This window comes from Pseudobutyrivibrio sp. AR14 (genome assembly GCF_900101325.1).
Taxonomy (GTDB): Bacteria; Bacillota; Clostridia; order Lachnospirales; family Lachnospiraceae; genus Pseudobutyrivibrio.
The window spans coordinates 1-97182 of record NZ_FMUY01000012.1; the positions used below are offsets into that span (position 1 = coordinate 1).

At 38.3% G+C, this 97182-nt stretch carries 86 protein-coding genes; 5 read left to right on the forward strand and 81 right to left on the reverse strand.

The genetic code is table 11. From position 1 onward, the window contains the following. Positions 1 to 205: 205 nt before the first annotated feature. From BLP50_RS10660 to BLP50_RS10755, 20 genes are all read right to left on the reverse strand, one after another. Positions 206 to 1564 (reverse strand): ATP-binding protein, encoded by a 1359-nt coding sequence (locus tag BLP50_RS10660; protein WP_090154549.1) that lies wholly within the window; start codon positions 1562 to 1564, stop codon positions 206 to 208. A 15-nt stretch (positions 1565 to 1579) separates the two neighbouring features. Then, positions 1580 to 2302, reverse strand: coding sequence for a LytR/AlgR family response regulator transcription factor (locus BLP50_RS10665; protein WP_242869258.1), 723 nt, complete (start codon positions 2300 to 2302; stop codon positions 1580 to 1582). 69 nt (positions 2303 to 2371) lie between these two features. After that, positions 2372 to 3388 (reverse strand): hypothetical protein, encoded by a 1017-nt coding sequence (locus BLP50_RS10670; RefSeq protein ID WP_090154553.1) that lies wholly within the window; start codon positions 3386 to 3388, stop codon positions 2372 to 2374. A gap of 214 nt (positions 3389 to 3602) precedes the next feature. Beyond that, positions 3603 to 4676, reverse strand: coding sequence for a peptide chain release factor 1 (gene prfA / locus BLP50_RS10675; protein WP_090154555.1), 1074 nt, complete (start codon positions 4674 to 4676; stop codon positions 3603 to 3605). Positions 4677 to 4733: 57 nt separating this feature from the next. Then, positions 4734 to 5564 carry a peptide chain release factor N(5)-glutamine methyltransferase gene (gene prmC / locus BLP50_RS10680; RefSeq protein WP_090154557.1) on the reverse strand — a complete coding sequence of 277 codons (831 nt, stop codon included), beginning with the start codon at positions 5562 to 5564 and terminating at the stop codon, positions 4734 to 4736. Further along, on the reverse strand, positions 5565 to 6494 hold the full coding sequence (locus tag BLP50_RS10685) for a DUF1385 domain-containing protein (protein ID WP_090154560.1): 930 nt from the start codon (positions 6492 to 6494) through the stop codon (positions 5565 to 5567). A gap of 67 nt (positions 6495 to 6561) precedes the next feature. Beyond that, positions 6562 to 6768 (reverse strand): 50S ribosomal protein L31, encoded by a 207-nt coding sequence (rpmE, locus tag BLP50_RS10690; protein ID WP_015550865.1) that lies wholly within the window; start codon positions 6766 to 6768, stop codon positions 6562 to 6564. A 254-nt stretch (positions 6769 to 7022) separates the two neighbouring features. Further along, the gene (locus BLP50_RS10695) at positions 7023 to 7538 is read right to left on the reverse strand and encodes a DUF4364 family protein (protein ID WP_090154562.1); all 516 of its coding nucleotides are present in this window, start codon (positions 7536 to 7538) and stop codon (positions 7023 to 7025) included. 82 nt (positions 7539 to 7620) lie between these two features. Next, positions 7621 to 8772, reverse strand: a complete 1152-nt coding sequence (locus tag BLP50_RS10700) for an NAD(P)-dependent malic enzyme (protein ID WP_090154564.1) — start codon at positions 8770 to 8772, stop codon at positions 7621 to 7623. Positions 8773 to 8885: 113 nt separating this feature from the next. Next, on the reverse strand, positions 8886 to 10328 hold the full coding sequence (rho, locus tag BLP50_RS10705; protein WP_090154566.1) for a transcription termination factor Rho: 1443 nt from the start codon (positions 10326 to 10328) through the stop codon (positions 8886 to 8888). Positions 10329 to 10457: 129 nt separating this feature from the next. Further along, complete coding sequence (locus BLP50_RS10710) at positions 10458 to 12395, reverse strand: EAL domain-containing protein (RefSeq protein WP_090154568.1); 1938 nt, start codon at positions 12393 to 12395, stop codon at positions 10458 to 10460. 33 nt (positions 12396 to 12428) lie between these two features. Continuing rightward, complete coding sequence (locus BLP50_RS10715; protein ID WP_090154570.1) at positions 12429 to 14072, reverse strand: putative manganese-dependent inorganic diphosphatase; 1644 nt, start codon at positions 14070 to 14072, stop codon at positions 12429 to 12431. A 36-nt stretch (positions 14073 to 14108) separates the two neighbouring features. Next, on the reverse strand, positions 14109 to 14801 hold the full coding sequence (locus BLP50_RS10720) for a hypothetical protein (protein ID WP_090154572.1): 693 nt from the start codon (positions 14799 to 14801) through the stop codon (positions 14109 to 14111). Between the two features lie 18 nt (positions 14802 to 14819). Next, complete coding sequence (locus BLP50_RS10725) at positions 14820 to 16217, reverse strand: glycine--tRNA ligase (RefSeq protein ID WP_090154574.1); 1398 nt, start codon at positions 16215 to 16217, stop codon at positions 14820 to 14822. Between the two features lie 27 nt (positions 16218 to 16244). Beyond that, entirely contained in the window at positions 16245 to 17057 is an 813-nt protein-coding gene (locus BLP50_RS10730) for a hypothetical protein (RefSeq protein WP_090154578.1), read from the reverse strand. Continuing rightward, entirely contained in the window at positions 17054 to 17779 is a 726-nt protein-coding gene (gene recO, locus BLP50_RS10735) for a DNA repair protein RecO (RefSeq protein ID WP_090154580.1), read from the reverse strand. Before recO ends, BLP50_RS10730 begins: the two co-directional genes overlap by 4 nt. 3 nt (positions 17780 to 17782) lie before the next feature. Then, entirely contained in the window at positions 17783 to 18694 is a 912-nt protein-coding gene (gene era, locus BLP50_RS10740) for a GTPase Era (protein ID WP_090154582.1), read from the reverse strand. 53 nt (positions 18695 to 18747) lie between these two features. After that, the gene (locus tag BLP50_RS10745) at positions 18748 to 21657 is read right to left on the reverse strand and encodes an insulinase family protein (RefSeq protein WP_090154584.1); all 2910 of its coding nucleotides are present in this window, start codon (positions 21655 to 21657) and stop codon (positions 18748 to 18750) included. Positions 21658 to 21692: 35 nt separating this feature from the next. Continuing rightward, on the reverse strand, positions 21693 to 22595 hold the full coding sequence (locus tag BLP50_RS10750; protein ID WP_090154586.1) for a mechanosensitive ion channel family protein: 903 nt from the start codon (positions 22593 to 22595) through the stop codon (positions 21693 to 21695). A 127-nt stretch (positions 22596 to 22722) separates the two neighbouring features. Further along, the gene (locus tag BLP50_RS10755; RefSeq protein WP_090154588.1) at positions 22723 to 22986 is read right to left on the reverse strand and encodes a sulfite exporter TauE/SafE family protein; all 264 of its coding nucleotides are present in this window, start codon (positions 22984 to 22986) and stop codon (positions 22723 to 22725) included. A gap of 270 nt (positions 22987 to 23256) precedes the next feature. Here BLP50_RS10755 and BLP50_RS14600 point away from each other — a divergent pair, with 270 nt between their 5' ends. Continuing rightward, positions 23257 to 25095 carry a glycoside hydrolase family 11 protein gene (locus tag BLP50_RS14600; protein ID WP_176753758.1) on the forward strand — a complete coding sequence of 613 codons (1839 nt, stop codon included), beginning with the start codon at positions 23257 to 23259 and terminating at the stop codon, positions 25093 to 25095. 57 nt (positions 25096 to 25152) lie between these two features. On the opposite strand, the gene rhaB is transcribed toward BLP50_RS14600, so the two are convergent. From rhaB to BLP50_RS14335, 13 genes are all read right to left on the reverse strand, one after another. Then, positions 25153 to 26550, reverse strand: a complete 1398-nt coding sequence (gene rhaB / locus BLP50_RS10765; RefSeq protein WP_090154590.1) for a rhamnulokinase — start codon at positions 26548 to 26550, stop codon at positions 25153 to 25155. Between the two features lie 165 nt (positions 26551 to 26715). After that, positions 26716 to 28521, reverse strand: coding sequence for a carbohydrate-binding protein (locus tag BLP50_RS10770; protein ID WP_090154592.1), 1806 nt, complete (start codon positions 28519 to 28521; stop codon positions 26716 to 26718). 284 nt (positions 28522 to 28805) lie between these two features. Then, complete coding sequence (sstT, locus tag BLP50_RS10775) at positions 28806 to 30059, reverse strand: serine/threonine transporter SstT (protein WP_090154594.1); 1254 nt, start codon at positions 30057 to 30059, stop codon at positions 28806 to 28808. A 117-nt stretch (positions 30060 to 30176) separates the two neighbouring features. Next, positions 30177 to 31628 carry an adenylosuccinate lyase gene (gene purB / locus BLP50_RS10780; protein ID WP_090154596.1) on the reverse strand — a complete coding sequence of 484 codons (1452 nt, stop codon included), beginning with the start codon at positions 31626 to 31628 and terminating at the stop codon, positions 30177 to 30179. Positions 31629 to 31894: 266 nt separating this feature from the next. Then, positions 31895 to 33337 (reverse strand): amidophosphoribosyltransferase, encoded by a 1443-nt coding sequence (purF, locus tag BLP50_RS10785; protein ID WP_090154598.1) that lies wholly within the window; start codon positions 33335 to 33337, stop codon positions 31895 to 31897. 33 nt (positions 33338 to 33370) lie between these two features. Further along, positions 33371 to 34237 carry a phosphoribosylaminoimidazolesuccinocarboxamide synthase gene (locus tag BLP50_RS10790; protein ID WP_090154600.1) on the reverse strand — a complete coding sequence of 289 codons (867 nt, stop codon included), beginning with the start codon at positions 34235 to 34237 and terminating at the stop codon, positions 33371 to 33373. A gap of 56 nt (positions 34238 to 34293) precedes the next feature. Next, positions 34294 to 35838: a 2,3-bisphosphoglycerate-independent phosphoglycerate mutase gene (gpmI, locus tag BLP50_RS10795; RefSeq protein ID WP_090154602.1), complete on the reverse strand. Its 1545-nt coding sequence runs from the start codon at positions 35836 to 35838 to the stop codon at positions 34294 to 34296. Then, positions 35838 to 37217: a CapA family protein gene (locus tag BLP50_RS10800; RefSeq protein ID WP_090154604.1), complete on the reverse strand. Its 1380-nt coding sequence runs from the start codon at positions 37215 to 37217 to the stop codon at positions 35838 to 35840. Before BLP50_RS10800 ends, gpmI begins: the two co-directional genes overlap by 1 nt. Next, positions 37204 to 38394, reverse strand: a complete 1191-nt coding sequence (locus BLP50_RS10805; RefSeq protein WP_176753759.1) for an SEL1-like repeat protein — start codon at positions 38392 to 38394, stop codon at positions 37204 to 37206. Before BLP50_RS10805 ends, BLP50_RS10800 begins: the two co-directional genes overlap by 14 nt. A gap of 220 nt (positions 38395 to 38614) precedes the next feature. Further along, positions 38615 to 39361: a triose-phosphate isomerase gene (gene tpiA / locus BLP50_RS10810; RefSeq protein WP_090154609.1), complete on the reverse strand. Its 747-nt coding sequence runs from the start codon at positions 39359 to 39361 to the stop codon at positions 38615 to 38617. 360 nt (positions 39362 to 39721) lie between these two features. Beyond that, positions 39722 to 40945, reverse strand: coding sequence for a phosphoglycerate kinase (locus tag BLP50_RS10815; RefSeq protein WP_090154611.1), 1224 nt, complete (start codon positions 40943 to 40945; stop codon positions 39722 to 39724). Between the two features lie 307 nt (positions 40946 to 41252). Further along, positions 41253 to 42269 (reverse strand): type I glyceraldehyde-3-phosphate dehydrogenase, encoded by a 1017-nt coding sequence (gap, locus tag BLP50_RS10820; protein WP_090154613.1) that lies wholly within the window; start codon positions 42267 to 42269, stop codon positions 41253 to 41255. 134 nt (positions 42270 to 42403) lie between these two features. Then, the gene (locus BLP50_RS14335; RefSeq protein ID WP_176753760.1) at positions 42404 to 42547 is read right to left on the reverse strand and encodes a hypothetical protein; all 144 of its coding nucleotides are present in this window, start codon (positions 42545 to 42547) and stop codon (positions 42404 to 42406) included. A 21-nt stretch (positions 42548 to 42568) separates the two neighbouring features. Here BLP50_RS14335 and BLP50_RS10825 point away from each other — a divergent pair, with 21 nt between their 5' ends. Then, positions 42569 to 43375 carry a histidinol-phosphatase HisJ family protein gene (locus tag BLP50_RS10825; RefSeq protein WP_090154615.1) on the forward strand — a complete coding sequence of 269 codons (807 nt, stop codon included), beginning with the start codon at positions 42569 to 42571 and terminating at the stop codon, positions 43373 to 43375. 23 nt (positions 43376 to 43398) lie between these two features. Here BLP50_RS10825 and BLP50_RS10830 read toward each other — a convergent pair whose 3' ends face one another. From BLP50_RS10830 to leuB, 17 genes are all read right to left on the reverse strand, one after another. Then, on the reverse strand, positions 43399 to 43986 hold the full coding sequence (locus BLP50_RS10830; protein ID WP_090154617.1) for a sigma-70 family RNA polymerase sigma factor: 588 nt from the start codon (positions 43984 to 43986) through the stop codon (positions 43399 to 43401). 16 nt (positions 43987 to 44002) lie between these two features. After that, on the reverse strand, positions 44003 to 44752 hold the full coding sequence (rlmB, locus tag BLP50_RS10835) for a 23S rRNA (guanosine(2251)-2'-O)-methyltransferase RlmB (protein WP_090154619.1): 750 nt from the start codon (positions 44750 to 44752) through the stop codon (positions 44003 to 44005). 9 nt (positions 44753 to 44761) lie between these two features. Then, a complete protein-coding gene (locus BLP50_RS10840; protein WP_090154621.1) occupies positions 44762 to 45202 on the reverse strand; it encodes a Mini-ribonuclease 3 in 441 nt (146 codons plus the stop codon). Further along, positions 45187 to 46602, reverse strand: coding sequence for a cysteine--tRNA ligase (gene cysS, locus BLP50_RS10845; RefSeq protein WP_242869259.1), 1416 nt, complete (start codon positions 46600 to 46602; stop codon positions 45187 to 45189). Before cysS ends, BLP50_RS10840 begins: the two co-directional genes overlap by 16 nt. A gap of 206 nt (positions 46603 to 46808) precedes the next feature. Continuing rightward, a complete protein-coding gene (ispF, locus tag BLP50_RS10850) occupies positions 46809 to 47357 on the reverse strand; it encodes a 2-C-methyl-D-erythritol 2,4-cyclodiphosphate synthase (RefSeq protein WP_090154624.1) in 549 nt (182 codons plus the stop codon). Positions 47358 to 47517: 160 nt separating this feature from the next. Further along, positions 47518 to 49080: a DUF3298 and DUF4163 domain-containing protein gene (locus BLP50_RS10855; protein ID WP_176753761.1), complete on the reverse strand. Its 1563-nt coding sequence runs from the start codon at positions 49078 to 49080 to the stop codon at positions 47518 to 47520. A 155-nt stretch (positions 49081 to 49235) separates the two neighbouring features. Continuing rightward, positions 49236 to 50318 (reverse strand): HD-GYP domain-containing protein, encoded by a 1083-nt coding sequence (locus BLP50_RS10860; RefSeq protein WP_090154628.1) that lies wholly within the window; start codon positions 50316 to 50318, stop codon positions 49236 to 49238. A 103-nt stretch (positions 50319 to 50421) separates the two neighbouring features. Next, a complete protein-coding gene (locus BLP50_RS10865) occupies positions 50422 to 51705 on the reverse strand; it encodes a PhoH family protein (protein WP_090154630.1) in 1284 nt (427 codons plus the stop codon). A gap of 203 nt (positions 51706 to 51908) precedes the next feature. Beyond that, positions 51909 to 52796 (reverse strand): ribokinase, encoded by an 888-nt coding sequence (locus tag BLP50_RS10870; RefSeq protein ID WP_090154632.1) that lies wholly within the window; start codon positions 52794 to 52796, stop codon positions 51909 to 51911. A gap of 20 nt (positions 52797 to 52816) precedes the next feature. Then, the gene (mgtE, locus tag BLP50_RS10875; RefSeq protein ID WP_090154634.1) at positions 52817 to 54205 is read right to left on the reverse strand and encodes a magnesium transporter; all 1389 of its coding nucleotides are present in this window, start codon (positions 54203 to 54205) and stop codon (positions 52817 to 52819) included. A gap of 267 nt (positions 54206 to 54472) precedes the next feature. Continuing rightward, positions 54473 to 55948, reverse strand: a complete 1476-nt coding sequence (locus BLP50_RS10880) for an AAA family ATPase (protein ID WP_090154636.1) — start codon at positions 55946 to 55948, stop codon at positions 54473 to 54475. 12 nt (positions 55949 to 55960) lie between these two features. Beyond that, entirely contained in the window at positions 55961 to 57196 is a 1236-nt protein-coding gene (locus tag BLP50_RS10885) for a DUF1015 domain-containing protein (protein ID WP_090154638.1), read from the reverse strand. A gap of 2 nt (positions 57197 to 57198) precedes the next feature. Then, on the reverse strand, positions 57199 to 58362 hold the full coding sequence (locus tag BLP50_RS10890; protein ID WP_090154640.1) for a phosphoglycerate dehydrogenase: 1164 nt from the start codon (positions 58360 to 58362) through the stop codon (positions 57199 to 57201). 123 nt (positions 58363 to 58485) lie between these two features. Continuing rightward, positions 58486 to 59568 (reverse strand): 3-phosphoserine/phosphohydroxythreonine transaminase, encoded by a 1083-nt coding sequence (gene serC, locus BLP50_RS10895; protein WP_090154709.1) that lies wholly within the window; start codon positions 59566 to 59568, stop codon positions 58486 to 58488. 13 nt (positions 59569 to 59581) lie between these two features. After that, on the reverse strand, positions 59582 to 61252 hold the full coding sequence (ilvB, locus tag BLP50_RS10900) for a biosynthetic-type acetolactate synthase large subunit (protein ID WP_090154642.1): 1671 nt from the start codon (positions 61250 to 61252) through the stop codon (positions 59582 to 59584). 206 nt (positions 61253 to 61458) lie between these two features. Then, positions 61459 to 63129 (reverse strand): dihydroxy-acid dehydratase, encoded by a 1671-nt coding sequence (ilvD, locus tag BLP50_RS10905; RefSeq protein WP_090154644.1) that lies wholly within the window; start codon positions 63127 to 63129, stop codon positions 61459 to 61461. A 191-nt stretch (positions 63130 to 63320) separates the two neighbouring features. Continuing rightward, positions 63321 to 64412 (reverse strand): 3-isopropylmalate dehydrogenase, encoded by a 1092-nt coding sequence (gene leuB / locus BLP50_RS10910; protein WP_090154645.1) that lies wholly within the window; start codon positions 64410 to 64412, stop codon positions 63321 to 63323. A 170-nt stretch (positions 64413 to 64582) separates the two neighbouring features. Here leuB and BLP50_RS10915 point away from each other — a divergent pair, with 170 nt between their 5' ends. Next, positions 64583 to 65371: a biotin--[acetyl-CoA-carboxylase] ligase gene (locus BLP50_RS10915; protein WP_242869260.1), complete on the forward strand. Its 789-nt coding sequence runs from the start codon at positions 64583 to 64585 to the stop codon at positions 65369 to 65371. Positions 65372 to 65394: 23 nt separating this feature from the next. On the opposite strand, the gene BLP50_RS10920 is transcribed toward BLP50_RS10915, so the two are convergent. The 11 genes from BLP50_RS10920 to BLP50_RS10970 all read right to left on the reverse strand — a co-directional run bounded on the left by BLP50_RS10920 (position 65395) and on the right by BLP50_RS10970 (position 75047). Beyond that, positions 65395 to 65847 (reverse strand): low molecular weight protein-tyrosine-phosphatase, encoded by a 453-nt coding sequence (locus tag BLP50_RS10920; RefSeq protein WP_090154649.1) that lies wholly within the window; start codon positions 65845 to 65847, stop codon positions 65395 to 65397. Between the two features lie 151 nt (positions 65848 to 65998). Next, positions 65999 to 67195: a site-specific integrase gene (locus BLP50_RS10925; RefSeq protein WP_090154651.1), complete on the reverse strand. Its 1197-nt coding sequence runs from the start codon at positions 67193 to 67195 to the stop codon at positions 65999 to 66001. Between the two features lie 92 nt (positions 67196 to 67287). Further along, positions 67288 to 67491 carry an excisionase gene (locus tag BLP50_RS10930; RefSeq protein ID WP_033153017.1) on the reverse strand — a complete coding sequence of 68 codons (204 nt, stop codon included), beginning with the start codon at positions 67489 to 67491 and terminating at the stop codon, positions 67288 to 67290. A 117-nt stretch (positions 67492 to 67608) separates the two neighbouring features. Beyond that, entirely contained in the window at positions 67609 to 68343 is a 735-nt protein-coding gene (locus BLP50_RS10935) for a DUF6040 family protein (RefSeq protein ID WP_176753762.1), read from the reverse strand. Beyond that, the gene (locus BLP50_RS10940) at positions 68309 to 69373 is read right to left on the reverse strand and encodes a relaxase/mobilization nuclease domain-containing protein (RefSeq protein ID WP_242869261.1); all 1065 of its coding nucleotides are present in this window, start codon (positions 69371 to 69373) and stop codon (positions 68309 to 68311) included. The genes BLP50_RS10935 and BLP50_RS10940 overlap by 35 nt, the downstream gene beginning before the upstream one ends. Further along, positions 69322 to 69702 (reverse strand): plasmid mobilization protein, encoded by a 381-nt coding sequence (locus tag BLP50_RS10945; protein ID WP_176753763.1) that lies wholly within the window; start codon positions 69700 to 69702, stop codon positions 69322 to 69324. Before BLP50_RS10945 ends, BLP50_RS10940 begins: the two co-directional genes overlap by 52 nt. A gap of 623 nt (positions 69703 to 70325) precedes the next feature. Beyond that, entirely contained in the window at positions 70326 to 73052 is a 2727-nt protein-coding gene (locus tag BLP50_RS10950) for a metallophosphoesterase (protein ID WP_090154659.1), read from the reverse strand. Positions 73053 to 73168: 116 nt separating this feature from the next. Then, the gene (locus BLP50_RS10955) at positions 73169 to 73435 is read right to left on the reverse strand and encodes a helix-turn-helix domain-containing protein (RefSeq protein ID WP_033153013.1); all 267 of its coding nucleotides are present in this window, start codon (positions 73433 to 73435) and stop codon (positions 73169 to 73171) included. Next, a complete protein-coding gene (locus tag BLP50_RS10960) occupies positions 73432 to 73791 on the reverse strand; it encodes a type II toxin-antitoxin system RelE/ParE family toxin (protein WP_033153011.1) in 360 nt (119 codons plus the stop codon). Before BLP50_RS10960 ends, BLP50_RS10955 begins: the two co-directional genes overlap by 4 nt. Before the next feature lie 326 nt (positions 73792 to 74117). Beyond that, positions 74118 to 74333 carry an aspartate dehydrogenase gene (locus tag BLP50_RS10965; RefSeq protein WP_090154661.1) on the reverse strand — a complete coding sequence of 72 codons (216 nt, stop codon included), beginning with the start codon at positions 74331 to 74333 and terminating at the stop codon, positions 74118 to 74120. Positions 74334 to 74378: 45 nt separating this feature from the next. Next, positions 74379 to 75047, reverse strand: a complete 669-nt coding sequence (locus BLP50_RS10970) for a Pr6Pr family membrane protein (RefSeq protein WP_090154663.1) — start codon at positions 75045 to 75047, stop codon at positions 74379 to 74381. Positions 75048 to 75193: 146 nt separating this feature from the next. Here BLP50_RS10970 and BLP50_RS10975 point away from each other — a divergent pair, with 146 nt between their 5' ends. Continuing rightward, on the forward strand, positions 75194 to 75973 hold the full coding sequence (locus tag BLP50_RS10975; RefSeq protein ID WP_090154665.1) for a transposase: 780 nt from the start codon (positions 75194 to 75196) through the stop codon (positions 75971 to 75973). Positions 75974 to 75982: 9 nt separating this feature from the next. Here the strand turns inward: BLP50_RS10975 and BLP50_RS10980 are convergent, their stop codons facing one another. From BLP50_RS10980 to BLP50_RS11025, 10 genes are all read right to left on the reverse strand, one after another. Continuing rightward, positions 75983 to 76672 (reverse strand): DUF4230 domain-containing protein, encoded by a 690-nt coding sequence (locus tag BLP50_RS10980; protein ID WP_090154667.1) that lies wholly within the window; start codon positions 76670 to 76672, stop codon positions 75983 to 75985. Next, on the reverse strand, positions 76672 to 77526 hold the full coding sequence (locus BLP50_RS10985; RefSeq protein WP_090154670.1) for a hypothetical protein: 855 nt from the start codon (positions 77524 to 77526) through the stop codon (positions 76672 to 76674). The genes BLP50_RS10980 and BLP50_RS10985 overlap by 1 nt, the downstream gene beginning before the upstream one ends. Before the next feature lie 154 nt (positions 77527 to 77680). Beyond that, complete coding sequence (locus tag BLP50_RS10990) at positions 77681 to 78646, reverse strand: ABC transporter ATP-binding protein (RefSeq protein WP_090154672.1); 966 nt, start codon at positions 78644 to 78646, stop codon at positions 77681 to 77683. Positions 78647 to 78648: 2 nt separating this feature from the next. After that, a complete protein-coding gene (locus tag BLP50_RS10995; RefSeq protein WP_176753764.1) occupies positions 78649 to 79473 on the reverse strand; it encodes an ABC transporter permease in 825 nt (274 codons plus the stop codon). 2 nt (positions 79474 to 79475) lie between these two features. Then, on the reverse strand, positions 79476 to 80267 hold the full coding sequence (locus tag BLP50_RS11000) for an ABC transporter permease (protein WP_176753765.1): 792 nt from the start codon (positions 80265 to 80267) through the stop codon (positions 79476 to 79478). 77 nt (positions 80268 to 80344) lie between these two features. After that, positions 80345 to 80887, reverse strand: coding sequence for a hypothetical protein (locus BLP50_RS11005; protein ID WP_090154678.1), 543 nt, complete (start codon positions 80885 to 80887; stop codon positions 80345 to 80347). Positions 80888 to 80909: 22 nt separating this feature from the next. Continuing rightward, positions 80910 to 81512, reverse strand: coding sequence for a hypothetical protein (locus BLP50_RS11010; RefSeq protein WP_090154680.1), 603 nt, complete (start codon positions 81510 to 81512; stop codon positions 80910 to 80912). Between the two features lie 13 nt (positions 81513 to 81525). Further along, on the reverse strand, positions 81526 to 81921 hold the full coding sequence (locus tag BLP50_RS11015; protein WP_090154682.1) for a hypothetical protein: 396 nt from the start codon (positions 81919 to 81921) through the stop codon (positions 81526 to 81528). Positions 81922 to 82190: 269 nt separating this feature from the next. Continuing rightward, positions 82191 to 85433, reverse strand: a complete 3243-nt coding sequence (locus tag BLP50_RS11020) for an NlpC/P60 family protein (RefSeq protein ID WP_090154684.1) — start codon at positions 85431 to 85433, stop codon at positions 82191 to 82193. Between the two features lie 35 nt (positions 85434 to 85468). Beyond that, a complete protein-coding gene (locus tag BLP50_RS11025) occupies positions 85469 to 86215 on the reverse strand; it encodes a hypothetical protein (RefSeq protein WP_090154685.1) in 747 nt (248 codons plus the stop codon). Positions 86216 to 86378: 163 nt separating this feature from the next. Between BLP50_RS11025 and BLP50_RS11030 the strand changes: the two genes are divergently transcribed. Further along, positions 86379 to 86795 (forward strand): hypothetical protein, encoded by a 417-nt coding sequence (locus tag BLP50_RS11030; protein ID WP_090154687.1) that lies wholly within the window; start codon positions 86379 to 86381, stop codon positions 86793 to 86795. A gap of 83 nt (positions 86796 to 86878) precedes the next feature. Here the strand turns inward: BLP50_RS11030 and BLP50_RS11035 are convergent, their stop codons facing one another. From BLP50_RS11035 to BLP50_RS14340, 10 genes are all read right to left on the reverse strand, one after another. Next, on the reverse strand, positions 86879 to 89383 hold the full coding sequence (locus tag BLP50_RS11035; protein WP_090154689.1) for a VirB4-like conjugal transfer ATPase, CD1110 family: 2505 nt from the start codon (positions 89381 to 89383) through the stop codon (positions 86879 to 86881). 32 nt (positions 89384 to 89415) lie between these two features. Next, positions 89416 to 89808 carry a PrgI family protein gene (locus BLP50_RS11040; protein ID WP_090154691.1) on the reverse strand — a complete coding sequence of 131 codons (393 nt, stop codon included), beginning with the start codon at positions 89806 to 89808 and terminating at the stop codon, positions 89416 to 89418. Further along, the gene (locus BLP50_RS11045; RefSeq protein ID WP_090154693.1) at positions 89805 to 90014 is read right to left on the reverse strand and encodes a Rep family protein; all 210 of its coding nucleotides are present in this window, start codon (positions 90012 to 90014) and stop codon (positions 89805 to 89807) included. The genes BLP50_RS11040 and BLP50_RS11045 overlap by 4 nt, the downstream gene beginning before the upstream one ends. A 44-nt stretch (positions 90015 to 90058) precedes the next feature. After that, complete coding sequence (locus BLP50_RS11050; RefSeq protein WP_090154695.1) at positions 90059 to 91324, reverse strand: hypothetical protein; 1266 nt, start codon at positions 91322 to 91324, stop codon at positions 90059 to 90061. 72 nt (positions 91325 to 91396) lie between these two features. Further along, on the reverse strand, positions 91397 to 91756 hold the full coding sequence (locus tag BLP50_RS11055; protein ID WP_090154697.1) for a hypothetical protein: 360 nt from the start codon (positions 91754 to 91756) through the stop codon (positions 91397 to 91399). A 162-nt stretch (positions 91757 to 91918) separates the two neighbouring features. Then, entirely contained in the window at positions 91919 to 92374 is a 456-nt protein-coding gene (locus tag BLP50_RS11060; protein ID WP_090154699.1) for a hypothetical protein, read from the reverse strand. A 12-nt stretch (positions 92375 to 92386) separates the two neighbouring features. After that, positions 92387 to 93508, reverse strand: coding sequence for a transglutaminase domain-containing protein (locus tag BLP50_RS11065; protein ID WP_090154701.1), 1122 nt, complete (start codon positions 93506 to 93508; stop codon positions 92387 to 92389). A gap of 12 nt (positions 93509 to 93520) precedes the next feature. Then, complete coding sequence (locus tag BLP50_RS11070) at positions 93521 to 95161, reverse strand: hypothetical protein (RefSeq protein WP_090154704.1); 1641 nt, start codon at positions 95159 to 95161, stop codon at positions 93521 to 93523. 169 nt (positions 95162 to 95330) lie between these two features. Continuing rightward, a complete protein-coding gene (locus tag BLP50_RS11075) occupies positions 95331 to 96731 on the reverse strand; it encodes an Mbeg1-like protein (RefSeq protein WP_090154707.1) in 1401 nt (466 codons plus the stop codon). Beyond that, positions 96724 to 97182 (reverse strand): hypothetical protein (locus tag BLP50_RS14340; protein WP_176753766.1); only part of this gene is annotated, 459 nt, incomplete at its 5' end. The genes BLP50_RS11075 and BLP50_RS14340, both read right to left, overlap by 8 nt.

Sequence of the window (97182 nt, forward strand, 5' to 3'; positions counted from 1 at the left end):
GTTACTATTCACAGTTATAAATATTTAAAGATTAATTCTCGTCATGCTTGCATGTAAGAGAATGATCTTTAAATATTTATAAACTGGAATCAGTGACTCCACCCACATGAATAATGTTAAGTGCGTTAGCACTGAGAAAGAAGTCTGTAAGACTTCCATTATGAATGAGAGTGGAGTCACTGTGAATAGTAACATACAATAGTACTTAAATTTTAGTGCTCAGCAGCACTTTTACTTTAAACCAACCATCTTCGTATGAGCAATTCATTGCTCCGCCGTACTTTTCAGCCACCTGAGCAATGGACTTAAGACCAAATCCATGCTTAACATTATCTTTCTTTGTAGTGCGAGGAAGATTATCCTTTCTAAATCTGCGTTTATTATGACTGGAACGAAGCCTTACATTTTCACTATCTGAACAGTTCTCACATTCCACAATAATAAACTGATTACGTCTTCTAACTGAAAGGGTGATGATTCTCTTTTCCTCATCCTCAAGCTGCTGAGTTGCTTCAATAGCATTATCTAAAACATTTCCAAATAAAGAACAAATATCCTTTACATGTATTTCCCCCAGCAAATCTCCATCCACCATGGCATTTAAAGTGATTTTCTTCTTTTGGCACTGAAGACTCTTGGTGGTAAGAATAACATCTAGGACCTTGTTGCCGGTATTCATAAATGATTCTTGAATAGCTATTGCCTGCTCCATATCCTCAAGAACCTCTGCTCTCTTTGCAGGGTCCCCCTCGTTCTTTAGAGCCATGACATAGTGCTTCATATCATGCATTTCCTTGCGCAAAGCCTCAGAATTATCTACCGCAAGCTTGTACTGCTCATACTGTTTTTGGAAAAGCTGGTTAATCTCATTACTTTCGTTCTTGAGAGTCAACTCATTTCTTCGACCCATCTGAGTCATAAGCATAAGCATTCCTCCGAAGTCAACTAAGGTTCTAACATAGAGCATGTTTTCCGTAGCTGAAAATGGAGTACGCGTATTTACAAAGCTTATATTGGACATAATAAAGGCACCAATGCCTGTAGCCAAAACGCTTATAAGCTCTCTGTTGTTAATATTGATATTTCTATCTGGAGCAATATTCCCTTTTTCAATTCTATAGTAAAGCAGGTATGTCAGTGTAAAAACTAGCATCATGATTAGACAGGAAGAGACAAAACCATCTCGCCCTGCAATAGCCACAAACCATACATAAAGCTGCTTGTATAGGCTGGCGGCAAACTCTGCCAATACAAAGGCGTGGGTGGTAATAACTCCACAATCCTTTGGCTTAATATCTAGCACAAAATAGAGAGAGCCATACATTATTCCAACAGCTCCTATCATAGCTGGAATCCAAAAGCCAAGGGGCAAAAGACCTGCCACAAACTGAAAAAGTGTTATCAAAATCAATGTAAAGGCACATTGAAAAACGAAAACCTTGTCGTGATGATGTCTTTTATAAATATTAAAATAAACAAAAACCGCCAGCCATTCAGCTATAGCGGTAAATAGTCTTGGTGTGTCCTGATAATTGGCAGGATTTAAAAATGTAGAAAAATCCATAGTATTTTACCTCAATTATAAAATGTCCTCGGTAAGAGCGGCCATAAATTCCTTTTTTCTAGCTCTACTAATAGGGAGCACAACCCCAGAGGTAAGTATTACTTCCTCCTTTTGAACTGCCTCCACATAAGACAAATTAATTAGGTATGCATTATGGCACTTGCTAAAACCATGATTGAGAAGCATCTCATCAAATCTCTTCAAAGGACCTGATGTTACATAATCCTGCTCCTTGCAATGAATAATCACATTATTGCGCTGGCTCTCAATGTAATAGATGTTGTCACAATCCAGTTTTATCTGCTTATCATCAACGGATACTTTTACATATACATGCTTTTGTCTTGCCTGAACTCTAACAATAGCCTTGTCAAAAAGCTGCTCAAACTGGGCGTAAGGCACTGGCTTAAGCACATAACCTAAAGCATCCACAGAATATCCCTGAACCGCATACTGGACCGTGGATGTAATAAAAATAATCACTACATCCGGATCCACCTTGCGAATCTTCTCCGCAGCTGCCATTCCATCAAGATGCTTCATCTGAATATCAAGCAAAATAATATCGAATTGACCGCTGTAATCATCTACAAGGTCAATTCCATCTGGCAAATAATGAACGGAAAACTGCTGATTCTTTATGTCACTATACTTATCAATATAGCTCTTAAGCAAATTAGCTTGTTCTAATTCATCTTCTACAATACATACATTAATCATGGTTATAAAATAACTCAAAATTAAATCACGTGCAAGCGAACTTATTGTGTACAAGCTTCACGTTGTAAAGCCTAATAAAGTAAAAAATTATCTGTCAGCTTCTTCTACAGAAATTCCCTTTATTGTCTCAAAAGGAACTTTTACAGAGCTATCAAATTTAAAACCTACTTTTATCTGCCAAACTCCCGATTCCTGAAGAGCCTTTGCCTCATCGATAAGTCCAGGATTGTCTGAGCAATCAATAGTAAGGAAATGGTCAAAATATGCATTGCCATTAGTGTAATCATCTCCAAATGGATACTCTAGCTGAATATAATTCTTGTCCAAATCATAATCTAAAATATCACCATAAACATAATGAGTCTTGCCATCTGCCTCAAGAGACTTAGTTGTCTCAGTCTTCTCAAGAGAAATTACATTGTAACCATCAAAACAGCTATATGGGTCCTTCTTTAAAACAACCTTTACATCAAAAGCGTGATCTGGATCACCTGGCTCAGAAGCTGCTATTTCTTCATACTTAGAATATTTAACAGTAATTTCTACTGTATCATCTTCCTTGTCATATTTATCAACTGTATATGAGTCAATCTCTCCTATGCCAAATCCACTAGAAGCCTGACTCAAATCTACACCATCGTCAAATTCAATGTAGGTTCCTGTAAGCGAATACTGGGCATATTCTACCTGCTCCTTAGACATGATTCCATCAGAGTTCTCTCCAACTTGATTCATATAGTCAAAAGAAAACCAGCTATTCTGAAGATATGAGCTAATAAATGAATCCTTCCAGCTATCATCATCTGCTAGCTTGCTATTATCCCATTTTCCATCATCATAATTTGGATATATAAGATTAGTAAGACCAGCCTTAAGATTCTCACCCATCTCAAACTCATCACCATACTCTACTGGTGATACGCCAAGGGCATCATAATCAAAGAGGGCCTCTTCTTCCTTTTCCTCTTCCTGCTTAGCTTCTTCCTTTGTATCTTCTGTTGTCTCTACAACAGGCTCTACCTCAGCAGGAGCCTCCTCCTCTTTTGCACAACCTGCAAATACCATAGATGAAAGCAATAAAACTGCTACCATTTTCTTTTTCATAAACTGTTCCTCCTATAATAAAAAGTATATTATCCCTATTAATTTTCATTACTCTGTATACCATTTTACACTTTGTTGATGGATTAAGCAAAAATGGGACGGCTGCGTTTCGGGAAGCACGGGAAGACGCAGCCATTAAAGATTTGCCTTCGGCAAATGGGCTGCGTCGTGGTAAATCAAAAATAGCCCCTGCAAAGCAAGGGCTATTTTTAATTTACTTCTCATTCATCTTTGCAAGCTTAGCAGCCTGATCTGCTGCAATTAGTGCATCTAATATTTCCTGGATATCTCCATCCATAATCTTATCAAGCTTGTAAAGTGTAAGGTTGATTCTGTGGTCTGTTACACGTCCCTGTGGGAAGTTGTAAGTACGAATCTTCTCAGCACGATCACCTGTACCAATCTGTGAGCGGCGCTCTGCTGCCTCAGCATCCTGCTGCTTCTGCATCTCTAAATCATAGAGCTTTGCACGAAGGAGTGCGAAAGCCTTCTCTTTATTCTGAAGCTGTGACTTCTCTGTCTGGCTGTAAATAACAATACCTGTAGGATAGTGAGTAAGACGTACAGCTGAATCAGTTGTATTGACACACTGACCACCGTTACCAGAAGCACGCATTACGTCAATACGGATATCCTTCTCTTCAATCTGAACATCAACTTCCTCTGCCTCAGGCATAACTGCTACTGAACATGTAGAAGTCTGAATACGTCCCTGTGACTCTGTCTCAGGAACACGCTGCACACGGTGTACACCTGACTCATACTTAAGGATTGAGTATGCACCAGTTCCCTTAACCATGAACTCGATATTCTTCATACCACCGATGCCTGTCTCATCTGCCTCAAGAAGCTCTACCTTCCATCCACGAGACTCTACATAGTGTACATACATACGGTAAATCTCTGCAGCAAAAAGTGCAGCCTCTTCTCCACCGGCACCTGCTCTGATTTCCACGATAACGTTCTTGTCATCATTAGGGTCCTTAGGAAGAAGTAAAATCTTAAGCTCCTGCTCAAGGCGCTCTACCTCAGCCTGAGATTCCTTTAACTCTTCCTTAGCAAGCTCCTTCATCTCCTCATCAGATTCCATCTCAAGAAGCTCTAAAGAATCCTCAATATTCTGCTTGTGCTGTGCATATTGCTTGTATGCCTCAACGATTGGTGCAAGATCTGACTGCTCCTTCATAAGTGCTCTAAATCTCGCATTATCATTGGCTACATCTGGCTCAGAAAGAAGGTTCATAACCTCCTCGTATCTTAAAACCAAATCTTCTAATCTATCAAACATCTTCTATACCTCCATAAATCGCTAAAGAACTAATATCTAACCAACAAACTAGAAAAGCTACAAATGTCCCTTAACGACACGATTATTTCCAGCCAAATCTCTAATAACCTCTACTTCCTTAAATCCATTATCATTAAACAACTGAGAAACTGACTCTCCTTGATCATATCCAATCTCCACTAGAAGCCAGCCACCTTGATTTAAATAATCATGGGCTTCTTTTGTAATGTTTCTATAGAAAAGTAATCCATCTTCTGTACCATCTAAGGCAAGTCTAGGCTCATGATCCTTAACCTCAGGCTCAAGCTCCTCAATATCCTTGGATGGAATATATGGTGGGTTAGAAACTATACAGTCAAATTTACCTGTAACCGAATCAAACAAATCACTATGGATAAAATCAACTCTATCACCAGCTAGTCTGGCGCCATTGTCTCTTGCAACGGCAAGTGCTTCATCAGAAATATCCACACCTGCTCCAGTAAGCTCTTTTCCTAAAACAACAAGTGAAATAATAACACATCCACTGCCAGTGCACAAATCTAAAATGCGACTACCTTCAGGGATTTCCTTAAGAGTCTGCTCTACAAGAGTCTCAGTGTCCTGACGTGGAATCAAAACATGCTCATTGACTCTAAATGTAAGGCCCATAAAATCCTGCTCTCCAGTAATATGCTGAAGAGGAATATGGCTAGCACGGCGCTTAAGAGCCTCTTGGTATTTGGCATAAGACTCTTCATCCATTGCATCATTTTGCCTCAAAAAATAGTCAGCTCTACTAATGCCTGTTATAAAAGAAAGCAAATACCAGGCATCAATCTTAGCATCACTAATTTTTGCTGATTCAAGCAATAAAACGCCCTCATCTAAAGCCTGCTTAAGTGTCATCTAAAAACACTCCTTGTTCTTCTCAATAAAATCCTGCCAATCAAAGACTGCCTCAACTGAAGCTATACCAACCTCAATCATATCGTCATCCGGCTCCATAACCGTAAGACGCTGCAGCCAAAGTCCTGGCTTTGAAAAAATATCAACAAACTTATTCTCATAACGACCGGCAAGTCTAATGAACTCATAAGAAATACCTGCAATAACAGGAATCAAAAGCAAACGAGCCAAAAGCTTGAGCCACATGTTGTCAAAAGAAATAAACATAAATACAAATACAGAAATAATAAATACAATAAATATAAAGCTAGTACCGCATCTCTTATGGAATCTGGTTGCGCCTCTAACATTATCAACTGTAAGTGGTAGCCCTGCCTCAACACAATTAATGCACTTGTGCTCTGCTCCATGATACATAAATGTACGCTTTATATCTTCCATTCTGGAAATAACAACTATATATCCGATAAAAATAGCAATTCGGATAATGCCCTCCACAAAAGCAATCACTGCATTTGATAGAGAAAAATGATTAAGTCCCATGGCTATGAAATAAGGTAGTGCGAAAAAAATACCAAGTGCAAGGGCAAAGGAAACCACAAGTGTACCACCTATTTCTGCCTTTTCTTTGCGCTCTAACTTTTTAAGCTCCTCTTCAGAAAGCTTTGACTTGTCTACTGGCTCCTCATCATCTTCAAAAAAGCTAGCTGAGTACATAAGAGTGCCTATACCAATAACAAGCGACTCTATAAACGAAACTACACCTCTGATGATTGGAATCTTGTGCCAAATATCATTTATATTTTTTGTATTTTTAACATCTACGACTATTTCCTTGTCTGGCTTTCTGACAGCGACAGCATATTGCTTGCCATTGCGCATCATAACGCCTTCCATAACAGCCTGACCACCTATACCCGAATATTTCATTGCCTCTCCTTAACGTAATAAAGGGCTGAGACAATTCATCTCAACCCTTAAATGTCCATACAAAAGACTACTTTGCGTCAATACCATACTTCTTATTGAACTTATCAATACGTCCACGAGCCTGTGTAGCTTTCTGCTGGCCTGTGTAGAATGGATGGCACTTAGAACAAATTTCTACGTGGATGCTCTCCTTTGTAGAACCTGTTACGAATGTGTTACCGCAGTTGCAAGTAACTGTAGCCTGATAATAATCTGGATGGATACCCTGTCTCATTTAGTTCACCTCTCATTTAATAATGTTTACAATTTCCAACTGTAAGTGTGAGATAAAATCTCGAAAGTACTGTTAAATGCGAGGTCCTCGCATTTCATCCCGATTAACAGCTCTATAACTATAACATGCTCAATGACAAAAATCAAGGGTTTTCTAATCGACAGTTAAATAGAGAATCCTGAATATCTCCTACTGTGGCTAAATGTCACCTATAGAGATATCAGAGATTGTCTATTACTGTCCCATTAAAAACCCTAGGTCATTAGAATGTCCATGATTGACATATACACATCATCTGACTTGACTTTCCAATTGTTACAAAGTGTCTCTGCCTGTTCCTTGGATGCCACATGGAAAGATAAATCCATTGTAGGCACGTCATTTTCAGTAATGCGAAGCTGAACTACATACCCCCCACGGTCAGCCTTGAAATAGGTGGCCTTGTAGGAATTCTCTTCCTTCATAGTTATGGAGTTAGCTTTTAAATATTTATTGATATCCTTGGAGAGGGCTGGAGTTATTTTCTCCTTGAAAAGCTCAAGTGTCTTTTTGCCCTCTTCTGTAATGGAATAAGTTGTGTTGTTGTGATTAGTAGTCGAAACAATAAGTCCGGCATCTTCGTCATCACTAATAGCCTGCTGGGCGGTGAAATAGTCGGTCAAATCTCCCTCTAAAAAGAAATCTGTAATCTGACTATTGCTAAGCGGGAAACCACTTCGTTGAAGTAATTCTAGTATTGTAATCTTGTATATCATGGTTGGTTCAGCCATGGTATCCCCCTCCTTTATAACTAAAAATATATCTAAAAATCAAAGGAGCCAGCCCCTATATAAATTAGCTAAGCTATATCCTTTATTTGCAAGCCTTAATAGCATTGGCAACTGCAACAGCTACTCTTGGATCAAAGGCTTCTGGAAGGATAAAGTCATCTGATAACTGACTGTCTTCTACAAGACCTGCAATAGCATTAGCTGCTGCAAGCTTCATCTCCTCTGTGATAGCTGTAGCTCTGCACTCAAGGGCACCTCTGAAAATACCAGGGAAAGCAACTACGTTGTTAACCTGATTTGGGAAATCAGAACGTCCTGTACCAATGATTCTAGCTCCAGCTTCCTTAGCAAGATCTGGCATAATCTCAGGTGTCGGATTAGCCATAGCAAAAAGAATAGAATCCTTTGCCATAGAAGCTACCATTTCCTTTGAAACAATGCCTGGTGCTGAAACACCAACAAAAATATCAGCTCCAACTAAAGCATCTGCCAAAGTACCTGTCTTGTGAGAAAGATTAGTAACCTTTGTCATCTCCTTCTGCATCCAATTCAAATCTGGATAATCTGGGCCAATAATACCCTGACGGTCGCACATTGTAACATCCTTAAATCCATATCTAAGGAGAAGCTTTGTAATGGCAACACCTGCTGAACCTGCTCCGTTAACAACAACCTTGCAAGTCTCTTTGTCCTTGCCTACAACCTTCAGCGCATTGATGATACCTGCAAGTACAACAATTGCTGTACCGTGCTGATCATCGTGAAATACTGGAATATCTAATTCCTTCTTAAGTCTCTCCTCGATTTCGAAACATCTAGGAGCTGAAATATCCTCAAGATTGATTCCTCCAAATGTAGGTGCAATAGCCTTAACAGCTGCAACAATCTCATCTGGATCCTGAGTATCTAAAACGATAGGGAATGCATTGACACCACCAAACTCTTTAAAAAGTACACACTTGCCTTCCATAACAGGCATTGCTGCAAGTGGACCAATGTTACCAAGACCCAGTACAGCTGAGCCATCAGATACAACCGCTACTGTATTAGCCTTAAGGGTGTAATTGTATGCCTGCTCACTGTCCTCTGCAATTATGCGGCAAGGAGCTGCTACACCTGGTGTATAAGCGATTGATAAATCCTCTCTGTTCTTAACTGGTGCCTTTGAAGTGGTCTCGATTTTTCCGTTCCACTGCTTGTGTAAAAATACTGCTGTTTCGTCAATTGATGCCATGACATTCTCCCTTCTATAAATAACTCAGTTGCATACCTGCCATTATAATTGCCTCTGGCAATGGGCAGTTTAATGTATTAAGAAATCTTCCTAAAGAGCCTTCTTAATAGATTTTATATAACTCTTTTTCTAATAACCATATCAATATACTCATCATTGTTCTTTGTATGAGCGAACATGTTGAGTATGGTCTCTATAGCATCCTCTTTTCGAGCACTGTTGATAGCTCTACGCATGATTTCCATAGCGTCAAGCTCCTTTGGCGAAAGAAGTAAGTTTTCGTTACGTGTGCCCGAACCTGTAATATCAATAGCTGGGAAAATACGCTTTTCTGAAAGCTTTCTGTCAAGGACAAGCTCCATGTTACCAGTTCCCTTAAACTCCTCGAATACTACATCGTCCATCTTTGAACCTGTATCCACAAGAGCTGTAGCAAGAATAGTAAGCGAGCCGCCCTCTCTCATATTTCTGGCAGCACCAAAGAATTTCTTTGGCATGTGAAGTGCTGCAGGGTCAAGACCACCAGAAAGTGTACGGCCAGATGGCTGTACTGTCAGGTTGTAAGCACGGGCAAGTCTTGTAATAGAGTCAAGCAGAATCATAACATCCTGACCATGCTCAACAAGACGTCTTGCTCTTTCAATAACCATCTCAGCAACTCTCTTGTGATGCTCTGGGCTTTCATCAAATGTAGAATAGATAACCTCTACATTTTTGCTATTTCTCATTGTGTCCTTCATATCTGTAACTTCCTCAGGACGCTCATCAATGAGAAGAATGATAAGGTGCATATCTGGATGTGTGTAATTGACAGATGTAGCAACCTCTTTTAAAAGTGTAGTCTTACCAGCCTTAGGCTGAGAAACAATCATTCCACGCTGTCCCTTACCAATTGGGCTCACCAAATCAACGATTCTCATAGCAACAGAACTATGTGGACGCTCGAGACGAATTCTCTCATTTGGGAAAACCGGTGTAAGGTCCTCGAAATTAGGGCGCTTAGTAGCAGCCTCTGGGGAATAATTATTGATAGTATCAATAATCATCAAGGCAGCAAACTTGTCAGTAGGATTGTTAAAGCGCTTCTTTCCTACGATAATATCTCCTGTCTTGAGGTTAAACTTCTTAATCTGTGACTGACTAACATACACATCTTCCGTTCCTGGCATGTAGTTGTCACAACGAATAAATCCAAATCCGTCGCCCATTACTTCAAGAATACCGCGAGCAGGAATAAGTCCATCAGTAGGAAGGTCTGCTGGAATCTCTCCCTTTTCGCTGTTTGAAGCAGGCTTCTCGGCTTTCTCTGCACGCTCAGGTCTCTCCGCAGAACCCTCTGGGCGTCTAGGTCTTCTAGGAGCCGCCCCTCTAGGTGCCTTTTCTTCTTTTTCTGTGTCCGCAGTAGTTGCCTCAGCCTTTGCTGCGTCGATTTCGTCCTGCGCAAGCATAGCTTCGACTAATTCAGCTTTCTTCATAGAGGATGCGCCTTTTATTCCTCTAGCTTTAGCTAAATCACGTAATACGGCAACCGCTAAACTCTCATATTTTTCTCTCATTCATCTCTCCTTAAAAAAATTTAACAACATTTAACATTTTGTGGAATTAAAAGTCGAATCGACTAATGAATTAAACTTTGATGATAAATGCATTATATACTCAAATCTCACTTCTGTAAACAATTAAAATTAGGCTAATCTCTTTGGCTTCTTCTCAAAAAATTCCTGAACAGTCTCTACAGGAACCGGTTTAGCGAAGCGATACCCCTGGATATATTCAAATCCAAGTTTTATAGAAAGCATCTCCTGTTTCTCGCTCTCAACGCCCTCTACAAGCACTACCAATCCATGGTTTTTAAACATATCTACCATGTTCTGAATAAGCTGCATAAGCATCGGATCATCCTCTGATTTGTACAGAAGTGTCTTGTCAAATTTAATAGTTTTAAATGGCAAACTAACAATACGCTCAAGGTTAGAATAACCTGTTCCAAAATCATCCAAATAGAAATGAACTCCCGCATTGTTAAACTCTTCCATGTTGTGTGCAATGGCATCAAACTCATCACTTGTCATAGACTCTGTCATCTCAAGACGAATCTTCTCACATGGAACACCATTGCGCTTAATTATCTCTATAAGCTCATCATGGAGATTGTAATCCATAAACTCAGATAAAGATACATTTACAGATACAGCATCAAAAACATAATAGTCCTGAATCTCATATATCTTTTTACAAACCTTGTTAAGGATGATTCTTGTAAGTGTATGAACACAGCCCACTCTCTCTGCAAGGGGGATGAAAATATCAGGTAAGATTATCTCTCCCTCAACATCAAGCCTCATCAAAGACTCTGCATTTTTATAGCCGCCATTTAATACATCAAAAATCGGCTGAACATAGACTATTACTCTTGGGTCATCAAGATTATCCTTGTTTCTAATGTCGACGATTACTCTTTCAATACGTCTAATTTCCATGCAATCTAAATAATCCTGATGTACAGCCTCGTAGCAATTGCTCTTTTTTAATTTTTCATGCTCGAACAAGAAACCGCTGTAAGAAGACAACACATTCATGTTTTCAATGTTCTCGGCATGGTCAATGACAACCATCTTATACTCTGGTCTATTGGAATATTCCCAGGTCATCATTGTCTCATCAAGACGCTTCTTAACATACTTAATAGTATCCTTGGTCTCGAAATCAGTTATGCGTTCAAAAATAATGGCGTAAGTATAGTCATTAATCTGATACATGTATGCTCTTTTATTTTTAGTCTCAAGAGAATGAATCTCTGTAGACATTTTTGACTTAACCACATCCATAAGCTCTATGTTTTGTACTATCTCAAGCTTTGGAAGTTTAATGTAGATAATTGTACACTGCTTATTCTTAGCCTTCAGGGTACAAAAATGGGATTCAAAGGCAAGCTTGTTCTGGCATCCTGTAACTTCATCAAACAAAATGCTGTGGAAGATTATGTAGCACAGGATAAATGGCAAAACGTATGTAACATTTAAAAATACATACTTGGGATATAGCAATTGAATGCCTAAAAGTCCCAACTCTACCGGAATAAATAGATAGAGATACTTCATTACTATCTTTGGAATAGCCTCTCTATTTGCAACAACTGACACTGTCACAATCAAAAGATTAACTATCGCAAAGATAATGTTGCAATTAAATAGATTGGTAAATACATACCTATCATTAACTATTTTAATGTATGAATCTGTAATATAGACTCCACCTACAAAAACCATATAGGCACCAGCCAAAAATATTATCAATATATTCAGGAAATCACGATTCTCTCTTTGCTTGACACTAAGCAAATGAACGTAAGAAAACAAATGGATAAGTATGCCTAGATATGAAACATAGTAAAGCATTACCACTAGCCTAAAAACTATGCCCTGTAATGAAGTAGAAAAGTCCAGCAGTAAAATGCTGGCCATGTGAAAAACGATATTAACTATAGATAAAAGCTGGCCATAAAATACGACAGAAAACACAGCGGTCTGTCTAGGACGACTAACCACTGTGAGATAAAACACTGCAAGCGCAAATATTAACCCTACTTCTTCTGCCGCAACATTATAGCCATTAAAATTCATAATGTATTTTGCCTCATACTAATAAAATTTTAGCTATTCCTGCAGAGACTCCATAATAGCTGGAATAAGCTGCTTCTTACGCGAAACAACACCCTTTAATACATAACTCTCCGCAGCAACAGGCATTCTAAAAGCATCGGCAATTATTTTGTCAGCCTCCCCGCCAACGAATAGAAGCTCTGTTGTCTCATCAAGAATATCTGTAAGCATAACAAACACAGCATTTAAGTCTGATGAGTTAAGTACAGTATTCATGTAAGCTTGAAGATCGGACTTTATTGAATTTAACTGACTCTTTGATATAGAACTAACCTGAGCCACGCCAAATTTAACATCCTCACTCGAAAATACCTTGTAATCCTGATTGAAAATCTGTTCAGCTGTACGCCCCTTGAAATCACTACCTGCCTCAAACATTGATGTAGCAAGCTCTTCGATTTCTACCCCAGCAATCTCAGCCAACTTAGCACACTGCTTTTCATCAACAGTTGTGCATGTAGGCGATCTGAACATCAAGGTATCTGATAAAATTGCAGAACACAATAATCCTGCAATATGCTTTGGAATCTCAACTCCCCTCTCATCATACATGAGAGAAACAATTGTAGCTGTAGATCCAAGCGGTTGGTTTCTGAAAAGAATTGGAGAAACAGTCTCCAATGAACCAAGTCTATGGTGATCAATAATTTCAAGAACCTCTGCCTGATCAATACCATCAACAGCCTGAGTCTTTTCATTATGATCTACTAAAATCACTCGTTTCTTCTGCATATTTAAGAGAAGACGACGTGATACCATACCAACATAGTGTCTATTCTCATCGAGAATTGGGAAATCTCGGTGACGAACAGTCTTCATAATATCCCTAACGTCATCTACATAGTCATCAAGCTCAAAGCTAATGATGTCCTCTGTCTTCATAAACTGACGTACAGGCATAGACTGGTGAATAAGTCTGGCAACTGTGAAAGTGTCATACTCAGTTGTGATAACAACACACTGATGCTCCTCAGCAAGCTGAGCTACTCTCTCCTCTACGCCACTGCAACCACATACAATAAGGCAGCTGCATCCAGCCTCAATACAAATAATCTGGCGCTCAGGAATGCTACCAACAATAACTAAATCGTCACGATTGATGTCTTCCTTAAGACCTTCTCTGTTGTTTGATGCAATTACTACTGCACCCTTTACAAAATAAGCATGTGGATTACCTGTAACAAGTCTTCCATTCAATGTACCAATGATATTGCTGTACTGTGTACGGGCTCTTGAAAGAATATTGTTGTCATAAACATCCATATAAGAGTAGGCAATATCACCATTGACAATAACGCCCTCAAGCTTTCCAGTCTTTCCAACAACTGGAAGTGTGGCAACGTCTTTATCAAGCATCTTCTCCCAGGCCTTTTTAAGGGAGATATGGCCATCGACACCCTCAAGGCGTCTGTATTCAATATCCATGAGCTGAGCGCCTACATCTGATATAGTCTCTGGCTCATCTACATTAAATCTCTGTAATACATAGCGGGTCTCCTCATTAAGGGAACCTGCCTTTTTAGGAACGTATTCTTCCTCTGAGCTTAAAGTATTCTTTAGGTTAGCATAAGCTATAGCTGCACAAATACTATCGGTATCTGGATTCTTGTGACCGATAACAAAAACCTTATTTGGCATAAAACCTCCATGACTCACTTTTACTCAGGGGGGCTACTAAAAAATACCAAGCGAAAAAATAAATGCTGCTACCGAAACACCCATTGTGAGTAAAAGTAAAATAATAATAACTATTGATAACTTCTTAAGTGAGCCGTAGTGTTCTAAAGCCTGTACTGCCTGTTCTTCGCTATTGTCATGCTCTTTCAGTAAATCCTGAATCAAGCGATAAAGATGAACAGACTCAGAGTGAGTCTTCTCTGAAAGCTCATTCTGAATAGTATCTAAGCCATCTGAGACACTACGTAAAGTGTCCTGAAGATTTCTATTGTGTTCTTCATAGGACTCTTGATTATCGTTCACCTGTCCCTTAATGTCAAGCTCTAATTGATCCATGTTGTTTTTAACAACCTGCATCATTCTATCTACCTGAGTCTCAACATCAGCAACTAAGGTGTCCGCTTCTTCTTGTTTTCTGCTAAGCTCATCCTGAAGCTTAACATTGATTGCTTCCTTTTCTCTTACGAGGGCTTCAAGCTCTGCTGCCTTTTGCTCTTTAGCTGCAATAAGCTGCTGAAGCTGTGTAGCCTTCTCTCTGAAAGCGTCTATCTGTGCGATTAATAAATCCTCGCCATTGTCAACAGCTGGAGCCACAGTAGGAACTGGTTGAACTGGTGGCTCAGCTGGCTTTTCTGTGTTAGAAATCTCGACTTCGTTGTAGTCTACTCCCGCAACATTAACGTTTTCCATAGCATCTCTCCTCCTATACTAAAATTCGAACTTATCTGCAAAGTATGAATCTAAGTCAGCGATTGCGATTCTTTCCTGCTCCATAGAATCACGGTGACGAATTGTAACCATGTGATCCTCTTCAGAATCGAAGTCATATGTAATACAGAATGGTGTACCAATCTCATCCATACGACGATAACGCTTTCCGATTGTTCCTCTGTCATCAAATTCACAATTGTATTTCTTAGAAAGCTCTGTAAATACCTTCTCTGCTCCCTCATTAAGCTTCTTTGAAAGTGGAAGCACACCAATCTTAACTGGTGCAAGTGCTGGATGGAATCTAAGTACTGTACGAATATCGCTCTTTCCATCCTTACCAACTTCTTCCTCATCGTATGCTGCACAAAGGAATGCAAGAACTACACGGTCTGCACCAAGTGATGGCTCAATAACATAAGGAAGATACTTTTCATTGGTCTCATCATCGAAGTATGTAAGATCCTGACCTGAAACATTCTGATGCTGAGTAAGGTCATAATCTGTACGGCTGGCGATTCCCCAAAGCTCACCCCAACCGAATGGGAACAAGAACTCGATATCAGTAGTTCCTGTTGAGTAGAATGAAAGCTCCTCAGGATCATGGTCACGAAGACGCATCTCATCCTCTTTCATGCCAAGGCTGATAAGCCAGTCACGACAGAAGCTTCTCCAGTACTGGAACCACTCATCCTGTGTACCAGGCTTGCAGAAGAACTCAAGCTCCATCTGCTCAAACTCACGAGTACGGAATGTGAAGTTACCAGGTGTAATTTCATTTCTAAATGACTTACCAATCTGTCCAATACCAAATGGTACTTTCTTTCTAGATGTACGCTGTACATTCTTGAAGTTTACGAAAATACCCTGTGCTGTCTCTGGACGAAGGTAAACTGTATTCTTAGCATCCTCAGTAACACCCTGGAAAGTCTTAAACATAAGGTTGAACTCACGGATGTCTGTGAAGTTATGCTTGCCACATGTAGGACATGGAACATTATTGCTATCGATGAATTCCTTCATCTCTTCCTTGCTCCAACCATCAACTGATGACTTAAGCTCGATATTGTTCTCTGCAGCAAAGTCCTCAATAATCTTGTCAGCTCTGAAACGCTCGTGGCACTCTTTACAATCCATAAGTGGATCTGAGAAAGAACCAAGGTGACCAGATGCAATCCATGTTTGTGGATTCATAAGGATGGCACAGTCAACACCAACATTGTATGGGTTCTGCTGAACGAACTTCTGCCACCATGCTTTCTTAACATTGTTCTTAAGCTCAACGCCAAGATTGCCGTAATCCCATGTATTAGCAAGACCACCGTAAATTTCGGAACCTGCGTATACAAAGCCTCTCGCTTTAGCAAGAGCAATAATTTTGTCCATTGTCTTTTCCATAAATTATATTTCCTCTCGTATCTTTATTTATTCTGCTCTGTAAACAATGTATACAAGACTAGTAGAATCATTGTTTCCATCAGCAGGAGAAATCTTAATTGTATTGTTTGAAATCGCCTCAACATTAGCATCAGATACATATTCAATTATACCTGGCACAACAACAGTGACATTTTCATTAACTGCCACTACCCTCTTACCTGCAAAGACTGTATCAGTATCAACTGACTGGCTCTCTGTAAGAGTTGGAGCTGAATCCTTTGTACCCTCATTAAGCATTGAATATTTAGTATTGAAATCATATCCAGCCTCTATTGCACTCTCATATGTGTCATTAAAAGTCTGGTATGAGGTGAATCCACTGTATGTTGCTACATCCTTGTATGTAGTCTTAACGTATGCCTTGTTGTCTGAAACCGATACCTTGTTAAGCTTGATAGAATCGTCTTCATTAGCATCGTTATAGCTAGATATCATATCATTGGTATAGTCTTTTAGGTCTGACTTAGAGTAGACTTCTGTATCAAAATCCACTACCTCCTCAAAAACCACCTTACCATCTTTGTCAAATGTAATAGTAGAGGTCTCCGCCTTTTTACCTACGCCTGAAATAAATCCAAATAATTTTACAATTAATAAAATAATGATTAGTAGGACTGCCACACATCCGCCGCCGAATATAAGTCGGTTGCGCATAACCTGCTTTTGTCTCTTTTTTCTTCGTGCTTCCTTTAACTGCTGTGAAAGTGCCCCTTGCCTGTCAGGTCTTGCGGCAGGTCTTGCGGCTGTACTTCTGCTACGCATACCGGAAGTTTTACCTCCTGGTGTCTTACGTGTCATAAAAATTCCTCACTCTTATATTTATGCGAGATATAGTTTAATCGATAACTCGCTAAAATTCTAGTCAATTCTTCTTCAGTTTCATTATTCAAAACAAAAGTATACAACTTTTCTATCTTAGATGAAACAATGAATTGCATAGCATATAGTGTTGATTGTCCTATTTCTATCCCTGCTTCCATAGAACCGCAATCACTACAGAGCATGCCATGATGTTTTATGGAAAAATATTTAAGGGAATCAGTGCGCCCACAGAGCATACACTGAAATACATTTGGATATTCTCCATTTAATACCCAGGATTTTAAATCGTAAATATTCTTTAGAAGTCTGTTGGAGAATTTGCCAGACTCTAAAGCCTTAAGACTCTGATACAAAAGAGCCAGACGAGCCTTCTCATCTACTCCCTCCACAGAATTATAATCTGCAACTTCTAAAAAATATGAACCAAGACATACCTTTTCGTAGTCTGTAACTAAATCCCTAAAGTAATTGGTAATATTAGCCTTGCTTATATGGTAGGAATTCCTTCCCTCGAAGGCGTCAAATGTTCCAAAGCAAAAAGGTGAACATGCTGCAACAAGCGGGTTGTTCGGTCGCCTTGCCCCCTTAGCAAAGGCTGTCACTCGCCCAGATTCTTTTGTTAGAATCACAAGCCGTTTATCGAATTCACCTACATCGGAGCTTGATAATACAATTCCCGTAATGGTCACAAGTCCCATTTATTAAATGTCCTCTTTTTTATATCCAAAATTCTTCAGCTCGTAGTCGCTATCACGCCAATCCTTTTTGACCTTAACAAAAAGCTTAAGATTGACCTTGGCATCAAGGAGCTTCTCGATTTCGTAACGTGAGTTGGTGCCGATTTTCTTAATCATGGCACCGCCCTTACCTATTATAATTCCCTTGTGAGAATTCTTCTCGCAAATAATAGTCGCCTCAATATCCCACATTGGCTTTTTGCCTGGGCGCTCCTTCATGGTATCAATCGCTATAGCAATTCCATGAGGTACCTCATCATTTAATGCATGAAGAGATTTCTCTCTGATAATCTCTGCTGTGATTTCTCTAAGAGTCTGATTGGTAACAGTCTCCTCGTCGTAAAAAGCTGGTCCCTCTGGAAGGTGCTTAAATATAGTAGAAAGTAAATCGTCGCAACCCTCTCCGTGAAGTGCAGATACAGGTACAACCTCTATAAAATCACATAAATCCTTGAATGCCTGAATAGTTTCTCCTACCTTGGCACCATCAGCCATGTCGATTTTATTGATAACAAGAATAACTGGTGCCTCTGCTGTAGCAAGAAGCTCTGCAATTTTCTTATCACCTGCTCCAACTTTTGTATCAGGCTCGATGAGCCACAAAATCAAATCCACATCATTGATTGTGCTCTTAGCTGCAGTCATCATATACTCGCCAAGCTTATTTTTAGCCTGATGCATGCCAGGTGTATCAAGAAAAACAATCTGACCAACCTCAGAATCTGTATATACAGTCTGTATTCTGTTTCTTGTTGTCTGAGGCTTGTTGCTTGTGATGGCTATCTTCTGCCCAATGATATGATTCATCAATGTGCTCTTGCCCACATTTGGGCGACCTACTATTGTAACGAAACCTGATTTAAAATTATCACTCATTTAAAATCCTCTAATCCGCTGGTTACTCCTACCAGCTCATCAAATAATTATCATTAATATAAACTCTCAATAGAAGTGAATATGTCTCTATTCTCCTCTATTGCATTTTCGTTGCCTACAACACAGATATACTGCTGTGAGATAGCTGCCTCTACAGGCTCAGCCAAGGCTCTAACATCCTCTACAGTAGCATCTAGCACTTCGTTTCTAGTCTTCTGTAAATCCTCATAGGTAATTCCAGAAAGATAACAATTAAGACCACGTAAGCCTCTCTGAGAAGGAGTAAGCGGTGTATCCATACCACTTATGGTACCAATAATATATTTGGTCATGTCTCTATCATCAGCATCAAAATTCTTAAGATAATCGCCTGTCTCCTTAAATACATTTATTGTCTCAAGAAGATTTGGATCTCTGTATGATACAAATACGATATCACCCTGTCGGCTGCAATTCATGCTGCATCCATAGGCGCCGCCCTGGACACGAACCTTTATCCAGAAATAATCATATCCAAGAATAGTATTTAATAATCTGTATGCGCCATTATATTTAAATCCAGCTTTAACAAAATCCCCGGCCATAGCCACATACTGAATCTGTGATGCATCCTTCAAGCCTTCCTTCACCTGATGTGGCTCATACTCATCTTGACCCTCAAATGAAGTCTTGGTCTGTGACAACAGAGGTCTTATATCATTTACAAGAGATCTAGCCTGCTCTAATGACTCAGCCTTTCCAGTAGTAGAAATGATTAACCTTTCCGTGGAGAATATTGTATCGCTAAGTTTATTAAGTTTAGATATAACTTTATCTTTTTTGCTGTCAAAGTTTTCTTCTAAGTCAACCAAGAATCTATAGAACTCCAATCCGCTTGACATATCAGAAATCATAGCTCTCTTGGAAAATCCGCTTCTAGCTCTAGTTGCAGCCACCTGATTGCCCTTTGCGTTAAGGTTGGCTTCTATGTGAGATTTCTCTGCTGTAATAAGCTCACTTAATCTCTTTTCATCCGAGAAAATAGTATGACGAATCATCTCGATAACTAAATCTCTAGCAGCATCCGCTTCATCATATATAAACTTAGAGCGAACCTCAAATGATATCTTGTATTTATCGTGCTCACCGAACACCTCATGTACTGTTGTAGAAGTGGTAATTCCACCAGTGTGGAGATACATCTCATTAGTATAATCAGTGTAAGTATAGTGTTCTGTGTCCATAAGGCCTATAAAGCGCTCTAACAGGGAAACATATGGAATATCTGATAAAGTCACATCACTGATATCAAACACCATATTGAAGTAGTGAATACCATTAGTGCTAACCTTGTGATGTAAAATGGTAGTTCCATTTTCCTCATAAACAGCTAAATCTATCGGACGAGCCTCTCTAGTCAAATCGAATCTGGTAAGCATAGGTATCTTAGCCAAATCCTCTTTTGAGCTAGGTGTCTGCTGATACTCCTTCAAATATGCTGTATGCTCTACAATCTCAGCAATCTCTTCTGCTGTCATAGTAGCCTTTTTAGCTGCAAGCTTTGACTTTAATTCCTCGTCATCCTTTGCTGTAAGCCCCTGCTTTGGACGAAGTGTAACAATTGACTTGTGATTATTTGAAAGCAAATATACATCAGCAATATAATCGAAAAGACCATTCTCAACTCTAGATTTAATTTTATCAAATACCTCTACTGCATGGAGATGTATAAATGGTCTATCCTTGTCATAGAGCCAGCTATCAAGAAGCTGAAGACCTATTATAAGTCCCTTTGGCGCGCTACCAAAATCAAGCTCTCTAGCTCTAAACTGCTCACCATTTATAGATGCATATAGGGTCTTTTTATCGATTCCCTTTTGAATCTCTCGCTTCAATGTAGACTCTATTGTCTCAACGAACTTGTCTTTGTCTTCTTCGTTGGCGCCGCGTGCCACAATAGAAAAATACATCTGTCTCTGAGAAGCTTCAAATGAACACTCAACATCCTCTGCTATATCAGCATCAATAAGTGCCTGATAAAGAGGAGCTCCTGGTGCAGAAACCAGCGCATAATTAAGTACATCAAAAGCTCTGTACATATTAGGATCTAAAACATCACCAATACACACATTGTATGAAAGGAAGGTATTGTTTTCCACATCCTGATCAGCAGCTATTGAATAATCCAGTGTAATATCAACTGGCTTATCAAAAGGCTTCTGCATCTGAATCTCAGAATCAACCTCAAGATAATCATACTTGCAAAGATATTTTTTATCTAAATACTCTAGCATCTCATCTATATCCACATCTCCATAGACGTAAATATAGGAATTGCTAGGATGATAATACTTGCTGTGGAATGCAAGGAAATCCTCATATGTAAGAGATGGGATTACCTTTGGGTCACCACCTGACTCTATAGCATATGTGGTATCAGGGAATAATGAATTGAGAATCTGACGAGAAAGCACATCATCAGGAGAAGAATATGCTCCCTTCATCTCATTATAAACAACACCATTGATGGTCAGCTCGCTGTCAGCATCCTCCATCTCATAGTGCCATCCTTCCTGCTCAAAAATCTCACGATACTTGTAAATGTTTGGATGAAAAACTGCATCCATATACACATCGATAAGATTCATATAGTCAGTGTTATTAGTGCTTGCAATAGGATAAACTGTCTTGTCTGGGTAAGTCATAGCATTTAAAAATGTGTTAAGACTTCCCTTTACAAGCTCAACAAAAGGATCCTTCACTGGATACTTATCAGAACCACACAAAACTGTATGCTCTACAATATGAGCCACACCTGTAGAATCCTTTGGTGGTGTCCTGAATCCAATGTAAAACACCTTGTTAGTATCGTCGTTAGAAATAAAACAAATTCTTGCCTTAGTCTTCTTGTGTTCAAAGATAAAGCCTAGTGAATCAAGCCCCTCTAGCTTCTCTTCTTTTAATAAATCGTATGCCTTGTTCAAAACTCCTGCCCAACCCTATATGGGTCCTTCCTAAATTAATCTTCTTTTTTTATGTGAACATCTAACTGATTAAAGCAGATTTCAATCCCCGCCTTATCAAAACGTTCTTTTATTTGCTCTAGGACTCTCCATTTTGTCTCCCAGTAATACTCTGTCTCGATCCAAAAACGAAGGCCTATCTGAACCGCACTATCTCCTAGCTCTGCTACAAATACCGAGATAGGCTCAGAGGAAATACGGTGGTCCTGCTGTGTAGCAATGTACTCCATTATCTCCTTTGCTCTCTTAATGTCAGAACTATAGCTAATCCCAACAGTCTCATTGAACATTCTTCTAGTCATAGAAGTACAGTTAGTAAGAGATGCTGAAGATAATGTACCATTAGGAATCTGCACCATTCTACCATCAATCATCTTAAGGCTAGTGTAAATGATATTGATTTTTTCTACTCTACCCTCTTGATTAGTAGCATGCTCAATGATGTAATCACCGACTCTAAATGGATGCATTACAAGAATCAAAATGCCACCGGCGAAATTTGAAAGAGCTCCCTGCAGCGCAAGACCGATGGTGACACCAAGTCCTGCCACAGCAGCAGAAATAGATGTGGTAGTAACTCCAAATAATCCAAGAATTATGGTAAGTAAAATAATATATAAAATCCATCTAAGGACTGACTCTAAGAATGTGGCTACACCTGTATCAACATTTCTAATAGTCAAAGCCTTAGCTGTTAGCTTGATAATTCCCTTTATAATCTGAGAACCTATAAAAAATACAACTATAGATAACACAACACACCACAAGAAACTCCAAAACTGTGGAATGAGCTTTTCAATCTGTTGTTGTATAACACCCTTTTGAATATCCTCTACTAATTCATCAGCCGAAATAGTCCCGTTTGTAATATCAGTTGCCAAAAAAATTAAGCTTCTCATATTATTCTCCCGCCTTTTACACTTTGATGCAAATTATACCATATTTCATATATTTTTTTAACACAGTACAGTTGCTTTTAAAGGCCTATTTTTCTCAACAATAGCTAGTCCCATTTAGTTTTATGAGCTAGGCTGACAATAAAAACAGAACTACAAATTTATAAATCAAAAAGCCAGAAGGAACCAGCGCTAATACTGCAGCTATTAAAAGAACAATAACAAGGGTTTTCTTTCTCTTAGACTCACTAAGCTTTTTGCCAGTATTTGCAAGAACAACACTACTAATAATCGCCGTAACTCCAACAGCTATAAGAAAAAGTACCAATCCTACTACAGCTAAAAAAGCTGCAAGCATCAATAAACATACTAACAATACTCCAATAAATGCCATTATTCTTCCCTCTTTTCTCTATATTTACTAGTTGTATTGTACAAGAACATCACTTGTAATCCAAATATATTTTACAGATTCTTTTCATAAATTCGCGTCATGCAACATTTTAATACACGTATGTGGATTAAGCCACTGTTATACCCACAGAATAATTAAAGCACATTTTTTCACTTTTATGGCAAGTTTTATAATGCATAACTATTTCCTTGTTGTTACGATTTTATTATGTGGTTATAAACATTTGTAACATATAGAAGGAGGTTTTTAGTGAAGAAAAAATTAGCAGCGGCGTTGTTGTCTCTTGCCGTTTCTGCCACCACACTTTTTGCACCTATTACTGTTAAGGCAGCTAACACAATTTACAACAACGAGACCGGCAACCAGGATGGTTACGATTATGAATTATGGAAAGATACGGGAAACACAAGCATGACATTGAATGCCGGGGGAACATTCGAATGTTCATGGAGCAATATTAACAATGCTCTTTTCCGTAAAGGTAAGAAATTTGATAGTACAAAAACCTACAAAGAAATAGGAAATATTTCTTTTGATTACGGTTGCGACTATAATCCAAATGGAAATTCTTATCTTTGCGTCTACGGATGGACAGTAGACCCACTAGTTGAATACTACATTGTAGACAGCTGGGGAACATGGCGTCCACCAGGAGGAACTCCAAGAGGACAAATCCAGGTAGACGGTGGTACTTATGATGTATATGTTACTACCCGTGAAAATGCCCCTTCCATCCAGGGCGACACTACATTTACACAGTACTTTAGCGTTCGCACAACAAAGCGAACCAGTGGTACTATAAGCGTTTCAGAGCACTTCAAAGCATGGGAAAATATGGGGTTACCATGCGGAAAGCTTTACGAAGCTGCTCTGAATATCGAAGGCTACCAAAGTAGCGGTACAGCAAATGTTTATAAAAACAATATGACTATCGGAGGCAGTTCTTCTGGCTCAAACAACTCCGGCAACCAGGGTTCAAACCAAGGAAACAACGGAGGCAATAGTAATGCTGGAAACAACCTAGTAACTGTTAACGATTCCGATAAAATTCAATGTGAAAACATGACAAAGAGTGGCCAATATGCAGGAAACATCTCTTCTCCTTTCAGCGGTGTAGCCCTGTACGCCAACAATGACACTGTAAAATTCAACCAGAATTTCACAAGTGGCACTCATGACTTCACACTAAGAGGATGCTCTAACAATGATAATATGGCTAGAGTAGATTTGAAAATCGGCGGTCAATACAAGGGAACATTCTATTATGGCGGCTCATACCCAGCTGAATACACTATTAAAAATGTCAGCCACGGAACAGGCAACCAAACTGTAGAGCTTGTAGTGACAGCAGATGACGGTCAATGGGATGCCTATATTGACTGGCTTGGAATCGGTGGAATCGGCTCACAAGGTGGCACCTCTCCTTCTCCAAATCCAAATCAGGGAAATGGCAATCCTGGCGGCAACAATGGCAACCAGAAGGTAGTGGCCCTCACATTTGATGACGGGCCTAGCAGCACTACCGATCAGGTATTAGATGTACTTCAGCAGTATAATGTTAAGGCTACATTCTTCCTTATTGGCCAGAATGTAAATTCTAATACTATGGCTACTATGCAGCGCCAGGTAAACATGGGATGTGAGCTTGCCAGCCATTCATATACACATGAAGACATGGCTTATATGAGTGCAAATGATGTGAGAAATCAAATCTATTGGACATCATCAGCCATCAACAACACGGTTGGAGTTGAGCCTAAGTTTTTCCGCCCACCATATATTTCAGTGAGCAACACTATGTATCAAAACATAGATGTTCCATTTATCCAGGGAACAATGCACAATGATTGGGAATCAGGAACTTCTTCTTCACAAATCGTGAACTCTGTACTTTCAGGTACAAAGGATGGCGACATTATCCTACTTCACGATTTCCAGGGAAATAGCAAAACAGTTCAGGCTCTCCCACAGATAATAGAAGGTCTTCAGAATCAGGGTTATCAGTTTGTTACAGTTAGCGAATTATTCCAGATAAAAGGTGTTAATCCAAATGTAGAATATAAAATCTGGTCAAACGCTAACCAGTAAAAATTAACCCATTGTTTATAACCACAAAGGCGCCAGGGTCACCCGGCGCCTTTTATATTATCCATATATTTTTACATCAAAAGACTCTGCCACTGCCCTTCTTGCTTCCTCAAGAGATGAAAACTCATTTTTTGCAAGCATTTGTACAATTATATTTCCTATAGCAGTAGCTTCTGTCGGTCCAGCAGATACAGTAAGCCTAGTTTCTTTGGCTGTCAGCTCATTGAGATACTTAGCATTAGAACCACCGCCAACTATAAATAATTTTTGATATTTCACATTTTGAACGAACTCTATCTCTGCCAAGGTCTTTTTGTAGCATACAGCAAGACTATGATAAATAACCCTAGCAAAATCGGAAGGTTCTTTAGGTTCCGGTTGATTTGATTCTTTGCAAAAAGTAACCACCGCATCCATCATAGATTTCGGTGCAAGAAACCTCTCATCATTACAATCAACTATAGAATCACAGCTACTCTCCTCAGCCATCTCACAAAGCTCTGCAAATGAATATTTATCATCCAACTCCTTCTTTAAACTCTGAATCATCCAAAGTCCCATTATATTTTTCAAATATCTGAAGCGATAATTATAGCCTCCTTCATTTGTAAAATTCAGGACATGGGATTCCTTTGAGCAATCAGGTTTCATGGCCTCAACTCCCATAAGAGACCAGGTACCTGAGCTTATGTAGAGGGTATTTTTCTCATTTGAAGGAACTGCAAGCACAGCTGATGCCGTATCGTGGGAACCTGGAAGAATAACTTCACAATCAAAACCTATTTCTTCTGAAACCTCTTTTCTTAAATTCCCAAGACTTGTTCCGGGAACTTTTATTTCTTGAAAAATCTCTTTTGGGTACCCAAGCATATCAATAAGCTCATAATCCCATGACTTAGTATTTGGATTAATAAGCTGACTTGTGGTTGCAATAGTATATTCTGAAGCCTTTTTCCCCGTTAAAAGAAAATGCATGTAATCTGGCATCATAAGCAGAGCCTTAGCATTTCCTAACTGATTAGGATTTTGCGTTTTGACCGCCATAAGCTGATAAATAGTATTGTAGATAGCCTTTTGAATTCCTGTTCTTGCGTATAAATCTACCTCAGAAATGATTTTATAGACTTCTTTATCCATCCCCTCATTTCTACTATCTCTATAGCCTACTGCCTGACCAATTAAATTATCATTCTCATCAAGCAGGACAAAGTCTACGCCCCAGGTATCCACACCAATTGTAGAGGGTATTTTTCCTATAGCCTTGCATTTCTTAAGTCCTGTAAGAATCTCACCAAATAAATACTTGGTATCCCAGCATAAATGTCCCTTAATATCTTTCAAACCATTTTCAAATCTATGGATTTCTTCAAGTTTAATTATTCCATTTTCAGTTTCACCTAATATAAGTCGCCCACTGGACGCCCCCATATCAACCGCCGCAAAATATTTTCCCATAATGCCCCCTTTTAATTATCTATCTATAAATAGAATTATAGCTTCTAGAAATATGGGAAAGTATTACTTTGCTGGCAATTTATATAATCTTTTTCACAACAAAAAATGGCACCTGCAATTACTTGCAGATGCCATCGTACTTTTATTTAGGCAATAATTTTACAATTACTGAACTGACACATCAAGTGTATTTCCGATGCTACCTGTTCCGATAATACCGAACTGAATTGACTTTCCGTTCTCAATATGTGAGTTCCAATCAAGTGGAGTGATTACATAGTAGTCACCCTCCTCTTTAATATTTACACACCAGCTATCGTCGATGCTTACCTGGTCTTTTCTAACCTTAACTGTCCAGCCATTAGTTGTAGAACCTGACTTATTATCTACAAAGAAGTCAACAGTATAGCCTGTGCCCCAGCTATTAATCTGATATCTAACATTTAATCCCTCAGTAACTACTGGATCTGGGTTAACTGGGTCTGGATTAACTGGCTCTGGAGTTACTGGATCTGGGTTAACTGGGTCTGGAGTTACTGGATCTGGATCTACAGGATTTGGAGTTGTCTTTCCTGGTAATACTTTAAGTGTATCAATATCTGCCACACCGTTTGTCACAACAAAGTAAAGATCATGCTTTCCTGAAACTGTTGAATCAATCTTTACAGCTGTACTCTTGAATGCACCCATTGACATAATCTTGACTGTTCCAAGCGACTGACCATCAATGCCATCGACACGTACGTCTACTTTTGTATTTGGCGCTGCTGACTTAGCATTAATCATTACTCCAGCGATACCCTGTGTTAAATCTACATCCTTAAATGCAATATATCCGTTTGCCTTAATTGATGTATATGTTACATCGTCTAAAGTCGCAACATCTGCTAAATCCTTTGCGCTTGCTGCTTCAGCCTGGAAGTCTGAATAAGGATCTGCAACTACTGATGTTTCTGGCTGTGGATCTACAGGATCTGGAGTTACTGGAGCTGGATTTTCTGGCTCTGGATTTACATTTGCTCCAGGCATTAATTTCCACGAATCAAGATTTACTGTACCTGTCTTTGCAACTAAATATACATCATGTTTGTCTGTAATATCTGATGTAAACTTCACAGCATTTGTTTTAAATTCATCTGGAGATGCAACCTTTACAGAAGCAACCGCTTCACTGTCAAGGCTATCAACATGAAGCTCTAATGATGTATTTGGTCTATCTGATTTAGCTGTAATCATCAAGCCTGAGATACCCTTTGATAAATCAACATCCTTAAATACGATATATCCATTTGCTTTAATACCAAGATAGTTAACACCATCCTTGCTTAAAGGTGCTGCAAAATATTTATCCTGTGCGGATTCAGCTTCTACTGTATCATATGGATTTAATGTTGTAGTTGGATTCTCTGGTGTTTCTGGCTGTGGATTTTCCGGCTGTGGATTTTCTGGCTGTGGATTTTCTGGCTGTGGCTCTTCTGGCTGTGGCTCTTCTGGCTGTGGCTCAGTTGTCTGAGCTGCCACTGCTGACCAATAGTCAATTGACACAGATCCACCTGCGCCTACAAATGCGATAGTATCTTTACCCTCTACATTCTTCATTGCTGCAGAGAAATCCTTATACTCGCCATTTGTATTTGAAAGCTTGATATTACCTAGAACTTCGCCATCTGCTCCGTCCTTTCTTACTTCGATAACAGCTGGGCCTTCTGCTTTAGCAGAAATAGCGATTTTTGAAAGACCTTCTGAGAAATTAACATCCTTTACAAAGAAATAATCACCCTTATCAATACTTGATACTACCTTAGCGCCGCTTGCTTCTGTGATGACTTCAACACCTGAATCACCAAACTTTGCTTCAGCCTGAATTGTCTTATAAGGATTAAAAGCAGGTGCTGCCTCAACTGTAAGCGCTGGAGCAGTGATTCCAGCAGCTAACAGCATACTTAATATAACTGGTACTTTTCTTTTCATAAAACTTTATACCCCCTTGGTATTTTTTGTGTATACGGAAATTTCCGAAAACGTTTACGTCGCTCGAGCATTTTCAATTGTAATAATTATGTAATAGATTTACTTTCTAATTCTTGCCTTGCAGTTATTAATTGTTGCCTTTTTATACACATTAGTGGCATAAACGCGCATAATCGTTATAATAAACGTAAAATAACCAATCAATTATGTAATATATACTTAATTGATTGGTTATTTTCTTGTTATTATCAGTTATTTTGTATAACTATTGGTTAATATTTGTATTATATATCTAATTTGGTATCACCACCCAAGAATGTTGGAAGTGATTTTCCATTCTTTTTCCACTGAGCATATTCAGCTGTAGCAGCAAACATAACGTCACCAGATGAATTAAGAGCAGTCTCAACAGAATCCTGCACTACTCCAATGATAAAGCCTACTGCAACTACCTGCATTGCAACATCTCCATCTACACCAAATAAAGAACATGCCATAGGAATAAGAAGAAGTGAACCGCCAGCTACACCTGAAGCACCACATGCTGCAAGTGTTGAAATAAATGCAAGAATAAGCGCAGTTACAAAGGATACATGGATACCTACTGTATTTGCAGCTGCAAGGGACATAACTGCTATAGTAATTGCTGCACCATCCATGTTTATTGTTGCACCAAGAGGAATTGATACAGCATACATTTCTGGATCCATACCAAGCTTCTCACAAAGCTCCATATTTACTGGAATATTTGCAGCCGAGCTTCTTGTAAAGAAAGCTGTTACGCCAGATTCTCTGAGACATCTAAATACAAGAGGATAAGGATTTCTTCCGAGAACAATTGCTGCCAAAAGTGGATCTACAACAAGTGCAACAGCTACCATACAGCCAACTAAAAGCAATAAAAGCTTGCCATAATCTGTAAAAATAGACATTCCATTTGTAGAAATATTCTCGTATACAAGACCCATAATACCAAATGGAGCAAGCTGAATAATCCATCTTACAGCTTGGGAAACTATTTCAGAAATGTCTCCCATCATCTTTTTAGTAGCATCACTGGCAATTCTCTTAGCTGCCACACCGAGCACAACTGCCCAGAAAAGAATACCAATATATCTTCCCTCAGCAAGTGAATTAACAGGATTAGATACCATGTTGACTAAAAGATTAGAAAGGACCTCGCCTACGCTTGAAGGAATTGTATCTGCCTGAGCAGCCTCAGTAAGAGTAAGTGTCTGTGGGAATATAAAGCTTCCAACTACAGCGATTACAGATGCAAGAAGTGTACTTGTCATATAAAGGATAAGTACAAGGCCAAATCTTCTGTCTAGCTTGTCATTGCCCTGGGCAAGAGCTGCAATCACAAGAACAAATACAAGCACAGGAGCCACTGCCTTTAAAGCTCCAACAAATATTGTGCCAAGAAGTGAAAGAAAGCCAAGATTGTCAAAGGCCAATCCAAAAGCCACTCCCAACAACAATCCGATGATGATTCTTAGAATCAAACTTACACTAGTGTACTTTTTAATTAGATTCATACGTATATTCTCCCTTTTGTAAAATTATGGTTTAATTCTACCGCTTTAAACTGATGAAGTAAAGGAATAAACAAAAAAGTCACTCCCTAAGGAGTGACTTTAAAATGCTATAAATAATTAAACATTAATCTCAGCCTTAACACCAAGAATTTCTTTGTTAGCATCAAGAATTGGGTTGATAACATCACGAAGATAAACTTCAACCTGACGTGGGCTACGTCCAACATATCTGCTAGGCTCCATTGTAGCCTCAAGCTCCTCAAGTCCCATTGGGAACTGATCATCATCAGCGATAAGCGAAAGCAAGTTATTCTCCTTACCCTCTACCTTGACATTCTTGCCTGCCTCCATAGAAAGTGTACGAATCTTCTCATGAAGCTCCTGTCTATTGCCACCAAGCTTAACAGCATCCATCATGATATTCTCTGTAGCCATAAATGGAAGCTCAGACATAAGACGCTTTGTAATAACCTTGTCGTATACAACAAGACCATCTACTACGTTAAGGCAAAGGTCCAAGACACCGTCAGTTGCAAGGAAACCTTCTGCTATAGAAAGTCTCTTATTAGCTGAATCATCAAGTGTTCTCTCAAACCACTGTGTAGCTGATGTAATAGCTGGATTAAGTGCATCAATCATAACGTAGCGAGAAAGTGATGCGATACGCTCAGAACGCATTGGATTTCTCTTATAAGCCATAGCTGATGAACCAATCTGGCTCTTCTCAAATGGCTCCTCTACTTCCTTCAAATGCTGAAGAAGTCTAATATCGTTTGACATCTTGTGTGCTGAAGCGGCGATGCCTGCTAAAATATTGCAAACTCTAGTATCTACCTTTCTAGAATATGTCTGACCTGACACTGGATAACAAGCATCAAATCCCATCTTCTTAGCGATAGTAGGGTCAATCTTGTCAATTGTCTCATTGTCACCATTAAAGAGCTCTAAAAAGCTTGCCTGTGTACCAGTTGTACCCTTTGAACCAAGAAGCTTAAGAGTAGAAAGTACATAGTCAAGATCCTCAAGATCCATAACGAACTCATTGAGCCAAAGTGTTGCACGCTTACCAACTGTAGTTGGCTGCGCTGGCTGGAAATGTGTAAATGCAAGTGTTGGCTGAGCCTTGTATTTCTCTGCAAAATTAGCAAGCTCTGCAATAACATTTACAAGCTTCTTTCTGATGAGAAGAAGTGCATCACGCATGATGATTATATCTGTATTGTCGCCTACGTAACAGCTTGTAGCTCCAAGGTGGATAATACCTGCAGCCTTAGGACACTGCTGTCCGTATGCATACACATGGCTCATTACATCATGTCTTACTTCCTTCTCACGAGCCTTAGCAACATCATAATTGATATCCTCAATATGCTGCTTCATCTCATCAATCATATCCTGAGTAATAACTGGCTTGCCATCCTGAGAAAGACCAAGTTCCATCTCTGTCTCAGCAAGTGCAATCCAAAGTCTACGCCATGTAGAAAACTTTTTATCCTGGGAGAAAATATACTGCATTTCCTTGCTTGCATATCTCTCAGAAAGTGGGCTAGTGTATCTATCTGTGCTCATAATTCTCTCCTTCTAAAACCGTCATACGATAGATTATGATTGCTACGTATGACTATTATCAGGTTACGCATTCATAGCCTTGGCAAGCGCGAGCAGGGGTGCTGAAGGTCCGGTGGACCTTCGCTAAGCACCGACCGTAGTGGAACGGAGACACGTCATGCCGGGCATGGGAGGGACCTACACCGGGCGGGTGGGGCCCATGGCCGAGTATGAAGGGTGCCCTGCGGGAGCCTGAAAACCTAGGTATGCGTAACAAATTGACGTCATCATTTATCGTAATCTCCACGAATATCATTTTCTGGTGGATCCATAGGATAGTTGCCATCAAAGCAACCATGACAAATCTCAAGTCCGTCTACCATCTGTGAAAGTCTGTCGAACTGAAGATATGCCAATGAATCGGCACCTATGATTTCACGGATTTCCTCTACTGTATGGTTGTAAGCTATAAGCTGCTCACGGCATGGTACATCAGTACCAAAATAGCAAGGCCACAAGAATGGAGGTGATGAAATACGTACATGGACCTCTGTAGCGCCTGCATCTCTAAGCATCTTAACAATACGATCAGATGTAGTACCACGAACAATTGAATCGTCAATCATGATGATTCTCTTGCCAGCAACAACCTCACGAAGCGCATTAAGTTTTACCTGAACAGAAGACTCTCTACTAGCCTGCTTAGGTTTGATGAATGTACGACCTACATATCCATTTTTAACAAAGGCTGTTCCATAAGGAATGCCTGACTCAAGTGAAAATCCAAGAGCCGCTGCATTACCAGACTCAGGAACACCAACAACCAAATCAGCATCTACTGGTGAATCCTGCGCAAGATAACGTCCTGCCTGAATTCTAGACTCATATACTGACTTGCCATCAAATGAACTGTCAGGTCTAGCAAAATAAATATACTCAAATATACAACGAGCATGCTTGTCCTTAGAAACACATCTGCTCTTGTCGGATTTGATTCCAAAATCTGGAGAAATAGTAACAATCTCTCCTGGCTCAATATCTCTGATAAACTCAGCACCAATTGTATCTAAGGCACATGACTCAGATGCTATTACGTATGCATTGTCACGCTTACCGATGCAAAGAGGTCTGAATCCCTGTGGGTCACGGGCAGCAATAAGCTTACGTGGTGACATTACTACAAGTGAATAAGCACCCTTGATTCTGTCACAAGCTCTAGCTACAGCCTCTTCTACAGTTGCACTGTTAAGACGCTCTCTTGCTATTAGATAAGCGATAGTCTCAGAATCGATAGTAGTCTGGAAAATAGCACCAGTCATTGAAAGCTCATCTCTAAGCTCCTCTGCATTGATAAGATTACCATTGTGGGCCATGCCGAGAATTCCCTTGATGTAAGAAAGCACAAGTGGCTGAGCATTCTCTCTACAAGATGAACCTGCGGTAGAATATCTTGTATGTCCTACACCGATATCGCCGTGCATTCCCTCTAAGATATCCTGATTAAATACTTCATTTACAAGTCCCATGCCCTTATTCAAAGAATAATTGCGCTTAGGACCATTGGTGTCTGAAACGGCGATACCGCAGCTCTCCTGGCCTCTGTGCTGTAAAGCAAAAAGGCCATAATAAATAGAGGAGGCAACGTCCCCACCGTCGAAATCATACATCGCAAAGACGCCGCACTCCTCGTGCAAATCGTCCCATGGAGTATCCTTAATAATTTCCTTCATAAAATCTCCTAATACAATAAAATCACTGGATTCTTAAATCGCAAGCTCCTTGCCAGTAAGAAGCTTGTAAGCCTCTAAATACTTAGCGATAGTCTTATCAATTACATCCTGTGGAAGGAGGTAATCAGAATCTGGATTTGCCTTTAACCAATCACGTACAAACTGCTTATCAAAGGATGGCTGACCATGTCCAGCCTCATATCCCTCAAGTGGCCAGAAACGTGAGCTATCTGGAGTAAGCATCTCATCTGCGAGAACAACATTGCCCTCCTCATCGAGACCAAACTCAAACTTTGTATCAGCAATGATAATTCCCTTTGTAAGAGCATAATCTGCGCACTTCTTGTAAAGAGCAATTGTCTTGTCGCGAAGTGCCTCAGCATACTCTAAACCGTGACCTGGGAATTCCTTTTCAAGAACCTCAATGGAACGTTCGAAAGAGATATTTTCATCATGATCACCAATTTCTGCCTTAGTTGATGGAGTGTAGATAGGTTCTGGGAGCTTATCAGACTCCTTAAGTCCAGCTGGAAGTGAGATGCCACAAACTGTACCGTTCTCTTTGTAGCTTGCCCAACCTGAACCTGTGATGTAACCACGAACGATGCACTCGATTGGAAGCATTGTAAGCTTCTTGCACATCATTGACTTACCCTTGTATTCATCATTTCTGAAGAACTCAGGCATGTCGTTAACATCAGTTGAAAGCATGTGATTTGGAACAATGTCTTTTGTAAGGTCAAACCAAAACTTTGACATCTGTGTAAGAACTGCACCCTTATTAACGATTTTGTTCTTTAAAATAACATCGAATGCAGAAATACGATCTGTGGCTACCATGATAATGCTATCACCATTATCGTATACTTCTCTTACTTTTCCTTCTTTAATTGGTTTCATAATCAAATCCTCTCTCTTATCTATTTAATTTTATTTAACAGCAATGCTGTCATTAACTATTTCTTGATGAGTAGTGACTTACCAGTCATCTCCTTAGGCTGCTCAAGGCCCATGATCTCAATAAGTGTAGGAGCAATATCGCAAAGAGCTCCACCCTCGCGAAGTGTATAGTCACTATCATAGTTAACTAAGATAAATGGAACAGGATTTGTTGTGTGAGCTGTGTGTGGCTCTCCTGTCTCATAATCAATCATCTTCTCAGCATTTCCGTGGTCAGCGCAGATGAATAATGCTCCATCCATCTCCTTAACTGCCTCGACTGCCTCTCCTACAAGTGAGTCTACACGCTCTACAGCTGCAACAGCTGCCTCTATAACGCCAGTATGACCAACCATATCTGGGTTAGCAAAGTTGATAACGATAACATCGTATTTGTTAGACTTGATAGCGTCTACAAGCTTTGCTCCAACCTCTGGTGCTGACATCTCAGGCTTAAGGTCATATGTAGCTACATCCTTTGGTGAGTTAACAAGGATTCTCTCCTCGTCCTTATTTGGCTCTTCAACACCACCGTTGAAGAAGAATGTAACGTGTGCGTATTTTTCTGTCTCAGCAAGTCTAAGCTGCTTTAAGCCATTGTTAGCAAGGAACTCGCCGAAAGTATTTGTAATGCTCTCCTTCTCGAAAGCAATGTGCTTGTTAGGGATTGTCTCATCATAATCCTTGAAGCAAGCATAGTATAATGTAAGGAATTCTCTATCGAATCCTGTGAACTTGTCATCGCAGAATGCTCTAGTAATCTCACGAGCTCTATCTGGACGGAAGTTGAAGAATACAACTGAATCGCCATTCTTAACAACTGAAAGTGGCTTGCCATCAGCATCTGTAATAACTGTAGGAAGAACGAACTCATCAGTAACTCCCTCATCATAAGAAGCCTGCATAGCATCTGAAACAGATGTAGCAAGAACGCCTTCACCCTTAACCAAAGAGTTGTAAGCCTTCTCTACACGATCCCAGTTGTTATCTCTATCCATTGCATAGTAACGACCAGAGATAGAAGCAATTGCTCCAACACCGATTTCATCGATCTTCTTCTGGAGAGTCTCAAGGAAATCCTTACCAGAAGCTGGTGGTGTATCTCTACCATCAAGGAATGCATGTACATAAACATTTGAAAGACCGTTCTTCTTGCACATCTCAAGCATTCCATAAAGGTGCTCGATGTGGCTGTGTACGCCACCGTCAGAAAGAAGACCCCAAAGATGCATATCTCCGCCTGTCTTCTTGCAATTATCAATTGCCTCTAAAAGAACTTTATTATTGAAGAAATCGCCATCATTGATAGCCTTAGTAATTCTAGTTAAATCCTGATAAATAATGCGGCCGGCACCGATATTCATGTGACCAACCTCTGAATTTCCCATCTGTCCGTCTGGAAGACCAACAAACATTCCTGATGCCTGTCCCTGAACGAATGGACACTCAGCCATAAGCTTGTCCATAACAGGTGTCTTTGCCATTGCAATTGCATTTCCCTTTGGATTGTCATTGAGACCATATCCGTCGAGAACCATAAGTACTACTGGTTTTTTACTCATTAAAAATCCTCCTTAATATGTCCCTGCTCATCAATAACAGCAGAACTAGATAAGCCATTAAGGCTGTTTATTATATCACTATATTTTTCATCTTCTGAGGAAAGCATAGTGGTAACTCCATTGCTAAAATGACATGGTATAAAATATGTCTCTATCTCACCATCCGGTGTGATTCTAATCTGTGCCATACCTGTACTGTAATCAGATGGCATGTTGGCAGTAGTTGAAAACCAAAAATTGCCAAGGCTGTAGAAAATCGGAACATCATCCATATACTCTACTGTCTGCAGACAATGGGTGTGGCCTCCAACTATCACATCAGCCCCCGCCTCCACAAAGGAACGGGCAAGTGATGCCTGATCATTGCCATAGTAGGCATTACCCTCTGTACCCCAGTGAGGTACAACTATAACATAGTCCGCATTTGTCTGTGCCTTCTTGATAATCTGGCAAAACAACTCCGGATGTAGGCATTTTAAAACACCTGGTGAATCCGGTGTAGCCTCTTTTGTGTAGCTAAGTGTGCGCTCTATTTGAGTAGCTGCAACAATAGCTATCTTCCTGCCACCCACTATAAAGTAAAGTGGCTCGGCCGCTTCTTTTAAATCGGCCCCTGCCCCTACGTAAGGCATTGACGCATTACTAAGGGTGTCCAATGTATCTAGAAATCCTGTCGTATCATAATCGTATACATGATTATTAGCGACGGATACACAATCTACTCCAAGTTCCTTTAGAAGTCCAACTCTGCTTGGATTGGCTCTAAAGGTATATGCCTTTCCTTGAAGTGCCTGGCCTCTTGAGGTATAAGCAAACTCATTATTAATCATCAAGATATCGGCTGACTGCATCTCAAATAATAAATCTTCTGAAAAGCAATCCAAAATGCCCTCTTCTTGCTGTTCCATATAATTAGTGGTGGCTATACCATCTGCCAAAGACACATCGCCGGTGAAATCAATTACTATATCACCACCGTCTTCATTAGGAAGCACATATGTCTTTCTATTGTCATAGGCCTCAAGGCCTGTCTGTTGGCAATACTCGTACCAAAGTACATGTACACTTTTACCTGTAAGCTTATACCATATTTCTGGCGTGGTAAAATTAGCGTAACTAGCGATTTCTTTAATAGTCTCCTCGCCATATTCTGAGGTAATCATCATCAGAAAAGATTCATCAATGGGATGTCCCCCGATGAATTCCTTTGTAGCGCTATTCAAAATAGTGCCCCAAGCATCTGATAAATCCTCGATTTCGATAAGCTCAGGTTCAATTTCCCCTAAATTGTTGTCTTCTACCCCTGCGTGTGCACCGCATCCTGTTAATAGTGAGAAAGCAACAATAATCGCAACTGCCCTAAAGTTACAATTTTTCATTAATCTGTGCCTTTACTCGGACAACAGCCTCCGTAGCCCCTTCATAACCAGAATCGGCAGCCATCTCATAGTACGATAAAGCTGTTTCCAAATTCCTCTCAACCCCGTAACCGTTCTCATAAAGAAAACCTAAATTAACCTGCGCAATGGCATATCCCTGTAATGCCGCAAGCTTCTGATAATACACCGCTGATGCAAAATCAACATCAACGCCATATCCATTGTAATATAAATATCCGATCTGATTAAGCGCTGGCGCATAATCCTTATCGGCAGCAAGGAGATAGTACTCCATAGCTTTCTCGTAATCTCTGTCAACGCCTACACCGCTCTCATACATCTGACCAATGTAATAGCTAGCCTTTGCCGAACCATTTTCTGATGCAGTCTCAAAATGCTCTAAAGCTGTGTCCTCGTCAACTTCCACTCCATGGCCCTTAATATACATAAGGCCAAGTGCAATATTAGAATAATTAATAGAATCCTGATCCTGAAGAGCCATGCTCTCTGAACGAGTAACTCTACTATAATAATCAAATGCCTTGCTGTAATCTAAAGCAACTCCCAAACCGTGTTCATAGATAAACCCAAGATAATACTGGCCATCTAAATCATCAGCCTTGGCTGCGTCGGTAAGGAGCTCAACCACCTTATCTAAGTCATCAGACTCCTGCTCAGAACCAGTATCATCTGAATCTTTCTCATCATCCTCTGCTGCTATATTTTCTTCTGTATCCGGCTCATCTAAATTAGCTAGATACTCGCCTCTAGTAAGTATTACTCTTGCAAGACCTACCTTAGCATTATCTACTCCGCCATCAATGGCTGTATTAAATAACTCCTCAGCCTTGTCTAAATTCTGCTCAACACCTGTGCCTGTCAAATAAAAATAACCTAATGCGCAAGTGCCATCATAATCTCCAGAATCCGATGCCATCTGATACCAAGACAAAGCCTCTGTAAAATTCTGAGCAGTCTCCTCATCTCCGTACTCTAGCTTACGACCTAGCATAATCTGCGCCTGAGAGTCTCCCTCATAGGCAAGTACCTCAAGTCCACTGTATGACAATGCAGAATAATCCTCAACCTCAGTTCCCTCTATAGCAATCTGCTCTGTGGGAACCTGCTCTGCTGTCTCTTCTACGTCTGCCTTACCGCAACCCAAAAGTATACCCATTGGCAAGAAAAATAACGTTAAAAAACGAATATATACTTTCATTAATCCTCCAGTCTGAAATGAACAAAAGACGTCCATCAGCGCAAATTATATCATAAATAAGGGGATATTTAAACAAAAATAGCGCACCAGAGAACTGGTGCGCATGTAAAACTTTAGGAGTTTTTCTTACTTATAATTGACATTTTTAACAAAGTCATTAACAAAACCCATATAAATTTTAAGCATTAACGATCTTACCAAAGTCTGGCTTAAGAGAAGCGCCACCAATAAGACCACCATCGATGTTTGGCTTAGAAAGAAGCTCAGCAGCGTTTGAAGCGTTCATAGAACCGCCGTACTGAATACGAACTGCCTCAGCTGTAGCACCATCATAAAGCTTAGCAATAAGCTCACGGATGAATGCACAAACTTCCTCTGCCTGATCAGCTGTAGCTGTCTCACCTGTACCGATAGCCCAGATTGGCTCATAAGCGATAACAAGGTTCTTTACCTGATCAGCTGTAACGCCTGAAAGATCCCATGTAATCTGACGCTCAATCCACTCCTTGTATGTGCCAGCCTTGCGAAGTGCAAGTGACTCACCACAGCAAAGGATTGGTGTAAGACCAGCAGCGAATGCCTTCTTAACCTTTGCATTGATAAGGATATCATCCTCACCAAAGATGTCACGTCTCTCAGAGTGACCCATAATTACATACTTAACACCAGCATCAACAAGCATAGGAGCTGAAATCTCGCCAGTGAAAGCACCCTTATCCTCGATGTAGAAGTTCTCAGCACCAACATTAACGTTTGTACCCTTAACAGCCTCTACTACAGGAACAATATCAATTGCAGGAACGCAGTAAACTACGTCTACATTATCATTTACAACTAAATCCTTAAGCTCAGCAACAAGCTTTACAGCCTCAGAAGGTGTCATGTTCATCTTCCAGTTGCCAGCAATAATTCTTCTTCTTGCCATAATAGTTCTCCTCTCGCCATTGCATCATCAATATATCAAACACTCTCAACGACACGCTTGCGCTCTTATTCGCTCGTTACCCTACATAAGATGCTGCTTACGCACCATCTAAGTAGGGACGGCTCATCAAGGTCTAATAAGAGTATTTGCTATATTTCTGATTTATGGCTACTTATAATTTTTCTAATAATAAAATATATTGCCTCTACGAAGCTAAAATTCTAGTGTTTTCTAAAATTACAAGGCAATAGATATGCCAAATTTTTCATATTTGCTTTATTTCAAGGCAGTAGATGCGAAGCCGTAGTAAACCTACTGCAAGCATCTACTAACGCAGAAATCAAACTAATATGGAAAATTTTACTTGTCGTCTGCTGCGTAAACGCCAGGAAGCTCCTTACCCTCAAGGAACTCAAGAGAAGCACCACCACCTGTAGAGATGTGGCTCATCTTGTCAGCGAATCCCATCTGGTTAACAGCTGCTGCTGAATCACCACCACCAATGATTGTTGTAGCATCTGTATCAGCAAGTGCCTGAGCAACTGCCTTTGTACCTACAGCAAGTGCTGGGTTCTCGAAAAGACCCATTGGTCCGTTCCAAAGAACAGTCTTAGCTGTCTTAACCTTGTTAGAGAAGAGCTCTACAGTCTTAGGTCCGATATCACAACCCTCTCTATCTGCTGGCATGTTCTCTGTATCATATGTCTCTGTCTCGATTGGAGCATCGATTGGATCCGGGAACTCAGCGATTGTTACTGAATCAAGTGGAAGAAGGATTTCCTTACCCATCTTCTCTGCCTTCTCAAGCATCTCCTTGCAGTAATCAAGCTTTGTATCATCACAAAGTGACTTACCAATCTCGTGGCCAAGTGCCTTCTGGAATGTGTAAGCCATACCACCACCGATGATAAGTGTATCGCACTTCTCAAGAAGGTTGTTGATAACGTTAAGCTTGTCAGCTACCTTAGCACCACCAAGTATAGCTACGAATGGACGAACTGGATTCTCAACAGCGTTGCCAAGGAAGTCGATTTCCTTCTGCATAAGGTATCCAACTACGTTAGAACCACCCTTAGCTGTGATGAACTTTGTAACACCAGCTACAGAAGCGTGTGCTCTGTGTGATGAACCGAAAGCGTCACATACATAATCATCTGCAAGATCAGCAAGCTCCTTAGAGAAAGCCTCACCGTTCTTTGTCTCTTCCTCGCCACGGAAACGAGTATTCTGAAGAAGAACTACATCTCCCTCTTTCATAGCGTTAACTGCTGCTGTAGCAGCCTCGCCTGTTACGTTGTAATCTGAAACGAAGTTAACTTCCTTACCGAGCTTCTCTGAAAGTCTCTTTGCAACTGGTGCAAGTGACTCGCCCTCGTTAGGACCATTCTTAACCTTACCAAGGTGTGAGCAAAGGATAACCTTTCCACCATCAGCGATAAGCTTGTTGATTGTAGGAAGAGCTGCCTTGATACGTGTATCGTCTGTAATCTCGCCACCCTTAAGTGGTACGTTGAAATCGCAACGAACAAGAACGCGACGGCCCTTTACATTGATGTCATCAACTGTCTTTTTGTTTAATGCCATTTTAAATTCCTCCTTATAAACTTAGTCCGCCTGTTACGTTCACAAGCCTTAGTGTTTCTTCATTCGACTAACACGTCTCATTCAGAAACCTAAGAGCTTGTTATCTACAGGCTCATCTAAGCACAAAATGATAGTTAAATTGTACGGGAAATGTCCCATAAATAAGAAAAAAGGGTTCGGTCCATAAGGACCGGACCCTAATAAATCCAAAAATTCGGATATTTGGCCATATGCAAGGCATGTGAGCGACGCTGTACTAAGTACTGCGAGCGAAACATAACGAAGCAGATGGGCAAATAGACAATTTTTATGCTAACTCTGAGAAGTACTTAATTGTACGTACCATCTGTGATGTGTAGCTGTTCTCGTTATCATACCAAGAAACAACCTGTACCTCGTACTGATCATCAGAAACCTTAGAAACCATTGTCTGTGTAGCATCGAAGAGAGAACCAAATCTCATACCTACGATATCTGAAGAAACGATTTCATCCTCGTTGTAACCGAATGACTCGTTAGCTGCTGCCTTCATAGCTGCGTTGATACCCTCAACAGTAACGTCCTTCTTGTTAACAACTGCTGTAAGGATTGTTGTAGAACCTGTTGGTGTAGGAACACGCTGAGCAGATCCGATAAGCTTTCCGTTAAGCTCTGGGATAACAAGACCGATAGCCTTAGCTGCACCTGTTGAGTTAGGAACGATGTTAACTGCTGCTGCACGTGAACGACGAAGATCACCCTTTCTCTGTGGGCCATCAAGTGTCATCTGATCACCTGTGTAAGCATGGATTGTTACCATGATACCAGACTGGATTGGAGCGTACTTGTTAAGTGCGTCAGCCATAGGTGCTAAGCAGTTTGTTGTACATGAAGCTGCTGAAATGATGTTATCAGAAGCCTTAAGTGTTGTGTGGTTTGTATTGTAAACGATTGTAGGAAGATCGTTTCCTGCTGGAGCAGAGATAACAACCTTTCTAGCACCAGCATTGATATGAGCCTGTGCCTTTTCCTTTGATGTGTAGAAACCTGAGCACTCAAGAACTACGTCTACCTTAAGGTCTCCCCATGGGCAATTGTTTGCATCTGGGAATGCGTAAATCTTGATCTCCTTGCCACATACGATGATTGAATCATCTGTAGATGAAACCTCATCAGCGTGCTCGTACTTTCCCTGTGATGAATCGTACTTTAAAAGATGTGCTAACATCTTTGGGCTAGTTAAGTCGTTGATTGCTACTACTTCGTAACCTTCTGCGCCGAACATCTGACGGAATGCAAGACGTCCGATACGGCCAAAACCGTTGATTGCTACTCTTACTGCCATTTTTAAATCCTCCTAAAGATTCTTTTAAAAAATTATTTTTCTGGGCTAACCATGAAATTAGCCCCGTATGCACTTTATTTTATACAAAAGCACTTTATAATTCAACCCCAAAATCAAATATTGTTAAATTTTTCTCAATCTGCTCTAATCTTACCACCACTCTTATAAAATAGTGATAAATATTCCTCATCTTCTGCCTTGATTGAACACATCACTTCATTTATTATTAATTTACTTAAAAGTGTGGCATTTCTATATGTCATAATTACTGAATTCATCTCACAAAGGAGGGACTTATAATGCTATGGGATAACCACATGCACAGTTGGTTTTCAGGGGACAGCGATACGGACCCACTTGATATGATTAAGGCTGCCAAGGCAAAGGGCTTGCGGGGAATCACTTTTACCGATCATCTCGATTTATATTACCCAAAGGAATATGGTTATTTTGAGCTTGATGTTGAAAACTACTTTACCAAACAACACGCTACTGCTTTAGAGATTTCAGATGATAGTTTTACAGTTCTCACTGGTATAGAAGTAGGCATCCAAGAAATAGCCACAAAAGAAAACAATACTATAGTAGAAACCTATCCTTTTGATTTTGTTATAGGAAGCACCCACCTTATATATGGCAAGGACCCATATTTTCCTGGTACATGGGAGGAGGTTGAGCCTCAAAAACTTATGACAACTTACTATGAGTGCATCCTTGATAACATAAACAGCTTTATGAATTTTGATTCTATCGGACATTTGGATTACGCCTTTAGATATTCACCTGATCCTCTTTTTAAGAATAACACCTACGAGCCATATAAAGAGGTTGTAGATGCCATATTAGAAAAGCTAGTCAAAAACGACAAGGCGCTAGAAGTTAATACAGCTGCTTTCAGAAAAGGTATGAACAACCCAAATCCGGCAGCTAGTATAATAAAACGATACCATGACCTAGGGGGAAAGCTTATCACAATCGGAGCAGATGCTCACGTCACCGAGGACGTAGCAGCAGACTTTGATAAGGTTCCTTCTATATTAAAGGCATGTGGTTTCAACGAGTTTGCAGTATTTAAAAACAGAAAGCCTGAACTTTATCCTCTTTAAAGGATAGAGCTTAGGCTTTATCTTTATAAATTTCGTGCTTTTTGTTTTATTCTTGTAAGGGTATTATCAATAGACTTCTCGGACTTTTCAAGCTTTGCTGCTATCTCTTTGTAATCAAAATCCTGCATATACAAATCGAATACCTGCTGCTCCATCGGTGAAAGGTTGGCTTTTAGTCTATCAATCAAAGTTGTATTTTCCTCTGCCTCAATGATTAATTCTGCCGGGTCATCAGTTGTAAACCCTGATTCTTCCATCTCGCCCCCATCTTCATCATAAAGGGAAACATAGGCATTCAGAGGAGAATGTTTTTTTCGATTGCTGGCTTCAATTGCCTTAATCATCTGTCTATCGATACACATGGAAGCAAAATGAAAAAATGTAACCTCAGAATCAGTATCATAGTCACCAATAGCACTAAAAAGTCCAATCATCCCCTCCTGGATCAGATCTTCATTTTCGCCTCCCACAAGGAAATATTTCTTGGAATTTTTAAGAACCAGTGGCTTATATTTTTCACATATATAATTCAGGATGGCCTGATCGCCATCCTGATATTTTTTTACTAATTGTTCATCTGTAAGCTTTTCATATTCCAATCTATGGTTCATAGCTCACTCCCGAAATCTATTTGCTCTTATTAATTCTTTGTCTAACAACCTCATATGCAAGAACGCCGCAAGCAACTGATGCATTAAGAGAATCAATATCGCCATACATAGGAATGCTGGCAACCATATCACAATTCTTCTTAACCAAATCAGATACTCCGTGTCCTTCGTTTCCAATAACAAGACCAATTGAGCCAGTAAGATTAAGGTCATACATAGTAGTGCCACCCATATCAGCACATACAAACCACATGCCCTGCTCCTTAAGCTCTTCCATAGTCTTTGAAATGTTGGTAACCTTTGCAACTGGAGTATAATTAATTGCTCCTGCAGATGCCTTAGCTACAGTGGCAGTGAGGCCAACTGCTCTATGCTTTGGAATAACCACTCCATGGGCACCAGCCTGGTTTGCAGTACGAATGATTGCACCAAGATTATGAGGGTCCTCTATATTATCAAGGATTATGAGAAATGGGTCCTCCCCTTTTTCCTTAGCCCTAGCCATAATCTCATCAAGCTCAACATAGTCATAGCTTGCTGCATAAGCAAGAACTCCCTGATGCTTACCAGTCTCAGAAAGCTGGTCAAGGCGTTCCTTCTTTACAAAACTAATAACTGTATCCTTGCTCTTTTTTGCCTCACGAAGAATAGTCTGCACAGGGCCATCCTTGCAGCCTTCTAAAACAAAAAGCTTATCTATAGTTTTACCAGATCTAAAAGCTTCGAGGACAGCATTACGGCCCTCAACAATTCTACTTTCTTCCATATAATTCCTCTAATCTAATATATCCAATCCCGTAAGTTCGATGCCGCGGTGAACCAATTCGCATATACGGTCCATATCTCCAGTCAGGTACAAATAGCCCATCACCGCCTCAAAGCCTGTGGCCTCAAGATAGTCCATAGTGGTGGCATTTTTAGCCTTGGTGTGAGGCTTAGAATTACGTCCACGTCTGTACCAGTCTGCCTCTTCCTCGGTGAAATCATCCATAAGTGCTGCCGCCATCCTAGCCTGTGTCGGAGCCTTAACCACTGAGCTTGCTCGCTGATGTAATTTATTGACTGCAGTATTGCCCTTGTTAACCAGAATCGAGCGAACCACCACATCAAATATAGCATCACCAATGTATGCAAGAGTCAGGGGTGAATAAGTCCTGATATCCTTTGGTTCAATATCAAATTTGCTATTTAAATAATCATTTAAACTAGCTTCCATACTACTCCTTCACGAGTATCCTTAATCTCAACGCCCTTTGCCAAAAGCTCATCGCGGATTGCATCTGCTGTAGCAAAATCCTTAGCTTTCTTAGCCTCTGCACGGCGTGCTATTGCATCATTAATATAAGCCTCAAGCTCAGCATCTACCTCAGTAGCTGCACCAAGAGCCTTGGCATGACCAATCAAATCAAGTGAAAGCACTCTATCAAAGCTCTCTACAAGAGCAAGCTTTGTAGCGTCATTAGTATCTGCCTTGAGAGCATCGTAAAGAATTGTGATAGCCATTGAAGTATTCAAATCATTTGAAACTGCCTCGCAGAACTTCTCCTCAAAATCCTTTTTCACTGTCTCATCAACTGTGCCCTCAGCCTTGAGCTCAGAGACACGCTTAACAAGCTTGTTATAAGCCTGAACTGTATTGTCTAGATTCTCCCATGAGAATACAAGTGGCTTACGATAGTGTGACTGCAAGCAGAAGAATCTGTATACAAGTGGATCATATCCCTTTTCCTGAAGAACTGAAACAGTAAGGATTGCACCCTTTGACTTTGACATCTTACCAGACTGATCGTTAAGGTGGTTGCTGTGGAACCAGTAATTGCACCACTTATGTCCAAGGTATGCCTCAGACTGTGCCACCTCATTTGTGTGGTGTGGGAAAATATTGTCTACACCACCGCAGTGAATATCCATATATTCTCCAAGGTGCTTCATAGAAATGCATGAGCACTCAATGTGCCATCCTGGATATCCTACACCCCATGGGCTATCCCACTTAAGAGCCTGATCTTCGAATTTAGACTTTGTAAACCAAAGAACAAAGTCTGTTTTATTCTTTTTATTAGTATCCTCTTCTACATCATCACGAACGCCAATCTCAAGTGCCTCTTTTTCAACAGATGATGAGAAAACATAATAATCTGAAAGCTTGCTTGTGTCAAAGTAAACATTGCCACCAGCAACATATGCGTAACCCTTTTCAATAAGAGTCTCTACCATGTGAATAAACTCAGGAATGCAATTTGTAGCAGGCTCAACCACATCTGGTCGCTTATTTCCTACTGCATCAAAATCCTTGAAGAATGCATCTGTATAGAACTTAGCAATCTCCATAACAGTCTTGTGCTCACGCTTAGCGCCAGCAACCATCTTGTCCTCGCCTGTATCTGCATCAGATGAAAGATGACCTACATCTGTGATATTCATAACGCGCTTAACATTATAGCCTGCGTACTCTAAAGACTTGATAAGTGCATCCTGCATAATGTATGTACGAATATTTCCAATATGTGCAAAATGATAAACTGTAGGGCCGCAAGTGTACATTGCAACCTTGCCCTCCTCATTAGGCTTGAACTCCTCAATTTTTCTGCTCAAAGTATTATAAAATTTAAACATATCTATTCTCCTAGTCTGCATTTGTCACTTGCAAATATTTATGTCATATATTCTACCAAGACACGCTTTCGCTCTTGTCACAACATAGCGGTACTAAGTTCGGCGATGCCTCTCTAAGTACCGATGTTGTTCAAAGGTCTTTTGTAGAACACATGCCATAAATATCTGCTTAATATATCCTAAAAATTGTATCGTTCTTACCACGGTTAGCTCTGGCTTCTCGGACAGCCTTGACAGCCTCCGCAATTTCGACCACTGTCAAACACCACATTACTGCCATCATAGAATTCATAGAGCAAACAGACTGCCTGAGCGCTAATGCCCTCCTCACGTCCTGTAAATCCAAGATGTTCCTCTGTAGTGGCCTTAATATTGACCTGCTCTACATCTATGCCAAGACACTTGGCAACATTTTCTTCCATCTGCTCAATGAAAGGACGAAGCTTTGGTCTCTGAGCAATAACTGTAGCATCAACATTGCCAACAACATATCCATGGTCCATAACCAGCTCTCTGACCTGCTCTAAAAGCTTCATGGAATCTGCCCCCTTGTACTTTGGGTCAGTATCTGGGAAATGAGCTCCTATATCCTTAAGTCCTGCTGCTCCAAGGACCGCATCTGCTATCGCATGCAAAAGTACATCAGCATCTGAATGGCCAAGAAGTCCTAGGGTGTGGTCGATTTTCACACCGCCTATAATAAGGTCTCGGCCCTCCACCAGCTTATGTACATCATAACCTGTACCGATTCTCATTGTATCTCCTATCTATATAAACATAAAATCTTTTATAAACTTAAACAATACTGAATTATACCAAAAAATCAATATCTTTAATAGCCTTTTACCAATAAATCCTATAGGTGAAAACAAAAAAAGAGATGACACTCTACCTGTCATCTCTTTTATACTCAAATCAACCTGCGTATGGCATGTCTGCGAACAGATCATATTCGCTGACACCGTCAACATATCGAACACCATCCTTGTATTCAAAGGTGAAGTATCCGCTTTCAGCTCCATCTTCTGTCATAAACTCAAGCTTGTCACCATCTAAAACAGTAGGATAAATTACTGTACCCTTTGATAAGGTCTGCTGGTTTCCATCCTTGTCTGTATATGTAAGCTTTTTAAGAAGTGTGATACCTATGGCATCGTCCCCCTTACTAGGTAAATTATCTAAGTTGTCAACCTTGTCTGTTGTGACAAATCCATTGCCATCATAGGTGTATTCCTTCTTAGCCCCCCATGAGCCAAAGGCATCTACCTTAGCCTGAATGGTGCATTTGCCATCACTGATTTCTGTAATATTTCCAGAAATCGACTGTACAAGGGCGTAATTCTTATCTGCATTATAAAGATATGTTGTGTGCCAGTCACTCATACCCGTGCAATCTAGTATGAAATAATTTCCTGTGCTACTGTGTACAAACATTGGCGAGCACATATAGTAGGCGTCATCCCCACCATTTTCTATAGCGTCATCACCAATATGTAAAATGTAGGAATCTCCTAAATCCTCGTCTGGGATAGTCTCAAGGTAAACAGGAGTCTCTTCTCCATCACCATTTACATCAACCATCTCTGCAAATCCATTTGAAGGAATCTCTGCTGTATAGAAATCTCCTTCAGGTAAATATTTTTCATCAAAACCCACTAATTTACTATATGGAATATTAAAAGTAGGAATTCCTGCTGCATAAGGAACAATCTCAGCCTGCTCAAATGCTACAACGATACCTCGCTCATTATAGTAAACACCAAGTGTAGCAAATCCACCATCAAAATGATAATCGATAGTATCCTTATAATCGTCAAACAAGCTACTTGTGGCCTCTTCAGATGAATTATCGATTCGGTTCAAAATCTCCTCTTTGACAATATCCTTAAATCCATCAAAAGAACTATTCTCCAGAATGTCACCTGTCTTAGCATCAAATGTCACGCCGTATTCATTAGTAGTTCCATGAGCACCGCCAGTGTAACTATACTCATCTATTTTAATGCTAAGCATCTTGTCATCACAGCGAGTTACCTGACAGGAAATGTCATAGCTATAGTGTGCAGTGTAATCATATACATATTCGTTTTCTGCACCAACATTATCTTCCTGGTCCTTTGACAACTGCTGGTTGGCCTTTTTAGAATCCTCTAAATAAGACTCGCAGGATTTATTAAACTGCTGAATACTTTCTGAAAAGTATTTATCAACAGCCTCCTTAAGCGCCGGATGACTGTCATCTGTAAGCTGCACGCACTTAATTCTGCCTTCAAAATACTGATAGTCACTGTCGTATTGAACAGCTGTATAGGCATACTCAGGCTCACCTGCTGGTGTAGCCTCTTCCTTCTCCTCCACAACTGTCTCCGTCTTCTGCTCTGTTTTGCCAGCATCCTCTTTTTTAGCTTTAGTATCACAAGCCCATAGGGCAATTGCCATCATTGTTACAACAAGAATGAATGATATACGTCTTTTCATATCACAATCCTCCATAAACACAATTTGTCTATAAGCTAAGTATACACATCTTCTGTACTATTTCAAGTCATACAGTTAAAATTTTATTTTTATCTCCGGGGAGCCTCTAAAAAAGGCATAAAAAAGCTAGCCATTTAAGGCTAGCTCAAAATAATCTATGATACAGAATCCATTATTACAGTTGATAAAAAGCTTGGGTCAGAAGCTAAATTAATAACCTGTCCTGACTTGATAACTTTTATAACTGGTCTAAGTGGGTAAGACTTGTTTTGTTTCATAACAACAGCCTTCTCACCTGTGCTAAGCATTACCTTTGAACCATTTGGAAATGCATTGATAACAGATAAGAAATGTCTGAAATATGTCATGTTAAATTTATTACTCATGGTAAACATGATTTCTATCGCCTGGCTAGGTGTCTTAGCCTCCTTGTAGGTGCGCTTAGTAACCAAAGCATCATACACATCTACTATTGCCAAAATCTGTCCCATCTTACCAATCTGGTCTGCCTCAAGCCCTCTTGGATATCCAGTGCCATCAAGATTCTCGTGGTGATTTAAAATACCCTGCCGCATCTCTTCTGTCACATCATTAGAATTCATAAGAAGTCTATATCCATGAACTGGATGAGTCTTAATAAGCTCAAACTCATTTGTATTAAGCTTAGATGGCTTATTAAGAACTTCTCTAGGAATCTTCTCTTTGCCAATATCATGTAGTAATCCAGATATAGTAATATCATGGACAAATTGCTTTGACTCTCCGCTGGCCTTTGCAAGAATGGCTGCCATAGTACCTACATCAACAGAATGCTTGTAAGTGTACTCATCACTAACTTTCAAATTAGCCAGATTTATAAATAAGTCCTTGGATTTATCAATAATCTGAAAAATCTCCTGACCCACTTCATTCATCCCTGAAGTCAAATACTCTACATTATCCACATCCAAAAATAGAGAGCTCAAAGTCTCCTCCGCGTATTTTTTGAATGATTCTTCAAAAATAACCGACCTGTCCGCATCTGGCATCGGTGTCTCATCCTCCACCACTATCAGCTCTGGAGTATAAGAAACAACAGCGTGAATCCTCCCCTTGTAATTGGAAAGGTTTTCAAGCATCGCCTCATCTATAATAGTCATGCGTGGACAAAGCAAAGCACCTTTGTCCGTATAAATATCAGTCTCCGTAATGCAGCCTTTTGGAAGATCTGACACATACCCTTCAATTTCTTTTATCATATTACACCCATATTAAAACAATAACGCAACCATAACAGTATAAAACGTAAAGGGGACTCAGTCAAGCCGAGTCCCCAAAAGGAGGATTTATAATACCACAAAGTTATTTGATAACTAATCTCTTAGCACCTTCGGCTGCAAGAGCACTTCGTACTGTTTCGCTCTCATCAAAAGTAATCTGAGCACATAACTTAGAGCCTTTCATTCTCTCTGCTGCAAAGGATAAACCATTATTTTTTCTATCCAGCTTAGGAGAATCAATCTGGTCTGGATCTCCAAGCAATACAACTTTTGAGCCCTTTCCTGCTCTAGTAATAATCTCAAGTATCTGTCCGATAGTACAGTTTTGAGCTTCATCTACAACTATGTATGAGTTAACAAGAGAACGACCTCTCATGTATGCAAGAGAGCAAATCTCCAGAATACCTGTCTCAAACATATCCTCAATTTGAATCTTAATCTGCTCCTTCTCTTCATTCTGGCCCTTCAAAAGTACCTGCAGGTTATCCATGAATGGAGCAATAAGAGGTGTCATTTTTTCTTCCAAATCTCCAGGTAAAAATCCCAAATCATTATCTGAAAGAGTGTTACTTCTTGTAATCATAATTCTGTCGTAACCATTGTGATAATATCCCTGAAGGCCAGCTGCCAGTGAAAGGAATGTCTTTGCAGTACCAGCACTACCTTTTAGAATAACAAGAGGGATTTCATCTGGACTGGCAAGCAGTGCATATAAAGCAAATCTCTGTCCCACATTTCTAGGCTGACAATATGGTGTGTAGTAATCTCTATCCTTTAATAGATGCCATCCGTCTTCCTTGAAAGTATAGAGAGCCGAATTGCTTCCGTCCTTGCAAATACCAAATTCATTCTCGATAAATCCCTTGTTAAATGGACTCTCGATATCCTCTGGCGTAATATCCCTACGTCCTGTGTAGTTCTCGTTATCAACAATCATTTCATTGTGATAACCTTGTACAACGCAACCACACATAGTAGCATTGATTCTCATTGAAATATCATTAGTTACAAGTATTGTTTCAAGGTCGCTTTGCTTTGCAATAGCAAGCACACCATTAATTATTCTGTTGTCAGGTCTTTCTAAGGTGAATTCCGCTGGAACCAGCTTCTCAAATTCAGATTCCTTTGCAATTTTGAAGGTGCCGCCATTTGGCATAGTCACACCGTTGGCGTAATCCCCTTCTATAGATTCGATGTTTCGGATTGACTCTCGCGCGCCATAACCCACCTCAGCATAAGCCGTCTTCATAGAGTCAAGCTCCTGCAAAGTAGTGGTGGTAATGATGACATTATTATCATCAAAACCAAACAAGGCCGAAGGGCAATGAATCAAAATGTTAGTGTCGAGTACGTAGTTTTTCTTCATAAGGGGTCACGCTCCTTGCATATTAAATTATCAGTCAGCGCTACAGTTTGTAGATAACTTTTCTGATAATTTAATTTTACCCTACTTTGCTCTTCTTCGCCACAAGATTTTGTTGTTTTTTATGATTTATCTGTGAAAAGAAGCACCACATATTGATATGTGTTTCAATATCAACATGTGGCGCCTTTTATATGCTTTTTAAACTATTCAATTGAAAAGATTTCCACCTCTGACATAAATGGAATCGACTGTGCTGCACCAGGTTTCGTCACCGCAAGAGCAGCGGCTTTGCTGGCAAGAATCAGATTAACTCTAGTAGGCATTTTCTTAATCAGCCCAGAAATAAAATAGCCTGTAAATGTATCGCCAGCAGCTGTGGTATCAACTGTGTCCACCTCAAATGCTCCCTGATAGAGCTCCTCATCACCATGGTGGTAAATAGCTCCATCCTTTCCTAGGGTAAGCAAAATCTTAGCATTTGAAAAGCTAGCTTCCATTGCCGCCACGATTGTGGCCGGAGTAGTCTTGCCTGTAAGCTGAGTTCCCTCATTTTCATTTAATACGAAAATGGAAACCTTGCCCAAATCACATTCATTTATCCTGTCATCCATTGGAGAAGGATTGAGTACAATGGTCATGCCCTTGGCAAATGCCTGATCTATTATATATGGAAGTTCATTAATTTCATTTTGCAGAAGAATAATATCCCCAGTAGAAAAATTGCTAAGGACTTCATCAACGAATTCCTTGGTGTTCTTTTGGTTGGCACCGCCATAAAGAACGATGCTGTTTTGACCTTCATTATCTACCTGAATAATTGTATGACCACATCTGCCGGTAACGGTACGCATGTAGTCTGTTTTGATTCCACAATCCTGACAGGCATCATAAAAATCCAGTCCCTCTTCGCCTACAAGGCCTGCATGATAAACTGGCACTCCAGCTCTAGCCAATGCCACAGATTGATTGAATCCCTTTCCTCCTAGATTGATTTTCAAATCCCTAGAAGAAATAGTCTCTCCTTCTCTGACAATATGGTCTACCTGATAGCTGTAATCCATGTTTAAAGAACCAAAATTTAGCACCTTCATAATGAACTCCCCCGCATATACTAGATATGTCCTACAAGTAACAAACCAGCCAAACCGTAGTATGTTACAACAGCAACTAAATCATTAACAGTTGTGATAAGTGGACCTGAAGCAACAGCTGGATCCACCTTAATCTTATGAAAGAAAATTGGAATAATTGTTCCGATAAAACTAGATACAATCATCGCTACAAATAGAGAGAATCCAACAATACCAGAAACTCTAAATGCTGCAGCCCAAGCCAGTCCCTTTAAGCTGTGAAGATAAAGTGCAATAAACACAAGTGCAAGTGTACCGAGAATCAATCCATTAGTTCCACCTACACGCATCTCCTTTAGGACAAACTTAGCCTTCTCAAGTCCTGAAATTTCCTCATCCATAAGAACTCGAATAGTAACAGCCAATGACTGTGTTCCAACATTTCCTGCCATATCAAGAATCAATGACTGAAATACTACAACAATCGCAACTGATGCTACTACCTTGTCAAAAATACCGATAACTGAGCTTGTGACAAGTCCTAGTCCAAGCAACAGTAAAAGCCAAGGTATACGCTTTTTAATACTCTCACCAAGTCTCTCGTTCAAATCCTCTTCAGCAGTCAAACCAGCCAACTTAGCGTAGTCTTCACCCATCTCATCATCTACCGCCTCGATGATATCCTGAGATGTGATAACACCGATAATCTCGTCTGCAGGATTAAGTACTGGGATAGAATCCTCAGCGTAATCCTTCAAATCTTCGATTGTGTCAGAAATCAAAGCATCTGCCTTAACGCTTGGATAACTATGGGAAATAATATCATCAAGTGGAGTATAATCACGAGCTAAAATCAAATCTCTAAGCTCGATTGCTCCGTAATATTTCTTATCCTCATCCTCAACATAAATAGTGTTGATATTGTCATTGTCCTTTGACTGAGAAATCAAAGAACGCATAGCCTGCTTAACTGAAAAATTCTTGCCAACAACGATGAAATTTGTAGTCATCATGCTACCAATCTCATCCTCGTCGTAGGAATTAATCAAGCGGACATCTGCCGATGCCTCCTTGTCCATCAAGGAAATGAGCTGTTCTCTCTGCTCCTCATCCTCGATATCTTCAAGAGCATCAACCGCATCGTCGGCATCCATGTTTTCGAGGACGTCTGCAGCCTGTTCTGGTGTGATTTCTGCAAGAATCTCACCTACATCCTCAATGTAAGGGAAAATTTCTGAAAGTCGCTCAGCACCTAAGATACCGAATAATCTCTGACGGTCCTCTTTATCTAGAGCCTCGTATGCCTCGGCAATATCATTCTCATGATAATCGTCCAGAGCTTCGATTAGCTCATCAGCACTGATATTAGAGCGAAGTAAGTCAATAATCTCCCCAGTAATTGTGTTCTCTAATAATTCTTTGTTTTCCATAGTTTCACATGAACTAATGCATAAAAAAAGTCACCGACTTTTTGGATTACCATTAGACGATGACAAAATCTACCCATATAAATGAAACTACTCTATTATTTGTAAAGAGCAGCTATATTCTTATGCGCATCTAATGCCTCGTCGCTAAATAATCGCCCGTGACTGTCCGATTTATCCATAGCTACTCTCCTTTCATATTTGCTAAATTAAATTGTTTGAATTTACATAAAAAATTTAACACATAAAACAACTCTTTGTAAACCCAAATTAAGAAATTTTATTAACCATTTCTCTATCAAATACAACATTTTTTACCTTGTCCACCTCGATTTGATAGAGGGCATTAGCAGCAAGATGCTCAGCTGCCTGTTCAACATTTCTTATACCAGTAGAAATAACGAACTTCTCCATCACTGCATCAAGTCCGTCCTCAGTAACCTGACATTCCTCTGGTGACATTCCCATTCTCTTTAATACCTTTGGAAGTGAAAATCTCTTAAAGATTTCTTTTTTCTCCTCAACAGTATAATCAGGAATATCAATTACAGCAAATCTAGACATAAGTGGTGCAGAAATATCTGCCTTTACATTTGCTGTGGCAATTGGATATACGCCCATTGTAGGAATCATGCATTCCATATAGTTATCAGTAAATCCTAAATTATCAAGCAATGTCAAAAGTACATCTGCTGGATTGCCATTGCCCTTTCCAGAATTTGCCTTATCAAGCTCATTGATAATAAATACAAGATTGCTGGTACTAGCATTTGAAAATGCTTCCATAATAATACCAGGCTTTGCATTAGAATAAATTCTTGAGCTTCCTGTAAGCTGCTCAGGGTCATTGATTGAACTCATATCAAGTGTAGTCCATGGAAGCTTTAAAATACGTGCTACCGCATATGCGATTTGAGATTTACCAACACCTGCAGGGCCGCAAAGAAGTAAGCCGTAGCTTGGAAGTGTGTGAGTACGATTGACCTGAATTACAGTCTCCATAATACGCTGCTTCACAGACTCAAGTCCATAAAGCTCCTCATCCAAAATACGTCTAGCCTCCACTGGGTCAATTGCCTCGAAATAATCACTCTTCCACTGAATGCTTGTCATAATGGAAAGTGCTCGCTGTGCATGACGGCGCTCTTCTATTGTAACTTCAGCGGACTTAGCAACTGCTAAGTTTCTTCTAGCCCAAAGTCTAATATTATCTGGGAATGTTCTGCCGGCACAAGTAATAAAGTCTGTGATGGACTGAATGCTTGTAAGCTTCATATCATCGCCATCTTCAACCTCGTCCTCGTCAGTCTCTTCCTCTGAAGGAGCATTGCTGGCAAATAATCTCTCAAGCATAAACTGAAGGAAGCCATCATCAGATGAAAGCTTGCCATTACCGATGCCTGTCTCTCTAATCTTGTATACAGCATAGCCCTCATCTGTGATTGCACCAGATAGTCTAACCGGTATATGATTTTCTCCAAGCCATCCAAGAAGACTTACAAAACGCAAATCCACTCTTAAAATATCTGAAGAAACCACTCCATTTTCAGTGTTGATTTCAAAACTAGTCCTTGTAATTGGATTGGTAAATGTTCCGCAAATATGATGAGCCATCTCCTCCTTTTTTTGAAGGACTAAAATCGGACGCTCAACTGTAGCATCAGGCTCATCTGACTTAAATGTCACATAAGTCTTTACCGCCTTTGCGTTATCTTTTTCTTCCTGAGCAAAATCAAATACTGGCATTTCCTACTCCTATTAAATCTTGTGAATAAATAAACCGCTTCTAAGCTTTGGCTCAAACCAAGTAGATTTTGGTGGCATCAGAAGTCCTGCATCTGCCACATCAAATAATTCTTCGATGCTTGTTGGATACATTGCAAATGCAATTTTACAATCCTCTGCGCATCTTCTCTCTAGCTCTTCTAATCCACGAATACCTCCGACAAAATCTATGCGATTGTCTGTCTTTGGATCCTCAATTCCAAGTAATGGCTGAAGCACTAGATTTTGAAGTAATGAAACATCAAGTCCCTCAACAGGATCTGTAACAAGATGTTCTTTCTTCACCTGACATAAATACCAGGTACCATCTAAAAGCATACTCCACTGACCTTTCGCCTCTGGTCTAATAGGCTTACTGTCAGTCTTTACAATATCAACAATGCTATCAAGCTCCTCTAATAGTTCTTCTGGAGCAAGTCCATTTAAATCCTTTACAACTCGATTGTAGTCGTATATTTTAAGCTCCTCATCAGGGAAAAGAACTGAAAGGAAATAATTAAAATCTTCCTTGCCTGTGTATCCAGGATTTTCTTCTCTGCGCTTAAATCCAACCTTTACTGCGCTGGCAGCTCTGTGATGTCCATCAGCAATGTAGATAGAGCTCATCTTTTCAAATGCAGTTGCAATAAGAGCCATATCCATCATGTCTTTGATTATCCAACAACGATGAGTAATTCCATCCTCAGCTGTAAAATCATATACAGGAATTCTGCTTTTTGCCTTTTGAACAACTCCTGATATAGTAGGCTCTGCTCTGTATGCAAGAAAAATAGGACCTGTCTGAGCACTGCAGGTATCCACATGACGGATTCTATCCTGCTCCTTTTCAGCTCTGGTATTCTCATGCTTTTTAATAACTGAATTAGCATAGTCATCAATAGATGCACAAGCTACAATACCAGTCTGTGAACGACCGTCCATCGTGAGCTCATACACATAATAATATGCCTTATCCTCCTGAATAAATCTTCCAGCATCTGTCCACTCTTTAAGCATTGATGCTGCCTTTTCATAGACCTCATCAGAGTACATGTCTACGTCTTCTGCAAACTGTGTCTCGGGTCTATCAATTGCCAAAAATGAATTTGGCTGTTCTTTTACCTTCTCATAAGCTTCTTTTCTGCTATAAACATCATAAGGAAGGGCTGCTATTACAGCAGCCTCTTCCTTAGATGGTCGTATTGCTTTAAATGGTACGATCCTTGCCATTATTATTTTACCACCCTTACTTTAATAACTCCGTCAACCTTCTCAATTTCGTTAATTACAGTCTCTGCTGGCTTTGCAGCAAGATCAAGTAATGTATATGCATAGTCGCCACGACTCTTGTTAGTCATATCCTCAACGTTTACATTCTCATTACCAAGAATTGTTGTAAATGAAGCGATAAGACCAGCCTTATTCTTATGAAGAATAGCCACACGTGACTCTGTTGTACAAATTCCCATATCACAGTCAGGGTAATTTACAGAATGGCAAATGTTACCATTTTCCATATAATCCATAACTTCCTTAACTGCCATAATTGCACAGTTGTCCTCAGCCTCTTCTGTAGAAGCGCCAAGGTGTGGTGTACAGATAACACCAGGCTTACCTGCTGTAGTAGGATTAGCAAAGTCTGTAACATAGTGACGAACCTTACCAGACTCGATACCATTTAATACTGCAGGCTCATCAACAAGAAGATCACGAGCAAAGTTAAGAATAACTACGCCCTTCTTCATCATCTGAACAGCCTCTTTATTAATCATACCCTTTGTTGAATCAACAAGTGGTACATGAACTGTAATGAAATCACACTCTCTGTAGATATCCTCTACATTTGTAACGTGCTTAACATTTCTAGAAAGGTTCCAAGCAGCGTTAACAGAAATGTATGGGTCATAACCCATAACTTCCATGCCAAGATGTGTTGCGTCGTTAGCTACCTTAACACCAATAGCTCCAAGACCGATAACACCAAGCTTCTTGCCGGCAATTTCAGTACCAGCGAAAGCTTTCTTAGCCTTTTCTGCTGTCTTTGCAATGTTCTCATCAGCAACATTTTCCTTTACCCAGTCAATACCGCCAACGATATCACGAGAAGCTAAAAGCATTCCTGCAAAAACAAGCTCCTTAACACCGTTTGCATTAGCACCTGGTGTATTGAAAACTACGATACCATCCTCTGCACATTTCTCAAGAGGAATATTGTTAACACCGGCACCAGCACGTGCGATACATTTAAGCTTGTCGCCAAGCTCAAGATCGTGCATAGCAGCTGAACGAACTAAGCATGCGTCAGCCTCACCGATTGTCTCAACCTTCTTGAAGTCTGTAGAGAAGTTAACTAATCCCTTGTCTGAAATTGGATTTAAGCAATTGTAAGTAAACATTTTTCTCTCCTTATTAAACTTAGTCCGCCTGTTACACTCACAAGCATTAAGTCTCTTCATTCGACTGAAATGCCTCATCCAGAGAATTAATAGCTTGTTAGCTACAGGCTCATTTATTTGACATTATGCATTAGCTTTTTCGAATTCACGCATGAATTCAACAAGCTTCTCTACGCCTTCGATTGGCATAGCATTGTAGATAGAAGCTCTCATACCACCAACAGTTCTGTGACCCTTAAGGTTAACAAATCCTGCTGCAGTAGCTTCCTTAACAAACTTAGCATCAAGCTCTTCGTTACCTGTAACAAATGGTACGTTCATAAGTGAACGATCTTCTTTTCTAACAGTACCCTTGAAAAGCTTTGATGAATCAAGGTAATCATAAAGGATAGCTGCCTTCTTCTCGTTGAGTTCCTTCATTGCTGAAAGACCGCCATTCTTAAGGAGCCACTTGAACACCTTACCGCAGATATAAATATCATAGCATGGTGGTGTATTGTAAAGGCTGTCATTGTCTGCCTGTGTCTTATACTTAAGCATTGTTGGTGTGCCTGGAAGAACATCATCACGGATAAGGTCCTCACGGATGATTACGATAACCATACCTGCAGGTCCTACGTTCTTCTGAACACCACCATAGATGATGCCGTACTTGCTAACATCTACTGGCTCTGAAAGGAAGCATGAGCTAACGTCTGCTACTAAATCCTTACCCTTTGTGTTAGGAAGTGTCTTAAACTTTGTTCCATAAATTGTGTTGTTCTCACAGATGTATACATAGTCCATATCATCAGTGATAGGAAGGTCTGAACAATCTGGAATATATGAGAATGTCTCATCTGCTGATGAAGCAAGCTCTACTGCCTCACCGTACATCTTTGCTTCCTGGAATGCCTTCTTTGCCCACTGACCTGTGATGATATAGCCTGCCTTCTTGTTCTTCATAAGGTTCATTGGAACTGCTGCGAACTGCTGGCTAGCACCACCCTGAAGGAAAAGTACCTTGTAGTTATCAGGGATGTTCATAAGAGTTCTGATATCAGCCTCTGCCTCTTTGATAATCTCATCAAAAACCTTTGAACGGTGGCTCATCTCCATTACTGACATGCCACAGCCCTTGTAATCAAGCATCTCATCTGCTGCTTCTCTAAGAACTTCCTCAGGTAATACTGCTGGTCCTGCACTAAAATTGTAAACTCTACTCATTACACTAATCTCCTTACTTTTCTTCAAAAAACTCATTTATTGGTGCTCCTGGTGCTACCATTGGCCATACTTTTTCATCACTATTGATGATACAGTCAATAAGCACAGGCTTCTCGGATCGCATAGCCTCCGATAAAGCGCTGGAGAACTCTTCCTGAGTTGTTACGCGATATCCTGTTGCACCCATAGCTTCTGCCAACTTGACATAATCAACTCCGTCGTCAAGTACAGTAGCTGAATAATGCTTGTCATAAAAAAGTGTCTGCCATTGTCTAACCATTCCAAGTACGTGGTTGTTGACAATTATTTCAATGATAGGCAACTTTTCTCTAGACGCTGTTGCCATCTCATTCATGTTCATTCTGAAGCAGCCATCACCTGCAATATTAATAACTGTCTTGTCTGGATTACCTGTCTTGGCACCAATTGCGGCTCCAAGTCCATATCCCATAGTTCCAAGACCACCTGAAGTCAAAAGCTGATGTGGCTTTTTATAATTGTAGAACTGAGCTGCCCACATCTGATGCTGTCCTACTTCTGTAGTGATGATTGCCTCACCCTTTGTCTGACGATAAACCTCAGATACAATATATGGACCAGACAAGCCTTCCTTAGGAATTGTAAGTGGGTACTTGTCCTTAAGCTCCTCTGTATGCTTAATCCATGCCTCATGCTCCTTCTGAGTGAGAAGCTTGTTGATTCTAGAAAGAATCTCCTTAACATCACCAATTACAGCATGGTCAGCTACTATATTTTTATTAATCTCAGCTGGATCTACATCAAACTGAAGTATCTTTGCCTTGCTAGCAAACTTTGAAGGATTGCCGAGAACTCTATCAGAAAATCTAGTACCGATTGCAATAAGCAAATCACACTCAGATACGCTTAAGTTGGATGCCTTAGTACCATGCATACCAAGCATTCCAAGGTATCTATCTTCCTTGCCAGAATAGGCTCCCTTTCCCATCAATGTATCGCAAACTGGTGCATCTACAAGCTCAACAAACTTCTTTAATTCCTTGGAAGCATTGGCAAGAACTGCACCACCGCCAACGAAAATAACTGGCTTTTTAGCCTTATCAATAAGCTTGATTGCCTGCTTTAAGCTGTCCTCTGTAATGTCCTTTTTAACCCTACCTACTGGGATAGGCTTCATTGGCATGTACTCGTATTTATTATTTGGAGCAGTAACATCCTTTGGCACATCGATAAGTACAGGGCCTGGACGACCACTCTTTGCAATGACAAATGCTCGGCGAATTGTCTCAGCTAAATCCTTAACATCCTTAACGATGAAGTTATGCTTTGTGATAGGCATTGTAATACCAGCAATGTCAATCTCCTGGAAAGAATCCTTACCAAGTAAAGGAACTGTTACATTACAAGTAATAGCAATGATAGGCACCGAATCCATATGTGCTGTTGCAATACCTGTAACAAGATTTGTGGCACCTGGACCACTTGTTGCAAGGCACACACCTACCTTTCCAGTAGAACGAGCATATCCATCTGCTGCATGTGCGGCACCCTGCTCATGACTTGTAAGCACATGGTGAATCTCATCCTTATGCTTGTAAAGCTCATCATAAAGATTAAGAATCGCGCCGCCTGGATACCCAAAAACAGTATCAACGCCCTGTTCCTTCAAACATTCAATTATAATCTCTGAACCACTGAGTAACATATCTTTTTCTCCTCTAAACTCCGTCTAAACGCGGCGCCTTCTTTTTCATGCTCCCGCAGGGCACCCCTCGTACTTCGCTCCTCGCGCTTGCCTAGGCTGAGTAGCCGCGTTTTAAATGAGTCCGTAGTAGACAAGCTCTTAGGTTTCTCAAGCGAAACGTGTTGTTGAGCGGAGAAACTCTAAGGCTTGTCTACGTAACGGACGTACTAAAATTCTGGCGTCTTAAGAATCGCGCCGCGGTTTCCTGAGGTAACCTGCGCTGCGTAGCGACGAAGATAGCCCGTTGTAACCTTTGGCTCGCGTGGCTGCCACTTAGCACGGCGTGCTTCAAGCTCTTCGTCTGAAACCTTAAGTGTCATTGTATAGTTAGGAATATCAATTGAAATGATATCGCCTTCTTCAACAAGTGCGATTGGTCCGCCTACAGCTGCCTCTGGTGAAACGTGACCGATAGAAGCTCCACGGCTAGCGCCTGAGAAACGACCATCAGTAATAAGTGCAACTGATGAACCAAGTCCCATACCAGCAATAGCTGATGTAGGGTTAAGCATCTCTCTCATACCAGGGCCACCCTTAGGTCCCTCATAACGGATGACAACTACATCACCCTCAACAATCTTGCCGCCCTTGATAGCTGCGATTGCATCTTCCTCGCTATCAAATACTCTAGCTGGACCCTCATGAACAAGCATCTCAGGAACTACTGCACTACGCTTAACAACTGAACCGTCTGGTGCAAGATTTCCCTTAAGTACTGCAAGTCCACCTGTCTTTGTGTATGGATTGTCCACAGGTCTGATAACCTCTGGATTTCTGTTAATAGCATTTTTAATATTCTCACCAACTGTCTTGCCTGTAACTGTCATACAGTCAGTATTAAGAAGTCCGATATCTGCAAGCTCCTTCATAACTGCCCATACACCGCCGGCCTCATTAAGGTCTTCCATGTATGTAGGACCTGCTGGAGCGAGGTGACAAAGGTTTGGTGTCTTCTCAGAAATTGGATTAGCAAACTCAATATCAAAATCAAAACCAATCTCGTGAGCGATAGCTGGTAAATGAAGCATTGAGTTTGTAGAACAACCAAGTGCCATATCTACTGTAAGAGCATTTAAAACTGCCTCTTTTGTCATAATCTGACGAGCAGTAATACCCTTGTTATACATATCCATAACAGCCATACCTGCATGCTTTGCAAGACGAATTCTCTCTGAGTAAACAGCAGGGATAGTACCATTACCTCTAAGTCCCATTCCAAGAGCCTCTGTAAGGCAGTTCATTGAGTTAGCTGTATACATACCTGAGCAGCTACCACATGTAGGACAAACATTTTCAACGAAGTTCTCAACCTCATCCTCTGTCATGTTGCCAGCTGCATGTGCGCCAACAGCCTCAAACATAGAAGAAAGAGAACGTTTCTGACCACCTACATGACCTGCAAGCATTGGACCGCCTGAAACAAATACTGTAGGAAGATCAAGACGAGCTGCTGCCATCAAAAGTCCAGGAACATTCTTGTCACAGTTTGGTACCATAACAAGTGCATCAAACTGATGAGCAAGTGCCATACACTCTGTTGAATCAGCAATCAAATCACGAGTTACAAGGGAATATTTCATTCCGATATGTCCCATTGCAATACCATCACAAACTGCAATAGCTGGGAATACTACAGGCACACCGCCTGCCTCAGCTACTCCAAGCTTTACTGCATCAACAATTTTATCAATATTCATATGGCCTGGTACTATCTCATTGTACGAAGATACGATACCTACCATTGGCTTTTTCATTTCTTCTGGTGTAAATCCCAAAGCATTAAACAAAGATCTCGCTGGTGCCTGCTGCATGCCAGCTCTCGCGTTATCACTTCTCATTTCCTAACTCCTTTCGTAATACGCCTCGTTTAGGCGTTAAAGGGTCACCCAGTATGGCCGCTTTATTTAAATAAGTATTCTCAACATAAGCTTGTAGCTATCAATCTCTAAGTGTTTCCGCAGGAGACGTGTTAGTCGACGGAGGAAATATCTTAGGATTGAGAGCGTAACAAGCGATTTTTCTAAATAACCTATAGTCTCTCTACGATTAAATCGCCCATCTCAGAAGTTCCTACCTGCTTTACGGTGCTACCGTCGCGAGGCATAATATCGATGGTGCGATAGCCATCCTTGAGGACCTGCTTAACCGCATTTTCTACTGCATCAGCCTCTGCATCTAAATCGAAGCTGTAGCGAAGCATCATAGCTGCTGAAAGGATTGTAGCTATTGGGTTAGCAATGCCCTTTCCTGCAATATCTGGTGCGCTTCCGCCTGATGGCTCATATAAACCGAATTTTGTATCGTTAAGGGAAGCTGATGAAAGCATTCCGATGGAACCGGTAACCATAGATGCCTCATCTGATAAAATATCTCCAAACATGTTCTCAGTAAGAATTACATCGAACTGACGTGGATCCTTAACAAGCTGCATTGCACAGTTGTCCACAAGCATGTGCTCGTATGTAACCTCTGGATAATCTTTAGCTACCTCTTCAACAATTTTTCTCCAGAGACGTGAGCTATCAAGTACGTTAGCCTTGTCAACTGAAGTAACTTTTTTGCGACGCTTCATCGCAATATCAAATCCGCGTTTTGCAATTCTGCGAATCTCATTTTCTGAATAAGTAAGAGAATCTCTTGCAACTAGCTGACCATTTTCTTCTTTTGTAGAACGCTCTCCAAAATAAAGGCCGCCTGTAAGCTCTCTCATAATCATCATATCGAAGCCATCTCCGATAATGTCGTCTCTAAGTGGACATGCTTCTTTTAATTCGTTGTATAAATATGCTGGTCGCAAATTAGCGAATAGATTAAGGCTCTTGCGAAGCTTTAGAAGTCCTGCCTCTGGACGTTTGTCCGCTGGTAACTTGTACCAAGGACTTGTAGAAGTGTTTCCACCAATAGAACCCATGAGCACTGCATCGCTTGCTTTTGCTGCGGCGATCGCCTCATCTGTAAGAGGCTCTCCACATGCATCGATTGAGCAGCCGCCCATAAGAATTTCAGTATACTTAAACTCGTGTCCAAATTTTGCACCTACCGCATCAAGTACCTTAACTGCCTCAGTAACAATCTCCGGACCAATTCCATCTCCTCTGATTACACCTACATTGAATGCCATAATTATAGTCCTTCCCAATTAAAACCATTTTTAACAGTTTAATACACTAAAGCACGAAATTCAATGACAAAAAGACCTTTTTAATATCTTTGACAAAATAGCCCAAATACTTCTAAAATACATGTGGGTGTTTCGTCAACTTTCACACTTTAAAGTAACAATGAGGAGCTATGATGGCATCAAAAGACAAGGTATTAGAACTATTAGAATCAAATAAGGAGACCTATATTTCAGGAGAAGTTATAGCCTCTTCCCTTGGGCTTTCTAGAAATGCTATATGGAAAGCCATCAACGAGCTTAGAAAAGCAGGTTACGAAATCGATGCTATCAGCAACAAGGGTTACAAACTAAAAGAAGGAAATGACATTCTCTCTGAAGCAGGTATCATTTCCTATCTAAATAGTAGTTACAAATCCAAATATAAAGGTTCTAATTTAATCCGTATTTACGATGTTGCAAACTCCACTAATAGGATTGCAAAGGAAATGGCTATTGCAGGCGCCGCCCACGGCACTGTAGTTATTGCCAATGAACAAACGGAAGGTCGAGGCCGCAAGGATCACAGCTTCTATTCTCCTAAGGGAGGTTTGTATTTAAGCATTATTCTTCGCCCAGAGTTTCTTAAGACACTTTTGCCTGATGAAATAACTATCCAAACAGGTACCGCAGTCTGCGACTCTATCGAAGCCCTAGCTGGTGTTAGACCTACCTTAAAGCCTATCAATGATTTATTTATTAATGATAAAAAGATTTGCGGAATTCTCACTGAAGCTGGAACCGAATTTGAAACTGGCGATATCCAGTGGATTGTTGTAGGAATTGGCATTAATTTTGACTCAGACATATCCGCATTTCCATCAGATATAAAAAATATAGCCACCAGTCTTTTTTCTCCTAATCAAGCAACAATCACGAGAAATCAACTGGCAGCCGAAATAATACAGAAAATAGTGGTCTAGGGGGACGGGGTTAGTGGGCCATTTTAGTAGCCTAGTCTCTTAAGCAGCCCCTGACATCCTTCCACTACTTCCTCGTAGCATTTATCAAACTTTCTTGTGTACCAAGGGTCATCTATATCTCTTGGTCTATCAGAAAAATCGAGAAGTCTATATATCTTATCATCTGGGTCTGGACCAAATTCATAGTTCAGATCCCTCATATTTTCAGCATCCATTCCAATAATATAATCATAATCTCTATATTCGTCCCTGCGGACGTGGCGTGCTGCATAGCCATCGCAATTGATCCCCTTGCTATTTAGCACTTGTCTCACAGGTGGATACACTGGATTCCCTATTTCCTCATAAGTCATAGCGGCACAATCGATATAAAAATCTCCTGCTATCCCTCTTTTATCAACCATATCCTGCAACACATATTTCGCCATTGGCGATCTACAAATCGAACCGTGGCAAACGAATAGTATTTTTGTCATCCTTAAAATCCCCCTATTTTCGGGCTTTACAACCTTTTTGGTATATTAATAACTTGGTATAATTTCGCATATTTTGGCATAGTTTTTCAGGCTTTAGGTATAAAATCGGGTATAAAATTTTCAAATTTATACCTCAGTATTTTCAAGGCTTTTAGACGATTTTTAGCATTCTGATTTCCTTTTGAGCATCCTCAAATCCTATGTGAGTATATGTATTAAGTGTCACACTTATATCTGAGTGCCCCATCAAATACTGCAACGCCTTAGGATTCATACCTGACCTAGCCATCTTACTACAATACGTGTGTCTGCAAATGTGCGGTGAAACAAAAGGCATTTGGATTTTATAAATCTTATTGTACTTTTCTCGAATATGCTTAAAATAGTGATCCCAATGTAATGAATACATAATGCTTCCATTTTTATCAAAATATAAAAATCCTGTATAACCATCTACCATTGGTTCCACTTCTGGTGGTTTTCTATTCTCTATGATTTTCTTAAAACAAGCTTCCACCTCTGGTGTCATAGGAATCTTCCTATTACCACTTTCAGTTTTAGTAGTCTCTATGAAATAACCAACATGTGCCTTCTTCTGTAGCTGATGATTTACGGTAATATAATGCTTCTTAAAATCTATATCAGAAAGAGTCAAGCCACAAAACTCTGATATTCTCATACCAGTATTAAAAAGAATATAAACACCTTCGTAATATCTACTAAAATGACGATCCTCTTTAATAAATTTTAAAAATTTACGCTCATTCTCAGGGTACAATGCATCTCTTCTGACTGTGTCATTTACGATAACATTGACCAACTCAAAATCAAAAGGATTCTTTCTTATCAAGTCATCATCAACCGCAAGCTTAAATGCAGGTCTAAGCATTCCCCTGATAGTATGAATCTGGCTATAGCTTTTCCCCTTTTCCTGTTGTAATTTGATAAGCCATATCTTAGCATCTGATTTTCTTACCAAGTCAATACGTCTTTTACCAAATTCATCTTTCTCAAGGAAATTCAAAACAGTCCTATACCCCATCTTAGTAGATAATTTAACGCCTACTCTGGTTGCAACATACTTATTAACAAGCTCAAGAACCGTAAGCTCTCCGCCATTGGTTACTATATGATCAAAGCTATCTGCCTGAATTCTTTTTTCCATTTCTCTCAATGACTCTGTACGCTTTTTACCAACTGGTGCTCTGTCATTGTGATTCAATCTCCAACTATAGACTACCTTAGTTTTTCCGTCCCAAGAAGTATACTTGAAACGATATCTACCGTCCTTCATTTGCATTTCTCCGTCATGGAGAATTCTTCCTTTATTATCACGCCTTCTTTCCATATTGCTCCTTCCATAATTAAATATGAGAAGAGCTTTCTTTAACAATACTTGTATTATACATATTACTTAGTGTTAAAGAAAGCCCACTTTTGCTATATAACTGCCATTTCATCTAATCGCTCTGCGAATTTTTCTCGTTTAATTCGTATATGCGAACCGATGGTTATAAAACAATCATCATCCTGTCCATATGCTATAAATTCTCTTAGTCGTTTTTCACCTATACCGAAATAAGCTGCTGCTTCTTGTATGCTTAAAGAATATTTTCTCCAAACAGGTATTTCTTCTCTTTTCATCTATACTCCTTTCCTTTTCTTTGCTTGTTCAACATATATCTATCTAATCTGGATGGTCAAGGATGCCCCAAAGGGGCACTTGCGAAGTCCTTGATTATTCAGATTTGATAGATATAATTACGAGCTGCAAAGAAATTTTCTTTTAAATAAGTGTCTCAGTCCAATTATGCCTAATTTAATTAAAAACCAACCTACAAGAAGATTATATTTGGGTTCATATCTAATCAATGTAGCAAAGCCAATCATTACAACATTTGCGATTGCTAATGTTTTTGCTGTTTCATCATCAATAATTTCTATAGCTATCTTTAGAAGCTTTAATATTGCAAATAATGACAATCCGTAAACTAAAATCAATAAAACAATCCATACTATTACATGAACCACTCCTTGCAGGACAATATTACTATTAGTCTCTCCAACATTTATGATATTTCCAGCACTATATCCTGCTTTTACTATGAAACTAAAACTATTTACCAAGAGCCTTCTTACTATAAGAGCTATCTCTATTAAATCAGCTCTAATCCATTTATTTACTATTGCTTGAACACCACTCCATATTAAACAAAACAACAATACCCACTCATTCAAATTCTCAATAGATTTATATTTTTTATCCATAAGATTCTTTTTATTTTTAATTTCTAGCTGAGATTGCTCTTCTAATTGTCTTTTTATTTCCTCAGTTTTTTCATTAATAGTGCTTTGAATTAATTCTTCCTCTTGTGATAATAATGCTTCATATTTTCTTTTATTCTTTTTTGCAGACTCATTATCAGCCTCATATACCTCAGTAATCTTCTTTACCTTTGCATTACAAGTCGAAATCAATTTCTCTTTTTCTTTCACGCTGGAGTCTAACATTATTTTCAAAGATTGTATTTCTGACTTCATGTTCTTGTTTTGCTCGTAGATTTTCTCTACGTCGCTTAGAGTCTTTATATACTCTGTCTGCTTTTCCAATTGCGATTGTAGCCTCTGATTGATGGATAGCAGCTGTTTGTTCCATTCCATAGTTGCCTCCAACTCCTCTTGTGATGGAGGTATCTCTGTTTTGTTCTCTATCTCTAGATTTTCCAATAAATTCACTAATCAAACTCTCCTTACTAATATCAATTGAAAATGTCTTTGAAAGATTGGAAGCTCTAACCCTCTGTCCTCTGCTGTTAATAAAAGTAATATTCTTCCTATTATCTTCCCAAACTGTATTCCAATCCCTTTTAAGCATTTCTCTAATAAAGTCTGCCTTACTAAAGCTATTTTGCTTTGCATTCATAACAGCATATAAACAATCAACTACATAGCTTTTCGCTTTGTTATTTTCAAATAGATGATATTTATCTTTGCTCCATGTGGTAGTAGTTCCAAGTTCAAATACCTGACCATCAAAATGCTTTCCCTTTTCGGGTACATGAAAACCACGTTTCATACACATGTCATTAGTTAGGTCCTTCATTTTTTGTAAATCTGCTCTAGTTGTATGCAACTTCTTACCGTCAACATAACTGACCGTATTTGTAACCATATGAACATGTACATGATCCTTATCCTGATGAACCGATATGAGAGTTTGAAAACCGGTAAACCATTTGGAAACAAATTCTTTAGCAAAATCAAAAGCTTGAAAAGGCGTAATCTTTTCATCCTTGTGAAATGAAATAATATTATGTGCATACATACGTCCACTATCCTTATCCCATAGCTTTTTCTCGTCTATAAATGCTCTATAAACAGAATCCCATGTAATCTCATCTGGTGCAGGTCCAGTCATATCTACAAGTCTATCCATAGTCTTCTGTTCCTTCAGAACATACTCAATACAGTTTCTCATGGCTCCATGACTCTTTGTTGATGAATTGACTGTCTTGTTAATTGCCAATTCTTTCTCACCTCATTTCTAAAGCTTGTTACATCATGTGATATCTCCGCTAATTTGATTGCAGCTGGGATTATGCCCTGACCATTAGCAACATAAGCCAGTTGATTTACATTGGTTCCTATTCCTCGTAATTGCCTGTCTATATCTTCTAAATGATTGCTACGCTCACGAAGAATATTGATTTCTTCAATAGTAGATACTTTGCCTTCTAAGGCAGCATGAATTATGTATGCTTGCATTGATAGACCTGATTGTTTCACTTTACTTTGAAGCCTTTCAAACTCATCAGTAGTCATGCGAATATAAACTGCATGATTCCGTTTACGCATATGATTCCTCCTTTCTATGGTGCTACGATAGGGGTTCCAAGGGGGCGAAGCCCACTGGCAAGTTGCAATGTGGCTTGCCACATTGCGAAACTTGCCTATCATATCCGTCAATTTATTGGCGGGTATGATAGTGGTTTGCTGTAATGCTGCTAGTGCAAATAGACGAGCACTCTATTCCTAAAATCTTCCTGCTTAAGCTGATAGCGAGTCATTTGTGTTAGCAGCTTTACAGCGTGGTTTGAGCGAAGATGTCTTATGGAAAAAGAAAAACATACAAATCTTTACTACAGTCAATTTTTCATAAGACATCCGAGCAAAAACCACTAAGTGATAAACGATATTCCGCGCCCTCTAATTAGTAAAATGGCCCAAAATTTTAAAACTGGTAAAGCTCAAAGTAATTGTTTCTAAATAAATACAATTTGTTAAGAATATAAAACATCAGTCAAATTTCCATTAATCCCTATTATTGGAGCGATAATACAGATTAATGGAAAACTTAAAATCTAAAAAAGAACAAAAAAAATTCCATTAACTGGAATTAACGTTACGTTAATTTCAATTAATGGAAATCGAAATAACAACAATTTCATAGGCTATTCTTTTAACAGTTCCTACAATAATTAATAGTTTTTAATTTTCTCCCACAAATCGTCTGGACAATTTGATGGTCTTTTTTTACCTTTAAATGCATCAACTACAAGATTTCCAAATATGATAGGCCATTTGGAATCTCCTATATATTCAAGTATATCGATTAAATCTTTTCCCCCAAGTGAATACTGCTCAAAAACACGTTTAACTTCTACAACTGGTATAATATCTAGCGGATAGTATTTTAATATATCAATCCCCAAATAGTATTCGAAATCTCTGAATGTCTCTACTAGTATATCTTCAGGAATATGCCTAATATAGTTTTTTAGTTCATCGTCATCCATAGGTTGGTTAGGAATCTCATATCCATGATGTTTCTCCAGCACTTTATATGGAAAAATACATTTTCTTTTTTTATCTAACGCACAACGAACCAATTTAATACTTATATTCTCTGTCTCAATTAATAGGAGATTTTTCCAATGCTTTTGAACTTTTTGATAAGGATTAAGCTTATTTAACTTCTCTTCTAGCGCATACGAATCGATATCTTCTATTTCAATTAGATTCCCAATAATTGATTGATCCCAATCCCGCAAAATATTGGCTGTAAATAGACGTTGAAGTTGATTTAATTTTGCTGACGCTGGGTATATGCTTTCAGCTATGTCTATACTAACTAGTTCATCTTTCAATTCGCCTATATAATTACTTGAAGATAGAGACAATAATATATTATTCTTATCTTCTAAAAAACGCCGCTTGCTATCTCTATATAAGCACTTAGCATCTAATAACCATGGGCTTTTCTGCTCTACTGATTCAAGCAATCGCTCTATATTCTCATATTCTTGAACCAATCCAAAGAAAGGTGAATAATAAAATGTAATTTTACCACTACCAGATGGGTTAATCATAATATGATGTGTAAAATCAATATCTACTATACAACCATGGATTCTCCCTATGTTACTAGATGGTATACTCAATTTTTTTATTTCTTCAGATATTTTTTCTTGAAACTTTCTATATGGTTTTAAAGCCATAACATATTGATATACCATAATCATGAAGCAATTATAGATATAGTTTATATCTGTAATCGTTGTTATATTCTTAGGTCTTCCACCAACACATATTTGAATATTCTTCTTTGTAACTATAAAGAATCCATAGAAACCATTTCTTTTAATCATATAAAAAGGATTATTCTTCTTTACGCTTCTTTCAATAAGTCCTATTCCTGGCGATTCGCCATTATAAAGATAGAAATCTAGATATTGTTGTGGAGTTATTTGATGAATACCGTCTTCATAATCTATAAATGGATTTAACATTGTTCCAATAGGGTATTTTCTAAGAGATATACTCTCACTATCGTAACCTATTTGATTATCAGCATATATTGTTCCCTGTTCACCTATATTAACTGTATTGTTATGTGTATGCCCCGTAAAATAGTAACACTGCCTGTCTGTCTGCCCTAACAACCAATCTTTCGTTGGATAATGTGTTAAAACTACCAATGGAATATTTTTCTCTCTAGCCATAGTCAATGCTTCATTGTATTTTTCTTCAAATATTTTTCCTTCATTGATTTCATAAGCTCTATTTCCCATCATCTTATGAGCACAAAGCAAACTATCAGCATTATATTTATCGTTATACTGAGCAAATCCGCTTCCACCAAGTACAACGCAATTACCATAAATATTTATATCATTTTGAAGAATAGTTATAGGATAATTATGAAGCTCGGCTCTGTAGGCTTTCACAGCTTCATCTATAGTAGTAAATGACGAATACTCGTGGTTTCCTAATATATAGAATATTGGACAAATAGATTTAATGTTACCATCAAACACCTCATAACTACTAGCCTGATACCTTTCAATCATTTCCTGTTTATTTTCAACATAATAATCTACATTCCCTTCTAGACGCTTTAGACTCAAAAGAATATATGCCACATAGTCAGGAATATCTTTACGTTCTAATATTAATCTTTTAATATCGTAGGAATCTTTTTTGTAATAGTATTTTACAAAAGTCTTACCTAGTTTCTCTTCTAATCGTTTAAGTGTTTTTCTCTTCTTTTCAGAAGATATTTTCAATAGCTCCAATTTCTTATTATACTTTTGAATTGCAGCATCTAAAGTCAATCCATTTTTCACATCAGCGATACAACCATGACTTTTTTTCCATGATTTATATAAACAATATTTAAAGCGTAATAACATCCGATCGAAAAACAGTTTTACTAGTCCTATATTTGCGGATATATCACCATCAAAAACAACAAATCTTCTAATAACTGGTTCAACATATGCATCAAACTCATCGTTATAAATTTGTCCAATTAATTCTTCAAATTTTTCATCATTAAGATTTCGATATAAAAATCTCAAGTACCCTCTGCCAAAACAAGAGTTAGCCAAATCTTTTATTGAACCACCTATTAGTCCAGCTCCCATAATATCGAATGCAGTTTCATTCGAAATCATTTTCTTAATTACTGCATCGAAATATGATACAATAGATTTCCTGTCGCCTATATTAATATTATTATTCTCTAAATGCTGTTCCAAATGAATATCTGAAATATAGTATGCTTGAATAATATTTGATTGGTAGGCTCCCTTACTAAACATTGTCTGGGGAATCATTATTTCCTGAATCTCATCTAACTCTTTCAGAATAATTGCATTCTTTTTATTTATTAAATAATTGATTCTATCAAGATTATAGGTCATACACTCACCCCTGCTTTCATGTGCTTATGTAATTAATATACCACCAAATATATATAAAAAAGACTACTGTTTTTTATTTTACAGTAGTCTTTTCCATATTCATTATTCTATCCACACTATTTCATAGGAACAACCGCTAAAGTCTTACCCAATGCTGCTAACAACTTAATAATAGTTTCAAGCTGCGGATTGCTACTTCCATTTTCGATTCTTGCTATAACAGGCTGCTTAACACCACTTAGTTCTTCTAATTTACGCTGTGATATTCCTTGTTCCTTACGAGCTTTAACTAACTCGCCCATAAGAGCAACCCTTAAATCACTTTCCGCAATTTCTTCAGGTGTAAATAATTCGCTTCTTACTTCATTCCATGTTTTACTCATATCTGTTCATTCCTCTCCAAATAATCCGCCAGCTCGCGCTTTGCCTGCTCTATCTCGCGCTTTGGTGTCTTCTGTGTTTTCTTGGGAAACTGGTGTAATAAAATGAATCTTCCATTTACCAATGCTGCAAATAAAATTCTATTACTTAGCGGCCTTAATTCCCATATTTCTCCATCCAGATGCTTGCAAACAGGTTCTCCTATATATGTACCATAGGTTGCTAATGATTGAATATAATCATTCACTTTGTTTGCGTTAATTCGTGCATCCTTTCCCTTTTTAGATGTTAATTCACGAATAAAGTCATATACTTGTGATTTACCATCCTTATCCTCGTAAAAGATTATTTCGTACAATATTATTCCTCTTCCTAATGATAACTTATTCGTTATCTACAAGTATGATAACTTATAAATTATCAGTTGTCAATTATTTATTGCTAAAGAAAAGCCCCTCCACAAAATTATTTTTATCCATAAATATACAGGTATAAACCTGGTATAAAGTATTATTCATTATGCCCTTCAAGCTTGATATTACAAGGTTTCAGAAAAAAACTATAATATAAAGCCATGACAAACAAATAAAATTCTTACCATTATTCCTCCTCAAATATGAACCTAGGGGACGGGGTTAGTGGCTCATTTTTATTTTGGCCCTATAACCCCGTCCCCATGGACCATCAATAAATCTTTTCTATTTCTCCAGCGATGCCATACATTTCTCTAAACAGAGCCAAATCTTCCGGGCCCTTTATAAGCATCACTTCCTCAAAAGCCCCTGTTGATAAATCCTTAAATCCAGCAACCTGCTCTCCTGTACAAATACTGGCCTTTATCACAGGCTTTTTCCTTAATTTGTCATAAGTTTTTTTCTCTAGCTTTTTCTTGAAAAACATAGTCCCCCATGCTCCTACTATAAGAAATGCACATTGACGCAAAAACTATTTTTTCCTACGGCCAAAGAGCTTATCTATGCCTACAAACAATAGTCCACCTACAGCAAATATTGCTGTCAAAATAACGCACCATTTTAAAACGCCCATATTTCCAACTCTATCTGGATTCAAGAAAAAGTATGGGTAGATAAGTGGGTCCGTGCCAAGATAATTTGTAATAGTTGAATCAAAACTATGTGCTGCTGCATGAATAAATACATAGCCTAAATAAGCTATAGGAAACAACACCGAAACAAATGGATAAAATAACTTTGTCTTGCCTCTCTCATAGAATAAAAACCAGTCCAGTGTGTACATAATAGGCAGCACAACATGGGCAAGAACACTTGCTATTTTAAAGTTTTCTGCAGGATTTCTCCCTGGCACATTAGCAAGCAAAATGTTGAACACTAAAAATGTTAGCAAGATTCCAAGCATACCTATAAACTTAAGCGCTGGGCTAACAGTTACATAGCTATTTTCTTTTTTTCGAGCTGTCTGTATAAGTTCAGCAAACATAACGAATATGCAAAAATAATTGCTGAGATTGGTATACATAATGTAAAAATCCCATCTGAAAACATGCTCAAAGAATCCAAGGCTTGCTGCTACTCCAACAACGCCCAGGGTACAATATGCTGTCTGGTAAATTAACTGTGTAGTTCGATTTTTCATAACTTTTTCCTCCTTAAATGGTCCTAGGGGACGGGGTTAGTGGTCCATTTTTCAAATTCATATTGTTTTTCCTTTTAAAATGTTATACAATGCAGAATATCTTTTTTCTAAGTATTTAAATACATTCAAAACAAAGGAGTAAATATATGCCAAGAAAACCCAGAATCATGAGTTCTACGGGCATATATCACATCATACTTCGTTCTGTTAATCAGCGCATAATCTTCGAAGAAGATTTCGACTTCCAAAAATTCCTACTAATATTATCTGATTGTGAAAAGAATTATGATACAGAGATATATGCTTATTGTTTAATGGATAATCATATTCATCTATTACTTTATATTTCAAATGACCAATTATCCAGCTTCTTCCAGAGCCTGGGTACAAAATTTGTCAGATGGTATAACTGTAAATATTCACGCAGCGGACATCTTTTCCAAGACCGCTTCTATAGCGTTGCAATAGAAAGTGAAAAATCTTTCTTATCCGTAATTAAATACATTCATGACAATCCTGTCGAAGCAAACATGTGTCGTTTTCCTTCCGAATATCGTTGGAGCAGCTTTAATGCATATTATGGAGCGAAAAATCCCTTAATCAACATATCAAAAGCTTATAGCATCGCTGGTTCAAAGGAATCTCTACTGCATTATTTTGCAAAAGAAAATGTCTCCCCCGAATCCCTTTTATTCAAAAACGATTACCAAAATGTAAGTCATTTTCTTACGGATGAAAAAGCTCTAGAAATATTCAAATCACTAACTCAACTACCATCAACATCTGATGTATCCTCCCTTGGAAAACCTGAAAGAAACAATTATGTTAGAGCGTTAAAAGCTAAAGGATTAACAATCAAACAAATAGCTCGTCTCATGGATATATCAGAAACCACCGTTAAAAGAATTTGCAAAGTGACCCACTAACCCCGTCCCCTAGGTCCACTCTATCTTGAGTTCATAATCGCTATCAACCGCCTTAACTACAGGATAATAAATATCGTAAACTGCTTTTAAGGCCAAGTCATCTGCCTGTTGTCCATTGCTATAGACATCGAATTTTTCTTTTAATCTTTTTCTTAATTCTTTTTCGATTTTATTGTAATCGGACAGGGTGAGCTTGATGTCTCCTATGGCCAAAAATCCACTTTGCTTATCACCTATCTCCACCTCGTTTGGGTCTATCTCTATTGTGTCTAAAACTGGGTGTGGGATCTTAATGGTCACTGTATGATTTTGGACATCCTCAACTATATTGCTTTTTCCTAGTTGATCCAATTCGATTACGAAACTACCTTTTCCGGTATACTGTACAGTTTGATATTTTTTTGATGGTTCCCAATCTAAGAAATCAAACATCCTATCTTCGATTTTATAGCTAACTGTTCCCTCCTGCTCAAATACCACAAGCTTTCTGGTTTCTGATGGTTTTGACAGTATTACATCGGAAAAGGATACTCTCACACCGCTATTGCTGAGAATAATCGTGTTAGGATCTACCATTTCCACCCCATCATCATAAGCGGATACATTTTCGCTTTTTCTAGTCACAGAGATAATAATTATTAGAAGGGAAGCTAATAATAATGCAATACTAATTGCTCTAAGTATATATATCTTTTTCACTATTCAGCCTCCTCTATCTCTGTCTCATTGACTGATTCTTTATCTAGCTTTACTTTTAATACTTTTGGCACTCCCATTCTAAATCCCTCAAATTGAAATAGTTGATTTAGAATCCAGAGCAATAATAAAAATGTTGCTACAGGAATGACAAAATATGCCACCACCAAAATGGCCAAGGAATTAATAAACTTGCCTAACATTCCCTTGTAATAATTAAATAAATCTTTTACTCCATCTATAGCAGTACTGAAAATCGCTGATATCTTCTCATAGAATCCTTTATCAGCCTCTGTACCTGATAAGTCTTCAACTTTATCCGTTCCTTCTTCTGCGGATGTCACTGTTTCATTCACATATGTCATGCCACCATTACACAGCCAATTAGATATAGTTGTGCTGCAAGGCACTGCAAAAATAACAACCAGCGATAACACAATAATCTTTTTTGCTATTATCTTGAATATTTTCTTATTGGTCAGCAAATATGCTATCAGCAAAATTAAAGCAATAGGTACCAAAATCTTAAATGTCACTGGGATACCCTTAGATATCAGAAGACCTTCCAAGAAAAGCATTCCTAACAATAACACAAAATATTTATTCAAATCTGCAATTGTATCTGCAAGTGGTGTTCCCCAGTCATCTGGTAACATAGAGATAATAAATGACAATCCTATAGTTGCTCCAGTAACTTTCATTACTACAGATTTAGATTCCTCCAATGTTGAAACAGACTTTTCAAATACAGGTAGCTTAACAGCCTTTGAAGAAGCCACAAAAAATGAAAAGACAGTCAAAAAAATCAACAACGCTATTTTCGCAATAAAAATATTTTTCTTTAATCTTGCATCCATTATTATTCTCCTCAAAGTAATTTTTTCGTATTATTTTACCCTTTTATTAAAAAAAGAGCCATAGCCTAATTATGGACCAAGGGGACGGGGTCAATGGTCCATTATCTGACAATTTTCTTAAAAATGGTCCACTAACCCCGTCCCCTTGGTCCACCTATGACCCGTATGCAATCTTTATGATATCATCAATACCTGCCTCTTCAATAGAAACATCCTTGATATTCTTTTCTTTGGACAGGTCGGCGATAATTTCTGCCGCAGTGGTCTCCTGCTTCATAAATTTGTATTTTGCTATATTACCCTCATGCTCAATCATCTCGCATCTAGCATGCTCAGGTGCAGCTTCATCATAGTACTCTACCACAAGTGTCTTGTATGGCGCGATTCCATCTACTATCTGAGAAAGATTTCCATCCTCCATCATCACACCGTGATTTATAATGATTAGTCGTTCACACAATTCCTCGATATCACCTAAATCGTGGGTGGTAAGTATTACTGTTGTCTTTTTGATTTTATTAATTTCCTTGATAAATGTGCGAAGGGCAAACTTAGATGACACATCAAGTCCAATGGTTGGTTCATCTAAAAATAGCACCTTTGGAGAATGTAGCATTGCTGCCACCAAATCCCCCTTTACTCTCTGTCCTAGTGACATCTGGCGTACAGGTTTATCTACAAGCTCCTTGATACCAAGTATCTCATCCATCACATCGAGTGTTGCCTCATAGTCTTTCTGCTGAATCTGGTAAATGTGCTTAAGCAGCTCAAAACTTTCTCCCAGTCTCAGATCCCAGTTGAGCTGAGAACGCTGTCCAAATACAACGCCAATGTTTCTTACCACTTCTTTTCTATGCTTTGTAATATCCTCACCATTGATATACACACTTCCATTTGTAGGAGTCAGGATTCCTGCCATCATCTTTATAGTGGTACTTTTTCCTGCACCATTCGGCCCGATAAATCCAACTATTTCCCCCTCACCAATGCTAAAGGATAAATCCTTAACAGCATGTATTTCTTCGTAATTACGTTTTACAAGTCCCTTTAGCGCACCTGAAAGTCCAGGTGCTTTTTTCTTGAGTAAATAGTCTTTGCTTAGATTTTCAACTTTAATCATATTTAGTTACCTGCACTTTCGTATTTTTTGAGTCCCGATGTAAAATAAGCTCCCGCTAATATCATAACTACAAGCCCTACCACCAATGTCACAAATGGCACTGCGAGCCCATTTAACACAGTATTTTCAACGCCAAGCAATGCTGACACCGGGTAGAATGATACCCATCCTACTGGAATCAAATATGTCAAAATAAACTGCATACTTTCAGGATACATTGATATTGGATACATAGTGGTCTTGTCCATTATCTCCTGTGTGTACTGGCCAAAATCCACTGCACTTCTAGTGTGAAAAGATGTACTTCCAATTAGGATATATATGCCGCCTCTTATGAGGGTTGCCCCCACCAACATGATAATTACCTGTATCAGAAAAAGTGGCGTTATGGCAAGCTGACATTTTGCGCATCCATAAATAAATACAATAATTCCAGGTATCAAATCTGTAATTCCAAATATATTTATATTTGTAAAAAAGAATTGATAAAGCACGCCAAGTGGTCTGGTCAAATATTGATCGAAATCTCCATAAATCACATAGTAGCCCATAAACCATCCCTGGACGAAAAATATCATAGAAAGAGCGTGGGATATAACTGAAATTCCATATAAAAATGCTAGCTGCCCATAGTTCCATCCATTTATCTCTCCAAATGACTCCACCACGAATTTTATGATTGCAAATCCCATGATAAACTGGAGTGGATTTGATATAAGCCATCCCGCAATGCTTGATGGATATTCTATTATTGTCATAAATGCCATCTTGATACATTGGCCCGTCACGTCCATATAATGGCACAGTTCTTTAAATCCTTTTTTCATCATCAACCTCCCTGTACCATCACTTTTCTAGTTGCACGCTTCTGAACATATAGGAAAAGAGCGGCAAGAATTACCAGCCACACAAACTGTATTCCCATTCCCCTAAGCTGTTCAGCTCTATCACCTTTTCCTATATAGATAGAAAGCGGTAATTGATAAATATAAACAAATGGAAGTGCTTCTAAGACATTTGCCACCTTCTCTGGGAAAAACCAAACAGGAATAATACTTCCAGACAAAAGTCTAAGAAGATGCTTTTTCACCTGAATAAGAGCGTCAATATTAATTGCTGTAAATGCAATCATTCCAAAGAGAGCCGAAATCAGCCAGTTAATCAAAAATGATTCCACAACTGAGATTATAAACAACGGCAGAGCAGAAATATCCGCCATCTTTGGCACCTTTATAAATAATGAACCAATAATAAAAATGGGAACCATGTTTTGGAAAAACAGCGCAATGATACTTCCAATATCCTCAGCAAAATACCCACCAAAAATGTTAATAGGTCGCATCATATCTGTGGCTACAGTTCCCTTAATTACACTCTGTTCAATTCTTTTTTCCACATTTGTGATTAAAAGCACGGATAACAACGAAGATATGATTATATATGTGAGCATACTGTCAGCATCCACCCCTCCTACAGTTTCCTGTTTTCTATAGAGAGCCTTCCAGAAATAAGCAGAGGTAATCATGATGATTGTCTGCATAATGATATTGCCATAGACATTAAACTCATATGTCATGGTTTTAATTATTTGAGTCTTAAGAATATACATGTATTTTTTCATTTGCCTTCTCCCAACATGTTTCTTATTATACACTTTTTTTGTAGTGCGGCAATAAATAACCCAGGGGGACGGAGTCATTAACATATTACTCTAAGTAATCGCTCTGCAAATGTATCAGTTGATACAAGCGGAATACTATTTAAAAAGCAAGATTCAATTTCAAGATTAAAAGTATCTTGTTCTTCTATAGAAGTGTATATAGTGGGAGGAACAAATACGTCCGTCTGATAATTAGTCTTTGTATCTTCAGCTTTTAATTTGTAATATCCAAGAATATTGGTGTCTTCGCATTCATTATATTTTCTTATACATTTCAAATTTAGAAATTGGTTAGTTGAACTACATTCCTTCTTATACTTATGTTTTCCATAAAGGGATAGGATCTCTATCGCAACAATAGAAGACATGATACATATGGCCATTTCATTTATTGAATCTTTAAATGTTATCCCAATTATTATAAAGACAATAAGCATGGCATATAAAGCGAATTCAAGCTTCGCAAAACGCTTTAAATATTGTCTCTTCATACGAGTTTTTTGGGTGTGCGACAAATTATAGATAGATAAACTATTTCTATCTTCCATTGTTAAAATCGGATAACCGCCTGATATAATCATCTTTATACCTCATCTATTCTTACTACCAATACTTCAAAACTTGTTCTATTTCTCTTTTTCTTACAGTTCTTTTATTAATATAGGAAAAAATGCCATTAATAATATGTACAACCATCCAGAGACTGTATACTACTATTACGGAAATAGTTAAAATGGCTTCGCCTAGATTAATACCGTTTACAAAATGCATTAGTACTATTAGAGCGATAATTCCAATCATAGTTAATATTTCAAAAAAGCCTTCTCTTTTATAATGCCTAAAAGAAATAGGAATCTTGATTTGAGAACCATATTTTCTTGATTTAGACCACACAAATATTTTCTTTTGCGTTTTAATATAGTCCCTTGATGAATTAAGAAAAATAAAAGCTAAATCTAAGTCAACCATTATTCTATATAAATAATCATGCTCAAATAATTTATATTTTGAAATAAAAGCAGCAATGTCTTTATCTATAAATAGTACATAGACAATAAAAACAAGCTGGATAAATTTCGCTAAGAAATCTGTAACATGACATGAGAATAAAAAGAAATCATTAATAGAATGAATCTTCTTTCTTTTATAGCTTACAGAGATTTCATTAGGATCATAAATTTGCTTTCTTGGGATTTTTACCTTCATATTTCAAATAGCATTACTTGACAAGAGTAAATCCTTTCTTAGCAGCAAGACTTTCTCCCTCATTTAAGTAAATTGATTCTTCATCCGAAATCTTTTTCTGCCTGCCCATATTGGTTAAATACATTTGCATAAGATCTGCCTCTGTAAGGCCTAAAGACTCTCCTAGATTAATACAAATAGATTCTAGCGCCTTAGCAGTACAATTCAGCTCCTGAGTCTTCATGGCTACTTCATCAAATATTTCTCCAAGTTCTGTCTTTGCAATTTCTTTAGTAACAACTTGATAAAGAGGATAATCATCCTCATCCTGCTCTATTACTATCTTTTTTTCCACGCACCTTTTTGCTCTTGCCTTTGCTATTGATAGCATATAATCAATACTTCCATCTTTAGGTAATGGATAATTCATTTTTACATACCTCCTATTTTATAAAAATGTGTTCAAAAGACTCTATCTTATCCCTTTTTGTATTCAGTATCATCACTTCCAAAATCAAACGATATTAATTTGTAAATGAACTTTACAACTGCCCCGCTTACTTTCTCAATAATCTTTGAAATCTTATCAAACATTTTTCCACCTCCACTAATTTAGTTGCTTTTAATGAGTATTTCTGTTTACTCCATATAAATAATGGAAGTAGATTATTTTTTATGTTATTTTTCAATGAATTTTCTTTACCAGTAATTCCATGTTTGAGGATATTTATCAATGCTTACTATTTTTTGAACCACAGAACCGCTCCAATTTGCTCCTCTGCTACAATGAACAATGTAATGTCCAGGACCCGATTGTTCAATACCGCCAACAGTATATCCTGGAATACCTTCGGATAAATAACCCAAGTAAATTACCACATGTCCTGTATATGTATTATGTTTTTTATCCCCCTCGCTATGTGATATTGCTGAACCTGCAGTCCTATTAGAAGAACCTTTATAGCTTGCAGCAAGCATACCTGTAGTATCTATTCCAAGAGTTCGATAAATTACTCCACCGACGAAGCCTGAACAGTCTGTTATACCTCCTGTGTGGTAATATCCATTTGTATGACCTTTTAATGAATAGGTCCAATTACCAACCTCACTTAAAGCCTCTTCTATTACATCAAGCTGGGTTTGCCCTATATCCGGATAAGACTTTTTTATCTGTTTCAAAAGGTCTTTGATTTGGGATTTGGTTAATCGCGCACCTGCTCCTGTAGGAAATGCTACATCAAAGCCTTCCCACAGTTCGTTTGCATCACCATACGGAACTTCATTAACTCCCTGACTCGGGTCATCATCAACATAATAAGTTCCGTATACATCAGGTAAGTCCTTAAATTCAGAAGTCCAGCTTCCATCTTCTTTTACCCAACCACCAAACTCTTCTACATCATCTTTTTTCGTTGCTGTAGCATCCGAACTAAAGGTGTTAATAAACCAATCTATCAGATTTCTAACACCAATTACTAGCCATTCGGCAGGTGTTTTGAGGTACTGTGTAAATCCCCAATTATCCACTTTATTAGTCCATGCCTTTTGCCAGTCCTCAAAGGTTTTATATTCCTTTGCTTTAGGCGTTGATGAAGTACCAACTGACAATTTACCATCAACATATTCGCTGGCTGTATTTGAAAAATCAGATGCGTCTAAATATCGCGGTATTGCAAACGCATCATGCTTAGCTAGATTCTCATATGTCATATCCATAGTAAGTGTCACTGATGGGCTAATATGACCTCCACAATGGCCTAAACATATATAATAGGTTGTGTAACAAGACTCTGAATGCTTGTGTTCAGGTATAGAACATGTCTGTATACCTTCATGAAAGCAACCGCCATTATGTTTATGTTCTCTTTGCCGACAAGTAAGAACTTTTACTGGTGTACAGTGATCACATTTTCCACAAGCGTCATAAGGCACTTCATTTGCAAAAACTCCAACTGATGTCATATCAGGATTCACCTCGGCGCCTAATGTCTCTAAAGATGCTGTCAAAAATGTACCAAACTCCGCTCTTTTTTTATTAACAGCTGAATTATATTCCCTAGAATATCCATGAATATAAACATTTGAACATATTTCCTTTGGCCTAGTAACTTGAACTACAGCAGCTTTCTCTGGAGTTGCGTCTTCTGTATGGATTGAAACTTCACCTTCATATAAACATTCCTCTTTACACTCTTCTATGTCCTCATAGCCATAAACTACATCACCATTTGCATCACGCAATGCATCATGACTATATATGTACATCATATATACATAACCCTTAACGGTAAAATAGTTATTAAAATCAATTTCTCCCAGGAACCTTTTATGGGCCATTGAACAAATTGCTTGTAAATTGGCAGATACACCCGGAAGCTCATATCCATCCACAACCCCCTTTTCTGTTGAATATATCTTTGTCACTTCAGCTTCATCAACTTGTTTTGTCCAAGCCAAATTATCCGAAGGAACCGCAGTATCATCAGATAAGTAATATGTCTGAGCATCGTTTTCCAGTGCCAATTCAAGCTCTGCTGCTAAATCAACGCTGGTTTCATTAATAATAAGCTGCATATAATTGGTCGCACCAAGAGCATCAGCCAACATATTTGCAGGATTATAAGCTGTTGCAAAATGAGCTAAAAGACCACAAACGCCACTTACTACACCTGAAATAATTACTGGAAGCACAATAGGAATAACCGCAATTAAAATCAGAGTTCCGATAGTCTTCTTCACTTTTCTTTTAATCGCATTCACAAGATTATTGAAAAAATTAATCGGATTATGTTGATAAATAAATCTAAATGGCGCCGTTATTCTTCGGCCCATTTTAAAAACAAATGAATTTCTAACTCTGCTACCCAGATTATATTTAAAACGAAGTAATTTAATCTTCGCTCCTTGTAACTTATATCTTGCTTTTGTAAGAGCATACATTTTTGATGAAGGATTCATACCTTTCATTCTTTTGTTTAGTCTTGCTCGTTTTAAACCAGCACGTTCTCTCGCTCTAATATTCCTAGCCTGTTTTCTTTGTCTTTTAGCTGCCAGTTTTTCTCCAGCACTTTTCTTTCTGATTTTGTTTGAAACAGCAGTTTTAGTATTTTTTCTATATTCTTTACGAGCCTTTTTTGTGTTTGTATTTTTAATATAATTAGAATTTGCTCCAATTCCAGTTGCCTTTGAAATACCAGCGGCAATTGCATGCACCGGCTTGCTTGTTGCAATATTAACTGCTGTATTAGCAACCATTTTTGTAGAAAAGCGGACTGTAGCAATGGCGGCTTTTCCTGACATTTGATAAAATCTTACACCTCTTGTTATGTCTTCGCCCATTATATATTGACTTACAAGGGCGCGGCCATATGCTCGATTTCCACCATTAATATTTTCATTCAAGCCATTTTTTCTATAGAAATCAAGTTGGCCTTGTAATTGCTGGGCCAATTGAGTGTTGCCAGCTTGTCTAGCTTTATTAATAGCTCTTACAACGTTATTAACTGAAAATGAATTAATACGTGCATCTTTGCACATTTTACTTTCTAGCTTAGACTTCATCTCTTTCATGGCTTGTACTTTGTTTTTACCAGCGACACAATTAGAAATATCATTGCCCTTGCCATAGCCTAAACTTGAAAGTATTGCTTTTGTATTGGCATCACTAAAATCAATATGATTGTAGCTATTTATCGCTCTAGATTCTGTATAATGATAGCCAATAGAATCACTAACAGCCATGATTTTTAACAGTCTTTCACTATTATCATAACCAACATTGTTCTCTCTATCTTTTCTACCGTTGGTAGCAACGTCGGCAATTTGCTCTCGTAAACTCGTTGAATTTCCATTCCCCGAATTTACTCGACCATCAATAACCGCATAAATTGTAGCTCTAGTATTGGAACTATGTGTTTCTCTATCATTAGAATTTGTAGCCATAAAACTTCTCCTTACTTTTTGGCTAATTGCTTTTTTTAATCAATAAGATCGTCTCTTGCTTGTGTTGTATTATATTTTTCATCTGTAGCTTGAAGTAATGCCGAAGCTTTAATAGAACATACATCGATATCATTTCGCTTGATAAAATTAACTGTATCAAGAGAGATAAGCATTTTTACTACATTGCCACCAACCTCTTCATCCCCCAAATACTCTTTAATTGCTCTATCTGTGGGAAGCTCTCTAGTTAAATAACAAATCAGGGGATTGATAATATTAACTTCATAAATATCTGGGTTAACTTCTTCGGAATGAATATCACCGATGTTTTCTCTTTCTAAGAGATTAATCATAAACACCGGTATATCGAATTCCTCGTTTGCTAAATTTTTAGACTGTTCTTCATAAAAATTATTTAGTCGTCTCCAGAAAATTCTAAGAGCCGGATCAGTATGAGAACCAAAGTAAATAGAAAGTGTTGCAAGATCAGGATGCAAAACGTCGTAGCTTAGAACAACCTTTTTAGGCATAAGTTGATATACGTTATCTGCCTCAGCTGAGTATTCTTCGTTCTCATTCATCTTATAACTCTGATAGCTGATAATAGCTTTTGATTGTTCTGAAGGGAGAATTCCAGACAGTCTTGAACAGAAATCTTTGATAATTTCCGGGGTTAATTCTTCATTTTCAGGTCCTTCTGAAATTGAAATTTTACTTCTACCATATGTTGGTGAGTTTTCCATATGTTCTATGGAGTGCTTATAGTATTCTGAATATTCCATATTCATCTCCTTTTCTCAAATAGATAATGTAGAAATTAATAGTCTTAATAAATAATGGGAAAAAAGTATTTTAAGCAGATAAAATATGTTAGAATACCAAGGATGTTTTTTTATAATACGACATTATTTAATCTGAAAATAAAAACATTACGAGGATAAGATTATGAAGACATTATTAATTATTGGTTCGTTATTTCTTTCAATAGGAATTGCTGTTTTTATCTATGTAGCAATAGTTGAAAAGGTTTTAGCCGTAATTGCAGATAAGCTCTATGATAAGCGTTATATCTCTTTTACAGGAACACAAGTAGCAAATAAACTATGTCATCCATTTTTTATGATTTTTATTCCAATGGCATTTGGAACAATTGTCTGGTGCATAGGCGCTTATTATTTAGCCCATGATATACTTATGAAGGCATTTCCTGTAATAGCCGTTATTGCAGGTTTCTATGTATTTATATTTATCTTAGATATCATCTCTAAGCTTCTTTCAATTGGTCTTATTATTATTCGTTTCATATTGGTTGTAATGATAATAGTGATAACTATTTATTCTGTTATCCAATGCTTTTGTTAACACAAAACTTACAATATAAATATATACCCCTTTTTCTGGACGCCTTTATGGCAACCAGAGAAAGGGGTTATTATTATGACATTCTAATCATCTATCTTTGTTGTTATTGCATCAAATATCTTACCCTTAGGGAAATCATCAACAAACGGAATAGTCTGATTGGCTGTATATATCAGTCCTCGACCAGGTACATCAGTTGAGATGTAGCTTATATCTGATTCAGACAATCCCATTAGATTCTGTAAAATACCTCTATTGATTGGAGCTTGTCCAAGAAGATAAATAAATGACGAGTTATTAATGATAGCTCTAGCACCTGGAGCATTTAAGAACTCTTCAACATCCTGTGTGATAGCTGCTGGAGCACCAAGGAACTTACGACATCTTTTCCAAATCTGAGTTAAATAATCAGCAGAACTTTGGGTTTTAAGAAGTAAATGTGCTTCATCAAAATAAGCGTATGTCTTCTTTTTTGATCTACTATTTCGCTGCATCGAATTAAATATTTCTGACAAACAAACTTTAAGACCTAATTCCTTAAGGTTTGAACCTATATTTTTAATATTGTAAATTGTAAGACGATTATCTACATCTACATTTGTCTTATGGGCAAATACATCATAAACACCCGTAGTATACTGCTCCATAATAACAGCAAGCTCTTGCGCTTCTGGCTGTTCCTGACTAAACAATTCGTCGAAAAGATTTACTAATGTTGGGCAATATGCTCTATCAATAGTTGGACGACGACCATTAGCATCTGGTGGAAGCTCTTGCAAGTGAGTTAAGTATGGTCTATAGATATTTGTCAAACAGCGGTTGACAATAGACTTCTGCGTTGGAGTAAGTGATGCATTATATCCAATCATTGTCTCAAGCAAACCACAAACAAAGTCAATTTTCATTGATACAGGATTAATCCCTGGATCTGCTGATGTATCAATATCCAAATCAAGTGGATTGATATAAATACCATTGCCCGGAGAAATATTAATTACAGTTCCATTAAGGGCACCTGCAAGTGGGGAATACTCACCATCGGGATCAACAATATAAATATCTGCATCGGAATTTAGGAATACCTGAAAAATCTCGCGTTTTGCGGAGAATGATTTACCTGTACCCGACATACCCAGGAATAATGCATTGTAGTTAGTTGCCTTCCAGCGGTCATATACAATAAGCGATTTATTAATAGTATTTACGCCGTAGTATAAACCATGCTCGTCAAATTTATTGATTTCATCAAATGGCATCATAATACCAAGTGATTCCGTAGTATACATTACCTCTTTGTTAAGAAGCCTGTCTTGCCCTAAAGGAAGAGCTGTCATAAGTGCTCTCTCCTGCTCAGAAAATGCTACAGTCATCTTACACATCATTTTTTCAGCAGACTGCTTTATCTCTTTTTGCTGAATATTTAAGGCATCCATATCCTTGGCAAAATGGGCGCCAACAAAATTTGCGTAGAACAATTTTTGATCGCGGTTATTAATATCATCTTGTAACTGTTCAATGGTTTCTTGACGCTTTCTAAGGTCTGCATTAATAAGGTTTGGATCCTTACCTTTTGAAGCTCTATCATCCATTTTGGCTTCAATCTCGGCGGATACATTTACGGCCTGATCAGAAACTTTTTTAATAGCTGCTGCTTGCTCAATTGGCGAAATATGAAGTGTAAACACCGATGGAAAACTCACTTCAATAATAGATGAAATAAAATTGGCATTAAGCCAATTTGCTACACCTGAAAGATATAGCGATTGTCCTACATTATCATTAATTTCAAATCTATTGCTATAGAACTTCATATAATCAGGGGCTACAATATCTTTAGGTGTAAGTCCCTTTTTCTTTAAATACTCAAGGTCCAGATGTGTCTTTCCCTTTTCATCATGTGTAAACCAAAAGTTTGGTTCATCATTTAATAATTTAGAAATAATCTCTAGTCTTTCAGCTGTATTTAACTCTTTAAGAGGCATTTTTGTTATCTTCTCAAAATTATGGGAAATCTCACCTGAAAGAGTTTCGATACGCTGTACTGCTTTATCAACAGAATCTGCCGAAACAATAAATGTAAGGTATCTTTTGGTTGAAATAGAATTACGTGATTTCTTCATATTTTCGGTGATAATAGTAGACATTTCTTTTCTATATTCATCGAAAACATCTCCTTTCTCAATAGGGAGAATTGGAGCAAGTTTCTTATCGGGATCTTCCTGTTCATTTACAAATGTGAAGAAGATATCTTCCTCCGGCTGACAGATATTTAAGAATGATGTATATGCTTCATAAATTGTGAGCTGCTCTTCTTCATCCTTTGTTCTAAACGAAATATCATCAAATGCAAATGATTTAGAAAATCGCTTTGGACCAATCTGGAAAATACCAGTATCCGCAAGTACACATTCCCAATCAAGAGTATCCTGCACAGTATGAACTACCTTTTTAGCTGTTTTTTTCTTCTTTTGTTTCATTTCAGCAGCGGCAGAATCTCTGTCGTCACCGTTTTTATTTTTTTTGCTAGAAGTATCTACCTTTCCCTTAGCTTTTGTATTCTCATTCTTCTTTTTAGAAAATAGACCCATGCGTTAAACTCCTTGTTTAAAAAATAAAGTGTTTAATAACATTTTATTGTTTTTGATTTTTTTGCTCTGTCTTTAAGATCAGAGCTTTTTAAAGGCTTATTAAATTCTTTTTCATGTTCAGCACGATCATAAGCCTTTACTCTAACTGCTGGTTTCAAAAAATTATCTTGTAATATTGGAATAATAACTTTTTCTAAAGGTTGTCCAAAAGGTTTAACATTACCCCAAGCAAAAAATACAATTAATATTGCCGCAGCCACATAAAATTTAATCTCTTTAGGCACGTAACTTGGCAGAATTTTTAAATCTATCATTGCTGCCAAACTCAATCCCGCACCATAAATTATTGTTTGTCTTGCAGTAAAATTACCTACTAATTTAGCTTCGTATTTCAATATATCCTGTGGAATTGGAGCACCAATCATGCAACCACCTCCTTAAATGAATCTACAAGCGCTGTGAAATATTTAGTTTTAGTTGAAACCACATTAAGACCTAATATACCGAAGGTTTCTTTTGCATATCTTGTCAATTCATTAAAACTTGAAATCTTTTTTGCTTGAATATATTCGGTTAAATTATCAAGAACATTCTCATAATCATTACCAGCAGAAGTTTTTGTCATATCCATATGCTAACTCCTTTTTTCTAAGGGCCCTACAAGCCACGTTATTATTAAGCGCCAAATACGTCATTTGTTATTCCGATTGATTTAAACATTACCGAAACCATGGAAAAACCTATACCTAGCAGTATTATTAAAGCTCCCATAATATCATCACCACCTAATATGGAATCGGAAGCACTTGTTATGATGTAGGTCGCTACAGATGATATAGCTACAAGCACCGCTACTTGAGCACATACGGCTAAAAATTTCTTTAAATATCTTCCACCTGCACCTCTCCAACCATCATCGGCTAGAAGCCCCATTGCAACTGGAATAAATATTCCTCTAATACTCATTTCAAGTAATCTTGAAAATGAAATAAAATACATGACCGCAAGCATAGCAGCAGCTGCTAGGCAAATTAAAAGGCCTGAAGGTAGGACTGAAGCAAGGTTAACAATACCTTTTACCATATCAAGGGAACCGTCTACTGGAAGGGATGCCACATCAGCTTCAAACAACTTTCTTGCCATATAATTCCCCCAATCAGTACTATCAGAATAGGTAGCCCCTGTACTTTCCAAGTACGTCTGTAAATATACTCCCAGTTCATTACCTATGTTATATAATGCTCCGTATATCTTATCTGCATTTACTATAAATGCAGCGGCAATAAAGAAACGAGCAAAGTGTTTTATAAAGGTTTCAATTGTCAATCTTTCTTCTTTAGCTAATTCAATGACTGATGTCAGGAAGAATAAAAGTGTAATTGCGAAGCCTACCGGTTTTAAACCTTCAATAGCATTTTTTACAAAGCTAGTAAGCGCGGATTGTATTGTTGCGATATAAGAACCTTCTCCAGTACCAGACATAATATCTGTAGCTGAACTAGTTGCATGGTAAATAAATTTTAGAGCCTTACCATAAATACCCCCTCCACCAATTGTAAAAGTTTGATACCAGTTAGAAGCATCATCCCAAGTGTATGATTCTCCACCACCTGTTGTATAGGTATCTGTTTGCCAACTAGTTGAATTAATATCATCTTCACTTAAAGCTGATTCAACTGAAAATGATGTTGTGTTACCACTGCTTGAAGACAAATTATTTTGTACGTTTTGCAGTGTAGGAAGTATAAATACACCAAAAAACAGGAATACTGCTCCAAGAACTACATCCTTACCACCGGCATGTAATTCATCACCATTGCTATTTCTAAAACCAGCAATAATTTTAAATACGCCTGGAAGAACAAAAAATACTCCAATAACAGATATAATCATTGAAAGAATGTTATAAAAGTCATTAAAATATGTATTTAAATTTCCCATGTTTGTCCTTTCTTACAAAAAAGGGACATCTTCTATAATAGAAAAGTCCCTTTTTCTTTTCCCATAATAGTTTTAGAGTGCCTGAGAAATAAGCTCAGAGATTGAAGGCCAAGCAAAGACTCTAAAGAAGATAAGCGCAAGACCTACGATTACTCCCTTTGCAGAATCATGAATATCATCGCCTCGACCTTCCTTGAATGCTGTAAATACCTTGTATGCTGATGGAAGAAGGTAATACAAACCAACAAGTGCGAATACTGTTACCAAAAGAGTTGCGATAGAAATTGCACCATTCTGGATTCCTGAAGAATCCGAAGACGCTGCAAATGCTGTAATTGGATGGCATATTGCTGTTGCTGTTGTTGCTCCCATCACATACGCTCTACCAGCCCTTGTTTTAAGTGACGAAAGAACAGAATTACTTTTTTTCATAAATTTTAACCTCCGTTTTTAAAAATAAAGATTTTGTTATTCCATGAAGAATCCATTTATTGTTCTTCTCTTAAGTAATGGGAATGGAATATTTTTTATAGTAAAAAAACGTGGATTTTAAAAATTTTTTTCGTAAAAATAATATGCAACCCCGCCCAATTATTATCCCTCTTGCCTAATTAACTGTAGTTCTTCTATAAACAACTCTTTTGTAATAAGTTCATTTTTAGCATTATCAAGTTCCTCTTCTATAGCTTTTAGCTTACGTTCTAATTCTTTAATTCTTCCGCTATCAGTTTTTTCAACTTTGCCTGAGAGCATGTTAAGAGTTATACCTTTATACGCTTTCAAAAGCATATTAATAAAGAATGCATTGAGCAGAATTATCAAAAGGCCAACTACTCCAAGGATTTTTTCTACATATAAATATGTAGCCCAGGAATCCGCGTTAAAATTAATAATTGATACAGTCATGTCTGGATTATCCTTTAAAATATCAAAGCAATCATTAAGAGACATAATGTGTTTCATTGAAACGACAAATAGGATTCCTACATAAACGCTTAATATAATTGTTACTAGGATTACATAAAGAACATTTAGTTTTTTCTTTTTCATATCTGCTCCTTATTAGAAAAATATAGTTATAGTATGAAAGCGGGATGAATCAATATATTTTATAGATGTTGAACTATAATACTTTGCTATATATCCTCTATCAAAAAGAATTTCTTCGGCAGCTAACAAACCATCTTCTGTTGCAAAACAAAGAGTTAAATATTTATCACCATCTTCCAAACTGGCAACAATTTTCTTTTCAATCACTGCATCATCAAATACCTCATAATAAGAATTGTCTTTTATAAAATAACAAAGATCTGTTGCATTGCATGAAATCGTAGTACATGAAGGAACGTAATCCGTCACACAATCTGGCAGAACATTGAAATATGAATAATTGACATAACTTATTTTTTCATCATCTAAAATGAATTTACTATCACCATTTGTTAAATCCGACATGTAATAATTGTTATCTATAATACTTACATTCCAAGAATGATTTTCTTCATCAACTACGCCATAGATAGTGGCACATGGAATCCCACACTTTTGCATCAAATATGAGTATCCTTGAGAATATCCCCCGCAAACAGATTGATTAAATAAAAATACAGATAACATATCCTGATTATGAGTTGTATCAGTCACATAGGATGTGTTTTCTATTACTTTTTCAAACAAATATTTTGAAATATCATATTCGTTGTAAGTATCAGGTATTTTTTCAATCCAGCTATTTGCCACATCATCTGCCTTAGAAAGTAATTCCTCATATGAATCTTTATCTTCTGTGTAACTTGGATAAATAATAAAATTATTCCTATCAACAATATTTGATTTGTCTTTATATACATATCCTGATATATAAAAGATTTCCGGATGATCTGAAAGTATATTTCTATATGCCAATTCGATGTCTTCTTCCGAGCCACTTACTATCACTTCGCTTTCGAAGTTCTGAAATGCCAAAAGGAGTTCATCGTATATTTCTTTGCAGTTATCAGATAACAAATCGTAACAAATTGTATTGACGGACGTAGATTCTCCAGCAATGGCGGAAGTTTTTATTTTATCATTGGAATTTTGTCCGTCGGTTGAATCATTTGCTTTAAATGAAAAACCCGAACAAGCTACCAAAGAAATGATGATAATTGCACATAATGCTAATGTATGAATTGTTCTTTTCATAAATTTAGTCCTTTAATCGAGAATATCTTCCCCCGATTCGTTATCATCCGAATCGCTATCGGGAATAACTATATCTTCTTCCTTACTTATAATTTCAGAAGATGCTGTTTCTCCTGAAGAGCTATTTTTTGAATCATCTTCTGTAGATTCATTATTAGTAACCTTGTCTTCTGCCTCTCTTGATAAGCTATCGTCTACAGATTCTTCTGAAATATTGCTTTCATTTTCAATTTTTTCTACTTCGAGTATTTCTCCATAACTCTCCGCTTCTAATACCTCATCTTCAGATCCAGTTTCAATATCATATGATTTGGAATCAATATATTTTGTATAAACAGCATCATGAGTTACAATCTCTTCAACATCGGACCAATCCATATCACTAATTTTAGGATGGTCAATATCATAAAACTCTGGAATGATTACCTTAGAACCTCTTAACAAACGACTAGATGAACTCATTTGATAATCAGTTCCGTCTTTCTTTGATAAGATGTTAAATGTAACAGTGTAATAATATTGATTCTCTATTCCTGTGATAGTAAGAATATCTCCATCAAACGAATCACTATATCGAAAGGAAATCGTCTTATCTTCTACCGAAAAACTATGTTCAATTTCATTTTCTCCATAAAAAACATTGTAGTTATGACCTGCAATTCTTTCTATGTCTTCATCAGTTAATTTGATGGTAACAAGCAAATCATATCCTTCAATTGGAGTAAAAATATTGTCATTTCCATCGACTATAGAAAGACCAGTTACAATCTGAAAATATGGATGTTCAATAAAATTTGATTCTGTATCTTCATTACTCCATGCCTCTAAAATTGGTTCTTTAATTGAATCTGGTGCGCAGACATCATAATCAAGAACTAATTTAGAACCTGCTGGTAACATTCCAGATACGGTAATCCGTGACTCTTCGTCAGTTAATTCCTGATAACTAAGCTCAAGCCCTTCATTTAATACTGTAATATTCAATGTAGGGTTTGATAAACCATCAACAATCTCATATGAAGTAGATACATTAGCTTCAAGAGTATACGATAAAGTCTCGTCGTTTAAATTATTAGTATCGTCTTTTGCGATATTTGAATAATCATCATAATTAAAGCTTATGTCGATACTGATTTCTTCATCTTCATCTTTACCTTTTACTATCGCCGTAACTGTTTTGGGAAGAGCCGCTTCTATTTCTTCTATTGAAGGCGTACAATCGAATTTAATATTAGATAAAGGCTCAAATTTGATAATTTTCCCAAGGTCTTCATCCTCCTCTTCGATGAGCTCTTCCTCCTCTTCGATGAGTTCTTCATCTTCATCAAGATTTTCATCCTCTTCGATTGGGTTGCCATCTTCATCAAATAGCTTTTCTTGCTCTAGTACTTCTTCATCATCTGAAAACTGTTCTGTTTCCACAGTATCTTTTTCATCACCATCCTTTTCATTTGAGTTTTCGTCTTCTAAAGTATCTTCTGACTGACTGTTAGAAGATTCATTTATCTCCTGTACAGTGTCATTCGAAACCTCTTCGCTTTCTTGGGTGGATTCGACAATTGTTTCTTCTGGCATTTCTTTTGCAAATGCTACCAGAGTACTATTTGTTATCATTAATCCAGCCATTAGCATTGAAAATAATTTTCTTTTCATAATTGTCAGTTCCTTTTCTTGTGGTTTTATAAAACAATTAGTGACACTTATTTAAATAATGGTTTTAATATTTTTTTTGAGTTTTTATTTTGAAATTTAAATAAAAAAAACTAGAGGACGGGGTTATAGGTCCAAAAATAAAATGGACCACTAACTCCGTCCCCTAGTTTCATCTTTCACATTCCACATCCCATTGTGGTTGCTCTATACTAATCACCTGATTAATAGTCTCCGCCTCCGGTTTATGGGATTTGAACATATATTTTTTTTCATAAGGATCTCGTTGTTCGGTAATTATCTTTTTTGATTTTAATGAATCTTGCGATTCTAGTGTTGGAAATTCAATAACATTTTCATCCGTTTTTACATTGTAGACTGTCTGTTGATTGTCTATACTTTCAGTATTATCTTCCCCTGTATCTTTTAAGCCAAAAGTTCGAAAGAATCCTCGCCAATCTTTCAGTGTCACATTCTCTGTTTTGCTAAACTGTATGGCCTCTTTGAATATTCTTATCAAATTAATAAAATTGCCACCTTTAGCTTGCTGGATCGCTTTTAATAAACTTCCGTTACCTAAAAAATCACCTAAAAAAGGGCCTATATAATTAACAATCTTTTCTACATCTTCTGGCTTTCCCTTATCCATCAAATACGTCGTAAACTTTCGTAATAAAGCCGTGTATCTATTCTCATTCGTATTTACGAATACTGGACTCTTGTCAGAACCATTTAACTCCATTTTCCCATCCTGAGATTTAAACATAGAAAATGGGGTATGAAACTGCGCCCATTTTTGCACTCCATAAGCTTCACAATACTTTTGTTCAGAATTTGGAATTTGCTTCATTAACACATGTACAAAATCTCTGTCTAATGAGTAGTTTGTAATCTTGCTGCCATGTTTTTCTATTTGTGATTCATATCCTTTTAAGAATTCATTGGAAAATCCCTGTCCATCCATTCCTATGCACTTAGATATTTTGTCTGAATCTGAGACTATAGTTGTGTACATGGCTTTGTTTCCACCCTTTGAATGGCCTACAAGTACTATGTCATCAAAGTATTTCTCGTTTCTCTGAAAAAACTTTAGAGCATTATCTTGGCAGGGCGTATCTTTTTGATAAATTGCTTTGACATTATCGTCCCACTCCTCATATCCCGTAGTACCTTTGTAAGTAATTATTCCTTGCTTAGTAACTGGCTCTTGATAACATATTTGGAGATTATACTTTTTACCTTTTTTTGTAGTAATTTGCTCTGAATCCTTTACAACTAGATTCTTTAGCTCTTCATCGCTCCTAATTGTTTCTATAATGTTCGCCCAATCTTTACCACTAATTAAAGCGCCATCAACAATATTTTGTTTTTCTTCATTTCCGATATTGAATAATGTCTTTTTCCTGTAGTTGCGAAGGTTATTGAGGGCTGTTTCGTCGAAATCTTGCAGAATATCTTCAACAGTTACTTCCTCTATTATATCTAGAATTTTAGAATAAATACCAGCCGCTCTAAGCACATTTTCATCTATGTATGTAATATGTTCTAGCAATGCAAGCTTTTCATCAGTCATTTCTTCTCCATCCTTTTCCTTCTCGCCGATCAATTGGTGTGCTCATATAAAGGCTCTTAACATCATCCGTATCAAAACTTCTATTATGCTCTTTAGTTGTTATTTGATCTACAACTGGTTTCTTAAAAGAATACATATATATTTTGCAGTATCTAGGTTCATCGCTAATTATAGATACGATTTTTTCCATTATTGAATCTGTAACAACAGAGTCAGAATTATCAATATAAATAGTTGTTGAAAAGGCCTCAACCACTCCCTCATCAGAAACTCCAGTCAATTCAACAAACATCTTGTAATTCTGACCTTCAAAGATTCCAGCAAGTTTTTCTTCCATTTCTTTTTGAACAATTGGAGTCTGAATAACCCATGCATACTCATCAGTAAATCCAAATCCCTTTGGTTCTACAGCAAAGCAATCTACTTCCGGATCATCACCTTCTGCATAAAC

What these genes read in the sequence shown, in the direction of transcription:
- BLP50_RS10660 (WP_090154549.1), bottom strand. Translation starts at nt 1,564, where the DNA reads ATGGATTTTTCTACATTTTTAAATCCTGCCAATTATCAGGACACACCA.
- BLP50_RS10670 (WP_090154553.1), bottom strand. Translation starts at nt 3,388, where the DNA reads ATGAAAAAGAAAATGGTAGCAGTTTTATTGCTTTCATCTATGGTATTT.
- prfA (WP_090154555.1), bottom strand. Translation starts at nt 4,676, where the DNA reads ATGTTTGATAGATTAGAAGATTTGGTTTTAAGATACGAGGAGGTTATG.
- prmC (WP_090154557.1), bottom strand. Translation starts at nt 5,564, where the DNA reads ATGACACTTAAGCAGGCTTTAGATGAGGGCGTTTTATTGCTTGAATCA.
- BLP50_RS10685 (WP_090154560.1), bottom strand. Translation starts at nt 6,494, where the DNA reads ATGAAATATTCGGGTATAGGTGGTCAGGCTGTTATGGAAGGCGTTATG.
- rpmE (WP_015550865.1), bottom strand. Translation starts at nt 6,768, where the DNA reads ATGAGACAGGGTATCCATCCAGATTATTATCAGGCTACAGTTACTTGC.
- BLP50_RS10695 (WP_090154562.1), bottom strand. Translation starts at nt 7,538, where the DNA reads ATGGCTGAACCAACCATGATATACAAGATTACAATACTAGAATTACTT.
- BLP50_RS10700 (WP_090154564.1), bottom strand. Translation starts at nt 8,772, where the DNA reads ATGGCATCAATTGACGAAACAGCAGTATTTTTACACAAGCAGTGGAAC.
- rho (WP_090154566.1), bottom strand. Translation starts at nt 10,328, where the DNA reads ATGAGAGAAAAATATGAGAGTTTAGCGGTTGCCGTATTACGTGATTTA.
- BLP50_RS10710 (WP_090154568.1), bottom strand. Translation starts at nt 12,395, where the DNA reads ATGAATTTTAATGGCTATAATGTTGCGGCAGAAGAAGTAGGGTTAATA.
- BLP50_RS10715 (WP_090154570.1), bottom strand. Translation starts at nt 14,072, where the DNA reads ATGCCAAATAAGGTTTTTGTTATCGGTCACAAGAATCCAGATACCGAT.
- BLP50_RS10720 (WP_090154572.1), bottom strand. Translation starts at nt 14,801, where the DNA reads ATGGAAAACGTTAATGTTGCGGGAGTAGACTACAACGAAGTCGAGATT.
- BLP50_RS10725 (WP_090154574.1), bottom strand. Translation starts at nt 16,217, where the DNA reads ATGGAAAAGACAATGGACAAAATTATTGCTCTTGCTAAAGCGAGAGGC.
- BLP50_RS10730 (WP_090154578.1), bottom strand. Translation starts at nt 17,057, where the DNA reads ATGACACGTAAGACACCAGGAGGTAAAACTTCCGGTATGCGTAGCAGA.
- recO (WP_090154580.1), bottom strand. Translation starts at nt 17,779, where the DNA reads ATGGGACTTGTGACCATTACGGGAATTGTATTATCAAGCTCCGATGTA.
- era (WP_090154582.1), bottom strand. Translation starts at nt 18,694, where the DNA reads ATGAGTGATAATTTTAAATCAGGTTTCGTTACAATAGTAGGTCGCCCA.
- BLP50_RS10750 (WP_090154586.1), bottom strand. Translation starts at nt 22,595, where the DNA reads ATGAGAAGCTTAATTTTTTTGGCAACTGATATTACAAACGGGACTATT.
- BLP50_RS10755 (WP_090154588.1), bottom strand. Translation starts at nt 22,986, where the DNA reads ATGGCATTTATTGGAGTATTGTTAGTATGTTTATTGATGCTTGCAGCT.
- rhaB (WP_090154590.1), bottom strand. Translation starts at nt 26,550, where the DNA reads ATGGGAAAATATTTTGCGGCGGTTGATATGGGGGCGTCCAGTGGGCGA.
- BLP50_RS10770 (WP_090154592.1), bottom strand. Translation starts at nt 28,521, where the DNA reads ATGAAAAGAAAAGTACCAGTTATATTAAGTATGCTGTTAGCTGCTGGA.
- sstT (WP_090154594.1), bottom strand. Translation starts at nt 30,059, where the DNA reads ATGAATCTAATTAAAAAGTACACTAGTGTAAGTTTGATTCTAAGAATC.
- purB (WP_090154596.1), bottom strand. Translation starts at nt 31,628, where the DNA reads ATGAGCACAGATAGATACACTAGCCCACTTTCTGAGAGATATGCAAGC.
- purF (WP_090154598.1), bottom strand. Translation starts at nt 33,337, where the DNA reads ATGAAGGAAATTATTAAGGATACTCCATGGGACGATTTGCACGAGGAG.
- BLP50_RS10790 (WP_090154600.1), bottom strand. Translation starts at nt 34,237, where the DNA reads ATGAAACCAATTAAAGAAGGAAAAGTAAGAGAAGTATACGATAATGGT.
- gpmI (WP_090154602.1), bottom strand. Translation starts at nt 35,838, where the DNA reads ATGAGTAAAAAACCAGTAGTACTTATGGTTCTCGACGGATATGGTCTC.
- BLP50_RS10800 (WP_090154604.1), bottom strand. Translation starts at nt 37,217, where the DNA reads ATGAAAAATTGTAACTTTAGGGCAGTTGCGATTATTGTTGCTTTCTCA.
- BLP50_RS10805 (WP_176753759.1), bottom strand. Translation starts at nt 38,394, where the DNA reads ATGGGTATACTTTTGGGTTGCGGTAAGGCAGACGTAGAAGAGACAGCA.
- tpiA (WP_090154609.1), bottom strand. Translation starts at nt 39,361, where the DNA reads ATGGCAAGAAGAAGAATTATTGCTGGCAACTGGAAGATGAACATGACA.
- BLP50_RS10815 (WP_090154611.1), bottom strand. Translation starts at nt 40,945, where the DNA reads ATGGCATTAAACAAAAAGACAGTTGATGACATCAATGTAAAGGGCCGT.
- gap (WP_090154613.1), bottom strand. Translation starts at nt 42,269, where the DNA reads ATGGCAGTAAGAGTAGCAATCAACGGTTTTGGCCGTATCGGACGTCTT.
- BLP50_RS14335 (WP_176753760.1), bottom strand. Translation starts at nt 42,547, where the DNA reads ATGAATTCAGTAATTATGACATATAGAAATGCCACACTTTTAAGTAAA.
- BLP50_RS10825 (WP_090154615.1), top strand. Translation starts at nt 42,569, where the DNA reads ATGCTATGGGATAACCACATGCACAGTTGGTTTTCAGGGGACAGCGAT.
- BLP50_RS10830 (WP_090154617.1), bottom strand. Translation starts at nt 43,986, where the DNA reads ATGAACCATAGATTGGAATATGAAAAGCTTACAGATGAACAATTAGTA.
- rlmB (WP_090154619.1), bottom strand. Translation starts at nt 44,752, where the DNA reads ATGGAAGAAAGTAGAATTGTTGAGGGCCGTAATGCTGTCCTCGAAGCT.
- BLP50_RS10840 (WP_090154621.1), bottom strand. Translation starts at nt 45,202, where the DNA reads ATGGAAGCTAGTTTAAATGATTATTTAAATAGCAAATTTGATATTGAA.
- cysS (WP_242869259.1), bottom strand. Translation starts at nt 46,602, where the DNA reads ATGTTTAAATTTTATAATACTTTGAGCAGAAAAATTGAGGAGTTCAAG.
- ispF (WP_090154624.1), bottom strand. Translation starts at nt 47,357, where the DNA reads ATGAGAATCGGTACAGGTTATGATGTACATAAGCTGGTGGAGGGCCGA.
- BLP50_RS10855 (WP_176753761.1), bottom strand. Translation starts at nt 49,080, where the DNA reads ATGAAAAGACGTATATCATTCATTCTTGTTGTAACAATGATGGCAATT.
- BLP50_RS10860 (WP_090154628.1), bottom strand. Translation starts at nt 50,318, where the DNA reads ATGATAAAAGAAATTGAAGGGTATGTGTCAGATCTTCCAAAAGGCTGC.
- BLP50_RS10865 (WP_090154630.1), bottom strand. Translation starts at nt 51,705, where the DNA reads ATGAAGAAAAACTACGTACTCGACACTAACATTTTGATTCATTGCCCT.
- BLP50_RS10870 (WP_090154632.1), bottom strand. Translation starts at nt 52,796, where the DNA reads ATGAAGGTGCTAAATTTTGGTTCTTTAAACATGGATTACAGCTATCAG.
- mgtE (WP_090154634.1), bottom strand. Translation starts at nt 54,205, where the DNA reads ATGGAAAACAAAGAATTATTAGAGAACACAATTACTGGGGAGATTATT.
- BLP50_RS10880 (WP_090154636.1), bottom strand. Translation starts at nt 55,948, where the DNA reads ATGCCAGTATTTGATTTTGCTCAGGAAGAAAAAGATAACGCAAAGGCG.
- BLP50_RS10885 (WP_090154638.1), bottom strand. Translation starts at nt 57,196, where the DNA reads ATGGCAAGGATCGTACCATTTAAAGCAATACGACCATCTAAGGAAGAG.
- BLP50_RS10890 (WP_090154640.1), bottom strand. Translation starts at nt 58,362, where the DNA reads ATGTTTACTTACAATTGCTTAAATCCAATTTCAGACAAGGGATTAGTT.
- serC (WP_090154709.1), bottom strand. Translation starts at nt 59,568, where the DNA reads ATGAGTAGAGTTTACAATTTTAGTGCAGGACCAGCAGTATTACCTGAG.
- ilvB (WP_090154642.1), bottom strand. Translation starts at nt 61,252, where the DNA reads ATGTTACTCAGTGGTTCAGAGATTATAATTGAATGTTTGAAGGAACAG.
- ilvD (WP_090154644.1), bottom strand. Translation starts at nt 63,129, where the DNA reads ATGAGAAGTGATAACGCGAGAGCTGGCATGCAGCAGGCACCAGCGAGA.
- leuB (WP_090154645.1), bottom strand. Translation starts at nt 64,412, where the DNA reads ATGGCATTCAATGTAGGTGTAATCAGAGGAGATGGAATTGGTCCGGAG.
- BLP50_RS10915 (WP_242869260.1), top strand. Translation starts at nt 64,583, where the DNA reads ATGATGGCATCAAAAGACAAGGTATTAGAACTATTAGAATCAAATAAG.
- BLP50_RS10920 (WP_090154649.1), bottom strand. Translation starts at nt 65,847, where the DNA reads ATGACAAAAATACTATTCGTTTGCCACGGTTCGATTTGTAGATCGCCA.
- BLP50_RS10925 (WP_090154651.1), bottom strand. Translation starts at nt 67,195, where the DNA reads ATGGAAAGAAGGCGTGATAATAAAGGAAGAATTCTCCATGACGGAGAA.
- BLP50_RS10930 (WP_033153017.1), bottom strand. Translation starts at nt 67,491, where the DNA reads ATGAAAAGAGAAGAAATACCTGTTTGGAGAAAATATTCTTTAAGCATA.
- BLP50_RS10945 (WP_176753763.1), bottom strand. Translation starts at nt 69,702, where the DNA reads ATGCGTAAACGGAATCATGCAGTTTATATTCGCATGACTACTGATGAG.
- BLP50_RS10950 (WP_090154659.1), bottom strand. Translation starts at nt 73,052, where the DNA reads ATGACCTATAATCTTGATAGAATCAATTATTTAATAAATAAAAAGAAT.
- BLP50_RS10955 (WP_033153013.1), bottom strand. Translation starts at nt 73,435, where the DNA reads ATGAGTAAAACATGGAATGAAGTAAGAAGCGAATTATTTACACCTGAA.
- BLP50_RS10965 (WP_090154661.1), bottom strand. Translation starts at nt 74,333, where the DNA reads ATGTTTTTCAAGAAAAAGCTAGAGAAAAAAACTTATGACAAATTAAGG.
- BLP50_RS10970 (WP_090154663.1), bottom strand. Translation starts at nt 75,047, where the DNA reads ATGAAAAATCGAACTACACAGTTAATTTACCAGACAGCATATTGTACC.
- BLP50_RS10975 (WP_090154665.1), top strand. Translation starts at nt 75,194, where the DNA reads ATGCCAAGAAAACCCAGAATCATGAGTTCTACGGGCATATATCACATC.
- BLP50_RS10985 (WP_090154670.1), bottom strand. Translation starts at nt 77,526, where the DNA reads ATGGATGCAAGATTAAAGAAAAATATTTTTATTGCGAAAATAGCGTTG.
- BLP50_RS10990 (WP_090154672.1), bottom strand. Translation starts at nt 78,646, where the DNA reads ATGATTAAAGTTGAAAATCTAAGCAAAGACTATTTACTCAAGAAAAAA.
- BLP50_RS10995 (WP_176753764.1), bottom strand. Translation starts at nt 79,473, where the DNA reads ATGAAAAAAGGATTTAAAGAACTGTGCCATTATATGGACGTGACGGGC.
- BLP50_RS11000 (WP_176753765.1), bottom strand. Translation starts at nt 80,267, where the DNA reads ATGAAAAAATACATGTATATTCTTAAGACTCAAATAATTAAAACCATG.
- BLP50_RS11005 (WP_090154678.1), bottom strand. Translation starts at nt 80,887, where the DNA reads ATGATTATATCAGGCGGTTATCCGATTTTAACAATGGAAGATAGAAAT.
- BLP50_RS11010 (WP_090154680.1), bottom strand. Translation starts at nt 81,512, where the DNA reads ATGAAGGTAAAAATCCCAAGAAAGCAAATTTATGATCCTAATGAAATC.
- BLP50_RS11015 (WP_090154682.1), bottom strand. Translation starts at nt 81,921, where the DNA reads ATGAATTATCCATTACCTAAAGATGGAAGTATTGATTATATGCTATCA.
- BLP50_RS11020 (WP_090154684.1), bottom strand. Translation starts at nt 85,433, where the DNA reads ATGGCTACAAATTCTAATGATAGAGAAACACATAGTTCCAATACTAGA.
- BLP50_RS11025 (WP_090154685.1), bottom strand. Translation starts at nt 86,215, where the DNA reads ATGGAATATTCAGAATACTATAAGCACTCCATAGAACATATGGAAAAC.
- BLP50_RS11030 (WP_090154687.1), top strand. Translation starts at nt 86,379, where the DNA reads ATGAAGACATTATTAATTATTGGTTCGTTATTTCTTTCAATAGGAATT.
- BLP50_RS11035 (WP_090154689.1), bottom strand. Translation starts at nt 89,383, where the DNA reads ATGGGTCTATTTTCTAAAAAGAAGAATGAGAATACAAAAGCTAAGGGA.
- BLP50_RS11040 (WP_090154691.1), bottom strand. Translation starts at nt 89,808, where the DNA reads ATGATTGGTGCTCCAATTCCACAGGATATATTGAAATACGAAGCTAAA.
- BLP50_RS11045 (WP_090154693.1), bottom strand. Translation starts at nt 90,014, where the DNA reads ATGGATATGACAAAAACTTCTGCTGGTAATGATTATGAGAATGTTCTT.
- BLP50_RS11050 (WP_090154695.1), bottom strand. Translation starts at nt 91,324, where the DNA reads ATGGGAAATTTAAATACATATTTTAATGACTTTTATAACATTCTTTCA.
- BLP50_RS11055 (WP_090154697.1), bottom strand. Translation starts at nt 91,756, where the DNA reads ATGAAAAAAAGTAATTCTGTTCTTTCGTCACTTAAAACAAGGGCTGGT.
- BLP50_RS11060 (WP_090154699.1), bottom strand. Translation starts at nt 92,374, where the DNA reads ATGAAAAAGAAAAAACTAAATGTTCTTTATGTAATCCTAGTAACAATT.
- BLP50_RS11065 (WP_090154701.1), bottom strand. Translation starts at nt 93,508, where the DNA reads ATGAAAAGAACAATTCATACATTAGCATTATGTGCAATTATCATCATT.
- BLP50_RS11070 (WP_090154704.1), bottom strand. Translation starts at nt 95,161, where the DNA reads ATGAAAAGAAAATTATTTTCAATGCTAATGGCTGGATTAATGATAACA.
- BLP50_RS11075 (WP_090154707.1), bottom strand. Translation starts at nt 96,731, where the DNA reads ATGACTGATGAAAAGCTTGCATTGCTAGAACATATTACATACATAGAT.